The following is a 115343-nucleotide window of genomic DNA, read 5'->3' as shown; positions in this document are numbered from 1 at the left end:
TAATATAATCTCCACTTTTTCCGCCTGTTTTTTCAAGTAAATATGTTTCGCCGATAATCATACCTTTGTCAACAGCTTTACACATATCATACACGGTAAGAGCGGTCGCAGAAGCTGCTGTTAAGGCTTCCATTTCAACGCCAGTGCTACCTTCTGTTTTTACTTTTACTTCAATTCGTAAACGGTATTGCCCTTTCGCCGTTTCCCAATCGAATGAAACATCTACTCCTTTTAGAAGTAAAGGGTGGCACATCGGAATAATATCAGAAGTGCGTTTAGCAGCCATAATACCGGCGATTTGTGCGACGGCTAATACATCGCCTTTCCCAATTTCATTATGAGAGATTTTATCATAAATTTCTTTCGTAACAAGGATGCTAGAGCAAGCAATTGCTGTTCGCACTGTCACTTTTTTATCGCTAATGTCGACCATTTTGGCACGGCCTTGGTCGTTAAAGTGAGTGAATGAAGACATGGAATTCCTCCTTGAAGTAATTGCTATTATAATTAGCATTGTACAATATAAAGTGTAATCAAGATGTGATATTTTGCAAATATGGGGTGAAAACAATGTTAGAAAAACGAGTACCAATTCCAGTTGCTGAAGCAGTGGCGCGAGTTATGACATATGCACACCAAGGTGGAATGGAAAAAGTTTCTATTACCGGAAGCTACGGAAGAATTCTTGGAGAAGATGTTGTGGCAGATCACGATGTTCCGCATTTTGACCGCTCTCCATATGACGGATTTGCGATTCGGGCAGAAGATACGAAAGAGGCGGGGAACGAGCATCCAATTGAGTTTGAAGTGATAGGAGAAATAGGAGCTGGTTCTGTTTTTACAGACGAGGTAAAGGCCTTCGAAGCGGTTCGAATTATGACAGGAGCAGCGATTCCAAAAGATTGTGATGCGGTAGTTATGTTAGAGCTTACGGAAGGATTTGAAAGAAACGGAAGAACGTATATGAAGCTAAAGCGTTCTTTTCAAGTAGGTGATAATGTTTCATTCAAAGGTGAAGATGTAAAACAAAATCAAATACTTGTGAAAAAAGGTACGAAGATTAATCCAGGTGTAGCAGCACTTCTGGCGACATTTGGCTACAGTTCAGTAAACGTTATGAAACAGCCTATTGTCGGGATTGTAACGACGGGAAGTGAGTTGTTAGAAGTACATGAACCACTTGAACCAGGAAAAATTAGAAACAGTAATTCCTATATGATCGCAGCTCAAATTGTTAGAGCTGGCGGGAAAGTACGATATTATGGACAACTTGCTGACGATTTAGAAGCTTGCTATGAAGCAGTGAAAGCCGCGGTGGATGAAGTAGACATTTTAATCACAACTGGTGGTGTTTCGGTAGGTGATTACGATTATTTGCCTGCTATTTATAAAAAATTAAATGCCAATGTTCTTTTTAATAAAATAGCGATGCGACCAGGTAGTGTCACAACTGTAGCTGAAGTAAACGGGAAGCTGTTGTTTGGGTTATCTGGTAACCCGTCTGCTTGTTATGTCGGATTTGAATTACTCGTTTATCCAGTTATTCAAGCATTCCTTCATGCGAAAGAACCACATGCATATCGTACAGATGCTATATTGCAGAAAGATTTTCCAAAGGCAAACCCATTTACAAGATTTGTAAGGGGGAAAGCAACGTTTATCAATGGTCAGCTGCAAGTTATACCAGTAGGGCTCGATAAATCAGGTGCGATTTCTTCTCTTGCAGATAGCAATGCTTTGATTGTATTGCCAGGAGGAACAAGAGGATTTGAAGCAGGAATGACAGTTTCGGTGTTATTACTAGAATCAAGCCAAGGAAGTGAGTGGCCGTGGGCAGAACCGCTCCAATCTTACAAATAGTTGGCTATCAAAATAGCGGAAAAACGACGCTCACGGAGAAGATGATTCAAGCTTTTTCGGATGAAGGTATGAAAGTTGCCACAATTAAGCATCACGGACATGGTGGCTACCCGGAAGTACCTCAAAAGGATAGTGAACGTCATAGGCGAGCAGGCGCTGTCGTAAGTGCTGTAGAAGGAGCAGGATTATTATCACTTTCTTCTCTTCGGGATGAATGGTCTTTACAGGAAATCATTCGACTATATGAATTTTTTGAAGTAGATCTCATTTTGATTGAAGGATATAAAAAAGAAAACTATCCAAAAGTGGTTTTGCTTCGGAGAAATGAAGATATTGCTTTACTAGATAAAATGGAGAATGTAATAGCGGTCATTATATGGAAAGAGGTTACACAAAGTTTACCAAAAGCGTATAAAACATTTCATATAACAGAGGAAGACGCATACATGGATTGGTTTACACAAACGATGAGAGGTGCACGATGACAATTTCACATTATGAAGTAGTAGATACACCAATTTCGATTGAAGAGGTTACAAATAAAGTGATTCGCCGTGAATGTGGTGCTGTGACAACTTTCACTGGTACTGTAAGAGAACTTACGAAAGGGCGTCGCACGTTATATTTAGAGTACGCAGCCTATAAGACAATGGCTCAAAAAATGCTTGCGAAAATTGGAGATGAGGTGAAAGAGAAGTGGCCTGGGACACACGTTGCGATTACACATCGCATCGGTACACTTCAAATTTCTGATATTGCCGTTGTTGTTGCTGTATCAACACCACACCGAAAAGCGGCATATGAAGCAAATGAATATATTATGGAGCGCATCAAACAAATTGTTCCGATTTGGAAAAAAGAGTTTTGGGAAGATGGTGACTCATGGATTGGTGATCAATTAGAAAAAATACCGTATCCAGACGGGGAGCCTGGAAAGGAGATGAAAAAATGATTCGGGTGTTATTATTTGCGCATTTACAAGAAGATGCGGGGACAAATGAGTTAAAAGTAGATTGTGAAAATATTACTGTTGCAGAATTAAAAAATATTATTACGAAAGAACATGATATCGCAGTTTCAGAGCAGATTATGGTTGCTATCAATGAAGAATATGCAAATGAAGATGACAAAATAAAATCTGGTGATATTGTGGCATTGATTCCCCCAGTGAGCGGTGGTTGATTTTTTCCAGTCTAATCATGGAAGTACGTGATTAGACTGGAGGGAATTAATATACATTGTGAAAAAATGAACAAAATAGGAGGCGAAAAGGATGAAAAGTCAGAATTTTCAGTTAGGTTTACAAACTTCTAATCTTATTATTGGTTTTATGGTGTGGGTGATTTTATCTTCACTAATGCCATTTATTAAAGTAGACATTGCGTTAACAGCAGGACAAATTTCCCTTGTCACAGCAGTACCTGTTATTTTAGGGTCGGTGCTTCGAATACCAATTGGTTATTGGACCAATCGTTACGGAGCGAGAAAATTATTCTTTATAAGCTTTATTATGTTATTGTTCCCTGTCTTTTATATTAGTATTGCGAATTCTATGATGGATTTAATTATCGGCGGTTTATTTGCAGGGATTGGCGGAGCTGTATTCTCTGTAGGTGTAACGTCTCTGCCGAAATATTATCCGAAAGAGCGTCACGGTTTTGTAAATGGTATTTACGGTGTAGGTAATGCAGGAACAGCAGTTACATCTTTCTTAGCACCTGTGATCGCGACTTCATTTGGCTGGAGAGCAACTGTGCAATCCTTTTTAATCTTACTTGCTATTTTCGCACTTCTAAACTTTTTACTAGGTGATCGTAATGAGCGAAAAGTGAATACACCATTAATGGAACAGTTAAAAGGTGTATACAAAAATGAAAAACTTTGGTTCTTATGTATTTTCTATTTCTTAACTTTTGGATCGTTTGTTGCATTTACAGTATACTTACCAAACTTCTTAGTATCTCACTTTGGATTAGAAAAAGTAGATGCAGGTATGCGAACAGCTGGATTTATCGTCTTAGCAACAGTTATGCGCCCGATTGGTGGGTGGCTTGGTGATAAATTTAATCCATTTAAAATTTTAATCTTTGTATTCATCGGTTTAACACTATCTGGTATTATTTTATCGTTTATGCCAAGTATGAACGTGTATACATTTGGTTGCTTACTAGTCGCATTTTGCGCTGGAATTGGAAATGGAACAATCTTCAAACTTGTACCGATGTACTTTTCTGAGCAAGCAGGGGTTGTAAACGGACTTGTTGCAGCTTTAGGCGGCTTAGGGGGCTTTTTCCCACCGTTAATTTTAACGTTACTATTCCAACTAACTGGTCATTATGCAATTGGATTTATGGCACTTTCAGAAGTAGCGCTTGCTTGTTTAATTATTACAGTGTGGATGTATAGTCAAGAAAAGTTGTTAGTGATGTTAAATAACAAATAGAGGGAACAATTACACTGTTTCTTAAAACAATCGAAAAATAAAGCAGCATGATTCTAGTTCTTGTACTGGAGTCATGTTGCTATTTGTATTGGTTTGAAGGGAAGAGTACAAGGTGACCGTTACTTGTTTTTTACTTGGCATGAGGCAGGCAGAGGGTCTGACCGCTTCTATGCATGGCTCCGGATGCATTCTCTCACCAAAAAAGAAAGGTTGTATGTCAGTTTTTCAATTTGTATTTATGCAAAAAAAAAATAGCGGTCAGCTATTTTCAATTTGAATATATATTTTTAGATTAATGATTGATGGTATCTTGTAGGATATAAGTTGCTTGATTTTCTGAAACATTTTGCACAAGTGCAACTTCACTAATTAAAATTCTGCGCGCGTTGTCTAGCATCTGTTTTTCACTCGCATTTAATGCTCTTTCTTTATTGCGGCGAATTAAATCGCGAACAACTTCAGCGCCGTCTAGAAGATTCCCGTTTTTCATTTTCTCCATGTTCATGGTATATCTTTGTTTCCATGAGAGTGAGTGGTCAGCTTCACCATTATGAATGTCAACTAATACATCGTTTAATGTATTTTTGTCAACAACATAACGTATGCCTGAATTTTCTACTTTATCCATAGGAATCATCACTTGCATATCGCTAATAACCATGTGTATTACACAATACTGACGTATTTTTCCTAACACTTCTTTATCCTCAATCGCTTCGATTATTCCTGCTCCGTGCATAGGGTAAACAATTTTATCACCAATTTGAAACAAATCATCCACCTCCATATGTGGTAACTATATGTAATGATAACACATATGGATAAAAATATCAAATTTATTATATTACCATATGTTATCTATCTGTGTCAATGATTTTAGTTCGTTTTTTAAATCTTGTTTTTAGTTGAAAAATCACAACATTTTTTTGAAAGAACTGCAAGTGAAAAGGGATGATATTCTGAGGAACTCTCACAGCAAAATACAAGGCATATCCACTCTTTTTTAATCATAAAATACAAAATTGTTAATACAATATACCTAAATCCGTTCTTTTTAAAGGAGGGAGAGATGGTGGGACGCACAATTAAAATTGATATTACGAATAAGGTAGTAGCAAGATTTAAATCGAATTATTTAGAATTATATACAAGTAAATTTATGATAGGTAAGTTTTATGTCTATACTGAAGATAAGCACTATGTGTTAGAAGACGGATATGTATATGAAGATGGTAAGTTTTATCGCATCATAGATACGCACCGTGGCAATAATCGAGCGGCGGAGAGCTGTGATCTAGGATGGTGTTAACATGATTCGTGTTAAGGTGTTTGATGAAAGTCATGAAAAGGACTTGGAAGACTCCGTAAATGTGTTTCTAAAGAAGCTGAATGACGAACAGCTTGTAGATATTAAATATCAAGTTGGTGTATCCATTAATGACGATGAAAATCAAATTTATTGTTTTTCGGCGATGGTTATCTATAAAACATAAAAAAGAGCTGGGGAACCAGCTCTTTTTTATGTTTTTAAGTAGAAATTATATGGGTTGGTAAAGCATTCATAATGGATTGTGGTGCCAGGTTTTCTTTTGTAGATAGAACTTTTTCACCAGTGGTAGCATCTTTACACATACCGAGATGGTAGCGTTCACCTAGGAATGGATCAATATAAAAACCATTTTTGAAGACTCGATCAGTCAAACCTCTTTCATGATGAATTTCAGAGCAATGAATGCAGTAATACATATCTTTCATCTCCTTTTATTGTTAAAAATTTTTAAAGAAAAAGAGTGAGTAGGTAGTCAGTTTATTGTTTTTGAAAATCGCCACCTGCTCAAATTACATTGCGTATACATATCTCGTTTATATCAATGTGTTTTCTAAATAAATCCCAAGGGAAGGAGGGAGGCTAAGGATTGAGATGTGTTTGCTTTTGTGAGTATATTATGACGAAATGTTGCACTGGTGTTTGTCCTGTTGAAAAAATGTTGAGAATTTCTCAACAGGCAAATGGAGATTTATTGACGTGAAACCAAAAGGTGTTATATTATAAAACAAAACCAAAAGGTGTTACATTGTAACGGGCCTATATAAAGGAGAAATAGTATGGATCAGCAAAATACATTACAAGATATTAAACAAACAGTTATTTTTGAAGCGCCTATTCAAAAAGTATGGAATGCAGTATCGACTTCAGAAGGGATTGCATCTTGGTTTATGCCAAATGACTTTGAACCTAAGGTAGGGCATGAGTTTCATGTGCAATCACCTTTTGGACCATCTCCGTGTAAAGTGTTAGAAATTGATGAGCCTCATCGTTTATCTTTTTCATGGGATACAGATGGTTGGGTCGTTTCATTTATTTTGAAAGATTTGGGAGATAAAACGGAGTTTACTCTTATTCATGGTGGATGGAAGCAGGCTGATACAATTCTTCCGAAAGCAAACGAGAAAAGTTCTGTTATTCGCGAGAGAATGGCAGGTGGCTGGGTAGCAATTGTAAATGAAAAACTGAAAAAGGTTGTTGAAGGATAAGTGTCCTCATCAGCAGCGAAATACGATGTCTTTCAAGCAATTGCTGATCCAACACGCCGCGAAGTACTCCGGTTATTAACTGAAAAAGAATTGCCGATTTCTAAAATAACAGATCATTTTCCAATGAGTCGTACAGCTGTAGCGAAACATCTTCACATTCTTTCAGAAGCGAAATTAGTAAGCGGAAGAAAAGTTGGGAGAGAAAAGATATATCGGTTGCAGCCTGAGCCGTTGGCCGAATTACAGCAGTGGCTTTCCTATTATGAACAGTTTTGGAATAATAAATTGTCTATGCTCAAATATGTGGTGGAACATGAAGAGTAAGTGTTGTCACGTATTGTCGAAGCGCCGATATATCGTGAGAAATGGTCGATATATTTAAAAAGTCGCCGATATATAGAAAGAGGATGATCGCTATGAACGATCATCCTCTTTTTTACTGTTCAGTTGTTTGCGTAGCTGGCTTTAATAGAAGCCACCCGATAAATAGTGTAAGTAGTGCGAGTGCAAATGTACTCATATAAATGATGTGTACGCTCGAAGCTAATACTTCTTGTGATTTTGTTACTACATTTGTTGTACTGCCATGTCCACCTGAGACAAGATCAACATTTTGCATGCCTTGTGCATGAATCATCGTATTAAAGATTGTTCCGAAGATAGCGGCACCTAATGTTTGGCTAAATGTATTAACAAATGTGTTTAAACCAATTGCTGTTCCGCGTGTATGTGCAGGGACAGCTGCTTGGATGGTTACCATATAAATTGGTGTAATAAGTCCCATTCCTAAGCCGAATAGTCCGACCGCAACATAAATTAGAAATGCTGGTGAATGAGTTGATAATATGAATAATAAGAAGGTAGCGACTGATAAAATGCTAGCTCCAAGTAAAATGATTTGTTTCGTTTGTAACTTACCAACTAAATTCCCAGAAAGAATCGCACCAAATGTCCACATAACAGGAATTGGCATCAGAATAAGTCCAGCTTCTGTAGCATTTTTGCCTAATACCCCTTGGCTCCAAATTGGAAGGTACATTGTAATACTAATAATCATGGCGCCAGCAATAAGTGTTAGGACGTTTACAGTTGATAATGTACGGTTAGAGAAAAGTGCTAACGGAATTAATGGCTCCGGAGATTTTTTCTCAAAGAATAAGAAAATAATGAATGAAACAGCTGCAAAGATTAAGAGGCCGATAATTGTAATGTCGCCCCAGTTTTGCTTGCTGCTTCCTGTTAAGAGTGCATATAGTAACGCAATTGTACTTAATGAGAAGATAATTGCACCAGGATAATCGATATGGTGTTTTGCTGGTTTGATTGACTCTTTATAAGAAATTGCAATCATCGCACAAGCAAGAATTCCAAATGGAACATTTAAGAAGAAGATGTAGCGCCAAGAAAGAGAATCGACTAAAAATCCACCTACTAGCGGCCCAACAACACCAGAAACACCCCAAACAGCACTCATCCAGCCTTGTGCTTTTGCGCGATCTTTCGCTTCACTATATAAGTCTCCGATAATCGTCATTGTAATTGGCATAACAGCGCCGGCACCTATACCTTGAAGAGCGCGAAAGACGATTAATTGTTCCATCGATGTCACGACTCCGCATAATGCAGAACCGATTAAAAAGATGGCTGCGCCGATGAGCAGTACTTTTTTACGTCCGAATAAATCTGCTAGTTTTCCGTAAATTGGAGTCGAGACAGCAGTTGCGAGCATATAAATTGCATACACCCAACTAACAAGTTCAACGCCAGATAAATCACTCGTTATACGAGGGATTGCCGTACTAACAATCGTTCCTTCCACAGCGGAAAGAAACGTCATTAACATTAAAGATATCATGACTTTTTTTCTCATATGTTTTCCCCTTTATAATATTCAACAATATAAAATATAAAGCTACTAAGCTATATAAGGCAACAAAAAAGAAACAGGAGGGGAAAGAATCCACCCGTGTTTCTTTTTTAGTACTGCACTTTTGCGTTTTGTCCTGCAGTTGTTCCGGCGATTCGCCCTGTGACAAGAGCGGAAGTGATATTGTAGCCGCCTGTATAGCCATGAATATCAAGAACTTCTCCGCAGAAGTATAGACCATTCATTAATTTAGAGGCCATTTCTTTCGGATGAATTTCTTTAACAGAAACGCCCCCGCCTGTAACGAATGCTTTTTCAAGTGGCTGTGTGCCGTTTACTGTTACTTTAAACTCTTTGAAGTCTTTCACAAGTGCACGGATTTTTTCGTGTGAAACTTGCCCAGCTTGTTCGCTACCGTCAATTCCATTTCTTTCTAATAAAAATAGGAAATAACGTTCAGGAACATATCCTTTTAACACATTTTTGATTCCTTTTTTGGGTTCTTCTTTCATTTGTTTCATCATGCGTTGAAAGAGCTGTTCGCTATTTTCTTCTGGCAGTGCATCGATGCTCATTTCTACTGCGCGCATTTTAAATTTTTTCATCGTTTTTACAACGAATTGGCTACAGCGAAGAGCGGCTGGGCCAGAAATACCAAAGTGGGTAAAGAGCATGTCCATTTTATGAGAAATGACAGCTTTTCCTTTTGGATTTAATACGCTTAAGTTTACATCGCGTAAAGCAAGACCTTGCAATGTACGGTCACGAATAAATGGTTCGTTTGAAGTAATTGGGACTTCCGTTGGGAAAAGTTCTGTAATTGTATGTCCCGCTTTTTCAGCCCAAGCGTAGCCATCCCCAGTTGAACCAGTGTGAGGGACAGATTTTCCGCCAACAGCAATTACAACATGATTTGTTTCCAAAACTTCACCTGTTTTAAGAATAACGGCTTTTGTTTGCCCGTTTTCATATTCTACCGTTTCAACTGGTGTGTTCGTACGCATTTTAACGCCTAGTTCTTTTAATCGTGTTAATAAAGCATCGACAACAGATTGCGCTTTATTTGATACAGGGAACATGCGCCCATGATCCTCTTCTTTTAGCTTTACACCAAGCTTTTCGAAGAATGTAATAATATCTTCATTATTAAAGATGGAAAAAGCACTGTATAAAAAGCGACCGTTTCCTGGTATATGTTTCACAATTTCATCAAGCGGTAAGCGGTTTGTTACGTTGCAACGCCCACCGCCAGAAATGGCAAGCTTACGTCCTAGTTTATTTCCTTTATCAAGAAGCAAGACGCGTGCGCCTTCTTCAGCAGCACCGATTGCGGCCATTAATCCTGAAGGGCCTCCTCCGATGACAATCACATCATAATGCATAGTATATCGACCTCATTTTCTACATTTCCTGCCTAAAAGAATAGCATGTTTTCATAGAAAAGAAAAATTCAGTGATATACTGTTTCGCTGAAGAATTGTGGTACAATACAAAGGTTAGAGTTCAGCGTTATATATGTAGGAGGATCATCTATGTCCGATTCAAAATTTCTGCGCGGAACGCTTATTGTGACGTTAGGAACTTTTTTAGTTAAGTTTCTAGGCATGATTTATGTCTTTCCATTTCATGCCTTAGTTGGCACAGAAGGCGGAACGCTCTATACGTATGGATATATTCCATATACGATCTTTTTAAGTATTGCAACGGCGGGAGTGCCGCTTGCTGTTTCAAAGTTTGTTTCTAAATATAATGCGCTTGGAGATTATAAGACGAGCCGGAGAATGTTCCGCTCGGGAATGGTTATGATGATTGCAACAGGAATCCTTTCCTTCTTAGTTCTTTACATGTCTGCGCCATTATTTGCTGAGGCAATGCTTGGTAAACAAAGTGTACGCAATAGTATAGAAGATGTTACGATGATTATTCGCCTCGTAAGTTTTGCGCTTATTGTTGTACCAGCAGCAAGTTTAATTCGTGGTTATTTCCAAGGTCATCAATCGATGGGACCGACTACGGTATCGCAAATTATTGAACAAATTATTCGCATTGTCTTTTTATTAGCGGGTAGTTTTATTGTCATTAAAGTAATAGGTGGATCAGTAGCAGCAGCAGTTGGAGTGGCAACTTTCGCAGCGTTTGTTTCAGCTGTGGGAGCGCTTGGTGTGTTAATATGGTACTGGTTAAAACGCAAAAAGCATCTCGATCAATATTTAATTGAACAAACTGTACCAGAATCAACAGTAAGTACAGCTCAATTATTTAAAGAATTATTTGCATATGCAATTCCTTATGTTGTTATTGGATTAACAATTCCTTTATATCAACAAATTGATACATTAACATTCAACTCTATTATGCAAGCGATTGGACAAGGCGATATTGCAGAGCGAGCACTCGGCATTTTTACGATGTGGACGCATAAATTAATTATGATTCCTGTGTCACTTGCGACGGCGTTTAGTTTAACTCTTGTTCCAGCAATTACAAAATCATTTACAGAAAAACAATTTCGTTATTTAAAACTACAAATTACACAAACATTCCAGGCAAATATGTTCTTGACATTACCAGCGGTAGTTGGTATTTCGACACTTGCGTATCCGATTTATACAGCGTTTTATGAAAAGGATCCATTAGGTGGACAAGTATTGATGTGGTATGCGCCAGTTGCGTTATTATTCGCGTTATTTACAGTGACTGCAGCGATATTGCAAGGGATTAATCAGCAGAAGCATGCGATTATTGCGCTTGGCATGGGCGTTATTTTGAAGTTTTTATGTAATGTGATTTTAATTCGTTACTTCGGTACAGTTGGAGCTGTTTTAGCAACAGGTATTGGATTCCTAGCTTCCATTTGGTATACGAATAAACAAATTAGAAAACATGCACACTATTCATTCGGTGTTGTATATAAACGAACATTCCAAATTGCAATATTAACAATTGTGATGGTCATTGTCGTAAAACTATCACAAGGAATTTTATCCTTTGTGATTTCGCCCGAGGGCCGATTTGGTGCACTGATTACAGTTGCGGTTTGTGCAGGTATTGGTGGCCTTACTTACGGATTGTTAGCGATTCGCACAGGTGTACTTGTAAGAGTATTTGGCGGAGAAGCTTTAGAAAAGATTCAGCGTAAGCTTGGCGGTAAGCTGAAAATAAAGATGAAATCAAAAGGGGCGTAATACACGTCCCCTTTTCTATGATAAATACAAGAAGGTGAAAGAATGAGATTAGATAAATTATTAGCAAATATGGGATACGGAAGTAGAAAAGAAGTAAAGAAGTTATTAAAGGATGGCGTTGTAAAAATTGATGGAATTTCAGTAAAAGATGCGAAGTTTCATGTGAATGTAGAAGAACAAGAGGTTACGATTCACGGTGAGATTGTTGAATATAAGGAATTTGTATATTTAATGATGCATAAACCACAAGGGGTCATTTCAGCAACAGAAGATGATAATCATGAAACAGTTGTTGATTTATTGGAATTAGAAGATGCAATCTTTGATCCGTTTCCAGTTGGAAGACTTGATATTGATACAGAAGGCTTTCTATTATTAACAAATGACGGGAAGCTTACGCATCAGTTATTATCTCCGAAAAAGCACGTTCCGAAAAAATATTATGCACACGTAGCTGGAGTTGTAACAGAAAAAGATGTAGAAGAATTTGCAAAAGGTGTTATTTTAGATGATGGCTATGAAACGAAGCCAGGTGAACTTACAATTTTGAAAAGCGATGATGTGTCTGAAATCGAGCTTGTCATTACAGAAGGGAAATTCCATCAAGTAAAGCGCATGTTTGAAGCGGTAGGGAAAAAGGTTGTCTACTTAAAGAGAACGGAGATGGGACCTTTAGTGTTAGATGAAGAATTAGAACTTGGTCAATACCGTGAATTAACAGATGAAGAAGTGGAAATGTTAAAAACGTATCAAGTTCAAACAGAGAGTCAAGATTGAGACCGATTCTAAAAATAGAAAGAACCCCTTTCTGTGAAATCAGAAAGGGGTATGTATTATATTTTAGATACAATTGTTTTCGTTATGAGGTCATTCTCACTTTCTTTCCTGTTGTTGTCCACTTACCGCGGCAAGGGCTATACACGAGTTCATTAAATTGCAACACATTCAGATCACGTTGTATCGTTCGCGGTGTGATCCCGAACTCATCTACAAGGTCTTTCGTCGTTACCGTACCATTCTCATTGATGTACATATAAATTGATTTAATGCGTGTTAGCATACGAGTAGTCGTAGGTTTCAAGAGAAAACCACTCCTCTACTAGTTTTTTTGACCCCATTCAGGAAAGAAGGTCCTTACTTCCATTGTACTCCACTTGACAAATTTCATGCTTTAACCTAGTTAAATTTTACAAAAGTTTAACAAATAATAAAATATAAAAATATTGGTAGTTGACATTCTATGTCTCTTCTATCAACTACCACATAAATTTCTACGTAAACCGTCAAATTCCTGCAAATTTTTTTAGAAAAATAAAAGAAAAATTAATGTGAAATATCTGAAATATTATAATCGTTCGTTATTTTATCTTCTCTTATTGGCATATCGGATTTTCGTTTGCTATGATGAAAGAGAAAATATAGAAGAGGTGAATGAGTTATGTCAGCAATTAATTGGACAGAAGAAGTTGAGAAAAGAAAAGATGAATTAATTCATGACACGCAGCAATTCCTGCAAATTAAAAGTGTATGGGAAGAAGAAACAGCAAAAGAGGGTGCACCGTTTGGAGAAGGTGTAGCGAAAGCACTATCCTTCATGTTACATAGAGGAGAAGTTGCAGGATTTACTTCTAAAAATTTAGAAGGGTATGCAGGACACCTTGAAATGGGACAAGGGGAAGAATTGGTGGGTATTCTTTGTCACGTTGATGTTGTGCCAGAAGGAGATGGATGGACAACACCTGCATATAGCGCTGATATTCGTGACGGAAAGATTTTTGCACGCGGTGCAATTGATGATAAAGGGCCGACAATGGCTGCTTACTATGCAATGAAAATTGTAAAAGAATTAGGATTGCCGCTTTCAAAACGCGTACGCATGATTTTAGGAACGGATGAAGAAAGCAACTGGAAATGTGTCAATCATTATTTCAAAAATGAAGAAATGCCTACGATGGGGTTCGCACCAGATGCAGATTTTCCTATTATTAATGCGGAAAAAGGGATTTCTGATATACAAGTTGTGCAAAAGAATAGCGAAACAGAAGGCGGGGAATATGAGCTTGTTTCATTTGCTTCAGGTCGCCGTTTAAATATGGTTCCTGATTTTGCGGAAGCAGTGATTACGACTGAAAAAGCAGAGGAACTCAGAAATGCTTATGAACAATACTTACAAACTGTGAAGAAGACAGGTAAAGCAAATGTAGCAGGAAATATCGTGACACTACAATTAGAAGGAGTTTCAGCTCACGGTTCTACTCCTGAAAAAGGTGAAAATGCAGGACTCTTATTAACGAACTTTTTAACAACGATTGCTCTTGACGGTAAAGGCGCTTCATTTGCGGCATTTGTTACAGAAACATTTACGAATGATACGCTTGGAGAAAAAGCAGGAATCGCTTATAAAGATGAAATTAGCGGACCGTTAACAGTCAATGTAGGTCGTCTTTCTTATACGAAAGAAGAAGGTGGAAACTTAGGTTTAAATGTGCGCTATCCAGTAACAACGAATTTTGAAGAGACAGTGCAGAAATTAAAAGACTATGTCGGAAACAAAGGCTTCCAAGTAGCTGATTATTCTAACTCACGTCCGCATCACGTTGATAAAGATCATGTTTTAATTCGTACATTACAACGTGTGTATGAAGAACAAACAGGAGAGAAAGCGGAGCTATTAGCAATTGGTGGCGGTACATATGCTCGTTCATTAAAAGCTGGTGTAGCATTCGGTCCGCTTTTCCCTGGAAAAGAAGAACTTGCTCATCAAAAAGATGAGTATATTGAAATAGAAGATTTACTAAAAGCAACAGCAATTTATGCACAGGCAATTTATGAATTAGCGAAATAGGTTGATTTTACTGTGATATATGACCGCTCTCTATCTTAGGGAGCGGATTCTTTTTATCCAATTGAATGAGATACAAAAGAAAAGCAACAATAACAAGAAAGGAGAAGATACAAATGGTACCACATTATTTTTTAGCAGTTACCCTGCCGGATCATATAAAAGAAATACTTGAAAATTACAAAGAAGAAATGAAGGACAGGTTGCCATTTCGCTCATGGGTATATAAGGAAGACTATCATATTACACTTGCTTTTTTAGAGAGTGCGACGCAGGAACAATTGCAAGGAATAGAGAAAGGATTACAACTTCTTACAAATAAAACGGAATTAGATCTCACGCTGCAAAATTTTTCTATATTTGGCCTAGTAGAGAGCCCACGTATATTTTGGGCTGGATTAAAAGAAAATCAAGCGTTATTTGATATGCAAAAACAGGTGCATGCTATTTGTGAAAGAAACGGTTTTTCGCTTGAAACACGTCCCTATCATCCGCATATTACTGTTGCTCGTAAGTGGATGGGAGAAGAAACATTTAATCTTAAAGATCTGAAGCAATTAGATGCGATAGTGTTTCAGGCTGATACGATTACATTGTATGAGTCTCACGTCCATCAAACTCCAAAGTATAAGTCAATTTATGAAATAAAGTTACAGAATCTTAAAGTGTGAAAACGTTTCTTATGAATGTGAATATACTATAGAAAATAGTAAGTTTGTGTAACATCCCATTTATCCTGTTATTTTCGGGCAGTAAGCCCCCCACCTCAATATTCAGAGAGAAACAAGGGAGATGGGTGGAAGATGAAGAAAACCCCCACTGATGGAAGTTTCACCTTATCTTTAGGGGATACCTATTTCTTACAGGTATATAAAACCATTTTGATTTTTCAACATAAAATCCCCTGTTATGTAAAGCAAAAAGTGAGCGCTACTTGTTTTCTCTCTTTGTTTTAACGTTGCACGGGGCAGGAAGAGGTTCTGACCGCTTTTATGAATGGCCAGTTATTCTCTCCCACCTAAAGGTTGGGTTTTATGTCGGTTTTTCAAATTGTATTCATATAGTTTCATTTTAATTTCGAGAATGATGGTGATTTTTTATGCTGAAAGTAAAGCGTCCATTTGAAGCCTATTTAGATGAAATGAATAAAATTACAATTTTGCTCCCGCATACGTATGGAACAAGCCGGACATTTTTTATGCAGGAAGGAAATCATGTATGGGAGCTTAAGGTTGCTCAAATTATTTCCCTTACAGATGTAACAAAGTATGAATGTTATATAGAATATCCACTTGATGTGGGGAAGTATTATTCAGTGCGGGATGAGCGGAATGAAGAAACAGATTTACAAATTGGAGCGGTTATTCGAACGGCTGTATTTGATGAAAAATATTATTATGATGGTAGCGATTTAGGGGCTTGTTATAGAAAGGAAAAAACAACTTTTAAAATGTGGGCACCAACTGCAAGACTTGCGAAAGTAAGAATTTATAAAAATGATAAAGAGTATACGGATTATGAGATGCAAAGAGAAGAGAATGGTGTTTGGTCTCGTATTTTACAAGGAGACTTTGAATTAGCAAGGTATGCATTTCTCGTTTGTATTAATTTAATATGGAATGAAGCTGTAGATCCATATGCAAAATCGGTATCGGTGAATGGTAAGTATGGAATTGTAATTGATCTTGCGAAGGCATATGTAAAAGCACAAACTTCATTACCTAAACTTGAATCTTTTACGGATGCAATCCTTTATGAATTGCATATTCGTGATGCCACTATGCATCCAAATAGTGGTGTGGAAAAAAAGGGGACATATACTGGATTAACAGAAGAGAATACGAAAGGGAGACTTGGGACAGAGACGGCCTTTTCTTATATAAAAGGATTAGGAGTTACACATGTTGAGCTTTTACCTCTTCATCACTTTGCTGGAGTAGATGAAACGACCCCTTTTGTAACGTATAACTGGGGCTATAATCCATTATATTACAACGTTCCAACGGGAGTGTATGCAAGTAATCCTACCGACCCTTATAACCGAATCAAGGAATGTAAACAACTTATTGAAAAGTTTCATGAGCATGGACTCCGCGTTATTTTGGATGTTGTATACAACCATGTATATGAAAGAGAAACGTCATCTTTTGAAAAGCTTGTACCAGGATACTATTTCAGACATGATGAAAATGGCATGCCATCAAATGGAACTGGAGTTGGGAATGATCTAGCATCAGAGCGAAAAATGATGCGGAAATTTATTATTGATTCTGTTTTATATTGGCTTACTGAATATAACGTGGATGGTTTTCGATTTGATTTAATGGGAATTTTAGATGTAGAAACGATGAATGAATTAGAAAAGGAAATAAGGAAAAGAAAAAAGGATGCACTGTTATTAGGGGAAGGCTGGGATTTACAAACACCGCTTCCGGCAGAAGAGAAGGCAACGCTTAACAATGCAAACAAAATGCCACAAATCGCGCAGTTCAACGATCAATTTCGTGATGGGATAAAAGGTAGCACGTTTGATGTAAGTAAACGTGGTTTTGCATTTGGAGGAAGTGTAGACCCCGCGCATTTGCAATATGTGTTATCAGGAAGTCTTGTAAATGAAAAAGGAGACGGGTTATTTTTAGAACCCATTCAAAGTATTAACTATGTGGAATGTCATGACAATATGACGATGTGGGATAAACTCGTGCGTAGCAATCAGGAAACGGAAGAAGTGCAAAAAAGGCGTCATCGTTTAGCGACAGCGATGACATTACTCTCACAAGGAATTCCATTTTTACATGCAGGACAAGAGTTTTATCGTTCTAAGAAAGGAAATGAAAATAGTTATAATGCGCTTGACGAAATTAATCAACTCGATTGGGATCAAAAAGAGAAAGAAATAGAAACAATTGCTTATATACAAGGCTTGATTGCGATTCGTAAGGCACATAGAGCGTTTCGCTTACAGTCAGCGAATCTTATAAAGGAACATATGACATTTTTACAAACATCTCCTACTGTTGTTGCTTATCATTTGCAAAATATAGGAAAGTTCGGTCCTTGGAAGGAAATTGTGGTGTTGTTTCATAATGGTGTGCAATTAGAAACGATTTCACTGCCGAAACACGAAATGTGGTACGTATTAGCAGACAGTGCAAAAGCGAAAGTACATCCGATTTCTTCATTTCAAGGAAGTGAACTTCAAATGGTTCCGATTAGCTCGTATATATTGGCGATAATGTGACAAATCGCTACTTGACGATGAGAATATAATAAATGTAGAATTGACAAAGGTGACGATTTCGATAAGTTGTCATTGTATTATTGGTTTTGTAAAATATAAAGAATAGACGGTTAGTTTGTCTTGATTTCTTGGCCCATGCCAAGTTTTCTTTTATCAAAAAAAGCAAGAAAACTCCACCTTCAAGGAATATGCCCAGTATAGTCTTTGAGGTTGAAGATGAATTGCTAGTAACTGTCTTTATACAATATATTAAAACAGTAGTTCCAGGGGCGTTTGCCAATGGAATAGAGGGGTTGTGCATCAGGCAGCTGTGTCAACTTCACTCGTGTTAATCATCTGTTAGAGAAGATATACACGAGAAACCCCTACTTCAAGAGCCAAAGGAGCTAAGTAGCGGGAGTTTTCATATGAATCCACAACATCTTCAAAAGGTGTTGCGGTTTTTCTTTTCATAACTATAAAAGATAAGGATTTGTTAACGGGTAATGAATATGGAATGGTTGGAACAATTATTAGGAGAAGAGTGGAGTCTTATACCAGCTGGTGGGGCAACAGGCGATGCATATATTGCGCAAAATGGACAACAAAAGCTATTTTTAAAGCGGAATACATCGCCTTTTTTAGCGGTATTGTCGGCAGAAGGAATTGTTCCAAAATTACTTTGGACAAGAAGAGTGACGAACGGTGATGTGATTTCAGCTCAAAAGTGGCTTCCAGGACAAAAGCTAGAGCCAGAGGATATGAAACTTGAGTGTGTTGCGAAGCTTTTAAAAAAAATACATTCATCTAAAGCGCTTGTGCAGATGATACAAAGGCTTGGAAAACAGCCGCTCTATGCGCAGGAGTTATTGCAACAATTGTATTTTGTTTTAAGAGGAGATTTAAGAACGGATGAAACGATTCAGACAGGGCTACGATATTTAAAAGCCACACTGAAAGATGTTGAATATGATGAGTTTGTCGTGTGCCACTGTGACGTCAATCATAACAATTGGTTATTATCGGACGAAGATGAATTATTTTTAATTGATTGGGATGGAGCGCTTATTGCGGATCCTGCTCTTGATCTTGGCATGTTATTATATTGGTATGTTCCGCGTCACGAATGGGACGAATGGTTAGCGTATTATGGAATTGAAATGAATGAATCATTGGTTCATCGTATGAAGTGGTATGTAGTGGCACAAACTATTTTATCTGTTCAATGGCATACAACAAAAAAACAGCAAGCAGAAGCTGAATATTGGTATCAATATTTACAGCAACTACTTGCTTCAGAGTAATAAATAATTTAAGAGAAATTGTCCATTCCAGAAATCCATTGCGTGAGTTGCTCTTGATTATTGGAAATATGATTGTCTAAATCAGGAGAATATTTACCCGATTGACTATAGTAATATACATCGTTTAGCATTGTTTTTACATCGCTGTTCACACTATCGTTTGCAAGCAATGATTGAATGAGCCGTTCTAATTGTTCGCACTCAGAAACCGTTCCACAGCAATCGCTTTGGTGATTGACTAGAATATCTTTTAAAATTTCTAATTGATGTTGTTGATTAATCGGCATGATTGGATCATCCTTTCGATTGTTGTTCAATTTGAACAAGTAAGAGAAATTTTTTATTTCGTCATGGAGTAGCTAATCATTGGCTAACGAAACGTTTCTACAGGAGAGTTTCGTTCTATGCTCTTTGTAGTTTGTATCAAAATGGAACACCTTATACTTGAAAGAAACGGACCGAGTGCTCGTACGTACTTGGTTTTTTGTTTGATAGATTGATTGAAAAAGAAAGAAGGAATAAACCTTCTAAAAATAGTCTGGTAAAGAGAGGAAGACATCTATGCGTTTAAGACATAAACCATATGCAATGGATCGAATTAATGAGTATTCACAGTTTGTAATTGGAAACCCAGAGGAGCGTTGTGGCAATTGGAAAGAAGTGTTTGGAAATGACCATCCGATCCATATTGAAGTAGGAACAGGTCGTGGTCGTTTCGTTTATGAGATGGCAAAAGCGAATCCGCATATTAACTATATCGGAATTGAAAAATTCACAAGTGTTATCGTAGATGCGCTTGATAGGTTAATTGAAGAAGAAGTACCAAACTTAAAATTAATTAATAAAGATGCTGAAGATTTAACAGTTTTCTTTGCGGAAGGCGAAATTGACCGTGTGTATTTAAACTTCTCAGATCCATGGCCAAAAAATCGTCACGAGAAGCGTCGTTTAACTTATAAAACATTTTTACGCAATTATGAAGAAGTGTTAGTAACAGGCGGAGAGATTCATTTTAAAACGGATAACCAAAGTTTATTTGAATACTCTCTTATGAGTATGGCTGAATATGGCATGCTACTCACATTCCTTAGCTTAGATCTTCATAACAGTGATTTCGAAGGTAACATTATGACGGAATACGAAGAGAAGTTTTCTAGTAAAGGACATCGTATTTATCGTGTTGAAGCGAAATATCGAACAGAACCTGCGCAGTAATGCGCAGGTTTTTTTGTTGTGAAAAAACATTCTGAATTTTGTGTTAGAATAAAGAGAAACTGTAATCAGTGGGGGGCTTTTTCATCCCCCACTGATTATCAGCCCGCACCAATCGGGCTTTTACGGGCAGTTGATTCCCCGACTAACTTCTTTGCTTTTGCTGCATTTTGAGGTGGGAGTCTTACTGCACACGAATAGCGGGGGAAAATGGAAAAGGGGGAATGTGGAATGGAATCTTTAAAAATCGGAGAAATAAAAGTGACATGGCTCCGCGGAGGGAACACTCATTTAGATGGGGGAGCGATGTTTGGTGTCGTACCAAAAATCTTATGGTCACGCAAATATAAACATAATGATACAAATCATATTTATTTAAGAACAGATCCGTTGCTTGTACAAACGAAAGAAGGAAATATGCTCATTGACTCAGGAATTGGAAATAATAAAATGAATGAAAAAATGAAGCGGAATCAAGGGATAACAGAAGAATCGTCAGTTGAACATTCTCTAGCGGAACACGGTCTAACAGCTGAAGATATTCATTATGTATTAATGACACACCTTCATTTTGATCATGCATCAGGATTAACAAAATCGGAAGATGGTGAGCTTGTTCCGACGTTTCCAAATGCAAAAGTGTATGTATCAGAAATAGAATGGAATGAAATGAGAAACCCTAATATCCGCTCTCGTAATACATATTGGAAAGAAAATAGGGAGCCAATTGTAGAGCAAATTGTCACTTTCAAAGACGAAATACAAATTTCAGATGAAGTCAGAATGGTACATACAGGAGGGCATAGTGATGGTCATGCTGTAATTGTTCTTGAAAGTAAAGGAGAAACGATGCTTCATTTAGCGGATCTCTTGCCAACGCATGCTCATCAAAACGTATTATGGGTGATGGCATATGATGATTATCCAATGACTTCAATTGAACATAAGCAAAAATGGATGAAGTATGGCACAGAAAAGAAAGCATGGTTCACCTTTTATCATGATGCCTATTATCGCGCTGTGAAGTGGGATGAGGAAGGGAATATGGTTGAGAAGGTAGAACGAAAAGAGGAAAATGTATCAAGTGAAGTGTAAGAAAGATAGAAGTATGGAGTGGAGGGTCACCCCCTCCACTAAAAAGTAAATTTTTTATGCTCTTGTTCAACTACAAACACATTGCAAGGATTTGTCGAAAGAAATACTGTTAAAATATTCTGAAAATTGCTATAATATCTCTGAGTTACCGCATTATGACATGCTCTATATGAGAAGCTTTTTATTCGAAAGGGGGAAATATATTGCATATAACGATTGGAAATTTACTTGAACTGACTACTGGAAATTATCCAAATAAAGAAGCGATTGTTGAACCGAAAAAAAATATTCGCTGGACGTATACAGAATGGAATGAGCAGGTGAATAAGCTAGCTCATGCGCTCCAAAAAAGTGGTATACAAAAAGGTGACCGCGTCTCGACTTTTCTCTTTAATAGTAGTGAACTAGCAACTACATGTTTCGCTTGTGCAAAAATTGGCGCCGTATTTAATCCGATTAATTTTAGATTAAAACCACAAGAACTCAGTTATATATTAGAAGATGCTTCTCCAAAAATCGTACTTTTTGAAAAGCAATTATCCTCCCAAATACAAAGTATTCATAAACAATTTCCTCATATCCAGTTCTGGTACATTGACCAAAATCATCCACCGTTTTCTATTTCATATGAAGAAAAACTATCAAATGCATTACCGGATTTTGAAACAGTAGAAGTAAAAGAAGATGATATTTGTTCCATTATGTATACAAGTGGAACAACCGGTTATCCGAAGGGAGTACTTCACCGTCACCGAGAAATTATCGATCAAAGCTTGATAGGAATCGCATATTTACATTATACCGAGAATAGTCGTGGTCTTGTAACAGCACCGATGTTTCATTGTGCTGAGCTGCACTGTTGCTTCGTTCCAAGGGTACATAGCGGCGGGGCGAATATTATTCTGCACCATTTCGATGCAAAGAATGTGCTCGAAACGATTGAAAAAGAGAAGGTTACTGTTATGTTCGCGGCACCTACAATGTGGAATATGATGTTGCAGGAAGACTTAATGCAGTATGATTTATCTTCTCTTAGATACGGTTTATATGGAGCAGCTTCAATGGCACCGGCACTTGTAAAAGCTTGTGATGAAAAATTGAATGTTTCATTAGTACAAGCCTATGGTATGACGGAAATGGGACCGGCAGTTACTTTTTTACGAGAGAATGAGCAACTTACTAAAGTAGGTTCTGCAGGAAAAGCTGCCTATAATCATGAAATTCGTGTTGTCCGTCCAAATGAAGAAGGGCCATCTGAGCCGAATGATATATTACGACCGTATGAAATCGGAGAAATTATTATGCGAGGTTCCTGTTTGATGAAAGGGTATTACAACAATGAAGAGGCAACAGCAAAAGCATTATATAAAGGATGGTACCATTCAGGAGATTTGGGGTATGTAGATACAGATGGTTATGTATACGTTGCGGATCGCGTTGACGATATGGTTGTTAGTGGTGGAGAAAACATTTACCCACGTGAGGTCGAGGATTTTTTGTATACACATGAAAGTGTTTTAGATGTTGCGGTGCTTGGAGAGAAAGATGAGCTTTGGGGAGAAAGTGTTCTAGCATACATCGTTTCAAAAGATCAGTCTCTTACCGAAGAGATATTAGATGAGTATTGCAAAGTAAGTGATAAGCTTGCTGATTATAAACGTCCACGTCGCTATGTGTTTGTTGAACAACTGCCAAGAAATGCAAGCGGTAAAATTCAAAAGTTTATTTTGCGTAATGCAGAAACGGAAGCTAAGGGGAGGATATGATGAGGCATAAATATTTACAGGAGGAGCATCACATTTTTCGTGATGCTTTTCATAAATTTTTAGAAAAGGAAGCATATCCATACTATAACGAATGGGAAAAAGAAGGAATAATTCCTCGTGCTTTTTGGACAAGTATGGGGAGTAAAGGTTTTCTTTGTCCAATGGTAGATGAGCGGTATGGTGGAGCAGGTGCTGATTTTGGATATTCGGTTGTCATTAACGAGGAACTTGAAAAGGTTGGATCAAGTTTAATCGGAATTGGTTTGCACAATGACATTGTCGTTCCATACTTCACGCAGTATGGAACAGAAGAACAAAAGAAACGTTGGGTACCAAAATGTGTAAGCGGTGAATGTATAACTGCAATTGCGATGACGGAGCCAGGAGCAGGTTCGGACTTGGCGAGTATTCGAACAACTGCAAGAAAAGAAGGTGATTATTATGTCGTGAATGGAGAAAAAACATTTATTACAAATGGTATTCATGCAGATTTAGTTATCGTTGTTTGTAAGACAGACACAAATATTAAACCGGCTCATAAAGGCATGAGTCTACTTGTTTTAGAAAGAGGAATGGAGGGATTTAAAAGAGGAAAAAAACTAAAAAAAATCGGCTTACATAGTCAAGATACAGCAGAACTTATTTTTGAAGATGTAAAAGTGCCTGCTTCGAATTTGCTAGGGGAAGAAGGAAAAGGTTTTTATTATCTCATGGAAAAGTTGCAGCAAGAACGTCTCATTGTTGCAATTGCAGCTAAAACAGCCGCGGAAGTGATGCTACATATAACGAAAAACTATGTCCAAGAGCGAAAAGCATTTGGGAAAAGTATAAGCGATTTTCAAACAGTACAGTTTCGATTAGCAGAGATGTATACGGAAATTGAAATTGGTAGAACATTTGTCGATGACTGTATTGCCAATCACATGAATGGTGAGAACATCGTAACGAAAGTATCGATGGCGAAGTGGTGGCTGACAGATCTTGCAAAAAAAGTGTCAGCAGAGTGCATACAACTGCACGGTGGATATGGATATATGGAAGAATACGAGATTGCGCGGCGTTATCGTGATATTCCAGTAAGCGCGATTTATGCTGGTGCGAATGAGATTATGAAAAATATAATTGCAAAGGGTATGGGCTTATGATGTTGAAAGGAATAACAGTTGTTGATTTTTCTCATTACTTACCAGGTCCGTATGCAGCACTTCGCCTTGCTGATTTAGGTGCAGAAGTGATAAAGGTAGAACCGCTTTATGGTGATTTAGCAAGAGGGTTGGAATCTGGTAATCAGGCATTTTTTTATGCGAATAATCGTAACAAGAAAAGTATTGCAATAAACGTAAAGCATCCAGAAGGAGTAGCGGTAGTGAAAAAACTTCTTCAAAAATCTGATGTTTTAATAGAAAGCTTTCGGCCTAACGTAATGAACCGTCTTGGTCTTGGATATGAAGAAGTTAAACGGATAAATAAAAGTATCATTTATACTTCATTAACTGGATATGGACAAAATAAAGAACATTCGGATCTTGCAAGCCACGATATAAATTTTATGGCAGTAAGCGGCGTATTAGCACAGTTGAAAGATCAAGAAGGAATTCCGGTTCATCCCAAAATTACCCTTGGGGATGAGATAGGCGGAATGATGACTTCAGAAAAAATTATGGCAGCATTGTTTCAAAGAGAGCGAACTGGGGAAGGGAGTTATCTCGATATTTCTCTCACAGATAGCTTAATGATGTTAATGAACAATCATATCATGCTTGAAAAAATGTATAACAAACGTCATGGGCTAGATTTGCTTAGCGGTAAGATTGTATGTTATTCCCTCTATGAAACGAGCGATGAAAGGTTTGTTGCGCTCGGAGCAGTTGAACAGAAATTTTGGCATTCCTTTTGTGAAGCGGTAGGAAGAGTAGAATGGGGGGATAAGCAATATGAACTAACTCAAGATGGTCAAATCATTTATGAGCAAATGAAAGCACTCTTTGCTAGTAAGCCATTGGCGTATTGGACGAAATTTGCGATGGAAGTGGATTGTTGTTTGGCGCCTGTTTTGGAGACAAATGAATTATCGTCGTCACCATTTACAAGGCATCTAGTAAATGAGAAAGGATATGTATTTACACATACGAGTCATACATTTGCGAATCCACCGAAGCTTGGTGAGCATACCGAAGAAGTGTTGCAAAAGCTTGGATTATCGCAGTTAGAGATTGAGAGATTGGAACAATTAGATGTAATTGAGCGAGTTCGTGTATGAATAATTAGAGAGAAGATAGAGAATCAAGGGGACATTTATTTCTCGTAAATATGCAAGACTATTTCGGAAAGTATTGATTCGTTGTTGAAATGTATGTTGTGGAAATGAAAAGAAAATAATTAAAGGAGGAAAATAATGATTCAAAATATCGCAGTAATTGGTGCAGGAATTATGGGAAGTGGAATTGTCCAAGCGTTAGCGATGGGCGATAAACATGTGAAAATGTATGATATATCAGAAGAAAGTTTACAAAAAGCTTATGGAACTATCACCAAAAGCTTGGGTCGTTTCGTGAACGCAGGACGTATGACAGAGGAAGAAAAAAATGGCATTCTAGCTCATATTACTTCTACAGTTATATTGGAAGAAGCTTGCCAAAATGTAGAGCTTGTTATTGAAGCAGTACCAGAAATATTACAGTTAAAGAAGGAGATTTTTCAAAAGCTAGATTTGTATACATCGCAATCTACTATTCTAGCAACGAATACGTCTGAATTAAGTGTAACTGCAATTGCAAGTGTAACAAGTCGTCCAGAAAAAGTAGTGGGGATGCATTGGTTTAATCCCGCTCCTGTTATGAAGCTCGTTGAAATTGTACGAGGAGTGGTTACGGCAGAAAGTACGATACAAGCAGTAAGAACAGTCTCAGAAGGAATTGGGAAAGAAACGGTTGTTGTGAAAGATATGCAAGGATTTGTGACGTCGCGGGCAATTGCTATTCATATGTTAGAGTGCATGCGTATGTATGAAGAAGGAATTACAAGTAAAGAGGACATTGATAAGGCAATTAAGCTTGGTTTGAACTATCCAATGGGACCATTTGAATTAGCGGATTATGTAGGGCTAGACACGATGCTATTTGCGAGTACAGGACTAATGGAAGCATTTGGAGATAGGTTTAGAGCGCCGCAAACACTTGTGAAACTTGTAGAGGCAGGACATCTTGGAAGAAAGACTGGGAAAGGTTTTTATGATTATTCAAAAGGGAAAGTAGGCGAGAGAATATGAAGCGGGACGTTGTTATTGTTGAAGCTGTACGTACGCCAGTTGGTAAAAGAAATGGGGCATTTCGTTTACTTCACCCTATACAACTTGCGGCAGTTGCACTGAGTGAAGTAACAAAACGGGGGAATATAGAAAAAGGACTTATAGAAGATATAGTTATGGGGTGTGTAACGCCAATTAACGAACAAGGTTTTAATATTGGAAGACTTTCGGCACTTGAAGCAGATTTTCCTATAACGGTTCCAGCAGTAACGATTAATAGGCTCTGTGGTTCAGGGCAACAGGCTATTCACTTTGCTGCGCAAGAAATTAAATCAGGGGATATGGACATTACGATTGCAGCTGGTGTTGAGCATATGACAAAAGTTCCCATTTTAAGTGATGGAAATGAGCAGACGATCCCGAGTAGTCTTCACGAAAAGTATCAAATTGTGCATCAAGGTGTATCTGCTGAGATGATTGCAGAAAAATATGGTATTACACGTGAACAGTTAGATGCTTACGCGCTAGAAAGTCATAGACGCGCACTTCAAGCTATTGAATCTGGACACTTTCAGCGAGAGATTGTACCACTGCGTGGTGTAGATAAAGAAGGCAATGAAATATTAGTTGAAAATGATGAAGGTCCGAGAAGGGATACTTCTTATGAAGCGTTATCAAATTTAAAAACAGTGTTTAAAGAAAATGGAGTGATTACAGCAGGGAATGCAAGTCAAATTAGTGATGGTGCTGCAGCAATCTTGCTGATGGATAGTGAAAAGGCTAAAGAGCTAGGTTGTAAAGCACGTGCTCGTATTGTTAATCAAGTGGTTGTTGGTTCTGACCCGACAACAATGCTTGATGGCGTTATCCCTGCAACAAAAAAAGTGCTACAAAAATCAAATTTAACAATTCATGATATGGATGTTGTAGAAATCAATGAAGCATTTGCATCGGTTGTTTTAGCATGGCAAAAGGAAATGGAAGCGGATTTACAAAAGGTGAATGTTAATGGTGGTGCGATTGCGCTAGGTCATCCACTTGGGGCAACTGGTGCGAAATTAATGACTTCTCTTCTTCATGAATTGGAGCGGAGGCAGGGAAGGTACGGCCTACTGACAATTTGCATTGGACATGGGATGTCGACAGCGATGATAATTGAAAGAATGTGAAAAAGTGTGCAGAAATTCATCTGCACACTTTAATCTCACTACTCATGAGTGGTAGCCCTCACCTCAAAGTTATGCAAGCGGAGTATTATTGTCCGTAACAATCTAATTGGCCGGGAGTGAATAATCAATGTGGGAATGAAGCCCTCCACTGATCAAAATTTCACTTTATGCTTTATGCTTTTTGATTTTCTGAGTTGTTTTAAGCAGCCGTTACTTCTAAAACGGTACCTGTTTTTGCATCTACTAAAAATTCAAATCGTTCTTGTATATCATTTAAAATTGTTGTAAGACCGCCGCGGTATACTTCGTACGCGACATCATATTTTTCAAACGTCTCTGGAACCATATGTACCCAAGAGCCAGTAATTTCGCCTTTATGACTTAATGCTTGTTTCACCATTTTTAATGCTTTCTCTGAAGAAATATGGGATTGTTCTTGAACTTTGTTTGCAACAAGATAACCAGCTGCAAAACCAACACCAACACCAGCTAGTAAACCTTTCCAGCGCATATATTCACCTCAATTCTATAAAGTAGTGTATTGATGATAATTATAATGCAATTTTAACGAAAAAAGAAGAAACTAGAAACATTTCGAAAATTTCGTTACAATAAAAGAGGTATTCTACTAAGGTTTGAAAGAAGGGAACTTCGTGAATAAAGAGACATTAGAATTATTTCGCACGTTAACAGAATTACAAGGTACATCAGGATTTGAGCATGATGTGCGCCGTTTTATGAAAGAGGAGTTAAGTAAATATGCAGATGAAATCGTCCAAGACGGTTTAGGTAGCGTGTTCGGTCTGAAAAAAGGGGATGAAAATGGCCCACGCGTACTTGTAGCTGGTCATATGGATGAAGTTGGCTTTATGGTTACGCAAATTACGAAAAACGGGATGATTCGTTTTCAAACGCTAGGCGGCTGGTGGAGTCAAGTGCTATTAGCACAACGTGTACAAATTATGACGAAAAACGGCCCAGTTGTTGGGGTTGTTGGTTCGATTCCACCTCATTTATTAAGTGATGCACAACGTGCGAAACCAATGGATATAAAAAATATGTTAATTGATATAGGTGCAGATAGTTATGAACAAGCGCTTGAAATTGGTGCGAAACCAGGGCAACAAATTGTTCCGATTTGTCCGTTTACACCAATGGCAAACGAAAAGAAAATTATGGCGAAAGCTTGGGATAACCGCTACGGCTGTGGTCTTGCGATTGAATTGTTAAAAGAATTAAAAGATGAAACATTACCAAACACGTTATACTCTGGTGCGACTGTACAAGAAGAAGTCGGTCTTCGCGGCGCACAAACAGCAGCTAATATGATTCAGCCAGATATTTTCTATGCGCTTGATGCGAGTCCAGCAAATGATGCATCTGGGGATAAAACGCAGTTCGGTCAATTAGGAAAAGGAGCACTTCTTCGCATTTATGACCGTACAATGGTAACACATAGAGGAATGCGTGAATTTATTTTAGATACAGCAGAAACACATAACATTCCGTACCAGTACTTTATTTCACAAGGTGGTACAGATGCAGGTCGTGTACATACGAGTAACTCTGGTATTCCGTCAGCAGTAATTGGTGTTTGCGCTCGTTACATTCATACTCATGCTTCTATTTTACATGTTGATGATTATGCAGCAGCGAAAGAATTGATTACAAAACTTGTGAAAGCAACAGATAAAACAACATTAGAAACAATTAAAAACAATGCTTAAAAGAAAGGGCCGGATTCGGCCTTTTCTTTTCGTATATGAAAAGAAATAAAAACACTCTTTTTAGATGAGAGAGAGCGTCCGATCATGTATAGAAAAGTTTAGAATTTTTCCTATCCCATATAGAGTTAAAAACAAAGAAAGAACAAGAGTGTCAATTACCTTTTGTTCTTTGTAGCAATGACTTATATAGAGGTGAACAATATGAAAGTAGCAGTTGGCTCAAAAAATCAAACAAAAGTAGGAGCCGTACAAGAAGTATGGAAAGAGGTAAGTATTACTTCAGTTTCTGTTCCTTCAGGAGTTGCAGCACAGCCATTTTCTGATGAGGAAACGATGCAAGGCGCAATCAATAGAGCGAAGCGAGCACTAGAAGAAAAACAAGCTGACATCGGTATCGGACTAGAAGGCGGTGTAATGAAAACAGAGCACGGTTTGTTTATGTGTAATTGGGGTGCTTTGGCGACAAGCGCGGGGAAAGTATTTGTCGCAGGTGGGGCACGGATTATGCTCCCTGATGATTTTCTTTCTCCTCTTGAAGATGGAAAAGAGTTAAGTGAAGTAATGGAGGCATTTGTAAAACAAAAAGACATTCGTAGCCATGAAGGCGCAATCGGAATCTTTACAGATCATTATGTGGATCGTACACAATTATTTGTACATGTTGTAAAGCTGTTAATTGGGCAATATAAGTATGACGAAAAACAAGCATAAACCTTGCACCATACGTGATGTATGGTAGTATAAAAGAAGATTAGAGATGAAAAGATACACTTCGTTAGAGGAGGAAATATAGATGAAATCATTAGAAAGCATGGAACAATTGCAAGAATTAAAAAATGAAGAGAACGTCATTTTTATGTTCTCAGCAGAATGGTGCCCAGACTGCCGTTTTATTGACCCATTTATGCCAGAAGTAGAAGAAAAATATAGCGATTTCTCATTTTACTATGTAGATCGTGACGAATTTATTGACCTTTGCGTGAAATTAGACGTATTTGGCATTCCGAGCTTTGTAGCGTACAATAAAGGTGAAGAAACTGGACGCTATGTAAACAAAGATCGTAAAACACAAGAACAAATCGAAGCGTTTATTGAAGGGTTAAAATAAGGCGATCTCGCCAATTAAATTGTAAAAACAACCTCTACCTTCGCGGGGGAGGTTATTTTTTTGGAAGGGAGGCAAACGAAATGAGAATGACAAGCAAAAAGATGAAAGATGAGTTAATGACTAGATTAGCTCGTCCAGAGTGGGAATTTCATTATGATAGCGAGAAGGATACGCTCCGTATTGAACAAAAAGATACGAAAAAGGGAATTAATGTTTCACTTCCAGGAGTTGTAGCGAAATGGGAAGTGAAGAAGGAAGCAGCGATTGAAGATGTTGTGTATTACGTACAAGAGGCGCTACTTGCGATGCATAAAGAAGAAAGCGGCGCGGCAAAAATTTTACCGGTTATTCGATCCACTTCTTTTCCAAAGCAAGCTGAAGAAGGAAATCCTTTCGTAATGACAGATCATACAGCAGAAACGCGCATTTATTATGCATTAGATTCCAATAAAACATATCGATTATTTGATGAACGTTTGTTACAAAAACTAGGACTTACAGAGCAGCAAGTACGTGAAATGGCATTGTTTAATGTACGTTCCTTAAGTCATTCATTTAAACAAGATGAAGTGGCGGGGAATACATTTTATTTCTTAAACACAAATGATGGCTATGATGCGAGTCGTATTTTGAATGAATCATTATTACAATCGATGCGTGAAAAGATTTCAGGTGACATGGTTGTAGCTGTTCCGCACCAAGATGTATTAATTATTGCTGATATCGTGAACGAAATCGGTTATGATATTATTGCACAAATGACAATGAAGTTTTTTGCCGAAGGTCATGTTCCGATTACATCACTTTCATTCGTATATGAAGATGGGGATTTTGAGCCAATCTTTATTTTAGCGAAGAATCGGAAGAAGACAAATGGAAAAGAGAAAGGATGAACAAAGTGAACGTTTTTTACAACCTTGAAGGAATTGGCGACACATTAATCGTTGCCTTACAAGATATTACATTAGAAAACCGTACATTTGACCGCAAAGGAGATGTTGCACGCGTTTATGATCGTGAAAGCAACGTAACAGGAGGATTCAACATCTTTAATGCGTCTTCTTATGTAGAAGTTAAGGAAACAGGAAACATTACTTTAACAAAAGAGCTTGTTGAAAAAATCAATGACATTTTAGCAAAGAATGGCTTTGAAGAAAAAGTAGAAGCAGACCTCACGCCGAAATTCGTCGTTGGCTACGTAGCTGAAAAAGAAAAGCATCCAAATGCAGATAAACTAAACATTTGTAAAGTAGAAATCGGTACAGATACACTACAAATCGTATGTGGTGCACCAAACGTTGATGCAGGACAAAAAGTTGTTGTCGCAAAAATCGGTGCTGTAATGCCAAGTGGTATGTTAATTAAACCAGCTGAGCTTCGCGGCGTTCCATCTTCTGGAATGATTTGTTCTGCACGTGAATTAGAGCTTCCGGATGCTCCTCAGGAAAAAGGTATTCTTGTATTAGAAGACAGCTATGAGGTTGGACAAGAGTTCAAATTTTAATTGATATATAATTACAAATTGAAAACCCGACATAAAACCCAATCTTTAGGTGGGAGAGAGCATCCGGCCATGCATAGAAGTGGTCAGATCCTTTTCCTGCCCCATGCAAGTGAAAACAAAGGGAAAAAACAAGTAGCGATCATCTTTTGTTCTTCGTAGCAGCGAATGATATGCCGGAAAATTAAAATAGAATTATATAGAAAAAATAGTCTCATGATAAAATGAGGCTATTTTTTTATTTACATGTCTTTATATTGTAACGCTTTTCTCAAAATCTATATTGTATTTCAAAAACAAATTAGTTAAAATTTAGAAAAATATATAAATGCAAATTGAAAACCCGACATAAAACCTTTCTTTTAGGGTGGGAAAGAGCATCCAGCCATGCATAGAAGCGGGCAGCCCCTTTTCTTGTCCCATGTCAAGTGAAAACAAAAAGAGAGAACGAGTACAGGTCACCTTTGTTTTTTCATAGCAGCGACTTATATGTTGAAAAATTAAAATGGAGTTATATAGAAGGAGATAGGAACATATGAGACAATTTCCAAAAGTGAAAGAGCTTCTGGGACTTATCGAAACTTCGAAGAAACATGATATTGAATTACAATCATTTGAAATATATTTATTGCATGAAAATGAATTGGAAAAGGGACAAATTGGATATCGATATGATAAAAACAAAAATTCACTCATGAGTGGGAAAAAGGGAGATTGGCAAGAGAGTTGGATTGTTATTGGATATGATACAGATATGGGTGATCCTATCTTTGTTGATATAGATAATCCACTCCATCCGATCTACACAGCTGAACAAGGATCGGAAATATGGGAACCAGTTTGTATAGCACGTAGTATAGATGAGATTATGAAACAGTTAAAAGAAATTTAGGGTGTTTTTATATAAATGCAAATTGAAAATCCGACATAAAACCTAATCTTTAGGTGGGAGAGAGCATCTGGCCATGCATAGAAGCGGTCAGTCCCTCTTTCAGCCCCATGCCAAGTGAAAACAAAAAGAGAGAACGAGTACAGATCACCTTTTGTTTTTCATAGCAGCGACTTATACACTTGGAAACCAAAATGGATATATAAATAGAGTATGCGCAAAGTAGATGGGAGGAGGAAGCTATGAAATATATAAAAATGATGTGTGCAGTTGTATTACTTGGAATATATATGGGAGCGTGCTCGAAGGAACAAGAGAAGAAAATACCATCTACTGTGCAAGAAGAGAATAAAAAGGTTGTAGAACAAACGAAAGAAACGCCACCAGAGAAGCAAGCGGAAAAAGAGAAGAAAATAGAAGCTGAATTACCAGTGGAACAAAATGGAGAACAAGAGAAAAAAATTGAACAAGAACCATCCGTGGAGCAAGGTGAAAAACAAGAGCTAAAGGTGGAGCAAGTACCACAGGATGAGGAATCGGCCAAAACCCTTGAGGTAAAAGCAAATGCTGAGCAAAAACAAGCAAAATTTCTTGTTGTAATTGATCCAGGGCATCAAGAGAAAGCAAATTTAAATTTAGAACCAATTGGCCCGGGGGCAACTGAGCAAAAGTATAAAGTGACTGATGGAACGACAGGTGTTGTGACGAAAAAAAGAGAATCTGTTCTTGTATTAGAAGCTGCTGTCATATTGAAAGAGAAGCTCGAAGCAAAAGGTATGCAAGTACTTATGACAAGAACAACACATGATGTTGATATAAGTAATAAGGAGCGAGCGACATTTGCGAATGAGCATCAAGCAGATTTATTTTTACGCCTTCATGCGGATGGTTCAGAAAATCGAGCACAAAAAGGGTTTGCTGTGTTGACGCCAGCGGAAGGGAATACATATACAAAAGGAATCTATACAGAAAGTTTACAAGTTTCTCAAATAATCGTAAAGAAAATGAAAGAAAACAGCCAGGTAAAAGTAAATGGAATCAAGTTTCGAGATGATCTTTCTGGATTTAATTGGTCAAAAATTCCAGGTGTTTTACTTGAGCTTGGATTTATGTCGAATCCTGAAGAAGATCAGAAACTATCAGACACACAATATTTAGACTCTTTACTGCAAAGTGTAACCGAGAGTATAGAAGAATATCGGAAGAGTAAAGCTTAAACGGCAGTCTTATATATGAGGCTGTTTTTTTATGTATAAATACAAGTGAAAACCTTTCTTTTTGGGTGGGAGAGGGGGGACCGGCCATGTATAGAAGCGGTCAGGTCCTTTTTGAGCCCCGTGCCGGGTTTAAAACAAAGGGAGAAGGAGAGAGTAGGCCCTCTTTTGTGTTCATAGCAGCGACTTGTATGTTGAGAATCTATTGTACTTACTGAAAATTTGAATATGGTAGACAAAATACAAGAGCGTAATTTTACCTGCACTTTTTGCCGAATGCTGATACAATAAAGGATGTTACTATTTAGTAGAAAGAGTGGTAAACATGTTAGATTGGATGAAAAAGCTGTTTAACAAAGAGGAACATCAGGAAGAAAAAGAAGCGATAAATAAAGCAGTACCGAAGAACACTGAAAGTAAGCCGAAAACTCCTCGTGTAAACCACTACACTGAAGCAAGAGAAGCACAAATGGCTAGTCGGAATTTAGGTGTGAAATGCCGATTTCCGTTAATACCTGATGATGGATTTGATGAGGAGAATGTGGAAGAATCAACACATTTTGAGCAGCAACCTCTGCCAAGGGTAACGAACATGGAGAGACGCAGGCCAAGATATGTAGAAGAACCAGTTCATACATTTGCCCCGCCACAAGCCCAACAAGAAATTGAGCCAGAGCCTATCTTGCCAAAAAAATCTGTGCCAGTACAAGAAAGCCATCGAAGACCATTTCGCCCGACAGAAATGATTTCGCCTATCTTTGGATATAAACGTCCTTCGAGAGAGAAACAAGAAGTTAAGACGGAAGAAAAAGGGCAGGAAGATCTTGAAATATCCTTTGAAGGAAAATCTGTCGTCGATGCTTGGTTGGAGAAAAAAGGATACTCTCTTTCGAATTTCTCAGACGAATCCTCTATTCCTTCTAAGAAGCAGGAGAAAAATCTGGAGCATACTGGACAACAAGAAAGCCCCAAAGAGGAAAAATCAGTTGTTGATCAGTGGCTAGAGAAAAACGGTTACGATTCTGAGCGTTCATTAACTTCGTTAGAGGGGCAAGAAAAGGTAGATGCCATTTCAGACTCTCTTCCATTTGCAACTGATAACTTTTTACATAAATCAGTTGGACAGGATAATAAGAAAGAAGAGCATACTGTTGAAATCGTACAGGTATTTGAGCAAGAACCAGATGTAGTGGCGTTATCACAATATGATAACGAAGCGAAGGAAGAAATCTTGCAAGATGAGTTGCTAGATTCTACTGTAGAGAATATGGATACAACGTCAACCGAAGAAAATGAATATAAGAAAGAAATAGAAGAAGAACAGCTAGTGGAGAAAACTATTTTAGAAGAAAATATTGTTGAAGAAGTGGAAGAAGTTGAAGAAGCAACGCGGGAAGTTGAAGAAGTGGAAGAAGCTGAAGAAGCAACGCGGGAAGTTGGAGCGGTGGAAGAAGCTGAAGAAGCAACGCGGGAAGTTGAAGAAGTGGAAGAAGCTGAAGAACCAACGCGGGAAGTTGAAGCGGTGGAAGAAGCTGAAGAAGCAACGCGGGAAGTTGAAGAAGTGGAAGAAGCTGAAGAAGCAACGCGGGAAGTGGGAGGTGTGGAAGAAGCTGAAGAACCAACGCGGGAAGTTGGAGTGGTGGAAGAAGCTGAAGAACCAACGCGGGAAGTTGAAGCAGTGGAGGAACCCGAAGAAACGCTGGTAGCAGAAACATTTGAACAAGCAAAAATTGCCGAAACAGCGAAAGAGTCTGCAGAAGAAACGGCTCAAGTAGTAGTTGAAAAAACGACAGAACAAGAGAATTTGGTTTCTAAAGCGGAAAACAATGTTTCAGAAACATCTTCAGCAGCAGACGAGCACACGAAGGAAGCAGTTCAAAACTTTGCAAATGTATTAATCGAAGAGGCAGAAGAAAAGCAAGAAGTTGCTGTGGAACAGCCTGCTAAGCAAAAAGAAGAACCGAAACGTGAGAAAAAGCGTCATGTGCCGTTTAATGTTGTGATGTTAAAACAAGATAGAAGAAAGTTAATAGAGAGACATGTGGCAGGAATGAAAACGCCGCAGACTCCTATAAAACAAGCTGAAGAATCAGTAAAGGTGCACGAGCAGCCTGTACAACAAGTGGAAGAAGCACCACAAGGAAAAGCGCAAACTGCACAGCAAATTATAGTGGAAACTCAAGTGGAAAAGAAACCAGTAGAACAAGTTATAGTGGAAACTCGAGAAGAAGAGAGACCAGTACAGCAAGTAGTGGTGGGAACTCAAGAAGAAGAGAAACCAGTAGAACGAGTGGCAGTGGAAGATCAAGTAACAGAGGAGCCAGTTCAACAAACGGAAATGAAGGCACCTGTTGCAAGTGCAGGAGTACAAGAGAAAGCATACGTTATAGCGCGAAGAGAGAATGATATGCGTAATGTACTGCAAACACCGCCTGAATATGCTATGCCACCATTAACACTATTGACGATTCCAAGTCAGTCGACATTAGATAATACGGAATGGTTAGAAGAACAGAAAGAATTATTAGATACGACGTTTAATAATTTTCATGTTGGGGCTCATGTTATCAATGTTTCACAAGGACCAGCTGTAACGCGCTTCGAAGTACAACCTGATCCGGGTGTGAAAGTAAATAAAATCACAAATTTAAGTGATGATATTAAGCTGAGTTTAGCTGCAAAAGATATTCGAATTGAAGCACCGATTCCAGGGAAAAGTGCCATCGGAATTGAGGTTCCGAATAAAGAAAGTAAGCCTGTATTCCTGCGAGAAATTTTGAGAAGTCCTGTGTTCACGAAAAGTGAATCACCGCTTACAGTTGCGCTTGGACTTGATATTTCTGGTGCTCCAATTGTAACGGATATAAGGAAGATGCCGCATGGACTGATCGCTGGTGCGACTGGTTCAGGGAAAAGTGTCTGTATTAACGCGATTTTAACAAGTATTTTATATAAAGCGAAACCACATGAAGTGAAGCTGATGTTGATTGATCCGAAAATGGTTGAGCTTGCACCATATAATTCTATTCCCCATCTTGTAGCACCTGTTATTACAGATGTGAAAGCAGCTACAGCAGCGTTAAAATGGGCTGTAGAAGAGATGGAACGCCGTTATGAATTGTTTGCGCATGTTGGTGCACGTGATTTAACTCGTTATAATACCATCGTAAGTAGCCGAGAAATCCCAGGTGAAGCATTGCCGTACATTGTTATTGTAATTGATGAGTTAGCCGATTTAATGATGGTTGCTCCTGGTGATGTAGAGGAAGCAATTTGCCGCATTGCACAAAAAGCACGTGCTTGTGGTATTCACTTATTAGTTGCAACGCAGCGTCCGTCTGTGGATGTTATTACAGGATTGATTAAATCAAACATTCCAACGCGTATTGCGTTTACAGTATCATCTCAAGTAGATTCACGTACAATCATTGATATTGGAGGAGCGGAAAAATTACTTGGTCGCGGTGATATGCTATTTTTAGGAAACGGTACGTCAAAACCCGTCCGTGTACAAGGGGTATACGTATCGGATGATGAAATTGAAAAAACAGTTGAACATGTGAAAAAGCAAATGAAGTCGAACTATTTATTTAAGCAAGAGGATTTATTGGCGAAAACAGAACAACATGAAGCCGAAGATGAACTGTTTTTTGATGCATGCCAATTTGTTGTAGAACAAGGGGGAGCGTCCACATCTTCTGTACAGAGAAAATTCCGCATCGGTTATAATCGTGCGGCACGTCTTATTGAAGAGATGGAAGCACAAGGAATTATATCTGAAGCACGGGGAACAAAACCGAGAGATGTCCTTATTTCAGAGGATGAATTTGCTGCTATGCAGGAAACGAATGTATAGGAAGCGGTTTTGCTGTATACTAAGAGAAAATGTTGGATAGTAAAGTAGGGAGTAAACGACATGAAAGAAATTGAATTAAAATTAAAAGGTGAAATCAATCGACTAACAAATAAAACATTTAAATTTGATGAACGAGTTGGGGAAGGTTGGTTCTCTGCCGTTTACTTTTTAAAAACTCGTGACATTATTCAAGAATTTCGCCCGAAAAGTGTTGTGACAATGCAATTTTTCCAAAAGGAACATGCGGTACTTTGCGGAACAGATGAAGTATTAGCATTGTTACAAACATTTGCTGAACATCCGGAAGAGCTTGAAATCCATTCTTTAAAAGATGGGGACAATATTAATCCATTTGAAACAGTTTTAACAATCTCTGGACCTTATGAATATTTCGGGTTTTTAGAAGGTGTAATCGATGGGATTTTAGCTCGTCGTACATCTGTTGCAACAAATGTATATAATGTTGTACAAGCTGCTCGCAGCGGTGAAAAAGAAAAACCGGTTATTTTCATGGGAGACCGTGATGATCATTATACACAGCAAGCTGGTGATGGATATGCGGCGTATATTGGTGGTATGAGTGCACAAGCAACGCATGCAATGAATGAATGGTGGGGCAAGAGTGGAATGGGGACAATGCCTCATGCATTGATTCAAATGTTTAATGGAGATGTTGTAGAAGCTGCAAAAGCGTACTATAAAAAGTTTCCAGAGGATGATTTAGTTGTACTGATTGACTACAATAATGATGTGATTACAGATGGTCTTCGTGTTGCACGTGAATTCGGCTCAGAATTAAAAGGTGTACGCATTGATACATCACGTACAATGATTGATCAGTATTTCATTCGTCATCCAGAAGTACTTGGCACATTTGACCCTCGTGGTGTAAATCCATCCCTTGTTTTCGCGCTCCGTAAAGCGCTTGATGAAGAAGGGTTCCAGCATGTAAATATTGTTGTAACTGGTGGATTTGATGAAAAACGTATTCATGAATTTGAAGCGCAAAATGTTCCTGTAGATCTATACGGAGTGGGCAGCAGTTTATTAAAAATGAACATTGGTTTTACAGGTGATAATGTAGAATTAAATGGAAAACCAGAAGCGAAAGCTGGACGTAAATATCGTCCAAACCCACGTTTAGAGCGCGTTCAATTAGAAAAAAGAGAAGATATGTAAGAAGAGGAAAAACTGATAGGGAATTGACCCTATCAGTTTTTCTGTTATCATAGTATAACGGATTGTTTTTTGCTATAATAAGTTTGTTATGGACATATAAGAGGTACGTACGTGTTTATCCCGATTGGTGAGAGCTAATGAAAGTTCCGCTGTATCGAGAATGTATGATGATTACCAAAATAAGAAAAGATTCATATACTGTCTTATAGATAGGCCGTTGTATTAGTTCGAAATGTTGGAGGTTCTTTAAGATGACAGTTTACCATTTTGTAGGAATTAAAGGAACAGGAATGAGTTCATTAGCACAAATTCTTCATGACATGAAGCATACTGTTCAAGGTTCTGATTTTGAAAAACGTTTCTTTACACAAGTAGCTTTGGAAAAGCGTGGTATCTCCATCCTTCCTTTTGATAAAAATAATGTAAAAGAAGGACAAGTGATTATCGCAGGAAATGCGTTCCCTGATACGCATGAAGAGATTGTAGCAGCGAAAGAGTTAAATATCCCAGTACACCGTTACCATCATTTTTTAGGGAATCTTATGAGTAAGTATACAAGTGTTGCTGTAACAGGTGCACATGGAAAAACATCAACAACCGGCCTGTTAGCCCATGTAATGCAAGGTGCACACCCAACGTCTTACCTTATTGGAGATGGAACAGGGCATGGGGTAGAAAATAGTAAGTATTTTGTGTTTGAGGCATGTGAGTACCGTCGTCATTTCTTGTCTTACTATCCAGACTATGCAATTATGACAAATATTGATTTTGACCATCCGGATTACTTTACAGACATTAATGATGTATTTAGTGCATTCCAAGAGATGGCGCTTCAAGTGAAAAAAGGAATTATTGCATGTGGTGATGATGAAGAACTGCAAAAAATTCAAGCGAAAGTACCTGTTATTTTCTATGGATTTGGTGAAGATAATGATTTCCAAGCACGTAACATCCAAAAGAGAACAGATGGTACTGTATTTGATGTGTTCGTTCGTAATACGTATTATGAAACATTCAAAATTACAGGTTACGGCAATCACAGCGTATTAAATGCATTAGCAGTTATCGCGCTTTGTCACTATGAAAATGTTGATGTAGAAGCAGTAAAACATCAATTAACAACGTTTGGAGGCGTAAAACGTCGCTTTAATGAAAAACCGATGGGAGAACAGGTCATCATCGATGATTATGCACACCATCCGACAGAAATTAACGCAACGATTGAAGCTGCTCGTCAAAAGCATCCAGAGCGTGAAATTGTCGCTGTATTCCAGCCACACACATTCTCACGTACTGAAAAGTTCTTAGATGAGTTTGCGGAAAGCCTAAGCAAGGCTGATCAAGTATACCTATGTGATATTTTCGGATCAGCACGTGAAAACAAAGGTGACTTAACAATCCAAGATCTGCAAAAGCGTATTGATGGTGCAGAATTGATTACCGATACAACAACGAATGTATTAAAGAAACATAAAAACGGCGTTCTTATTTTCATGGGCGCAGGTGATATTCAAAAATTCGAAGCGGCTTACGTGAAAGAAGTGCAAGTTGCGGAGAAGTAATAAAGCGAAGACGTGCAGCGGTGGCTGCACGTCTTTTTTATGTCAATTGTTGTAGAATAGTCGCTATATGGTGTACTAGGTAGAAAATTTATTAAAGTTGGTAGTCCAAGACAAACAACGACATATACAATGACTGTTGGAGCGCTTGCTTTCATCATTGTGTCCTTTATGCAACAGAGTGTAGTAGCGATTCCAGAAATTCCTCTATTAGCATGGTTATCTATTTTATTTATGGCAATTGGAATGAGTGTGCTTGGTTACCTTTGGTGGAATAAAGGAATCGCGCAAATTGGGGCAGCAAAAACCTCTTTGTTCTTTAACTTAGTTCCCGTTGTTACAATGCTTGTTTCTTTTGTAGAAGGAGTGAGTATCACAATTTCGCAATGTTTAGGGATGATTTTAGTCATTACAGGTGTTCTATATTCTTCCGGTTTTCTTGCTATAAAATCCAAAAAAGAAAGTGTGAATATATAACCCTTAACATTTTATAATTAGAAATGTTAGAATAATAAGAAAAAGTGTTAGAGGGGATAGAGCAATGTTTACACTTCGAGTCGATGATGAAATCAAACTTCAATTGTTAGAAAAACATCATAAAGAAGAATTGTATCAATTAGTAGATCAAAACAGGGAGCATTTAAGAAAATGGCTTCCATGGGTAGATGGGACAAAATCTGCTGATGCATATGACGAAATTCTTCCGATGTGGCTAAAGAAATATGCGGATGGAAACGGTTTTGAAACAGGTATACGTTATAAAGGAAAGCTCGTTGGAATGGTCGGTATTCACGAGGTGAACTGGGCTAAGAAAGCAACAAGTCTTGGATACTACCTTGCAGAAGAAGCAGGTGGAAAAGGAATTATGTCAAGGAGTGTAAAAGCGGTGCTTCGCTATGCGTTTGAAGAACTAAAATTGAATAAGATAGAAATCCGTTGTGGGGTAGAGAATCAGAAAAGCCGTGCGATTCCGGAGCGACTTGGCTTTAAGTTAGATGGAGTTATGCGTGATGAAGAGTGGCTTTATGACCATTTTCATGATCTTACTGTGTATAGTTTACTAGCTTCAGAATGGAAGGAGATTCGATGAGCGATACGATTTGCATTCAGTCATATGAAAGTAAGTACCAATCTGAAGTAGTCGATTTAATTATTCGCATTCAGCAAAAAGAATATAACGTACCAATTACAAAGGAAGAACAGCCAGATTTACAAGAAATTGAGCAGTTTTACCAAAGAGATAACGGAAGTTTCTGGGTAGCAATACATGATGGGAAAGTAGTTGGAACTGTAGCCTTATTAGATATTGGGAATCAACAAGTGGCCTTGAGGAAAATGTTTGTGAAAAAAGAATTTCGGGGCAAGGTGTGGAATACCGCGAGCATGTTACTCCAAACAGCTATCTCTTGGGCAAAAGAAAGAGAATTAGAAGGAATTTATTTAGGAACAACAGTACAGTTTTTAGCGGCACATCGCTTTTATGAGAAAAATGGATTTCAGAGTATTAGGATGGAAGAGTTACCAGGGAGTTTTCCGGTGCTGCAGGTAGATAAGAAATTTTATAGGTATGGTTTGTGAAGAATAGAGATCATTCAAATCGAGAATGATCTCTATTTTTTTTGTTAAGGAAAATGGAAATGATGGTATAATTTAGGTGAGAGGTGATGGTATGAAATTTCCTATCCAAAGAAGCACACCAAGTATGATTTTTGTAAGTGCAATGTTGATCCTTATGGTTGTTTGGCCAAGCGGAATGCTGATTATAGACAATGGAAACTGGGGATCAGCACTGATTGGGATGGCAATTTGCCTCATTGTAAATGTCCCTCTTGTTTGGGATGTATTTATTAAGAAACATACAGTCGAAAATGGTGTATTGAAATATGGCATATTGAACGAAGACGTTACACTATCTGATATAAGAATGGTGCGTCAAGTTGGAAAATCACTCGAAATTACAACGAACCGATACAAAGTCCATATGATTGCTATGCCAACAGATAAAGAAAAGTTGTTGTCACTCATTCAAGAAGCGAACCCACATGTGAAAATAGATCTAAAAGCATAATGGAGGACGAGGAATGAAACATTTTCGGCTGTTATTTTGTTTTGAATTATTGATGGTACTGGTCGTTTGCGTTAGAGGGTATGTTCGTTGGGAGTGGCCGTTGTATTTGTCGATAGGTGTAGGCATTTTAGCAGTTGTACTTTTGTTTTATTACCATTCTCGTCAAATCAGAAACAAAGGACAGGAAGTGGAGAAATAATATTGACCGTCCGACAAAACGAGACGTACCAAAAGAGCTCTCCCATCAAAAGGAGAGCTCCTTCACATTTTATTTTAAGTTCTCAGGATTTAAAGCTTCTAATTCAGGTACAACGAAGCGACCGTCTTTACGGATTAATACGTCGTCGAAGTAAATTTCACCGCCGCCGTATTCAGGGCGCTGGATGCATACTAAATCCCAGTGGATGTTAGAGTTGTTGCCATTCCATGCATCGTCATAAGCTTGGCCAGGTGTAAAGTGGAAGCTACCGTCGATTTTTTCATCAAATAGGATATCACCCATTGGATGTAAGATGTATGGGTTTACGCCGATTGCAAATTCACCAACGTAGCGTGCACCTTCATCTGTATCGAAGATTTTGTTAATGCGTTCTGTATCGTTTGCAGTTGCTTCAACGATTTGACCGTTTTTAAATGTAAGCTGTACGTTTTCGAATGTATAGCCGTTGTAAGGTGATGGCGTGTTATAAGAAACTGTACCGTTAACAGAATCGCGAACTGGTGCAGAGTATACTTCACCGTCTGGAATGTTCAAATGACCAGAGCATTTAATAGCTGGAATATCTTTAATGGAGAATGTTAAGTCAGTTCCAGGACCAGCAAGGCGAACTTTATCTGTTTTGTTCATTAATTCAACAAGGTTATCCATTGCTTTATCCATTTTGCCATAATCCAAGTTACATACTTCGAAGTAGAAGTCTTCGAATGCTTCTGTGCTCATTTTTGCAAGTTGTGCCATAGATGCATTTGGGTAGCGAAGAACAACCCAGCGTGTTTTTGGAACACGAATGTCTCTATGAACTTTTTTACCAACTGTTTGACCGTGGATCTTCATGCGTTCACTTGGAACGTCGGCTTGTTCGTTAATGTTATCGCCAGAGCGAAGACCGATGTAAGCGTCCATATCTTTCATTACGCTTGCTTCATATGCAGCGATTTGCTCGAAGTGTTCTTCAGTAGCGCCCATTAATAATGAGCGATCGACTTGATGATCTTTCAATGAAACAAATGGGAAACCACCAGCTGCATAGGCTTCTCTTACAAGTGCAGTTACAAGTTCTTTTTGCAAGCCAAAGTTTTCAATCAATACTTTTTCGCCTTTTTGTAAGCGGATTGAGTAGTTAATTAAATTGTGTGCTAAAGTTTCAATACGTGGATCTTTCATATGTAAAGCCTCCCTACTAATTATGTATCCTTCCTTATTGTACCCTACTTGCTGGAATTTGTTTAATGATTTATGGTACATTTGACGAACAAGTGTGAAAATTCTAATGAAATCACAAGGATTAGAACGAAACGGAAAATGATTGTATAATAGGAGAAAGTATGAAAAAGATAAAGGAAGTGATGAAATGCAAGTTCTTTTATACGTAAGTGCAGCTATAGCTGCCGTTGCTTTTGCAATTTTAGTGATATATACATGTAGAACATTATTATCATTGCAGAAGACGTTAGAAAATGTTGCAAGTACATTAGAAGGCTTAGAGAAGCAAATGCAAGGGATAAGCGTAGAGACAGAACAATTATTACATAAGACGAATGCATTAGCTGATGATATTCAGCAGAAATCTCAGTCATTAAATAAAGTAGTAGAAGGCGTAGATGGAATTGGAACAACAATTCATTCTTTAAATACGAAACTTCGCAATGTATCAGATTCTGTAACAAATGAAATTGAAAATAATGCAGACAAAGTTGCACAAGTTGTACAATGGAGTAGTGCAGCGATTGAAGTGTATAATCATTTTCGTGCTACTAGACAAGAGAAGAAATTAGAAAAAGCTGAGAAGAAGCTAGAGAAGGAAGAGAAAAAAGAGAAAAAAGAGAAAAAAGAGAAGCGCTCTAGACTTCCAATTCGTATGAGAGGTGAATAAAGTGAGCATGACAAAAATCGAAACAATGGAAGAGTTTGAAGCATTATTAGAAACAGCGGAACCATATATTCTTTTTAAACATAGTACAACATGTCCAATTAGCCAAGGAGCCTACGCAGAATTTGAGGCATATTGTCAAGATGCAAAAGAAACACCTACTTATTATTTATACGTACAAGATGCAAGAGATGTTTCGAATCGTATTGCAGAGCACTTTGGTATTAAACATGAGTCGCCGCAAGTGCTATATATAAAAGATGGGGTAGCGGTATGGCATACATCCCATTGGAATATTAAGAAGCAAACTTTAGAAGAGAATGTGAAGTAGGGAGAAGTAAGCGGAGACGCTTGCTTCTTTTTTTAGGATTCATGAACTATGTAAATACAGATTGAAAAACTGATAGAAAACTGTTCTTTTTAGGTGGAAGAGAGGATCTACTCATGCATAGAAGTGGTCAGAGCCTCTTCTGCTCCCATGCCAAGTGAAAACAAAGAGAGAAAACGAGTGAAGGTTGAGTATGCTTTGTGTAAGTGAAAGGCAACAATATATATTTCAAATAAGAGAACGATTCCATTTACAATGTATATCATGTGACAATCTGATATCTATCGGATATAATAAATTATCTTAACCATGATAATAATGTAATCTTTATATATAACTTGAAAGAGGTGGTTTTCTTATGGCATCACAAGAATTAGATCGTTTACGCTCTCAAATTGATCAAATGAACCTACAAATTTTAGAATTATTAAATGAAAGAGGTCGTCTTGTTCAAGAGGTTGGTAAGTTGAAAGAAGCACAAGGTGTGAAACGATTTGATCCTGTACGTGAGCGTAATATGCTTGATTTAATTGCTGAGAAGAATGATGGACCGTTTGAAACATCAACTCTTCAACATATTTTTAAACAAATTTTTCAAACAAGCCTAGAATTACAAGAAGATGATCACCGTAAAGCACTCCTTGTTTCACGTAAGACAAAGCCAGAGGATACGATTGTTGATATAAAAGGTGAAAAAATTGGTGATGGCAATCCTCACTTTATTATGGGACCATGTGCGGTTGAAAGTTATGAGCAAGTGCGCCAAGTTGCGGAAGCAATGAAGGAACAAGGGTTAAAGCTAATGCGCGGCGGTGCATTCAAACCTCGTACATCGCCGTATGATTTCCAAGGGCTTGGCTTAGAAGGCTTGCAAATTTTACGACAAGTGGCGGATGAATATGATTTAGCGGTCATTAGTGAAATTTTAAATCCGAATGATATTGAAAGGGCATTAGATTATGTTGATGTCATTCAAATTGGTGCTCGTAATATGCAAAACTTCGATCTACTCAAGGCTGCTGGATCGGTGAAAAAGCCAGTATTGTTAAAACGTGGTTTATCAGCAACGATTGAAGAATTTATGTATGCGGCAGAATATATTATTGCACAAGGTAACGGAGATATTATTTTATGTGAGCGCGGCATCAGGACGTATGAAAAGGCAACGCGTAATACGCTTGATATTTCTGCTGTGCCAATTTTGAAGAAAGAAACACATTTACCTGTCGTAGTGGATGTAACGCACTCTACAGGACGACGTGATCTCTTATTACCAGCTGCAAAAGCAGCGATGGCAATCGGTGCTGATGCGGTTATGGCTGAAGTACATCCGGACCCGGCTGTTGCGTTATCAGATTCAGCGCAACAAATGGATATTCCAGAATTCAATGAGTTTATGAAAGAATTAAAAGCATTCCGCGGTAGATAGTCAGAAGGGGCTGTAGGGTCTATGTGACACTTGTTGCATAGACTTTTTTGCAGAAAATGTCCTTTTTTACATAAAAAATACGAAAATAGGAGAAAAGAAGCGAATTTTTTCGAAACTTTTGCGGGAAAATATTGTATGAGCCTGCATTTTTATCGTATCATTAGTAAAAGGACTCGGGAGTGACATCTTCAAGTAGAGTTGATGTCTTTTTTTCATTTTAGTGAACCGATACATAAAGATAGATAACATAATATAGAAGGAGTGTGCGAAGAGATGAACGTAACAATCTATGATGTAGCGCGCGAAGCGAATGTTTCGATGGCAACCGTATCACGTGTTGTAAACGGTAATCCAAATGTAAAGCCTACAACAAGAAAGAAAGTATTAGAAGCAATTGATCGTTTAGGATATCGCCCAAATGCGGTAGCACGTGGACTAGCAAGTAAGAAAACAACAACAGTAGGTGTTATTATTCCAGATATCTCTAATACGTTTTATGCAGAACTTGCACGTGGAATCGAAGATATCGCAACAATGTACAAATATAACATCATTTTAAGTAACTCTGACCAAAATAAAGAAAAAGAGTTCCATTTATTAAATACAATGCTTGGTAAACAAGTGGACGGTATTGTATTCATGGGTGAAGATATTACAGATGCTCATGTAGAAGAGTTTAAAAAGTCTCCAGTACCAATCGTTTTAGCAGCATCATTTGATGAGAACAATGAAACATCATCAGTAAATATCGATTATACACAAGCAGCTTATGATGCAATGAAGCATTTCTTAGCACAGGGTCATAAACGTATTGGTTTTGTATCAGGCCCTTACATTGATAAAGCGGGAAGCGCAAAGAAATTACAAGGTTATAAAAAAGCTTTAGAAGAAGCTGGTATCGCTTATGATGAAAATCTTGTAATCGACGGAGATTACACATACGACTCAGGTCTAGAAGCATTTGAAAAGCTTTGGGAACTTGATCAAAAACCAACAGCAATCTTTGTATCTTCAGATGAAATGGCACTAGGTGTAATTCATGCAGCACAAGATGCAGGATTAAATGTACCAGAAAACGTAGAAGTACTTGGTTTTGACAACACACGCCTTGCATTAATGGTACGCCCGCAGCTTTCAACAGTTGTACAACCAATGTATGACATCGGTGCAGTAGCAATGCGTCTACTTACAAAATACATGAACAAAGAAAACGTAGAAGATCATACAGTTATCTTACCTCACCGTATTCAATTTAGAGATTCAACGAAGTAAGAATAGGAAAACTCACAGGGAATCCTGTGAGTTTTTTTTGTTCTAATGATATAAGATGTAATTTCTTTCATTAAGAAAGTGATTTAATACTAGCAGATGAACCTACGGCTAGCTTAGATGTTGAAAATGAAAAAGTAATACTAGAGTATTTGAAACAATTGAATGAAAAAGGAAAAACAATAGTAGTTGTTACACATAATCAAGATATATTGCCTTATTTTTCGCGTGTCATTCGTTTACATGAATTGTCTTAAAGATAGAGGGGAGTGCAGAGTTATGAGAAGGAATTTTCATAACTCTGCACTTTTCTATTTCTCAAAGCAACTGATTCTTCTTAGTTGTACGAATAAAAAAGAATAACATGGATTATGATCTTAATTATTTTCAATAAACGCCCATAGTTCATCTGTATTACGCAGATTATTATCTATACACATTTGCGCAGTTATTTTGAATCCTGCTAACAAATCATCAATTTGTAAAGTACGATAATTCTCTATATCTCCTTCCCTCTAGCATACTCTGTTTAATAGTACTCCAACATTCATCCCCTTCCTCAAGCACTTGCAGGACATAGTCCATGTGGTAGGGAGGGGGCATTCACCGGTAAAATTCCCTACAATTACGAAATGTCATGTATAATAGAAAGAAAAGGTTTGTGAGGGGGGAAGAAAAGATGATCGTTCTTTGGATGATTACGCTTTGTATGACTACTGTTTTTGCATATATGACGTTAAAACAAAATGGTCTAAAGCGCTTTGTTCCAGGAAGTATTCTTGCAGGAATTGCCCTTATCACGTATGTAACTTCTATTTTTATTGAAAGTATTTCAGTGAATTTGAGCACAAGCTTCGTATTTGTTGCAATTACATTATTTGCAGGTTCTATTATGATATTAGTGGTTGCCGGTATTATTTTGTTCATTCATATGAATTCGGAAACGCTATAAGATATAAAAAAGCATGTCCTATATGGGCATGCTTTTTATCCGTTCAATTATGCGTTGTCTTTTGAAGTATTTTGTTGTTTCAATAAGTCGCGAATTTCGCCAAGAATTAATTCTTCTTTTGTTGGTTCTGGAATTTCTTCTTTCTTTTCTTCTTCTTTTTTGAATGTTACTTTGTTGAATAGCTTAATGAATAAGAAGATAGAGAATGCGATAATTAAGAAGTCAACAACCGTTTGAATAAATGCACCATATTTAACTTGTGCGTCATAGAATGTAAAGGAAAGTCCTTTGAAGTTTACTCCACCAAGTAGTAATCCGACCAATGGCATGATAACATCGCCCACTAATGAAGAAACAATTTTCCCAAATGCACCACCGATTATAACCCCGACAGCTAAATCCATAACATTCCCTTTTAAAGCGAACTTTTTAAATTCATTCAACATGTATTATTCCCCATCCTTTCCACGACTCAGTATGAAATTTATAATTCCTATCAACATATTCTATAGAAGTTTGTGATAGAAATAAAGGGAAAATGGGAATGAAAGTAAATTCTGAAAAGTGTATCCGTTTCCTTCTATAAAATCCAAATTATGTGATTTATTTTTTTCCGATAGATTGTAATAATGATTCTAGCATTTGTTGGGATTTTAATCCTTCTACTCCATCAACTAGTGGCTTTGTATCCCCTTGTACACAATCGATGAAATGCTGCACAGCATCCTCAAATCCGCGTTGTTTTAATGTTGTTTCCCATGAAGGGGAACCGCTTTGTGTAATGCGATTATCTTGTTCAATCTCTAGTAGGTTCATGTTTTTTACACGAATGATTTTCCCTGTTGTCACAAGTTCGATTTGTTCTAAATTTGTTCCGGCATGGCGATGCATAGCAGTAGAGAGTAATGTGCCATTTGTGCTTGTATACGTATGATGACCATAAAAGAGTTCATTTTTTTCGTTAGTTTGTATCATATTATGAACAACACGAAGATCATCATCAGCTAACCAGCGTGCTGTATCGACGATGTGTAAATAATCATCAAGCATTGTGAAGTCATATGTATATGGACCAACTTTGTTTGTGCGATGTTTTTCAATACGAATCCATGAAATATCATTTGCTTGTTCTTTTGCAGCAACGTACATTGGAACGAAGCGACGATTGAAGCCAACCATAAGTTTTCGGTTATGTTTTTCGCTTAGCTCTACTAATTTTTCAGCCTGTTCGACAGTGGCAGCTAATGGTTTATCAACGTAAACATCGATTCCTTTTTGAAGAAGTTCGGAAACGATTTCATAATGTGTTGCAGTGGAACTATGGACAAATATTGCGTCACATTCTGAAGCGAGAGTTTGTAAATTAGAGAAGTCTTGAATACGATATTGCTTACAGATTTGTTTGCGTTTTTCAGCGTTTGGTGTAAACGCTCCCACAAATGTCCAATCTATTTCCTTTGTAAGTGTTGGAAGGTAAGCTTTTTGAGCAATGTTGCCTAGTCCTATCATACCAATCCGAGGTTTATTCATATGTTTTCCCACCCTGCTATGGATTTTTATAAGTTGTATAGTTGTATAGCAACTATACTGTAGCATATGTATTAGAAGGAAACAAAGATTAAAGTTTTGATATACCCGAAGTACTCTTTTACTGCAAGCACTTCGGATGATTATATTACAAAGCCGTTCAGTTCAAGTGAATGAGTTGCAAGAGTAAAAGCACATATCGCTCGTTATGAACGATTATCTGGAAATATGATTAAGCAGCAAGTGATTTAGTACCTGCTGCTTTCGTGCTGTAATGGTTTATAGAAAGTTTTAATAATAGACGAAAAATGATCGCTTTCTTCTAAAAAAGGATAATGGTTGCTATGTTCAAACGGAATAAAGATAGAACCAGGTATACCTTTGTGCATCTCGATAGAATATTGCACCGGACACTGAACGTCATGATTTCCACAAATGATTAATGTTTTTGCTGTAATAGATGAAAGCTGATCTCTTAAGTCGAATTGTGGGTATTCTTTAGCGAAAGCGTTCATGCGACTCACAGCCATTGTTTTATAAATCGGTTTCGAGAAGTATGTTTTATAGCGTTCTGGCTCATATAAAGATAATTTTGTTCGTTCAGCTGATAATACACTTCGCTCTTCAGGTGTAAGATTAGGGAGTTTCAATTCTTCGATGACATCTTGCATATATTGAAATTGTGGATGGCTTGGATGATAAATACAATCTGTTGTTTCTGTATAGTTACTAGCAGCGGCACCAACAACAACTAAGGATTGCAAGGAGATAGGATAGGTAATTGCATACAGAAGACCAAGCATACCACCTGTAGAATGACCAGCGAAATGCCACGCTGAAAGGTGCAGTGATTCTTTTATTGCTTCTAAATCTTCAATTGTTTCGCTCATACTTAATTCATGTTCCGTTGTAGCTTTCGCAGAATGACCAGCATTTCTTAAATTAATAAGAAATACTTGGTGAGTAGAAGGAAAGATTCCAGCAAAATAATCACCAGATTCGTTAAACTCGGAGTAATGATGTGTAACGCATAGTGGGTCACCGCTGCCTTTTATAAATACTTCAAAAGTACCACGCTTTGTATGTAAGAGTTTTTGTTCCCACATAAATATCACCTTTCATAAAAAAGAATAGGAGAAAGTCCCCTATTCCTATCATTTAATATAAAGCCTTTTTCGTATTATTCCGAATAATTTCAAGGGATTTTGCCACTGTTAATGCATTTTTTTCTTCAATTTCTGGCTTTCGAGGGATAGGGCTATACATGTTGTTAGGGTCTTCCCATGTGAGGGGAAGTTCAATAGGTGCTTGTCCTTTCCAAGCTTCAATCCATTCTGGGGGGAGATAACCTGAGATGTTCTGGATATTGTTCATTTCAAGCCAAATAAGTGCCCATGCTCTTGGAACGACGCGCCATATATCATAGCCGCCACCACCAACGGCGATCCAGCGTCCGTCGCAGTATTCATTGGCGATTTCATGAGCAAGCTTTGGAATTTCACGATAAATTTGCATCGTTGCACAAAGGTGAGTAAGAGGATCGTAATAATGTGCATCGGCTCCGTTTTGCGTTAAAATGATATCCGGTTTAAAGTAAGCTGCGACTTCTTTTACCACGGTACGATAAGATTGTAAAAAAGATTCGTCTTCTGTAAAGGCATCGAGTGGAACGTTAAAAGAATAACTATAGCCAACACCTTGACCGCGCTCGTTTACAGCGCCGGTTCCAGGAAATAAATAGCGCCCAGTTTCATGTAGTGAGATGGTGCAGACGTTAGGGTCATCATAAAAGGACCATTGTACACCATCACCATGATGGGCATCTGTGTCAATGTATAAAACACGCAATCCATATTTTTTTTGCATATATTTTATAGCAATCGAGCTATCGTTATAAATGCAAAAACCAGATGCTTTACCGCGAAATCCGTGGTGCAGGCCACCACCTAAATTTAATGCATGCTTTACTTGACCTGAAAGAACGGCATCTACAGCTGTTAATGTACCGCCAACAAGTAATGCGCTCGCTTCATGCATATTTGGAAACATCGGTGTATCTTCTGTTCCAAGACCGTATGACATGGCGATTGATCTTTCTAATTTTCCTTCTCCAGCACGTTTTACCGCATTTATGTATTCCTCTGTATGAATGAAAGCAATCTCCTCATCTGTTGCCATTCGCGGTGGAATGACTTGAGAAGGGTGAATCAGCCCACTCTTTTCTAGTAAATCGTAGGTGAGTGTAACACGAAGCTGATTAAAGGGATGTTCAGGGCTAAAGGAATAGCCCCGAAAATCATCTGAATAAATGAAGGCACTCTTCATGCCTGCATCCCCATTATGTTTGGCCATAAGGCATGATAACCTTTTTGCTCTAATGTTTCGATCACTCTTAGAGGATTCATCGTTTGAATGCGGAAAACGAGTACTTTATCATTCTCATCTCTTGCTGGATAGACGAGAACGCTCACAATATTAATATGTAAATCACTAAAAATAGCAACTACCTTTCCGAGAATACCAGGTTCATTTTTCACTTGAATTTCAATTTGTGAACTTGGCTGATGGGCACCTGTAAGTTTGACGAGTGTATGTAATACTGTGGATTCTGATATGATTCCAACAAGCTTTCCGCCCTTTGTAACAGGAAGACAGCCAATTTTATTTTCAAAAAATAACGTCGCAATTTCCTCAACAAAATCGAGAGGATGACACGTCATTACTGGCTGTTTCATAATTAACTGAATCGGTTGTTTAAGCATATCCATTGAAACTTGTTCATCGAGAATTGAAGGACTTGCATCACGTACATCGCGGTCAGAAATGATACCGACTACGTTGTTGTTATGACCAACAATTGGAATGTGACGAATGCCCTTTGTACGTATTGTTCGAATTGCGGTTTCGATTGTGTCATCTGGGTGCAGTGCGATTACATCATGATTCATAATTTCTTCTACAATCATTCCATATGTCCCCTTTCTTAATACATAAAACGATTTTTAAAGCGTAAACGGTCAAAATCTTGGATGGAATTTGTATCGACGCGGTTGCCGATACGAACCATTAAACAGTTAGCTGGGTGGGAACAAATTTCTGGATCATCTGTTGCCATCCACTCTAGTCCGCCGGCATTCATCATCTTTTCCATTACTTTACGGTATTCCCAAACATTTAAACCGGTTTGTTTTAAATCCCAGTGCCAATAATATTCAGTCGTTAATATAATGTAATCTTCCATATGATCATCCATCATCGAAACCTCTAATAGATTTTTTCCAACCGAGCATCCGCGAAATGCGGGAATGACTTCAATTGCTCCGAGTTCAATTAAGTTTTCCATGTTTCCTTCTGACCATCGTTCTAGCGGATCAGGATATAAATATGTAACATATCCGACAATTGTTTGGTCATGTCTTGCGATAATGAGACGAGCTTCTGGTAATTTAGAAATTTCGACAATCGCTTTATATTGTTGATCAGCGGGACGAAAGGCAACTAAGTCTGGATGAAATTCATACATTTCAAGATTATGGGTAGATACAGGACCTTCAATGATTAAGGTTCCTCGCGTTGTTTTTAAGTTTCTTGCATTATATATTTTTTTATGAATCAATGTTTTGCTCACCACCTTGAGGGTTTGTGAATCTACTATATATTATCGTACTTTATAATATATGCGATGTGAATCGAATTTTGTCAGTAAAAATTTGTCTAAAAATCAACAAAAATACTGAAAATTTTAAATAATGTTATTATAATAGATAATAGAATACATAGGAGGGAGATGTAAAGTATGAAAGTAGAAACGCTTCCAGTTATTAAAGGAGAAAATAATTTGTTGAATTATGAAGAAACATATGCAGGTTTCAACTGGGAAGAAGTTAATAAAAACTTTTCTTGGTATGAAACAGGGCGAGTAAATATGGCATATGAGGCAATTGATAAACATGCGAAATCTGATCGGAAAAATAAAGTGGCACTTTATTATCAAAATGGATCGCGCAAAGAGAAATATACATTTAAAGAAATGAAGGAGTTCTCCAACAAAGCGGGAAATGTCCTGAAAAACTATGGTGATGTAGAAAAAGGAGATCGCGTTTTTATTTTCATGCCGCGTTCACCAGAATTATATTTCGCACTTCTTGGTGCAGTGAAATTAGGAGCAATTGTTGGTCCGTTATTTGAAGCATTTATGGAAGGAGCGGTGCGCGATCGTTTAGAAGATAGCGAAGCGAAAGTGTTAATTACAACGCCTGAATTGTTAGAGCGTGTCCCGCTTAATGATTTACCAGCGTTAAAAACAGTCTTTCTTGTTGGAGAGAATGCAGAAGAAGGCGGAAAACTTGTTGCGTTTAATCCATTATTTGAACAAGCTTCTAACAAACTTCAAATCGAATGGTTAGACCGTGAGGATGGATTAATTCTTCATTATACATCCGGTTCTACAGGGAAACCAAAAGGTGTTCTTCACGCACAGAATGCAATGGTGCAGCATTATCAAACGGCAAAATGGGTGCTTGATTTAAAAGAAGACGATGTATACTGGTGCACAGCTGACCCAGGCTGGGTAACAGGAACTGCTTACGGGATTTTTGCGCCGTGGTTAGTAGGTGGATCAAATGTCGTTTTAGGGGGACGCTTTAGTCCAGAGGCATGGTACGAAGCGTTGCAAGATTACGGTGTAACAGTTTGGTATAGTGCGCCAACAGCATTCCGCATGTTAATGGGAGCTGGCGAAGAAGCGATTAAGAAATACGATTTATCAGCACTCCGTCACGTACTAAGTGTTGGTGAACCATTAAACCCAGAAGTAATTCGCTGGGGAATGAACGCATTTGGTCTTCGAATTCATGATACATGGTGGATGACAGAAACAGGTGCGCAAGTGATTTGTAATTATCCTTGTATGGAAATTCGCCCAGGATCAATGGGGAAACCGATTCCAGGTGTGAAAGCAGCGATTGTTGATAATGAAGGGAATGAAGTACCGCCATATACAATGGGGAACTTAGCGATTGCTAAGGGCTGGCCATCGATGATGCGCGCAGTTTGGAACAATCCGCAAAAATATGAGTCTTACTTTATGCCGGGAGATTGGTATGTATCAGGTGACTCTGCTTATATGGATGAAGATGGATATTTCTGGTTCCAAGGGCGTATTGATGATGTCATTATGACTTCTGGTGAGCGCGTTGGTCCATTTGAAGTAGAAAGTAAATTAATTGAACACTCTGCGGTAGCAGAAGCTGGTGTAATCGGTATTCCAGATCCAGTGCGCGGTGAGATTATTAAAGCGTTTATCGCACTGCGCGCAGGTTATGAAGCATCTGATGAATTAAAAGAAGAGATTCGTCAATTTGTGAAAAAAGGACTTGCAGCTCATGCAGCGCCAAGACAAATTGAGTTCCGAGATAAACTACCGAAAACGAGAAGTGGTAAAATTATGCGACGCGTGTTAAAAGCGTGGGAGCTAAACTTACCAACAGGTGACTTATCAACAATGGAAGATTAAGAAAGAAAGGTCTGAACGTATATTTCGTTCAGGCTTTTCTTTTTTTGTGCTATCATAAAGGATGAACAACTTATATATACGTGTTGAAGGGGATGCTATCATGAAAACAGAAAAAGAAAAAATGATACAAGGGGAAATGTATGTATCTGCTAATCCAGTGTTAGTAGAAGGTAGGGAGCATGCTCGTATATTAACAAGAAAATTAAATGAAACACCGGAAACAAAATATGAAGAGCGTAGTTTAATTGTAAAAGAATTATTTGGATCAACAGGTGACAACATTCATATTGAATCTTCTTTTAAATGTGATTATGGCTACAACATTCATGTTGGAGAAAACTTTTACGCGAACTTTGATTGCATCATTTTAGATGTATGTCCTGTCACAATTGGTGAGAACTGTATGCTCGCTCCAGGTGTCCACATTTATACAGCAACACATCCACTTGACTGGGTCGAGCGCATAAGTGGTGCCGAGTTTGGGAAGTCAGTAACAATTGGGGATAACGTTTGGATTGGCGGGAGAGCCATTATTAATCCGGGTGTGACGATTGGTGATAATGCTGTTATTGCTTCGGGTGCAGTTGTAACGAAGGATGTACCTGATAACGTTGTGGTTGGTGGAAATCCTGCGAAAATAATAAAAAAAATAAATTAAGCCTTGAACCAAGTGCCTCCCTCATCTGTATACATTTATGAAACAATAGACGAGGGAGGCCTTTATATGTTTAATAAATGGATGCTTATTTTTGCCTTAATAGGAATTATAGTCGTATTTTCTTGTGGTATGTTATTGCCTATGGCGATTGGATTTAAGGTTTCAATGATTACAGCCGGAATTATTATGATTGTTATGTTTTCTATCATTATTCCTTTTGATAAGAAATATATTGTGAGAAAAAAGGGGAATAAAATTGATTTTACAAAAACAAAAGTTTACTTTCGCTGGAATGTATTTGATACAATCTCTGCCTGTATTGCGGCATATGCTTGTCTATGTGTACAGGTGCTTAATTTTTTAGTTTTAAGCGGATTAACAATTCAAAATCCATATGTACAGTTTTTTACGAATCAAGCGCAGGTTTGGACATTAGTCGCAAGTATTTATTTAGTTAGCCGAATCTCTTTAACGCTAAAAGGAATAAAGGAGATTAAAAAACATGGCGCAGATTGGGATTGAGGAAGAGCTCATGCTTGCGTATCAAAATGGAGATAAGCAGGCTGGAGAAAAACGATATGTTTTGATCAAACCAGCGCTATATAAAATTTTGTATCGATTTAACCGTGATGAGCAATTGAGTATAGATCTCGTTCAAGATACTTTTTTAATGTTAGAACGTAAGAAGCATATGTATGAGATTGAAAAGGGGAAAATTAAAACGTATTTGTTTCAAATCGGTTATCGCCTTATGATTAATAAATTGAATCGAAGAAAAAAGTGGCGCTCTCTTTTACCGTTTTTAGTACCGATTCAGGAGAAGGAGTTTTCACAAGAAGACCGGCTCACCGTAAGAGAGGCAATTTTGAAAGTTCCTCGAGATCAGCGGGCTGTCCTTATTCTTTCTTATTATCATGATATGCCGCAAAAGGAAATTGCAGAGGTGCTTAATATTCCTGTAGGAACGGTGAAATCTAGGCTTCATAACGGCATTAAGAAATTGAAACAATTGCTGGAGGTGGATGAAATTGAACGAAAATCCCTTTGATAAGGAATATAGATTGAAACAGCATTTAGATAGCGATCATGTGGAAATTCCTGATTTTCCGCAAAAAGTTAATATGGGAGATCGTTTTTTACGTTTTCTGGCTTCTCCAGCAAAAGATCCTGTGGAAGCAACGATTGGAAATGATTTATCAATTGTGTTTCATGTATCGTTATTAGCTAGTGTTCCGATTCTTTCTTTGATTACGATATTCATCGCGAGTCTGTAAGGAATGGAATATCGAGAAACTTCCAGCTCTATTTGACATGCCTATATAAATGATGGTATAAAGAAAAGTATATAAATAATTGAGCGTGGAAAGGGAGAAGTAGTGATCATTTCCCTGTTTTAGAGAGCTGATGGTCGGTGAAAATCAGCACATAGATGATCGCGAATTACGCCCCTAGAGCATCTTTTTTCGATTGAATCGTATTCAAAAGGGAAAAGACGGTGCTGAGCCGTTATGTGAATGAGGTGGTAGGCTTTTGCCTGCAACTAGGGTGGTAACGCGATAATCAAAATCGTCCCTTATTTGAGGGGCGATTTTTTTATGTTTTCAAATTTCGCGCTCGATTAATTTAAAGGAGAGTATGTAGGATATGGGTATTTTACAAGATCTTGAATTTCGCGGACTAATTAATCAGCAAACAGATGCTGAAGGTTTACAACAATTATTAGAAAAAGAAAGCGTTAAATTATACTGTGGTTTTGATCCGACAGCAGATAGCTTGCACATTGGTCATATGTTACCAGTATTAATGTTACGTCGTTTCCAACTAGCTGGTCATCAACCAATCGCACTTGTAGGTGGCGGTACTGGTATGATCGGTGACCCAAGTGGTAAAAAAGCAGAGCGTACATTAAATACGAAAGATACAGTTGCTTACTACACGGAAAGTATTAAAAATCAGCTTTCAAACTTCTTAGAGTTTGAAAATGTAGAAAATCCAGCAACGATGGCTAATAACTATGATTGGCTTGGTAACTTAGATGTAATTACATTCTTACGCGACATCGGTAAAAACTTCGGTTTAAACTATATGTTAGCAAAAGATACAGTAGCATCTCGTTTAGAGACTGGTATTTCATTTACTGAATTTAGTTACATGATTTTACAATCATACGACTTCTTAAATCTATACCAACAACAAGGTTGCCGCCTGCAAATTGGTGGTAGTGACCAATGGGGTAACATTACAGCTGGTCTTGAATTAATTCGTAAATCAGAAGAAGATGCGAAAGCATTCGGTTTAACAATTCCGCTTGTTACGAAATCTGATGGTACGAAGTTTGGTAAAACAGAAGGCGGCGCAATTTGGTTAGATCCAGAGAAAACAACTCCTTACGAGTTCTACCAATTCTGGATCAATACAGACGACCGCGATGTTGTAAAATACTTAAAATACTTCACATTCTTATCTCATGAAGAAATTCTTGAGTTAGAAAAACAAGTATCTGAAGCGCCAGAAAAACGTGCAGCACAAAAAGCACTAGCTTCTGAAATGACAAAACTTGTTCATGGCGCTGAAGCATTAGAGCAAGCAATTAAAATTTCTGCAGCATTATTTAGCGGTTCTGTAGCTGAACTAACTGCAAACGAAATTGAGCAAGGTTTCAAAGATGTACCATCTGTAGAACGCAGTGCAGAAGATACAGTATTAATCGACTTGCTTGTTGAAAGCAAAATTTCACCATCAAAACGCCAAGCGCGTGAAGATGTAACAAATGGTGCAATTTACGTAAACGGTGAGCGTACACAAGCATTAGATTATGTTGTAACAGAAAAAGACCGCATTGAAGGTAAATTTACAATTATCCGCCGCGGTAAAAAGAAATATTTCTTAATTCGTTACTAATCAATACAGGTTTATAAAAAAGGCTTTGGGGAGACATACTCCTCAAAGCCTTTTTGTTTTAATCTTCTTTCTATGTTCATACGGAAATCACAAGTGAGGAGTATGATATATGTATAAGATAAAAGAAAGGAGTGGTAAAAGAAAATGTCACTAGAAGCGCTCATCATCTTTTCTTTGCTAAATGCTGGTCAGCTTGCGGAGAATACACAAAGTGATGTACATAAAAATCCTAAAGATGCTTATGTGTATGTGGAGAAACAAGAAGATAAATAAACTTTATTTTATATATAAGGGTAAGTTAAAAAAGGATGATAAAGATAGCGTTCGCTTTCGTTATCATCCTTTTTTAATAAGTGCTATAAGAACGAAAAAAGCCGATCCAAAGGATCGGCTTTTCGTCATTAACGAGAGTAGAACTCTACGATTAACGCTTCGTTGATTTCAGCAGCTAATTCAGCGCGCTCTGGTAAGCGAGTGAAAGTAGCTTCTAATTTATCAGCATCGAAAGTTAAGTATTCTGGTACGAAGTTGTTAACTTCGATCGCTTCTTTAACAACAACAAGGTTGTTAGATTTTTCGCGAACGCTGATAGTTTGACCAGGTTTTACACGGTAAGATGGGATGTCTACGCGAGCACCATCAACCATGATGTGACCGTGGTTTACTAATTGGCGAGCTGCACGACGAGTGCGAGCTAAGCCCATGCGGTAAACTAGGTTGTCAAGACGAGCTTCAAGAAGGATCATGAAGTTTTCGCCGTGTTTACCTGGCATTTTACCTGCTTGGTCAAATGTGCGACGGAATTGACGCTCAGTCATGCCGTACATGTGACGAAGTTTTTGTTTCTCTTGTAATTGTAAACCGTATTCTGAAAGTTTCTTACGTTGGTTAGGACCGTGAGGACCTGGTGCGTAAGGGCGTTTTTCTAATTCTTTACCTGTGCCGCTTAGAGAGATTCCAAGACGACGAGACAGTTTCCAAGCTGGACCTGTATAACGAGCCATAGTTGACTCCTCCTTTAAGTGTTTTTATTTTCGTAAAATAAAAACAGACGTAATCGACATTTATGCGCATTTTGTTTTCATGTACCTTCGCTCCAGCAGCAGGGAGTTACGAGATACACCTCACACAAGAGGAACAAAATACAAACAATAAACTCACATTACAAGGCTGCCTTTTTATTTTACACAAACGCTATTATATCTTTTGAATCTTATTTCGTCAAGTGAGTTCGTATTTTGTTTTATACATGTAAAGTTTGGAAATTACAAGAAGGAATTTAAAACAACATGAAAGAAAGGATAGCAACAGATAGAAAACGCTTACATAAAATAGAAACATAAGGGGGATGTTTGTATGAAAAAGAAACAGATAGAAACAGCGCTGATTCATCACGGGTATGATTCCAAGATGCATAAAGGGAGTTTAACGCCACCGCTATTTCAAACTTCAACGTATACATTTGAAACAGCGCAGCAAGGAGAAGCAAGTTTCGCTGGGCAGGACCCATCTTACATTTATTCAAGACTTGGAAATCCGACTGTGGAATTGTTTGAGGAGCGTATGGCTGTTTTAGAAGGAGGAGAATCGGCGTTAGCGTTCGGTTCTGGAATGGCCGCAATTTCGGCGACACTTCTCGCATTTTTACGTGCTGGAGATCATATCATTTGCTCAAACGGTTTGTATGGATGTACGTACGGTTTTTTAGAAGTGTTAGAAGAGAAGTTTATGATTACACATTCATTATGTGATATGGAAACGGAAGAAGAGATTCAGGCAAGTATGCGTCCAAATACAAAGTTGATATTTGTTGAAACGCCCATTAATCCGACAATGAAGCTCATCGATTTAGAAAAGGTTATTAAAGTGGCAAAACAAAATGAACTGCTTGTCATTGTCGATAATACATTTTGCTCGCCTTATTTACAAACGCCTCTTACACTCGGCTGTGATGTTGTTCTTCATAGTGCTACAAAATATATTGGCGGTCACGGTGATGTTGTTGCTGGTGTGACGGTTTGTAAAACGAAGGAGCTAACTGAACAAATTCGGCCGATTCGAAAAGATATTGGCGGAATTATGGCGCCTTTTGATGCATGGCTTTTGCTGCGTGGTTTAAAGACGTTAGCTGTACGAATGGACCGGCACTGTGATAATGCGGAAAAAGTCGTGGCCTTTTTGAAAAATCACGAAAGTGTTGAGGCAGTTTGGTATCCAGAAGGAGAAATAGCATTGTCTCAAATGAAGCGCGGAGGCGGTGTGATTTCATTTACGATTAAAGGTGGAAAAGAAGAAGCACAGGCATTCATGAATGAATTGCAATTTATTACAATTGCGGTGAGTCTTGGTGACACAGAGACGTTAGTGCAACATCCAGCAACGATGACGCACGCTGTCATTCCAGCGGCAGTACGCCATGAAATGGGCATTTCTGATAATTTAATACGCTTATCTGTTGGATTAGAATCATGGGAGGATATTGTCTCGGATTTAGCGTACGCGTTCCAGAAGCAATCGAATGCATTTTCTCATGTGAATGGGGAATGAAAAAATGAGCCATCGATTTACTAAATAGATGGCTCGCATCTTTTACATATGTTTTAGGAGCGTTTCCACAAACTTCTCTAAGTAGTGCTGATCCACTTCATCGAAACGATTTTTTTCAGGACTATCAATATCGAGTACACCGATGACGGTGCCTTCTTTTATAATCGGTACAACAATTTCGGAATTAGAAGCGCTGTCACAAGCGATATGCCCTGGAAATTGATGAACATCTGCAACAAGTTGCGTTGTTTTTGTTTCAGCTGCTACGCCGCAAACACCGCGTCCAAATGGAATACGAACGCACGCAGGCATTCCTTGAAATGGCCCGAGTACAAGTTGATTTCCTTCTGTCACATAAAAGCCAACCCAGTTAATACGCTCTAAAAATTGGTTTAAAAGAGCAGAAGCATTTGCTAAATTTGCGACCACATTTGATTCACCTGTTAACAATGCATTAAGTTGTTTGATTACTGTTTCATATTGCTGCTCACGTGATCCTGCATAACCTTCTTTTGTAAACATGGAAACGGCACCCTTTCTATCGAGAAATGTAAAATCATAGCAAAATACGCTGTATTTCATATGACTTTGTCGATAGAAAATTAAAGGAATTTGTCTTAAAAGTCAAGAAATTTACATTATAGCTGTTCAGGGTGAGAGGAAGTGAGCGCATGAAGCAGACGAAACAAAAGGTAATTGATGCGGCAATTTCATTGTTTTATACGAAAGGGTACGATGGAACATCGGTGCGAGATATTGCAAAGCGGGCGGATGTGAATGTGGCTAATATTTCATATTATTTTGCTGGAAAGCAAGGTTTATTAGAACAGCTTATAACTGATTTTTTAGAAGGATATGTCGAGGTAATTGAAAGGTCATTTGAACAAAGAGAGTATTTGCCAGCTAAAGAAGTGATGAATCAAATTGTACGAGGAATTTTACGCTATCAGTTTGAGCATAGGGAACTTACTCGTTTTTTTTACCGAGAGCTTTCAATTGATACAACGTTGATCCGGGAAGTGATGACTGTTTATTTTTCTAAAGAAAGATATTATATAGAGCAAATCATTAAGCAGGGGCAAGTGCAGCAAGAGTTTCAAAAGGTGTCTTTTACAATGTTTATGACGCAATTAAAGGGCATGATAAACATGCCGTATTTATATCCACAATATATATCGGAGGTACTGCATTCGTTTCCATCAGAAACATTCTTTTTGGAAATGTATACGAAAGAAGTAGAGCAATGGATGGAACAAATATTATGTTTAACGCATATGTATTATCCGTTACCGAGAGCAGTCCATATGTAAAATACCCCCGCCATATTTTAGGTGGGGATATTTTTTGGCGTGTTTTTCAAGAAGTGATTTCTTCTTGGATACGCTCTTGCTTTCGTTGCCATAAGTTGTTGCATAGTAAAGCGATAATGGTAATCATCGCTCCAATTACTTCAATTTCTTCAATTTTATAGCCTCGAAAAATCGATCCGATAAGTGCCAGTACAGGAACTAAATTCATAAATAAAATACCGTTAATGGATGAAATATATCGATTGCCCATATTCCAACAAAAGACGGCGATAACTCCTGCGATAATCGACATATAAAATAGCTCAAAGCGAACTGTGACGATTGTATGGAGAGGCGGTACAGAAATCAAGTTTGTATACGTTAGCAAAGCCACAATAAGGACGAGTGAAATGGATCCGAATAAGCAAGTAAGTGCTGTATATCGAAGCGGTGACCAATTTTGAAAACGGGAACCACCATTTGTATAAATGACCCAACACATCACGCCGCATAACATAAATAGATTTGTGGAGACATGACTAGCGGCTCCAAATAATAGGTGAATATTACCTTTTGAAATGACAAGCATAACACCGATAAGTGCACAAAGCATACAAAGAAATGTATAGTTTTGTGGTTTTTTATTTTTTAAGATCCATTGTAATAGTAAAGCAAGCAGCGGCATAAGAGATTGAATCATGGCTGCATGAATAGCCCCTGAAGGTCCTGCTAATTGCTGTCCATAGAAAACAAGAAATCCGTATCCGGCAAAACCGACTGTACCATAAAATAACAAATGGAGAGCTTGTTTTTCTAAGTGAAAAGCGACTTTTCCTTCAATCATGAAGAGAAGAACAGTAAAAATAATAGCTGCGGATCCATAGCGGATTGTTGTGAAAAAGAATGGATCTATAAACTGCAGAGCGCTGGCCATAACAGGAAACATAAATCCCCAAGCTGTTACGGCAAGTAAGCATAAAAGGGACCCAAGTAGCATTTGTTTTTTACTCACGAGTATCTTTCTCCTTTTTATTCCGATATTATAGTAAGTTCATAAAAATAAGCATGAGATGAGTATAGCGCTCGCTTTCTATGGATAGGAAATATTGATTTTTTATAGCGGTTATAACTTTTGGTTAGAGGTGTGTATCATATGGATTTTGAAGCAGTACAATCGTTTATTGAGGTGAAACATACAAGAAGTTTATCGAAAGCGAGTAAACTTCTGCATATTTCGCAGCCAGCCCTCAGTAAACAAATTCAAAGATTAGAGGCGGACTTAGGAGTCAAGTTATTAAAACGGTCTGCACAAGGAGTGGAATTAACAGAGGCTGGGGAGCTATTTATAAAACGGATTGAGCCAATTATAGAACAAATAAATGATGTGAAAGGAGAGTTGAAAGAGTATCAAGAGAAGAAAAAGATTTCAATTGGGGTATTGCCGAGTTTAGCTGCTCATTACATATCAAAATGCAGAGGTACATTAGAACAAATATATGAAGTAGAATGGCAAATTGAACATACGAAAGTGCTAATGGAATTATTTCGGGAGCGAAAGATTGACGCAATGTTAGTTGATTCAATCGTGGAAGGAGCAAAGCTTGTAAAAGAAGTAAGAAGAGAAAATATTGTTTGTGTTGTTTCGGATGAACATGCCTATAAAGATGAACATACGATTCAAATAAAAGATTTGCAGCATGAAAAACTTATTATTTATCCGGAAATTTGCGATATTAGAAAAATGATTATGACAATGTTCAAAGGGATAGGTGTTACGCCTACTATCGCCGTAGAAACATCCTACGCTGAGCCGATGCTTGCGATGGTTCGGGCTGGCCTGGGTATTACGTTGTTGCCAAAAATTGCAGTGGAGCAGGCAGTGCAAGATGGGATTCGTATTATACATGTGGAGCCAACGTTAACGAGAGTGGTTTATTTTATATCCCATAGAGAAGGTGTATCTTTATTACAGTCTTTCCAGTAAATGTTTATAAATGCAGCGGAGTATGGAAAAAGAAAATCGAGAAATTTTTAGAAGGAATATTACAAACGCAACAAAAGAAACAAGAAATTTTAAAAAAAACTAGGTCAAAAACACGTCATTACATGGTATGATTAGTACATTGTTAGTTGTTAAATATAGGGGATTTCCCTTTTTATACATAATGCCTTCCATTTCATAAACGGAACGGACAAAAAAAGAGATATAATAGGAGGCTATTTTACATGGATTCTATTCTGACGATCGTTATCATCGTAGTAAGCTCTATTCTAGTGCTGCTCATGATAGAGCTCGTGATAAGAAATCGTTTATATAAAGATATTGAAGCACTTGAGCAGTGGAAACAAGAAGTCAAAGATAAACCTGTTGCAGATGAATTGAAACGGGTTAAGGATTTAAATATGACTGGACAAACAGAGGAACTGTTTGGAAAGTGGCGTGAAGAATGGGATGAAATTGTTGCAAACCTTCTGCCAAAAGCTGATAAAACATTAGAAAATGCCCAAAAGTCAGCCTCACAATTTTCCTTCCGAAAAGCAAAGCGTTTGATGAGTGAATCCATTCGTGATTTAGATGAAGCGGATAACCGCATTACGGAGATTTTAAATGAGCTACAGCAATTATTAGAGAGCTATGAGAAAAATAGTTCGGAAATTGAAGGTTTACGTGATACATATCGTAGTATGAAAAAGAATGTATTGGCTCATCGTCATATGTTTGGACAATCCGAACAGAAAATTGAAGAGTTACTTGATATAGAATCAGCGAAGTTTCAAGAGTTTGACGAGACAACGGCAAACGGTGATTATTTAAAGGCACGTGATATTGTAAAAAGTTTGGAAGATGGATTGGCGAACTTAGAAATTATCGTTCATGAAATTCCTGATTTATTAGTGGAGTGTCAAGCAACATTACTGGTACAATTGGATGATTTATTACAAGGTCACGATGATATGAAAAAACAAGGGTATGTATTAAATCATTTAGAAATCCCTAAAGAAGTACGGGATATGAACAAACAACTACAAACATGTCTGATTGATTTAGAAGAGCTTCATATAACAGAAGTAAACGAGAAAATAGAAGGCTTAAAAAAGCGTTTGGATATGTTGTATGATCAATTAGAACAAGAAGTACATGCGAAGCATTATGTAGAGAAAAAGTCAGTTAGTATTTACGAAGATTTAGAGGAAATTCATGAAAAAGCAATTGAGACAAAATCCGAAACGCAATTTGTGAAACAAAGCTATCAGCTGCAAGACAAAGACATTGAATCACAAAAGTTGATTGAAAAACAAATGCATATTTTAATGAAACGATTTGAAGTATTGCAATTACGTGTTGCAGAGCAAGATATTGCATTCTCTGTTATTCGTGAAGAACTGGAAGAGATTTATGAGCAATGTGAAACATTGAAGGTACTTCATGTAGAGTATAAAGATATGTTGCAAATGATGCGTAAAGAAGAATTTGAAGCGCGTGAGAAATTAAATGAAATGCGTAATATGATCATAGAAGCTAAACGCTTTATGCAAAAGTCTAACTTACCAGGTCTTCCAGAAAGCATTATGGAAGATTTACAAAGAGGACAAGAGGCAATGCAAGGTGTATATGAGCAGTTAGAATTAAAACCACTAAATATGAATGTTGTAAATAGTATGTTAGAAGAAACATATACAATGGTAAACGGTGTATATGAAAAGACGCAGGAGTTAATTGGACAAGCGTACTTAGTAGAAAAGCTAATCCAATATGGTAATCGCTACCGTAGTCATGATGTGGATTTGGCGCAAAGCTTAGAGAATGCAGAGAGATTGTTCCGCGAATATGAATATGATGCAGCTTTAGAACAAGCAGCTTCTGTTTTGGAACAACTTGAACCTGGTGTTGTACAAAAAATTGCTGAATTTGTTGATAATGAACAAACCCCTTGATGAAAAAGGGGTTTGTTTTTTTGCACTGGATCTGTGTAAATTCTAGAGCGATATTGCTATAATGAATAGCGGAATACAGCAGTGTTTTTCGTTTCAAAATATAGAAGTATACTTCTGTATTGAAAAATGGAACCTTTGAGTATGTTTAGCGTAATTGCACGTATTTGTGATATGATTATATGATGTGACAGCGCTGAAAGGGGAAGAACGATGATCTATTTTGATAATAGTGCGACGACGAAACCATATCCAGAAGTCCTTCAATCTTACGTAACGGTTGCAGGAAAATATTTTGGGAATCCTTCTTCTATTCATTCGCTCGGGGGAGAAGCGGAGCGTTTATTAACACAATCGAGAACGATTGCAGCAGGGCTTCTTCATGTTAAGCCTTCCGAGATTATCTTCACATCGGGTGGAACGGAAGGGAATAACCTTGCGATTAAAGGAATAGCGATGAAGAACCGCTCTCGTGGTAAGCATATTATTACAACAAATATTGAACACGCGTCTGTGTTTGAAGCATATAAACAATTAGAAGGGCTCGGCTTTGATGTTACCTATTTACCTGTAAACGAACATGGTATTGTATCAGTAGAAAATGTAAAACGAGCGCTTCGTGAGGATACAATCCTTGTTTCAATGATCCATGTGAATAATGAAACAGGGGCGATTCAACCTGTTTCTGAAGTTGGTGAATTGCTAGCGAACTATCCAAAAATAAGATTCCATGTGGATCATGTACAAGGAATTGGAAAAGTACCACTTGATTTATATGCTTCTCATATTGATCTTTGTTCGATATCTGGACATAAATTTCATAGCGTAAAGGGAACAGGACTTTTATATGTACGCGATGGTGTAAGATTAGATCCGATTTTATCAGGTGGTCAGCAGGAGCTGCGTTATCGCTCGGGTACAGAGAACCTACCTGGTATTGTTGCGATGGTAAAGGCACTACGTATGACAATGGAACATATGAGAGAAAAGAGTGACCACTTACAGAAATTGCAAGCAGAACTCGTACGTTTCTTAGAGGGAATGGAAGATGTAACAATTAATACATCGCTTGCGTATGCTGCGCCGCATATTTTAAATGTATCATTCGTTGGGTTGAAACCAGAAGTAGTGGTTCATGCTCTAGAAGAACGTGACGTATATGTATCAACCAAATCAGCTTGTTCCTCAAAAGCAAATGAAGTGAGTCGTGTGTTAGTATCAATGGGAATACCGCATGCTGCAGCAGCGAGTGCGATTCGCATTAGTTTAGCACCTGAAAATACGATGGAAGAAGTAACACAATTTGAAGAAATTATAAAAGAAACATTGCCAAAATTATATGAAGTGATGAGGTAAAGAAATATGATGACATATGAATATATTTTAGTTCGTTATGGAGAAATGACGACAAAAGGAAAAAACCGTTCTAAGTTTGTAAACACGTTAAAAGATAACGTTAAATTTAAATTAAAGAAATTCCCAAATATCAAAATCGATGCAACACACGACCGCATGTACATTCAGTTAAATGGTGAAGATCATGAGGCGATTGCAGAGAGATTGAAAGATGTATTTGGTATTCATAAGTTTAACTTAGCAATGAAAGTACCGTCAGAATTAGAAGACATTAAAAAAGGAGCGCTTGCTGCTTTCTTACAAGTAAAAGGCGATGTTAAAACATTTAAAATTACAGTACACCGTTCTTATAAACACTTCCCGATGCAGACGATGGAGTTGCTTCCGGAGATTGGCGGCTATATTTTAGATAATACAGAAGACATTACAGTAGATGTTCATAATCCAGATGTAAATGTTCGTGTAGAAATTCGCAGCGGTTATAGCTATATTATGTGTGATGAGCGCATGGGAGCTGGCGGATTACCAGTTGGCGTTGGCGGAAAAGTAATGGTACTTCTTTCTGGTGGGATCGATAGCCCAGTAGCTGCTTTCTTAACAATGAAGCGCGGTGTATCAGTGGAGGCAGTTCACTTCCATAGTCCGCCATTCACAAGTGAGCGTGCGAAGCAAAAAGTAATTGATTTAGCACAAGAGTTAACAAAGTATTGTAAACGTGTGACGCTTCACCTTGTTCCGTTTACTGAAGTGCAAAAAACAATTAATAAGGAAATTCCATCTAGTTATTCTATGACAGTTATGCGCCGTATGATGATGCGTATTACAGAACGTATTGCAGAGGAGCGTAATGCACTTGCGATAACAACGGGTGAAAGTCTTGGACAAGTAGCGAGCCAAACGTTAGATAGTATGCATACGATTAATGAGGTTACAAACTATCCAGTAATTCGTCCGCTTATTACGATGGATAAACTAGAAATTATTAAAGTTGCAAATGCAATTGGAACATATGATATTTCGATTCGTCCGTATGAAGACTGCTGTACAGTATTCACACCAGCAAGTCCATCGACAAAACCGAAGCGTGAAAAAGCAAATCGCTTTGAATCAAAATATGACTTTACATCACTTATTGAAGAAGCTGTTGCTAATACAGAAAAGATGGTATTACAAACAGTAGAAGTGAGCGAAGAAGAACAATTTGAAGATCTTTTCTAAAACCATAAATTACCATCATTAGATATGTATGAAGTCCTATGGTTTATCACACTCTATACTCACAAGGAGGTGATACCATATGGCAAGCACAAACAAATTAGCAGTGTCTGGTGCTCAAGCAGCATTAGATCAAATGAAATACGAAATCGCTCAAGAGTTTGGTGTTCAACTTGGAGCTGATTCAACATCTCGCGCTAACGGATCTGTTGGTGGCGAAATTACAAAACGTCTAGTTTCACTAGCTGAACAACAATTAGGCGGTTTCCATAAATAATTCCATATATGATGGCTTAGAAGGAGCGGGTTTCTCGCTCCTTCTTTTTTATGTCGACAGATCACTAAAAAATTTGTCAAAAGAAGTAGGTTTAAAATTTACTGAAAATTCTTTATTATATAAGGGAGGCATAGATAAAGGAGGATGAGATTATGAATAGAGAAGAATTGTTAGCACCAATGTCTTATAACTTAGTTGCGGAGATAGAAAAATATACAAATGAAAAAGAGAAGCTGGCTTTAATTTGGCAAGATGACGAAGGGAATAGGCGAGAGGTTACATACCTTGAATTAATACAAGGTGCGAATAAAATTGGAAACGCTTTTATAAAGAGTGGTTTGCAAAAAGGGGATAAGCTTCTCATTATGATGCCACGCTTAATTGAGGCGTATATGACGTACATTGCGGCAATTAAAGCAGGGTTTGTGGTCATTCCAAGTTCAGAAATGCTTCGGAAAAAAGATATTGAATATCGTTTACGGCATGGAGAAGTAAAGGCAATTGTCAGTTATGAACCGTATATCGAACAATTTGAAGATGTAGAGATGATGGAGTCCCTTCGAAAATTTGTACTGAGCGAGCAGTCAGTAGATGGTTGGATTAATTTAAAAGATGCGTTAGAAACAGAAAGTGATGAATTAGAAATCGCAAAGACAGACCGAGAAGATATGGTCTTTTTATCCTATACATCAGGGACGACAGGGAATCCAAAGGGCGTTGTACATACACACGCTTGGGCATATGCACATTTGCGTACAAGCGCTCCGAATTGGCTTGGAATAGAGGAGAATGATGTTGTATGGGCAACGGCAAGTCCAGGATGGCAAAAATGGATTTGGAGCCCGTTTTTAGCAACACTCGGTTCAGGCGCAACAGGATTTGTATATCACGGTAAATTCGAACCGAAAACATATTTGCAATTATTAGATGATAATAAAGTGAATGTGCTTTGCTGTACGCCGACAGAATATCGTTTAATGGCAAAAGTAGAGAACTTACAGCAATATAATTTAACAGCTTTACATAGTGCTGTATCTGCAGGAGAGCCACTGAACCGAGAGGTAATAGAAACATTTCAAAATCATTTTAACGTTACAGTCAGGGATGGGTATGGACAAACAGAAAATACGTTGCTCGTTGGCGTTATGAAAGGAATGGAAATTAAGCCAGGATCAATGGGAAAACCAACGCCAGGTAATCATGTAGATATTGTAAATGAAAAAGGACAACCTGTATCTGTAGGAGAAGTCGGTGATATTGCTGTTCATATTGAAACGCCAGCACTTTTTAAACAATATTATAAAGATGATGAGCGGACAGCTATGCAATTTCGCGGTGATTATTATATTACAGGTGATAAAGCGACAAAAGACGAAGAAGGCTATTTTTGGTTCGAGGGGCGCGGGGATGATATTATCATTAGCTCTGGCTATACAATTGGACCATTTGAAGTTGAAGATGCACTTGTGAAACATCCGTATGTAAGAGAGTGTGCTGTTGTGGCAAGTCCAGATGAAATTCGCGGAAGTGTCGTAAAGGCATTTATCGTTTTAAGAGAAAATGTACAAGAAAAAGAAGACACGCTGATTCCTTTACTTCAAGAACATGTTAAAGAATTAACAGCACCATATAAATACCCTCGCAAAATTGAATTTGTAGACGAACTACCAAAAACAATTTCCGGAAAAATTAGACGCGTCGAACTTAGAAAACAAGAAATGGGATTAGGGATAAAGTAAGAAAAAATGGAATTAGATTGTTGCAAGTACATGTAAGATTATGATATTATTTATAGGAACGTACGTTCTGTTTGTGGTGTGAAATAACTACTAAAAAATTGGAAAAAGAGGTGCCTTTTATGATTTTAGGTATTAATCCGTATTTAGTTTTGGATGGTAATGGACAAGAAGCAGTGAAGTTTTATGAACATGCATTGGATGCAAAAGTTGAAGTCATTCAGACTTTTGGAGAAATGCCTGAAAATCCAGAATTCACTGTTCCAGATGAAGTGAAAGACCGCGTTTTACATGCACATTTAAAAGTCGGTAATATGGACCTTATGATTTCTGATACATTCCCGGGACAACCGTACCAAATTGGATCACAAGTAACTGTAGCTATTAGAATAAGTGATGCAGAAAAAGCAAAAGAAGTATTTGAAAAATTGCAAGATGGCGGTCAAGTAATCATGCCAATCCAAGAAACTTTCTGGAGCCCGGCGTATGGGCAAGTAAAAGATAAATTTAATGTAGAATGGCAAGTTTCAACAGTTCCAGCTGATCATAATTAATTTTTGGAAAAGCACCATGTTACGTAAAGTGGTGCTTTTTTTCTACGTTTTAATTTCGTAGACTAAAAAGAAAAGGGGATGAGAAGATGGGAGAGATTTGGCACGGCGGAAATATTTACACGATGAAGGAAGAGAATGAGAAAGTAGAAGCTGTTTATATAGAAGATGGGATGATTATAGGTGTAGGGGATAAAAAGGACTTAGAGAGTCGTTATCAGCCTGAGAAGATACACAATTTAGAAGGAAGAACGATGATACCAGGTCTTGTTGATAGCCATATGCATCTTATTGGGCATGGAGAACGACTGCTCCGTTTAGACTTATCCGCTTGTACGTCTTATAAGGAAATGATTGAGCTTGTAGCTGAACGAGTGAAAGAAACAAGATTAGGTACATGGATTATTGGCGAAGGCTGGAATGAAAATAATTTCACAGATACCAAAAGCGTCCACGTTCGTGATTTAGATGCCATTTCAAAGGAGCATCCCATTTTATTAAAGCGTGTTTGTCGTCATGTGACATGGGTGAATTCTTACATACTCGAAAAAGCAAATATAACAGCGGAAACGTCAGACCCAAAAGGTGGAAAGATTGGGCGTGGAGTATCCGGAGAACTAACAGGCCTGTTGTATGAACAAGCGCAAGAATTAATTAAGCATGTCCAGCCGGAAATTGATGAAGCTTATTTGCAAAGAGCGCTACAAACAGCCATTCAAGATTGCTGGAAATATGGATTAGTAGGTGGGCATACAGAAGACTTAAATTATTACGGTGGTTTTCAAAAAACGTATAATGCATTTTTACACGTAATAAAGGAAATGCCTTTTAAAGCACATTTACTCGTTCATCATGAAGTGGCAGATGAACGAAAAGAATATGAAAATGAGCATTATATTGAATTTGGAGCAATGAAAATTTTTTCAGACGGTTCCTTTGGCGGACGAACAGCACTATTAAGCGAGCCATATGAAGATGCGAAGGAAACAAATGGAGTAGCTATTTTCTCTCGTGAAGAGCTCGCGGAATTAGTGAAGAAAGCACGTAATTTACGGATGCCAGCTGCGATTCATACAATCGGTGATTTATCCCTTGAATATGTAATTGATGCACTGGAGTTATATCCTCCGGCAGAGGGACTGCGTGATCGTATTATTCATTGTCAGCTTGTTCGTGAAGAGTTAATACAGCGGATGAAGCATTTGCAAGCTATTATTGATATTCAGCCTGTATTTGTCTCATCTGATTTTCCCTCAGTCATTGAAAAGTTAGGGGAGCATCGTCTTCAGTATGCCTATGCATGGAAAACATTACTCGGCGTGGGATTACATTGTTGCGGTGGATCAGACGCGCCAATTGAACAAGTAAATCCGTTTTTAGGAATCTATAGTGCAGTCACGCGGCGAAGTTTTATTGATGGAACATGTTACATACCTGAAGAGAGATTAACGGTATATGAAGCAGTTTCCTTATTTACGACTGGAAGTGCTTATGCGATTGGTAAGGAAAATAAGCGTGGTAAAATTGTTAAAGGATATGAAGCTGATTTTACTATCATGGACCGTGACATATTTGAAGTTGAAGCAGAGGAAATAAAGGATATTCAAGTTACTGTAACTATAATAGATGGTCGAATTGTATATCAGAAATAATATTGGTGTTTCGACACAAGATATGAATGTTTATGCAAAAAAACGACATGTAAATCATGAAAAAAGAGTGCTGGGAACCCCCTCAGCACTCTTTTTTCTATAAAAATGTTCTCTGTACTTTTTCCCAGAACGAATTATTTTTTAGTTTTACTGTTTTAATTTGTTTATCACTTAAGCGAACAACTGCTTTTTCAACTTGTTTAATGCTAAGTGCTTCGTTATCCATTCCCATAACAGGATAATCATTACCGTCCGGAGTAAGCTTTAATGTTAATGTTCGTTCATGATTTAAGATGAACGGTGATCCAAGTGTACGGTATGTGTTGTTATTTAAAGAAGCAAGTTCGCTTATTTGGAAGCATGGAATTAATGGGTCAACAACTGCACCATGCAATGACTTATTATAAGCTGTACTTCCTGTCGGTGTAGAAATAACTAGACCGTCTCCTCTAAATGTCTCGAAATATAAATCATCAACATGCACATCCACTACAAATGTTTTAATGATACTAGAGCGTAAAGAAAACTCATTTAAACAATGGAAAGATGTATCTTGATCAACATCTATTTGGATTGTTGGATATTTTCGCACTTCAATTTCATTTTGTGTAATTTCTTGAAGGGCTGTATCGACATGGTCAATATGGAAATCACAGTAGAAAGAAATTTCATCTTTCGTAGAAACTCCTGCATATAAGCAATCTTCCCTGAAGCCTGTTTTACGAACGGCTTGTAAGAAGGTGCCGTCATCTCCAACACTGACGATAGCGTTTGCATTTTTTGGATGATCTAATATGGTAAATCCATTGTCCTCTAAAATACGATATATTGGCTTCATTTTTTCGATAAGCGTAGCTTTGTCATCACCATAAAAGAAAAATAAATTGCGACGATCTGCCATTGTGTATCCCTCCATTGCAGTCAAATTTAGCGTTGTGCTCCATTAGAAAAAATTCTGATGGTATGCTCAAATAATATATTTCGATATAAAATGTCAAAATCCCTCTTTGTTTTTAGAAAAATTCCTATATTCAATTTCATTGCGGGTTGTTTAATCCTGTTTGAACCTGTCGATAATGGATATGGAGTGAAAGGATGGTACGTATGAAATGGCTTGTAATTGGAATTGGCATTTTTCTCTTGCTCATTTTATTTATACTATTGTCGAAACTATCGCTTAAAGTGACGTTTTTATATTCAGAAATGGAGAAACAATGTTTATTTCAAGTGAAAATATGGATGATTGGATATACATTTGATGTGCTGGAAAGAATTGAAAAACAGCAAAAAAAGACTGGACAAAAAATCGAAAAGGCAGAGAAAGATGGCGGTATGGAAAATAAAATCATGGCGCAGCTTGATAGCATCGGGGAACTGATAAAAAAGCTTCAAGAGATCCATACTATTATTAAAGGTTTTCTTAAAAAAGTGAAAATCAATAGATGGAAATGGCATTCGCAAATTGGAACGGGTGATGCAGCTAGTACCGGAATTGTCACTGGATATGCATGGGGGATAAAAGGAATGGCAGCTGGGGTCTTGGGACAATATACGCATGTTATTGATATACCGGAATTTGAGATTACACCTGTGTTTCAAGGAAAGGGATTTGCATCGAAAGGTGAATTAACAGCCTCCTTTCGTATATATCGTGCCGTAACAACAGGAGTGAAATTACTCTTGTTTATGAGAAAACAAAGATCTGGTATAACAGAAAAATCTGTACAAGCATAGGGGGATAAAATGGACCATCCAATTCAAGGTTTAATGACAACTGCAATGCAGCATTTAAAACAAATGACTGATGTAAATACAATTATTGGCGACCCAATTAAAGCAGCTGACGGAAGCGTGATTTTAACAGTTTCTAAAGTGAGTTTTGGGTTTGCTGCTGGTGGGAGCGAATTTGGAAAAGTAGAGAGCTCTGGTCGTCATCCATTTGGAGGCGGGAGTGGTGGCGGTGTTTCAATTAACCCTGTCGCTTTTCTCGTTATAAATGGACAAGGCGTAAAAGTGTTACATTTAGATAAACAGACACATGTGATTGATAAGATCATTGAGTTAGCACCACAAGCTGTTGATAAAGTGAAGGAAATGATGGAGAAGCGAAAAGGCGATGAACCAGAATTTGAAATCTAACAGCGAAAAGAAGCTAATCGATTGATTAGCTTCTTTATTTTTTTTGTAAATAAAGCGATTTTGTTTGCATTCTGTATAGGGACAAACTATCATTTACAGTGTACATATTTTGTTTAAATAAGGGAGGATTTTCAAGTGGCAAACGTAACTTTTAAAGGTAACCCAATCACTTTAGTTGGAACAGAAGTTAAAGTTGGCGATCAAGCGCCAAACTTCCAAGTATTAGCAAATGACTTATCTCCAGTAAGTTTAGAAACATACAAAGGTGAAGTAAAATTAATTAGTGTTGTACCATCTATCGATACAGGTGTATGCGATGCACAAACTCGTCGTTTTAACCAAGATGCAGCTGGTATTGAGAACGCAAAAGTACTAACAATTAGTGTGGACTTACCATTCGCTCAAAAACGCTGGTGTGCAGCAAACGGCTTAGAAAACGTAGCAACACTTTCTGATCACCGTGACCTTTCATTCGGTGAAGCTTACGGCGTAGTAATGAAAGAGCTTCGTTTACTTGCTCGTGCAGTATTCGTAGTAGACAGCAACGACAAAGTAGTTTACGTAGAATACGTAAGTGAAGGTACGAGCCATCCAAATTATGAAGCAGCATTAGAAGCAGCAAAAGCTGCGAAGTAATGAAGACGATCTCTTATAGAGGTCGTTTTTTCTTGTCAGGCGTGTTGTATATTGTCGAACGGTCGATATATTTGAAAAAGCGTCGATATAATTTAGCGGTCTCATGACATAGAGGCTGCTTTTTCTTTTGGGAAAAAATTAGATTACCCCGCATTAACGGGCAGTAAATCTCCTACCTTAAGGTGCAGTAACATAAAGAAGCTAGTTGGGAGATAAACTGCCCGTAAATGCCCGATTGGTGAGGGCTAATAATCAGTGGGGATGAAGAAACCTCCCCACTGATTAAAGTTTCACTTTATGGTATGATATAAGTTATGTGTAATTGACAGAAGGAGGAGTGTATGTGAGTCAGACAGTAGAAACATTATTTTCTATTTTTGATTCTTCTACCGTAATTTTACGTAAAGAATTAGATGTAACATATTTAGAAGCGCTTGTGGAAACAGGGGATAACCTGTTTGAAGGAGCGGTTCTGCAAGAGGGATTATCTGAATCAACAATTGAACGGTTGAATCGTGAATATAGTAAGTTTAATGAAGAAAAATATAAAAGCGAGGAACTTCGCAAAGCATTTCAGCTTGCCATTTTAAAAGGAATGAAAGATGGCATACAAGCCAATCATGAAATGACGCCTGATGCAGTTGGGATGTTTATGAACTACTTGTTCCAGAAATTTATGAAGGGTCAAAAAGACATCACGGTGTTAGATCCTGCTATTGGAACAGGAAACTTAATGACAACAATCTTTAATGGTGCTCAAGAAGGGACAACGATAAGTGGATTTGGTGTAGAAGTGGATGACTTACTCGTTAGACTTGCTTTAGTGAATGCAAATTTACAAAAGCAAGCAATTGAGTTCTTTAATCAAGATGGGTTAGCGCCGCTATATATTGATCCAGTTGATGTGGTTGTTTGTGATTTACCAATCGGGTTTTATCCAAACGAAATCGGTGCAAGTGAATATACTTTAAAAGCAGATGAAGGAATGTCTTATGCACACCATCTTTTTATTGAACAAAGTGTAAAACATACAAAAGAAGGTGGCTATTTATTCTTCTTAGTACCAAACTTCATCTTTGAAAGTGATCAAGCACCAAAACTACATGCTTTTATTAAAGAAACAAGCTATATTCAAGGATTATTACAGCTTCCTGTTTCCATGTTTAAAAACGAGAAAAATGCAAAAAGTATATTTGTTCTCCAAAAGAAAGGTCCAAATGTAGTGATGCCAAAACAAGCGTTATTAGTGGAATTACCTAAGTTTTCCAATATGAAAGCAATGGAGAATATGATGGCTCAATTGAACAGTTGGTTTGCAACTCATAAATCGTAATGTGTGTAACAGAATTATTCTTAGATATAGTACAGTTTTGTATTGTGCGTAATAATTTTAAATATATACAAGATAAAACTGAATTTTTTTGAAATCTGTAATATATATTTTTTCTTGGTGTTACAATTTTTTCACTTGAAATATATGTCGTACGATGTTTAAATTAAATTCGTGAGTATAAAATTTACTGGGGATGAAACGTTTTCATCTTTGGTACATTTAATCAGATAAAATCGAGCGGTTTGTGGTCTTATCCACACAACTACCAAGAGAAAAAAGGGGCGAAAGACTAGATGTCAAAAATCATCGCGATTAATGCAGGAAGCTCTTCCTTGAAATTCCAATTATTTGAAATGCCAAGTGAAACAGTACTAACAAAAGGTTTAGTAGAACGTATCGGTTTAGAAGATAGTATCTTCACAATTACTGTGAACGGTGAAAAACAAACAGAAGTAACAAGTATACCAGATCATGGAGTAGCAGTTAATATATTACTTAACAAATTAACTGAAAACGGAATCGTAAAATCTCTTGATGAGATTAGCGGTATCGGTCACCGCGTTGTACACGGCGGTGAAAAATTTGATGATTCTGCTTTAATTACTGACGAAGTATTAGCGGAAATTGAAAATTTAAGCGAATTAGCACCACTTCATAATCCAGCACACGTTGTTGGTATTAAAGCGTTCCAAGCAGTACTTCCTAACGTACCAGCAGTTGCAGTATTCGATACAGCATTCCATCAAACAATGCCGGAAGAATCTTTCTTATACAGCTTACCATATGAATACTATGAGAAATACGGCATCCGTAAATACGGTTTCCACGGAACTTCTCATAAATATGTAACACAGCGTGCAGCTGAATTATTAGGTCGTCCACTTGAAAGCTTACGTTTACTTTCTTGCCACTTAGGTAACGGTGCAAGTATTGCAGCTGTAGAAGGTGGAAAATCTATTGATACTTCTATGGGCTTCACTCCACTTGCTGGTGTAACAATGGGTACACGTTCTGGTAACCTTGACCCTGCGTTAATTCCATACATCATGCAAAAAACAGGACAATCTGTAGAAGAAGTTCTGAACGTATTAAACAAGAAAAGTGGTATGCTAGGCCTTTCTGGATTCTCTAGTGACTTACGTGACATCGAACAAGCGGAAAAAGAAGGAAACCACCGTGCAGAAGTAGCGTTAGATGTATTCGTAGAGCGTATTCATAAATATATCGGTTCTTATGCAGCTCGTATGAAAGGTGTAGACGCAATCATCTTTACAGCTGGTATTGGAGAAAACAGTACTCTAATTCGTGAGCGTGTATTAGAAGGCCTTGAGTTTATGGGAGTATACTTCGATCCAAAACGTAACAACATTCATGGAGAAGAAGCATTCATCAGCTTCCCACACTCTCCAGTAAAAATTATCGTAATTCCAACTGACGAAGAAGTTATGATTGCTCGTGACGTATTACGTCTTGGAAACCTTGGTTAATATATGTAAAAAAGACGGGATCCTATAGGGTTCCGTCTTTTCTTTTTGTGGCAACAAATTTCGTTAGTCCATTTGGATACAATACTTTTTCTTGATTCAGAAATGCTGTAATTGGAATCCACGTCGCATATGTATGGGGTTCTCCGTTTATAATAGGAATTGTTTTGATCTCATAAAGCGACGTATCTACAAAATGAAGAGAATACAATTGAATGATCTCATGGCCGATTTCTTCGTTTGCGTAAAAGATATTTTCAAGACATCCTAAGTAAGTTGTAATTTCTACTTGTTCATTAAGTTCGTCCTTAAATTCACGAATCACTGTTTCATCTGATTTCTCTCCAAATTCAATAGAACCACCGAGTGGTCTGTTAATACGTTTCACTTTCCGTAAGATACTCTTGAACGAGAATTCGTTCGTTGTGAAGTACAATTCCAAATGCCTTTGCGCGTGGGTACATATAGTAACCTCCCATGTACTGGATAAATATATGTTTAGCTTATCAGATTTACAAAGAAAAACCGGAAATATGTTACAATAGAAAAAAATTGAGCGAGGTGGTTGTTACGATGCGATCAAAGCGAGAACAAGCCATTTTACAAAATGTTAAAAATTGGGAAATGAAATTATTAGAACAGGAGCCTACCGATTTTCAAAAGGTATTTGATAAGTGGTTGCATAGTACTGTTGCAAAGTTTCCTGAGAAAAAGCGAAAAGAGTTTTTTGCGAAAGTAGACGGATGGTTATTCCATCTCCATGCATTGATTCAAAGTTCACAATCACAGCTTGATGCAAGAAATCGTATTTTAGGAACAGCACGGTTGTTTGATGAATCGGTTGAACAGCTGGAAGAATTGAAAGCATTATCCATTGATCAATTAACATACATAGCAGAGCAGCAGACGGCGCGTCATCGTTTATATTCTTTCGTACAGGGAGGTACAACCGGAGTAGGTGGTTTGTTATTATTAACAGCTGACTTTCCTGTCATGATTGCATTAAATGTAAAGGCGGTTCAGCTTATTGCAACATCGTTTGGTCATGATGTGAACAAGCCTTATGAAATGATGCTCGCTTTAAAGGTATTCCATGCGGCATTGTTACCAACAAGGCTCCAGCAATATGCTTGGTATAACTTACTTCAAGAACTAGAACAAGAAGATTCGTTCTTTTATGAAGGGGAAGAAGAAGTATTAAAACCAGCTTCTACAGAAGTTGTGTTAAAACAAATTTTGAAGACTTTTTCTATTTATGCGCTTCGCCATAAACTATTTCAAGGCATTCCTGTGTTAGGAATTGTAATTGGTTCTACGGTGAATTATCGTTTAACACGGAATGTAACAGAGTTTGCAAACAGGTTTTATCAAGTGCGTTACATAGTAGAAAAAGAAAAAAGAGCATAAAAAAGCGAGAGGCCGGAGCCTTTCGCTTTTTAGTTTGTTGCATGTTGTTTTGACATTGGAATAGATACTGTTTTCTTTTCTTTTGCTGGATAATAAATTAAATCGAGCGTCTTTGCCTGTAGGGCAATTGAAAGAATAGTAAAAGCAATTTCTGTCCAAGTTAAATAATATAATGAAAGTGCAAGCACGATCGCATCAAAGACGAAGAAAATCTGACCAATTGTAAAGCGAGTTCTTTTACTTAGTACAATTGTTAAAATATCGTCGCCGCCGGTTGCACCACCAAATCGTAATATAAAACCGAGTCCAATACCAGCTAGCACACCGCCCAATACTGCGGCTATCCATAAATGATTTGATAAATCTACCGTGAATGGAGAATAGTTTTCCATTAAAGAATAAAACACTCCGAATGAAATTGAACCCATAAATGAATAACCAACCATCTTTTTACCTAAAAATGTAGCGCATAGTAAAATGATCGGGATATCCATCAATACAGTTGAAATTGACGGTGAAATATCAAAAAAGTTTTGTATAAATAGCGCGATTCCTACAAAGCCACCTTCTGTTAAGTGGTTTTGAAAATGAATGTGATATAGTGCTGCAGATAGGATAAATGAACCGATTAAAACCATAAAAATTTCTTTAATAATTTGTCGACTTTGGATGTTCCTCATCGTTATTCCTTCTTTCCGTAGTTAGTAGTTCTTTTCGTCTTGTAAACTAACTACGAGCCTTATAGCTTTCAGTTAGTTTACATCAAACTAACTACGCTATATATCGCTGAAGAAATAACGAATAATCCTCTCGTCCATCAATTCTCCCTACTTTCGTTTTAGTTTAAGCCTAAAAACGACTAAACAAAACGTGGAGTAGGATTTGTTATTTAGCAATCCTGCCCTCTTCTTTGTTTTGTTTAGCAATGATCAATGCGACTTAAACAAAACGCTATGTGTAAGAAGAGTCTTTTCGTTGCCAAATTATCCTTCGGGCAATCATAATTTCCCCACTCTCGTATTTTTTTCGCTAGACTAAAGGATCTGAGCTGAAAAAGTACGCTACGTGTAAGATTCGTCAATTCGATGCCACATGCTCCTTCGAGCGATCATGATATCTAAATCCTTTCTGTAAAAGATTTTATATTATTATATCATACTTTCAAAAAATGTATGCGGATGGAAACCGACAATAACCGGAGAAAAACTACAGAATTTGTCGGTTTACAAGAAGCATGCTGTTATTCTTAAATGTTTTTGTAGGATAGTCCTAGTTGTTTAGAAATTGGAAAATGGTTCTAAGGGTTTGTCCAATAAGTGATGGAAAGAATCATTGAAGTTTAATCGTCCATTTTTGGGGTATCATCTTTCTCTTTGAAGAAAGCATCCCAACTAATGACACTAAGAAGAGTTAAAATGATAATAAATAAAGCTTTCATAAGATTCTACCTCCGTTAGAGTAGTGTTTTTCTTACAAACTTTTTTCATTAGTATATGAAAAAGAGGACATGAAATGTGAATTTTTCACAAAAGTAAATCTTTATGAGATGATATTAATATAGGTTGATGGAGGGGAAGAATATAGCATGTTCAAAGATACGTTTAAAAGAAAAGAATTGAAGTGTTCTGCTTGCCAGAGAAAGATTCAATATGAAGAAGAACTTGTTGCTTTTATAAAGTTACCGAAAGAACGGAACTTGTTAGTTGGACCGTTTGATGTATACTTGGCTAAATCAGCACAAAAAGTATATTGCAAAGCTTGTTATAAAAAATGAAATGAAACGTATTTCTCGTAAGCAGGAAGGATTTTTTGTAGCGATATCATATTTTAGTGGTTTTTCCTATATAACCCAATTATAATTGAAAACGTAATTTACTACAGGGGGTAATATCGTTCACAATGAAAAAAATTTTTTTGATTATCTCATCGTTACTATTAATTTTAACAGCTTGTAGTACAGATGGGTTTGTCTCATCTAACTATGAGCACATTGAAACAATGGAAAATGATTTAGGTGATAGTGCTCAGGTCTACACAGTGGAAAACAAAACTGTAAAAGAAGTGGCGCAAGAAATCATTGCTAATGAAAAGCCAAAGTATGTTTCGAAAGAAAGTGATACAGAAATGTTTATTCTGTATCCTGAAAGTTCCAATGAAGAATTTATCCAAATCACTCAGGATCCAATAAATTCAAATCATACAGTTGTTGAGGTAGCAAATGAAGATTTTGCTGAAAATAGTTATGATTTCTCTTTACTTGAAACAATGGGTGTATTAGGTGTTGCTGCTACGCTTTATGGTTGGAATAAAGCAGATTTTGATAATAAGAAAAAAAGAAGTGGTTACAGAGGATACGTAAGTGCTTTTAGCAATAATCCTGCTAATTTCCAAGAGGAAGAAGGCTCGAGTTCTTCAGGATCTGGCGGTAGAGGCTTTTCAGTGAACATTGAAAAAAAATCATCAGAGAGCGGCTCCATACGAAGCGGGAGTACAGTTCGTGGCGGTGGCCCAGGAACAGGGAAATAGGGGGATATGGTTTATGTTTAATGAAATTTTAGATGTACAAGAAGTATTACATACGCTTCTTTATTTTGTTGTTTTATTAGGTGTAACAATCATTTGTATGTTTATTTTTGAAATGATTACACCGTATAATGATCGGGAGCAGTTACTAAAAGGAAATAAAGCTGTTGCCATTCAGTTTTTTGGAAAAATAATAGGGATTACGTTAATTATGAAATCAGCTATTGCTACGAATGATTCTCTTCTTGGTGCGGCAATTTGGGGTGTTATTGGTTTTGTACTTATGCTAATTGGTTATTTTATCTTTGAGTTTCTCACTCCGCGCGTTCGTGTTGATAAAGAAATTGAAAGTGGAAATGTTGCGGTAGGAATTATCGCTGCAAGTATTTCCTTAGCAATAGCATTAATAACATCGGGAGCTATTTCGTAGAAGAACTTGCCAGCGCAGGTTCTTTTTTCTATGAAACAATGAAAATATATTTTATTCTGATTAAATGAAAAGAGTTTATCTCGTTTTATCGGACGGTAAGTATCTCACCTCAATATTCAGAGAGAGCGAGGAATATAGGTGGAAGATAACTGCCCGTTAAAGCCTGATTGGAGCGGACTTTCCATCAGCGGGGCCTTCACTGGTGGAAGTTCTACTTTATTAAAGGAGTGCAGGTATGACAGAAAAGGAAAAATCGATTCAGAAAAGAAGAATCTTCACTTCATCAGGGATTGTATCAATTTGTGGCATTGTATATCAGGTTTTATATGGAGCGGCAGGTGGATATTTGTTTGGGGATTCTACGCTTTTTTATTGTTTAACGATAGGGCTCTTTTTAAGTGGCATGGGTATTGGAGCGATGCATAGTGAAAAATTTCATCGTCACTTATTATCGACGTTTATTGTAACAGAATACCTTATTGCCATTATTGGTGGATTTTCTATTTTTATGGTTTTCTTTATGCAAGCTCACTTTGGTGACGGGACAGCTAAAATTATCTTATATTCCATTATTGTTGTCACAGGTTATTTAACTGGTTTAGAATTACCGCTTTTAATTCGGAAATCAGAAGAAATTAATGCTGATTTAAAGGAATCTACTGCAAAAGTGCTTTTCTTTGATTATGCGGGCAGTTTAATCGGAACCGTGACGTTTGCTTTATTATTGAGACCAATGTTAGGTCTTATTAAGACAGCCTTTTTCATTGCGCTCATCAATATCCTTGTTGCGGTATGGTTAAGCTTTGTCTTTAAAAAAGAAATGAATCATGTTTACTTACGAGTTACTGGCATGATTTTAACGATTATAATAGCACTGGGTTTTCTGTTTGGAGAAAGATATGCGTATACATTAGAAAATAAGTTATATCGAGATCCGGTTGTATTAAAAAAGCAAACAAAATATCAAAAAATTATTATGACGAAAGGCCCTGGAGATGTACGGTTATACCAAAACGGACAGCTGCAATTCTCAGAGGCTGATGAACATAGATACCATGAAGCTTTAGTACATATTCCGATGTCTCTCGCTCCTAAAAAACAAAATGTTTTAGTATTAGGCGGGGGAGATGGTTTAGCGACGAGAGAGATTTTAAAATACAAAGAGGTAAAAAGAATTACTTTAGTTGATTTAGATCCAGAGATGATTAAGCTAGCTAAAGAAAATCCTCATTTACTACGATTAAATCAAAATTCATTTCGTTCTAGTAAAATGAATTTTGTTAATGATGATGCATTCAACTTTTTAAAACAAACGAATGATTTTTATGATGTAATCATCATTGATTTACCCGATCCCAATAATGAGGCACTGAATAAACTTTACACATGGGAATTTTACAGTCTTGTTAGAAATCATTTATCTCAGGAAGGATTTGTTTCCATCCAATCTACGTCACCAGTATTTGCAACAGAAGCTTTTTGGACAATTAGTAAGACAGTAAAATCTACAGGACTATATGCAAAAAATTATCATTTAGATATCCCTTCATTTGGAAATTGGGGATTTACAATTGCGTCTAGAGAACAATTTAAAATAAATAGTATGAAGCTTACTGTAGATACGGAATATTTGGCAGAAGAAATGATTCCATCTCTATTTCAATTTGGGAAAGATGAAGATGAGATAATCACAAAGAATGGGGAGGTAATTGAATTACCGGTTAACCGTTTGAATGAGCCCAATTTATTAGACCTATATGAAAAGGGATGGAATTACTATTAAAAAAGCATCTATTTGTAGATGCTTTTTTATTTGGCTTATTATTGATGCGCTTTCCCCTCAGATACATTTTGAGTAAGGCGATACCAAAGCCATAAATCGTTAATGATGGAGGCAAGATCAGCGATTTCAGAATTGAGGCTACAGGAAATTTCAAAGTTTTCTTCGTTATTTAAACGATGTTGTTTTTGATTAATATGATATTCAAGTTCTTTTATACGATCAGGTATTTTTCCGCGAATTTGTTCCCACTTTAATAAAATAGCATGCTGCATTTTTTCAGGGATATCTTCCCATTCTAGTTGTAAGTCAGGTACTTCTATTCCTAGGTGTTCATCGTATATAAAATATTGTTCCATATAGACACCCCCATTTTCTGTTTCCATTGTATCGAAAAAAAGAAAGAAGTTCGATGGAATTGTTAGAATTTTTTTTGCTAATATCCCTTGATTCATTTTGTGAAAGATGTTAAAGTTTGAATTAATATTAATAATAATGAATATTTATTCTTTAGGGGGATATGAAAATGGAGAAGAAAAAAGTTGTTCTAGCATATTCCGGAGGTCTGGATACTTCCGTTGCAATTAAATGGTTACAAGAGAAAAATTACGATATTATTGCGCTTTGCTTAGATTTAGGGGAAGGTAAAGATTTAGAATTTGTAAAAGAAAAAGCAATTTCAGTAGGTGCTATTAAATCTTATATGATTGATGTGCAGGAAGAATTCGCGAATGAATATGCATTGATGGCATTGCAAGGTCATACGTTATACGAAGGGAAATATCCACTTGTTTCAGCATTATCACGTCCGTTAATTGCGAAAAAACTAGTAGAAATCGCGGAGCAGGAAGGGGCAAGTGCTGTTGCACATGGATGTACAGGAAAAGGGAACGACCAAGTTCGCTTTGAAGTTTCTATCCAAGCATTAAATCCGTATTTAGAAGTGATTGCGCCAGTACGTGAATGGAAATGGTCACGTGAAGAAGAGATTGCGTATGCAAAAGAAAATGATGTACCGATTCCAATCAATTTAGATAGTCCGTTTTCCATTGACCAAAACTTATGGGGACGTAGCAATGAATGTGGAATTTTAGAAGATCCATGGGCAGCACCTCCAGAAGATGCATATGAAATGACGTTAGCATTAGAAGATACACCGAATAAACCAGAGTTTGTGGAAATTGGATTTGAATCAGGGGTACCAACAACATTAAACGGCACTTCTTATTCACTTGCAGAACTTATCAAAACGTTAAATTCGCTTGCTGGAAAACACGGTGTTGGACGTATTGATCATGTAGAAAACCGTCTTGTTGGGATTAAATCACGTGAAGTGTATGAATGCCCAGCGGCAATGACATTACTTACAGCGCATAAAGAATTAGAAGATTTAACACTTGTAAAAGAAGTCGCTCATTTTAAACCGATGATTGAACAAAAATTAACAGAATTAATTTATAACGGTTTATGGTTCTCACCTTTAAAACAAGCACTTGCTGCTTTCTTACATGAAACACAAAAATCCGTAACAGGCACAGTACGTGTGAAATTGTTTAAAGGTCATGCAATTGTAGAAGGACGTAAATCAGAATACTCTCTATATGATGAAAAATTAGCGACATATACAGTGGATGATGAATTTAACCATGATGCAGCAGTTGGCTTTATTTCTTTATTTGGTCTTCCAACAAAAGTATACAGCCAAGTGAATCAAAAGAAGGTGGAAGCGTGAGCAAACTTTGGGGAGGTCGCTTTACAGCAGAAGCAGAAGAATGGGTCGAGGAGTTTGGAGCTTCCATCTCCTTTGACCAGCAATTAGCGAATCAAGATATTGAAGGTAGTATTGCGCATATTACGATGCTGGCGAAACAGGGAATTGTAACAAAAGAAGAAGCAGAGAAAATAAAAGAAGGTTTACAACATTTACTAGATGAAGCAAAAGAAAATAAGCTTGCGTTTTCTGTCCAAGCTGAGGATATTCATTTAAATATTGAAAAGATGTTAATTGAAAAAATCGGTGAAGTAGGAGGCAAGCTTCATACAGGCCGAAGTCGTAACGATCAAGTTGCTACAGATATGCACTTATATTTAAAGGGAAAAGTGCAGGCCATCATAAAGGCTGCGAAGAAGTTGCAGAAGGTTCTTGTTCATCAAGCAGAAGAGAATATTGAAACGATTATGCCGGGATATACACATTTACAACGTGCACAGCCAATTTCGTTCGCTCATCATGTGCTTGCATACTTTTGGATGCTAGAGCGCGATGTAAATCGTTATGAAGATTCACTGGGACGCATTAATATTTCTCCGCTTGGCGCAGGTGCTCTTGCAGGGACGACATTTCCGATTGACCGTGCGTATAGCGCAGAGATTCTCGGTTTTGAAGGAATCTATGAAAATAGCTTAGATGCGGTAAGTGACCGTGATTTCATATTAGAGTTTCTTAGCAATTCATCCATATTAATGATGCATTTATCTCGCTTTTGTGAAGAGCTCATTTTATGGAGCAGTCAGGAGTTTCAATTTATTGAAATGAGCGATCAATATGCAACAGGAAGCAGCATTATGCCGCAAAAGAAAAATCCTGATATGGCCGAGCTCATCCGTGGTAAAACAGGAAGAGTATACGGCAACCTATTTAGTTTATTAACGGTAATGAAAGGGTTACCGCTTGCTTATAATAAAGATTTGCAAGAAGACAAAGAAGGTATGTTTGATACAGTTAAAACAGTAGAAGGCTGCCTGCATATTATGGCTGGCATGCTCGAAACGATGACTGTAAATAAAGAAAAAATGGGGCAAGCCGTAAAACAAGACTTCTCTAATGCAACAGAAATTGCTGATTACTTAGCAAGCAAAGGGCTTCCATTCCGTCAGGCACATGAAATTGTCGGAAAGCTTGTTCTTCATTGCACACAAAAAGGAATTTATTTATTAGATGTACCGCTAGAAACATATCAAGAGATGAGTCCGTTATTTGAAGAGGATTTATATGAAGTTCTTTCTCCTTATGCAGCAGTGAAACGTCGTAATAGTGCAGGTGGAACAGGGTTCGAACAAATTCAAAAAGCGCTGGAAAAAGCGAAGTTGCTAGTGGGAGAGACCGTAAATTTATAAGGATGAGAAGAGGGTAATATGTTCTGTATAGGAGCATATTATCCTCTTTTTTGTATATATCATATTTTTATACAGATGTTTATCTAATATTTAATTTTCTATATTTTAGGAAATGAGTATGGTATCCTTTTATAATATAGAGAAAAAAGGTTCAAACTTTTTTGTTGTTGATCATGAACGATATTTGTACTTGATAGGAGAATGTATGAAAAAGATAATTTTTATTCTTGTACTACTAATTAGTTTAAGTTTTAACGCGAAAATTTTTCTGGTAGATAAATATATGTATGTAGGAGAACGTGAAAAACGAGAAGAAGCAATTATGCTAACAATGTGGCACTTACAGGAAAAAGGATATAAAGAAAGTGATATTTTATCAATAAAACCGGCCTTTTATAGTAAAGAAGGTTCTTATGGTATGAATGTAATGTTTAAAGATGAATCTAATGAGTCGTATACTTATAAAGTTTGGCGGGATCCTAAGACAAATAAACCCTCTGTTCATCAACAAACAAATGCACCAGGTGGTATGGGCGGAAAACACCAAGAGCTTAAATAGTAAAGAAAGTGTTGAGTGGATACTTGAACTTTGAAGTGTAAAATCGATATAAATAGAATGATTTCTCATGAACATGAGAGGATACTAAGTTCTGTCCAGGAACCAAGTATCCTCTTTTTTATTATATTTCCACTAGCAAAAGATATAAGTATGCTAACGGAAAAAAGGAGTTTCGTAATCTTAGGTTGAAATTTGGATAGATGAAAAATTTAGTAATGCAAGGAGCGTCCATTATGCCAACTTATTAAAGAGTTTACTTCAAAGGAAATTCAAAAAGAATAGAGAGGTAATACTCTATGTTATCTATAAAAGATATTGAATTACAGATAGAAGAACAAGTGCAGAATAAAGCAGTGTTTGTAGATGAAGATCAGTACTATCCTTGTTTCCCTATCACCTCTTCCATATTTTATGCAGGAGAATACGGACTTCTTCGGTTTACAAAGAATTTAGATGAAATTTCAGTCTTATCTATTCAAGATGCCTGGCATTTGGAATATGTAGGAGAAGAAGTAAAGATAAAGTGAAACTTAAACTTAAATCAGTGGGGGATTCAGCCCTCACTGATTTAGTGCTTTTATACTTCTATACTACGTGCATGCATCGTTTTATAGATATTTTCAATGATTAAAAAATGATGGTTCTCATGTATCGCTAAAAGTTGAATGGCTTGAATTAGGTTTGGATACTTAGCGATTGGATCCAAAAATACAATGTGCCCCGCGATATTTTCTTCTATATTCTGAACGCATACTTCGATTGCATTTGTTTCGTTTACTAGCAATCGTTCTAGTTCTTTACTATCCATAGAATAATAGATTTTTTTTGATGGTACTAGAATCCAAGGAGCCTTCATTCCTTTACCGTTTTTTTCTTTGTATTCTGCATAGATGTCATGTATTTCAGTTGCACACGGGGCAATTCTTCTTATCTTGGCATAGGGAAGAAGTGTCAAAGAAAACTTAATTGCAACTTTTAGCATTTTTGTAATTAAGTACAGGTGGTAGAGATGTTCCCCAATCGACCATTTCCCATTTTCATTTCGATGCCATAGTTCTTCTTGCGGAAGTGATTGTAGTTTAGGGAGAAATTGAGATCTTTGCTGATGTAATGTATGGAAATGTTTTGCGATACTTTCAGATTTCATTTATTAGACTCCTCCATTCTATTACACGCCAAATCTTCAAGCGTATGAAAGGTGATGCTTCAGCGATACGGTGAGATGAATTTATGTATTCATTCTGATTTTCCTAATTATACCATTAGTGTGACTTTTTTGTGTTTCAGGAGGGGGAATTAATGCTAAAACAACTCTTCATATGAGGTCGTATATTTGAAAATCTACGTTAACCGTACCGACATAGGAGTAAGAAAAAGGAGAGCGCATGATACGATGTACTCTCCTTTTATTTTTTAGAAAACATGTTCATGTAAAGCTGGCTTGTCAATCTGGAAATACTATGGCAGTATATAAGGAACATCCCTATTTCTTGTGAATTTCAATTTCGTAATTGTTATGTTTACGAGGATATAAGAAAGGGAATTGAAAGTAATTTTTATAATGGAGGAAATAAAAAAGTATGCAAAACTTACCAAACTGCCCGAAATGTAATTCAGAATATACTTATGAAGATGGAAGTCTTTTTGTTTGTCCAGAGTGTGCTCATGAGTGGGCTTTAGAATCAGAAACTGAAAACAGTGAAGGTAAAAAGGTTGTTAAAGATGCAAATGGAAATATTTTAAATGATGGTGATGCTGTAACAGTAATCAAAGACCTGAAAGTAAAAGGAACTTCATCAGTTATAAAAATAGGTACAAAAGTAAAGAGTATCCGTTTAGTTGATGGAGATCATGATATTGATTGTAAAATTGACGGTTTTGGAGCAATGAAATTAAAATCTGAATTTGTTAAAAAGGCATAAAGATAATCCTATAAAAGTGATTGAAAAGACGTTCAGTAAGGTGATTTTGTCACGTAATGAGCGTCTTTTTATTATGAAAAAAGAGGATATACGTTTGTATATCCTCTAATAAGTGTAATGTTATGTCATTTTTCCTTATTCATATTTATGTCTGTTTTCTGTAATACGAATATACTCAATATCCATCAAATCACGGAGGAGTGCACCATGGCTCAGCTCAACGCCATGTTTTTCTTTAAAATGCGAACAGATCGTATCGAGCATTTCCAGCTCTTCATCATTTACATCTAAAATAATTCGTTCGTGATCTCCCATGTAGTAGCCCTCGTTTCGTTTTTTCTTAGCGTAACCGAAATTTCCTTATTGTATAACAATACCTGTATTTTATATGTTAACATTTCGTTATTAGGACATTAAAAAAGAAGGGAAGATGAAGTTGTTTTATAGGTTTGTTATTATTTTATATACGGCTATTATACTTAAATATGCTTTTCCTGCCATTGTTACTTTACAATATATAAAACCTACGTATATCGCCCTATTTATTTTTTGTATACTTGTAATGGATTGTTGTATTTCACTCTGGATATATAGAAAAAAGCAGAAACAAAATGAACAAGAGAGGCAACGGACAAAGCGAAAAAAAACGTTTTGGATGATGACATATGTTTTTGTTTTTCCAATAGTTCTGAGTTTTGTAAGTGAACGTATAGCGGAAAAGGGATTCGATTTAAAGCTTGGAGCAACAATGTTTTTCTATTATTTCTTTTTTCACTTTATTCCTTATATGAGTGAAAAGAATGGGGAAGATGAGGATCCTTTTGAAAAAGATATAAAGGAACAAGAGGATAGAATAATAGAAGAAGAAATGGAGCAACTTGCTAAACAAAAATGGTATTTCAATTCAACACTTATCTTCATTCTTTGTTTGGTTACACCACCAATTGGTTATTTATATGTAGTTCTTTTACGAAAAAAAATGACATACTATGCGAAAATGAGTTATTTGACACTTGCAACCATTACAATGGGATTATGGGCAATGAAGTTTTTACCGTCATCCTTATATGCAATTGTCATAGTCTGTATAGCATGTTTTATATTTATTGGAAAATACATAAAATAAAAAAACACCAAGTCTGCATAAGACTTGGTGTTTTCGTTATTTATTAAATGTCACCTTGCTCTTCTTCACCACGAACAACAAGGACATCGCATTTTGCATAGCGAATAATATGTTCAGAGACGCTACCGATTAAGAATCGTTCTACAGCGTTTAAACCAGTTGCACCACACATAATTAAATCTACTTTTTGTTTTGGAGCAATTTCTTTTGAGATTTTAGATTTTGGATTACCGAATTCTAATACAGTTTCTACTTTTTCAAGGCCAGCTTCAGTTGCAGTCTTTTTGTAGTCTTCTAATAAATCTTCTGCAAAGAGATTTGCACGCTCAGCGATTGCGCGGCTATATGCCTCTACAGCAGAGTATGCTTTTACATCAACGATATGAGCGATTGTTAATATTGCGTTGTTGCGCTTTGCGACTTGAATTGCTTTTTTAAAGGCTTTTTCTGCTTCTTTGGAACCGTCCACTGCAATTAAAATATTTGTATATGTATTATTCATAGTAGATTCCTCCCAATTCGTTTTTATAAGCTTTTACAACTTAATTATAAAACAAAATATGGTAACGTGCTTGCCAGAAACGTTACAGAATTTTGAAAACTCTGTTCTAATTCTTTTTAGTTGTAATTGTAGGGAGAACTTGTTACATATGAAGTATAGCAATTTAAAAGGAGGCATGTTTGTGAGACACGCGCTCATTACGGCCGGTACGAAAGGTTTAGGAAAGCAAGTAACAGAGAATTTATTAGCTAAAGGATATTCAGTAACTGTAACATATCATAGCGATATGAGTGCTGTAGAAACAATGAAAGAAAAGTATAAAAATATAGAAGAACGTCTACAGTTTGTGCAAGCAGATGTCACGAAAAAAGAAGATTTACATAAAATAGTAGAAGAAGCAATTAGCCGTTTTGGCAAAATTGATTTTTTGATTAATAATGCAGGTCCTTATGTGTTTGAACGTAAAAAGTTAATTGATTACGAAGAAGATGAATGGAATGAAATGATACAAGGGAATTTAACAGCAGTGTTCCGTTTATTAAAACTTGTCGTTCCCATTATGAGGAAGCAGCATTTTGGTCGCATTATCAATTACGGATTTCAAGGGGCAGATAGTGCACCTGGCTGGATGTACCGTTCTGCATTTGCGGCTGCAAAGGTAGGACTTGTTTCGTTAACGAAAACAATTGCCTATGAAGAAGCGGAATATGGCATTACAGCGAATATGGTTTGTCCAGGAGATATTATTGGTGAAATGAAAGAGGCGACAATTCAGCAGGCGCGTACGATGAAAGACATTAGAACACCAATTGGTAGATCTGGAACAGGTGAAGATATTGCTCGAACAATTTCGTTTCTATGCGAAGAAGATTCCGATATGATTACAGGCACAATTATAGAAGTAACAGGGGCAGTTGATGTTATTCACCGATATCGACAAAAATAGATAAAGTGAAACTTCCATCATTGGGGAGCTTTATCCCTCAATGATGGTTAGCCCTCACCAATCGGGCATTTATGGATAGTGTATCCCCCACCTGATTTTGGGGCTTTTTCATCTTGAGAGGGGGATATTACTGTCCGTTAATGCGGGGCAAAATCTATCGGAAAACTCGCATTATTTTTTGTCAAATATTGAGATATTATGTTAGAATATAAGAGCGTAGAAAGCGCTTTAAAAAATGATTCAGGGGTCATTTCATAACTCAAGGGGGAATTAATAATGCGTATCGGTATTCCAACAGAAATTAAAAACAACGAAAACCGCGTGGCAATGACGCCAGCTGGTGCTGTACATTTAGTACACAATGGTCATGAAATTTTTGTTCAAAAGGGTGCAGGTTTAGGATCTGGCTTTACAGATGAAGAGTACGTACAAGCTGGAGCAAAACTTGTTGAAACTGCTGAGGAAGCATGGAATCAAGAGATGGTTATGAAGGTAAAAGAGCCAGTAGAAAGCGAATATGGTTATTTCCGCGAAGGTTTAATTTTATTCACATACTTACACTTAGCTCCAGAACCAGAATTAACAAAAGCATTAATTGACAACAAAGTAGTATCAATCGCTTATGAAACAGTACAATTAGACAATCGTTCTTTACCACTACTTGCACCGATGAGTGAAGTAGCTGGTCGTATGTCTGCACAAATCGGTGCGCAATTCCTTGAAAAAAATAAAGGTGGCAAAGGTATCTTACTTGCAGGCGTTCCAGGGGTAAAACGCGGTAAAGTAACAATTATCGGCGGTGGCCAAGCTGGTACAAACGCAGCGAAAATCGCAGTAGGCTTAGGTGCTGACGTAACAATTATCGACTTAAGTGCAGAACGTCTTCGCCAATTAGATGATATTTTTGGCAATCAAGTCAAAACATTAATGTCTAATCCATATAACATTGCAGAAGCTGTAAAAGAATCTGATCTTGTAATCGGTGCAGTATTAATTCCAGGTGCAAAAGCTCCAAAACTTGTAACAGAAGAAATGATTAAATCAATGGAGCCAGGTTCTGTTGTAGTAGATATCGCGATTGACCAAGGTGGTATTTTCGAAACAACTGACCGCATTACAACTCATGATAACCCAACTTATGAAAAACACGGCGTTGTTCATTATGCAGTTGCAAACATGCCAGGTGCGGTTCCACGTACATCTACACTTGCATTAACAAACGTAACAGTACCATATGCAGTACAAATTGCAAACAAAGGCTACAAACAAGCTTGCCTAGGCAATTCTGCATTATTAAAAGGTATTAATACATTAGATGGTTATGTAACATTCGAAGCAGTTGCAGAAGCACATGGTTTACAATATGCTGATGCGAAAGAGCTTCTTGAAAAAGCTCCTGCTTTATCATAATAGAAAAGTTGTGAGGCCTTCCTTGGATAAGGAAGGTCTTTTTGTATGTAGTAATTCAAATGTCTTCTATAAGAAGTTAGGCCCGGGTTTAACATAATATTCAAGGTTATATGTCTATAACGTATGGTAGACAAAAAAATTGTAAAAATGATATTATGAGAATTGGGAATTTATGTTTATTTTATATGATTTTTATAAGTAACAAGAACTATAGAATAAAGTAAAGTGGTCTGGGGAGAGGATCAAATGGACCGAAAGAGTAATAAGAAAAAACAGAAGCGACAACCTAAACAACAGCATGTATTGCAACAGAAGGAAGTAATCATAGAGCAACAAGAAAAACCAGTTACTATTATATTTAAAGTACTTAGAGTTATTTCTATTTTTCTGTATTTAGGATTATGTGTTTACATCTATTTTAAAATGAGCCAGTCGCATCTGACTATTGGATTTTTGGAGAGTTTATTAAAGTTATTTGTAGGAATAGTAGAGATGGCATTATATGCATTTTTATTTCTGTATATATGGCCGCCAAGTGATAAAGGTGAACAGGATAAGAGGAAAGAGAAGAGGAGAAAAGGTTCATCGAGTGGATTTGTAAACTACAGTGATAGCGACTGTAGTAGTTCAAGTGATGGAGGAGGAGATTGCGGAGGGGGTGGAGATTAGAGAAAAATAATCTACTTTTAAATGTTTCATTATTCATAATGATGCGAGGCGATTTTGAAAAAAAGTCTCTAATAAAGTAAAACTTTAATCAGTGGGGATTTTCTTCATCCTCCGCTGATTATTAGCCTTCACTAATCGGGCTTTGACGGGCGGTCTATCTCTTACTAGTTTTATTGCTTTCGCCGAGCTTTGAGACGAAGATATTACTGCCCGCAAATAGCGGGGCAAAAGAGATGTTTTTTAATTATACTCGTAATACGAGAAGTTAGAGAGCATCTTTTTGTTTTAAAAATCAAAAAATGGAATTTTATTCTTGTTAATGCAATTCTTCTTATGATAATTTGGAATTATAGAAGTAAAGAAGTCATTCACAGAGGGGATAAAATGGGGAGAAAAAGTAGCAAGAAAAAACAAATAAGAAGACAGAAATATATAAAGAAAAAACAGGAACATAATATACCATTTCAAAAGAAGTTGGCCCTTAGTATAGAGAAAATAGCCAGATATATTAGTATGGTCATTTATGTAATCGTATGCTTTTTTGTGTTAGGTGTATTTTATCAGATAGAGATAAGACCTGAATTTTTGGAAGACATCTTACAGGGCATTGCTTTTTTGGTACCATTCGGTATGTTTTTTGTAGTGTTTGATAAAGTATGGCCAAGCCGTGAAAGTAAAAAAGATGAGAAAAGAAAGCAGAAAAGGAAACGATCTTCTTATTCCTCCAATTCATCTAGTGGATTTGCAAACTATAGCGATAATGATTGTAGTAGTGCGAGCGATAGTGGGGGTGGAGATTGCGGAGGCGGTGGAGATTAAAACTGAAAGTAATTTAGTTTGAAATGTTTTATTTTTCAGAATGATGAAAGGCAAAAATAGATTTGGAAAAAACGAGATCATTAGAATGGAATAGAGCGTCGCGAAAAGGGTGCATAGCAATGAATCTAGCAAAAGAGTCAGAAGAAAAAGTACAAGAGAAAAGTGAACTGAATGAAATGAAAGAAGCAATTGTTAAATTAGAACAAAGTGTACAAGAGTTAAAAGAAGAAGTAAAAAAGGTAAGGAAGAAAAAACAGGAAAAAGATATTGATTTTGGAACAATCGGCTTTTGGGTTTGTATGATGATTATTGCACTTGGATGGTTTTGGGGAAAATAATAAATCACTAGGGGATGAGGAGAACAATGGAGAAAGTGAATCTTTTAGAACTCACAAAAGATATTACAGAAAGGCAAAAAAATTTTGTTGTATCGAATGTGAATAGTCATTGTTTACGAATTGCTGTGTTTACGGGGGAATATGATTGGCATCTTCACTCGAATTCGGATGAATTATTTATAGTACTCGAGGGAGAATTACTTATCGATTTTCAAGATAAGGATACAGCTGTATTAAAACCAAATGATTCGATTTTAATTCCAGCCGGTACCGTTCACCGAACAAGGGCACTACAGCGTACTGTTAATCTTTGCTTCGAAAACTTAGATGCGGATACCGTTATTGTGGAGAATGTATGAAAAAGTTAGTGTTAGCAGAATATCATACGATTCTTCCAGTTTTAGAAGATAACAAACAGACATCTACTTTTGCCTATGCAGTATGTGATCGAATAATAGATGGTGAGATTTTTGTAAATGAGAGATTAACAACAGGAATGATTGCGACTGCTAATGGCATTTACTATCTGTTTGGAGATACACATGATCAGGAATTTCAACATACTTTGTTTTCTTATATTGAAAATGATGTTTTAACAACGGAGAAGCGATTCACATTATTTGTTTCTAGCATAGAGTGGGAAAGCATTATTGAAAATCATTTCAAGGGTTCTTTTAGAAAAATCCCTCGAAAAAAATTTCTATTTCAGAGAGATATCTTTGAAGATAGAAAAAGAGAATTAGAAGATTCTACATACAAAGTAAAGCGGATTGATAAAAACATAATCGAAAAAAGTACCGAATTTACGGAGCAATATTATAAAGAGTATTGGGGATCAAAAGAAGAATTTTTTAACCATGGTTTTGGATTTTGTATTGTACAAGATCAAAAGATAGTGGCTGAATGTGTCTCAATTTTTAGAAGTAATGGTTTTGCAGAAATTGATATCGCAACAGATCCAGACTATCAGGGAAAAGGGCTCGCTCGATTAGTCGCAACTTATTTCATAGAACATTGTATACAAAATAGTATTACGCCGTGCTGGGATTGTAATGTGGATAATATACCCTCACAAAGACTTGCTAGTAAACTAGGTTTTGACCATCCAATGGAATATGTTTTATATGTACGTAAGAAAGTAGAGGGATAAAACATGAATGTCGAATTAACAAGATTCAAAGTGAAGCCAGGGAAAAGTCACCGTGTTGATGAATGGATGAAGATGCTAAATGATCATATGAAAGAAGTGTTATTGACATTAAACGACGAGAAAATGTATGTAGAGACAATTTTCCGGGAAATAAGAGATGGAGAAGAATATTTGTATTGGTATTCTGTCCAAGGAGAAGGCGGGATAGCTATCGAAGCTTCTCGGCACGAAGTTGATAAAAAGCATTTGGAATTTTGGTATGAATGTATTGATGAGGAAGCACCTGCTGACCATATGAAAACAGAAGTTGTCATGATTCAAGATGTTGTCAAAGAGGCGATGAAATAATAAAATAGTATTCTTTGTATATACGAAAAAGCACATCAGAATAGATGGGCTTTTTTATTTGTGAAAAATTTTCAGCAGAAACTTGTATACATTTCAAGCTCTCAAACGTTGAGTATATAGGAAGGAGAGCAGAATGAGTCATGAAACGTTTGAATCATTATTAATAGAAAAATCGAAGGCGGTTTATAGTTACTTAATTAAAATTGGCGCAGAAAGAAAAGAAGCAGAAGATATTGTACAAGATACGTTGTATAAAGCTCTTCTACTTATGGAGGAAATACCGTTAGAACGATTAACACCGTGGTTATTCCGTGTTGCGATTAATCAGCACCGCGATTTGTATCGGAAGAAACAAAGATTGAATCCAATTGCGATTGAATCAGTTGTTTTAATCGGTCAAAAGTCATTAGATGAAGTTCTTCTAACAAGTGAGCTTCAAGGAGAAGTACAAGAAATATTAGAGTCGATGACAGAAGACTATCGGCATATGTTATTGCTGAAATATGAATATGAGCTCTCTTATAAAGAAATCGCCGTTTTATTAAGTGTGAAAGAAGATACAGTGAAAACAAGTTTGTACCGAGCACGAAATCAATTTAAGAAATTGTATAGGAGGAAAGGCGATGAGCCGGAAAGATTTTGAACTTGATATGGATGAGAAGCAGATGAATGCATTGATGAAGAGGGCAAAGAGGAAACAGCTTCTGCGAAACTGGATTATTTCTATTTGTGCGTCTGTTGTAGTTATCGTAGGACTGTTTTTAGGAACAACATATTTTTCACAACAAACTTTTGAAAGGATGGAAAGACAAGTGGCTGCGTTACATACTGTCCAAGGACCGAATATACGCTTTAGTGGCAGTGTTGATTTAAGTAATAGTATGACAGGTCGAACCATCATATATAACTCTTATAAAAATATAGCGGGACAACCAGTAAAATGGGCAAATGAGATGTATGAATCAGGTTTATGGAATTATAGGATGATGCACTATGATGGTGATCTTGTTAGGTTAGATGAGGAAGAGGTGAATAAAGAGGAGGAGAATATCAAATTACCAGATTATAATGTTCAAACAATGCAAAGAGAGATGCGATTTTATTTACCTTTTGTTACGTATGAAAATTATGTGAATGATTTAGCGGATATGGGAGAGTTACAAAATAAAGTTGCGGAAGTAGCGTTATCTTTTGATAAAGCATATACAGCTGAGCAAATTGTAGAGATGTTACCTAAAAATATACAACCTGTTTGGTTTTGGACAGATACATATAATGAAAAAAATGCGGATACATATGTAGGATTAAAAGATCCGAAGAGTGGAGCGGTATTAAATGCTGTAATGGCTATCGATGTATTTGGATTCGAGGGGAGTTACGCAAAAGCACAAGAAAATATTAAAAATGATGTAACAAGAAACTCAAAAGAATTTCTGTATCAAATCAAGTATTTAGCAGAGAATAGTGAAGGGATACCAAGTGATTATTTCAATCAATATTATAAAGAAATAAAAAATATCAAGCCCAAAGACTTACCAATCTACGGCGTAGTCGTAACAGGAAAAACAGAGGATTTAAAAAATTTACAAAGTTCACCGTATATAAAAGCAGCTGTAAGAGGTGTAACAGTTGAGAAATATTGATTACGAAACATTAATTAGAATAATCTGAAAATTTATGGTATAATATGGAGAAAAGGGGGCCTATATGAAGCAAATACATGGAGCAATCTACATCTACATAACAATGTTTTTCATTGGAGCGTCTTATGGTTTAGGGCATTTATACTCGCACCCGATTTTAACTTTTTTGAGCGGGACATGTATGGCCATTGCGATTTGTATACACTTTTTCTCAGTTTGGATTGTAAAGTTTCAACTAAATATTAGTGAGATGGAAGAAGGCACTTTTTAAGTAGCCTTCTTTTTTAGTAGTATCTGTTTAACTCTTTTAATAATATTTCAATTTGTTTCTCCGCTTCTTCACACATGGATAAGGTTCTTAATCTAAAGAATAGGCTTCGTAAGAATGATTTTACATTTCCATACAACGTTTCATAAGACACGATAGATAATTCTGCTTTTTGAATTTGCATTTGATTAACTAAGGAATGTAAGGCTGCAATGAGTTCTTTTTCATCTAAACCATTTTTCAGCATGGCAATGATAGGAGTGATAATTCGCTCATCTTCTTCGTACTTGTAATACATTGTATGCACATTTATCTTTTCTAACAAGGTTTGTAGTATTTCAGGATAATGGAAGACTTCAAGTTTCGGGTTTATAACAAGTTCATCGAATGTATCTGAGACGTGAGCGATGCTGTGAGCCCAACCTCGGTCGTTAACATATCCGCGAAAATCATGTTCTTGGTTCATATATAAAATTAATTTGTCTTTCACATCTAATATGTCAGACGGTGATAAGAAGTTATGTTTTGTATCGGCGTTTATGATTAAAGCAATTAATAGTGCTGTAAATGATCGGGTGAACACAGCATCTTTATCTTCTGTAGTGATTTTATAAAATAAATATTGTTCGCTTATACTTTGTAATAATAAGTGCTGTAATTGAGTTTGTGTAATATGGTCATTTATGATGAGGTGCCAAAAGGTCGTACAGATTAATTTGTCTCGTAAATAGCTGTCTGGTGTGCCGATATGTTGGAGCATTTTTGAACTTAAATCATGAATGTCTATCGTGGAATCTATGGCGTATTGGTTAGCTTTTATTTCTTCTAATTGTTTTTGAAGTTGTTGCATGTAATCTCTCCTTTTTATTTAGAAAATTCTGTATTTTAATGTTATGATAGAAACGGAGAATATACAAGAAATAAATACCTTTTTTCAACAAATCAATCATTTATTGAGGATTTCAAAAAAACGATTAGAGACGAACAAAAAATGTTAGAAATAGGATTGATTAATGAAGTTTCTATAATGGAGGCATGAAATGAAGAGAAACACATGGATGTTGTGTGTGTATGTTTTATTTACCGTTTCTTTCGTGATATTAACAGCATGTACACGTAATGAGCAAACTGAGAATGAGCCGGTGAATATACAACAACAAACAGAAAAAGGTGTTATGGAAGGATACGTTATAGTGAAAAATACAACTGTATATTTCATTAGTAACAAAAAGTTCAAAACGAAAAAAGGGTTGCAGGAGTATGTGGAGCTACAACAACATTTGGATACCCCAGCGGACACGATTCTACATTTTGGTGATAAAAATGCATATAAACAGTTGAAATCAGGATATAAAATAAAAGTATGGTTTTCTACGATACTTGAAAGTTACCCAGGGAAAATGACTGTTAATCAGTTTGAAATCGTAGAGAAAAATGGTATTTAAAAAAGGTAGCGTATTCGCTACCTTTTTTCTTATTTTACAAACTGTAATTCTTTTGGGAATTTCGTTAAAATTTCTGATCCGTCTTTCGTGATGTAGATATCATCTTCAATACGAACGCCACCTACGTTTGGTACGTAAATACCTGGTTCGATTGTGAAGACCATTCCTTCTTTTAATAGAGACTCGTTTCCTTCTTTTACATCTGGATATTCGTGTACGCTAATGCCAAGTCCATGACCAAGACGGTGTGGGAAGAATTCTCCGTAACTTGCATCTGTGATAACAGAGCGAGCAGCATTGTCAATTTCGCCAAGTGTAACGCCTGGTTTACAAGCTTCAACCGCTTGTAATTGTCCTGCTAGTACAGTGTTGTAAATACGTGTTTGTTCTTCTGAAAGATTGCCAAATGCGACTGTACGTGTAATGTCAGAGCAATAACCGTCAATGATTACACCTAAGTCAAATAGTACGAAGTCACCGCGCTTCATTTTGTTTCCACCTGGGATACCGTGTGGCAAGGCAGAGTTTGCACCTGCTAATACCATTGTGTCAAAGGACATTTTATGTATACCTTTTTTCTTCATTTCATGTTCGATGATTGCTAACACTTCTAATTCGCTGCGATTTTCTTCAATTGCATTTACACCGATTTCAACAGCATAGTCTGCCATGTGGGCTGCTTGACGCAAAATAGAAAGTTCTTTTTCGTCTTTAATTAAACGAAGTTCGCGTACTTTTTCTTCAGCGGATTTGAAAGATGCTTTCGGGAATAATTTTGTTAATTCTTCGTAGCGCTCTACATTTAAATGTTCTTTTTCAATTGCCACTGCATTTACATCAATGCCGCGATCTGCGATTGCTTTTGCAATCATATCCCATGGTTTGTCTGTATCAGTAAATCCGATAATTTCATGTGCCCAGCCAGCGTTTCTAGCTTGACCTTCTTCCATTTTAGGACAAATTAAAATTGGTTCTTTTTCTTGGAATACAAATAGACCGAGTAGTCTTTCGTGTGGTTCGCAATGGAAGTTTGTCATATAGAAGACGTTTGGTGTAGAAGTTAAAAATGCAGCTTCCACGTTCTGTTCTTGTAGCCATTGCATTAAGTTTTCTAATCTAGTATTCATAAATTCGCACCTCCGGGATTTTAATTACATATATAACTTTACATCGGATGAAAGTGTTATGACAAGCAAATCGCTGTTTGAAAAGACAGGAAATTGTGAAATCATGTAGAATAGAAGGTGTGAATGTGAATAAGGAGGAATGTAACAATGAAAGTATCTTATCACGGGCATTCAGTTGTAAAGATTGAAACGAATGGAAAGGTTATCTTAATTGATCCGTTTTTAACAGGTAATCCGAAAACAGATTTAAAGACTGAAGATGTTAAGGTAGACGCGATTATTTTATCGCACGGTCATGGTGATCATGTCGGCGATACAGTAGCACTTGCGAAGAAAAATAATGCAGTTGTTGTAGCGCCGTTTGAACTCGCAACATTTTTAGGGTGGCAAGGTGTAAATACACATCCGATGCATATCGGCGGTTCGCATGTGTTTAATTTTGGGAAAGTGAAATTTACACAAGCATTCCATGGGTCTAGTTATATTGATGAAGAAAACAAGACGATTACATATACAGGAATGCCAGCTGGAATTTTATTTACGGCAGAAGAGAAAACAGTGTACCATGCAGGAGATACTGCTTTATTTTCCGATATGAAGTTAATCGGTTCTCTTAATAATATCGATTTAGCATTTTTACCAATTGGTGATAATTTTACAATGGGACCAGAGGATGCAGTGTTAGCTGCGGAATGGATTGGTGCTAAAACAGTTGTGCCAATGCACTATAATACGTTCTCAATTATCCAGCAAGACCCGCATCTTTTTGTCCAAAAACTAACAAGTAGTACAGGTAAGGTATTAGAAGCTGGAGAAAGTATTACACTATAAAAAAAGCAGCCCTTCATTTGAAAAGACAAGTGAAGGGTTTTTTATGTGTGTAAAATAGGTTTGAAAGTCTGTGCTTGTTTTGGTGTTTCTTTTATTTCCAGTAATGTTTGTTCCGGTGTTTCATTTAATTCCATTGCAATTTTTTTGCCATCAACGAAAGCTAAAAATACAGCACCTACAACTTCTAAAAATTTTTTCATTTTCATTCGCTCCTTCGTTTGATTTCTTGTCTTTATTGTATCTTGGAACTAGAAAACAAACCATCGAATGAGATGACAATAGTCTTACACTGGTGTAAGAATGTGACTGATAGAATGTAAGGGTCATTTTTGTTATAAAAAAAATAGTACAGATGCATAAAAGTACAGTGTAACAGTTTCGGAAATATAGTATACTAAAAATACAACACATGAAGAATTTAGGGAAAAGAAAGTATGGTGAAACCATTTGGCTACCAAACATAATCAAATTTTAGAACATATTAATAGCCTGCCGGTAGGGCATAAAATTTCTGTGCGCCAAATTGCAAAAGATTTGAGTGTAAGTGAAGGAACGGCCTATCGTGCGATTAAAGATGCAGAGAATAAAGGGTATGTTAGTACAATTGAACGTGTCGGAACAATCCGAATTGAACAAAAGAAAAAGGAAAATATTGAAAAACTAACATATGCCGAAGTGGTCAATATAGTCGATGGCCAAGTGCTTGGCGGAAGAGAAGGGTTACATAAAACATTAAATAAATTCGTGATTGGGGCCATGAAATTAGAAGCGATGATGCGCTATACAGAAGCAGGGAACTTGCTAATTATCGGTAACCGGACGAATGCGCATCAGTTGGCACTAGAAACAGGGGCAGCTGTATTAATTACAGGTGGATTTGATACAGAAGATCATGTGAAAAAATTAGCGGATGAATTAAAGTTGCCGATTATTTCAAGCAGCTATGATACGTTTACTGTGGCAACGCTTATTAACCGTGCCATTTATGATCAGCTTATTAAAAAAGAAATTGTACTTGTGGAAGATATTTTGACGCCAATTGAAGAAACGTTATATTTAAAACCTAGTGATAAAGTAGCGCAATGGCATGCGTATAATAAAGAAACAATGCATGGGCGTTATCCAATTGTAGATGAAAATAAAAAGGTATTAGGGATTGTTACTTCAAAAGATATGATTGGCATCGCAAAAGAAACACCAATTGAAAAAGTGATGACAAAACAGCCGATTACAGTGAATGGGAAAATGTCTGTTGCAGCGGCAGCGCGCATGATGGTATGGGAAGGGATTGAACTTCTTCCTGTTGTCGATGAAAGCAACCGATTGCAAGGGATTATTAGCCGTCAAGATGTACTTCAAGCATTGCAAATGATTCAACGTCAACCGCAAGTTGGAGAGACGATTGAGGATATCGTCACAAATCAATTTGTGACTCCGAAAGAAGCAAAGAACGAACACAGTTATCAATTTTCTGTGACACCACAAATGACGAGTTCATTTGGAACATTATCATATGGTGTATTTACAACCGTTGTCACAGAAGCAACAAATCGCGCCATCCGTGCGCAGAAAAAAAGTGATTCGATTGTCGAGAATTTAACAATTTATTTTGTAAAGCCGGTTCAAATTGACAATGTTGTTTCTGTACATCCAAAGGTGTTAGAAATCGGTCGTAAATTTGGAAAGGTAGATGTAGAAGTGCGTCACGGAGGAGAGGTTGTTGGGAAAGCGCTGTTAATGGTACAACTGATTGATCGATAAGTATGGAAAAAAGCTGAATGAAGAATCTCTTTTATGGTGAGATGTTCATTCAGCCGTTTTTTATAAAAGTGTATGAATACAGTTAATAGTAATGAAATGGTGGGGAAGATTATATTCCATGAAGTAAAGGTGATAGGAGAATCGGGATAGTAATGTTTCGTATGCCAAATTTCGTATAGAGCGTTTAGAATGAGCGTGATGATAGGAGCTAAGAAAATTTTCTTCATGATTAACGCATAAACCTAAACCAATGACGATAAAAGGAACAATGCACAATTACATAAGAAACGGGTTAATTTGGTTAATCCAAACGCTAACAACTCCCTTTATTAGGTAGTATAATTGAATTATCAGATAATTTATATACAAAAAGAAAAAAGAATGGTGTTCACTATGTCATCAGAATTGCTCTTTTTTGGTGGTGTTGCATTGTTTTATTTTCTTATGATGATACCGATTCAGTATCTTTACATTGAAGGACTAAATGAGCAAAAACAACAAACAAAGCTTTCACAACAAGAGTTGTATAAAAATATGTCTTTTGAAGAAGAACAATTACATTTTCACGTGCAAGGAAATCCTTTTAATATTCCACCTGCATTTGTTGCATATATGATTTTAAAAATAAAACAATATAAAAAGCATCAGCATTTATGCTGATGCTTTTTATATTGTTTTATACGCTTCTGCTTCTTCGACTGCAAGAGGTGAGAAATGTTTATACTGACGGAATCCATTAAAAATACTCGCACCACCAAATAAGATAAATAACACGCCAACGATAATACGTGCGGTAGAGAGTTCTAAGAAAAATTGGTTTGCACCAAATAGCGCAACGAATACACCGAGCGACATTGCGGATTTTCCAGCAAGCCATCCTTTTTCCATCGGACGATTTGTACGAAAATATTTTGTTTTATAGAAGAGATACAACATAAATGAGATGATAATACAAAAGACTAATACTGGCATGATATGATCCTCCGTTATTTTGTATTTAGGTAAATTTAAAAATAAAACCCCATCTTTTTAGTTGGGAGAGAGTGTCCGCCCAAGCATAGAAGCGGTCAGTGCCTGTTTTAGCCCCATGCCGAGTGAAAACAAAGTGAGGGAACGAGTGGAGAATCCCTTTTGTTTTCATAGCCGAGACTGATATGGTGGGAAAATAAACTGGATAAAACTGAACTGAAACCCCATCTTTTTAGTTGGGAGAGAGTGTCCACCCAAGCATAGAAGCGGTCAGTGCCTGTTTTAGCCCCATGCTAAGTGAAAACAAAAAACATTATCGAAACTTTCTAATTATTATTATAAAGCAATTGTCCACATGGATAAATTATTTTCAGTTATAATGAAGGATAAAGTGAGAAAATTGATTACAGAGGTAGAAATCAATAAAAAGGAGACTATACATATGCACGAACAAATTTTAACAGCGATTAAAGAGTTTGATACGATTATTATTCACCGTCATGTGCGCCCAGATCCAGATGCATTAGGTTCACAATGTGGGTTAGGAACCGTTCTTCAAGAATCGTTCCCAGAGAAAAAGATTTATATGGTTGGATACAATGAACCTTCTTTATCGTATTTACGAGTAATGGATGAAATTGATGATGAGACTTATGAACATGCGCTTGTTATCGTTTGTGATACAGCGAACCAAGAGCGTATTTGTGATCAGCGTTATACAAAAGGAAAGAAGCTTATTAAAATTGATCATCACCCAAATGAAGATCCATACGGGGACATTACGTGGGTTGATACGACATCAAGTTCTACAAGTGAGCTTATTTATGAGTTTTACTCTTACGGAAAAGATAAAGGTTTAACAATCTCAAAAGAAGCGGCTCGTCTTATTTTAGCTGGGATTGTTGGAGATACAGGTCGCTTCTTATTCCCGAATACATCAGCAAGAACACTTCGCTATGCAGGCGAGCTTGTAGAAATGGGAGTGGACTTTCCAGCGTTATATAACGAAATGTATAAAACGAAAGAGAAAATCGCTCGTTTAAATGGATTCATTTTACAAAACTTTACGATGACAGAGGAAGGTGCAGCTTATATTAAGCTGACAAAAGAAGTACTAGAAGAATTTGATGTACTTCCTTCAGAGGCATCTGGTGTTGTTGGAGCGCTTGGCAATATTGATGGATTAAAAGCTTGGGTTCTATTTCTAGAGGAGGAAGATGTGATTCGCGTTCGTCTTCGTTCAAAGGGACCGGTAATTAATAAATTAGCGATGCAGTATAACGGCGGAGGTCATCCGATGGCTTCTGGTGCGAAAGCATCTTCTTGGGAAGAAGCAGATCGTCTTTTCGCGGACTTGTGTGAGATCTGTAAATAAAACAAGTACTTCATGTGTTAAAAACAAGAAAAGTAGGGCTCAGAAGCTCTACTTTTCTTGTTTTATATTGATGCTAATTTCGAGCACAGTATCAAAGGAAATTGTTTCGATTTTAAAGCGGTAGCTTCGGTCATAATGTTTGTATACTTTATTTTCAATTGTTTTTATTAACAATTCTTTGTTTTTTGCTACGCTTTGAACGTTTTTTGTTACGAGGTGCTGGAGGTCTTCTTGAAGAGAAGTAATCATATTTTCAAGAGTAACACGGTCTAAATCGTATTTATCATGATTCGGAATCTCAATTTTAATTTCTTGGATCGTTAAAAGGCTTTTATTTTCCTCATTTAATTTAGTACGATCTTCCGTAAGAACATGAAGATTCTTTTTTAGCCTTGTAATTTCCGTTTCCTGAAACACAATTTTTTTTGCATAATCTTCTTGAAAAACGCCGTATATGTACAAAAAAATAAACCAACTCAAAATCCCTCCAACGGCAGCGCCACCTAAAAATAAATACCACTTTTTAGCTATTGTAGCGCTTGGAACCCTCATACATGATCCTGCGTAATCCATTTAATAATAATAAGGCCGGTTTGCATGCCGCCTGTTGCGAAAAAAATAAGTAAAATTTGTTTCACAATATCTTTTGTGGCACCTTCGAAAAAGGTTCGTTCAAAGCTATAAAATGTATCAAAAGTTCCGCCAATTGCTGCAACGAGTGCCCAAATACGTAAGTTTTCTGCGAATTGTTTTATGGCAGTAAGAGCTGGTTTTCCAACAAGAAATGCTCCAATTCCTCCGATTAAAGAACCACCAAGCATTACTCCAAATGCAATAAAGTAAGTTGTAATGAGAAGAGAGAAAAAAGTTTGTCTTACATCCATCGTCATTCCCCTTTCTCCTCCATGTATATGGACAAAGTATAAGAAGTATGTTTTGATTTCCGCTTTCTTCATCACCTATAATGAAAGTAGTCAAATAGATAAAGAGAGGGTACAACAGTGAAGTTTGTGCATTTACAATGTCAAACCGTTTATAGTTTGTTAAAAAGTGCTTGTAAAATTGATGAACTTGTAAGCCGTGCGAAAGAGCTGGGATTTTCATCACTTACAATAACAGATGAAAATGTGATGTACGGAGTGATTCCATTTTATAAAGCATGTAAGAAGAATGGCGTGCGGCCAATTATCGGATTAACAGCCTCTGTTTTTAGTGAGGAAGAAGAGCAATCCTATCCGCTTGTACTGTTAGCAGAAAATGAGATAGGATACCAAAACTTATTGAAAATTTCTAGTACCATCATGACTAAGTCTAAAGACGGGATTCCGAAAAAGTGGCTTTCTCATTATGCAAAAGGGTTGATTGCGATTTCTCCAGGAAAAGATGGGGAAATTGAACAGTTATTGTTACAAGGAAGAGACGAGATTGCTGAAGAAGTAGCTCGTGCGTATCAAAATATGTTTGGAAGTTTTTATATGAGTTTGCAGCATCACGCAATTCAGGATGAACTATTCTTGCAAGAAAAATTACCACAATTTGCAAACGAAATAAACATTCCAGTCGTTGCGACAAATGATGTTCGTTATGTGAACCAAAGCGATGCGCTTGTGCAGGAATGCTTGCTATCTGTTCAGAGCGGAACAAAGATGACTGATCCAGACAGACCAAGGCTAAAAACAGATCAGTATTATTTAAAATCATCGGCTGAAATGGAAGCTTTATTTTCTCATGCAGAAGAAGCCCTTCAAAATACAGTTCGTATAGCTGAATGTTGCCACGTAGAAATTCCTTTCCACGTCAATCAATTGCCAAAGTTTCCTGTTCCATCTAACGAAACATCAGATGCTTATTTGCGCCGCATTTGTGAAGAGGGGCTAAATAAGCGATATGGAGCGATTCAAGATGTACATAGGAAACGTTTGAATCATGAACTTGAAGTTATCTCTCGCATGGGATTTAGTGATTATTTTCTCATTGTTTGGGACTTTATGAAATACGGACATGAGCATGGTATTTTAACAGGACCGGGCCGTGGCTCAGCAGCAGGTTCTCTTGTTTCTTATGTGTTAGAAATTACAGATATCGATCCAATTGAGTACAACTTGCTTTTTGAACGATTTCTAAATCCTGAACGTGTTACGCTTCCAGATATTGACATTGATTTTCCGGACATTAGACGTGATGAGATGATTCGTTATGTAAAAGATAAATATGGTCAACTTCGCGTTGCCCAAATTGTTACGTTCGGAACGCTTGCTGCAAAAGCAGCGATTCGGGATATCGCCCGCGTAATGGGGCTTCCGCCGAGAGATATTGACATATTTTCGAAACTGATTCCATCAAGGATTGGGATTACATTAAAAGAAGCACATGAAGAATCCGGGTCCCTTCGTGAATTTGTACAAGGAAATCTCTTGCATGAGCGTGTTTTTGAAATTGCGAAGCGTGTAGAAGGTTTACCACGTCATACGTCTATTCATGCAGCAGGAGTCATTATGAGTCAGGAGCCATTAACGGGAAGTGTTGCGATTCAAGAAGGACATAACGATGTATATGTAACGCAATATCCAGCAGAAGTGTTAGAAGAACTTGGTCTGTTAAAAATGGACTTCTTAGGCTTACGTAATTTAACGTTACTTGAAAATATTCTTACATTTATTGTGAACAAAACAGGTAAACAAATTGATATACGGAATTTACCTCTTCAAGATGAAAAGACATTCCAATTACTAGGAAGAGGAGATACAACAGGTGTATTCCAGCTCGAATCTCGGGGGATGCGGAATGTACTCCGCAGTTTAAAACCAAATGAGTTTGAAGATATTGTTGCCGTCAACGCTTTATATCGTCCAGGGCCAATGGAACAAATCCCAACCTTTATTGAGTCAAAGCATGGGAAGCGTCAAATTCATTATTTACATTCAGATTTAAAGCCAATTTTAAAAAGCACATATGGCGTTATTGTATACCAAGAACAGATTATGCAAATTGCTTCGCAGTTAGCGGGATTTTCACTCGGAGAAGCCGATTTGCTCCGCCGTGCAGTGAGTAAGAAAAACCGTGAGATTTTAGATCAAGAACGAAAGCATTTTGTACAAGGGTGTTTACGAAATGGATACGATGAAACATCTGCAGAACAAATTTATGATTTAATTGTTAGATTTGCAAATTACGGTTTTAACCGAAGCCATGCTGTAGCGTACAGTATGATTGGATATCAGCTCGCTTATTTAAAAGCGAATTATCCTTTAGAGTTTATGACGGCACTCTTATCCAGTGCGATAGGTAACGAAGATAAGATTGTGCAATATATACGTGAAACGAAGCGCAAAGGTTTTCATGTTTTACCGCCGTCTCTTCATAGAAGTAGTTATAATTTCCAAATAGAAGGGAATGCAATTCGCTATAGTTTACTTTCGATTCGAAATATCGGGATGGCTACAGTGAATGCGGTGATCGAGGAAAGAGAAAGAAATCCATTTCAAGATTTATTTGAGTTTTGTCTTCGTATGCCAGCAAAGTTTGTTACGGAGCGTAATTTAGAGGCATTTGTTTGGGCTGGCTGTTTCGATGATTTTCAAGTTTCGAGAACAACTTTGTTTAACAGTATTAAGGGTGCTTTAGAGTATGCAAGCCTTGCGCGTGAATTGGGGGAAGAAAGTGTCCCGAAATCAGTATACGTACAAGGAGAAGAGCTATCTTTTATTGAACAATTAAATAATGAGAAAGAAGCGCTTGGCTTTTATTTATCCAGTTATCCAACGGCGCAGTATGCAAAGCTTGTAAAAGAACTAGAAATTCCGTCTCTTGCGCAAGCGATGAGGCAAAAGCGAAACGTACAGCGTGCGATTGTTTATGTAACAGGTGTAAAAGTCATTCGGACGAAAAAATTGCAAAAAATGGCGTTCGTCACTTTTTGTGATCAAAATGATGAAATGGAAGCGGTTGTCTTTCCGGAGACGTATATTCATTTTTCGGAGAGGTTAAAAGAAGGTGAAATTGTTTTAGTGGAAGGGACGATTGAACAACGAAATCATAAATTGCAATGGATTGTGAACGGTCTTTATCCATTAGAACAAATGGATGTTTACAATGAAATGAAAGAAGCATCGATTTATGTAAAACTACCGTCGCAGTATGAAAAGAAGTTGTTAAATCAAGTTACAAAAATATTGTTTCACTATTCAGGTTTTGCGAAAGTACTAATTTATTATGAAAAGGAACATAAAATGGTACAATTATCTCGTAGTTTGTCAATTCATCCAAGTGAAGAATGTTTAGGAGCACTTCGCGAAATAGTCGGTGAGGAAAATGTTGTAGTGAAAATATAATGGACAATTTCCCTATAGTTCGATTATTATAGTAATAGTGTTCGTGGTCAGACCACTTGGAGAGAATGATATCAGCAAGAATAATTTGAGGAGAGTGGATAGTTTGTCAACACTTCGTGAAGAAGCACTTCACATGCATAAAGTGCATCAAGGAAAATTAGAAACTGTATCAAAAGTAAAAGTAGAAAATGCTAAAGACTTAAGTCTTGCGTATTCTCCAGGGGTTGCAGAACCTTGTAAAGAAATTTATGACGATAAAAGTAAGGTATATGAATATACAATGAAGGGAAACATGGTAGCAGTTGTGACGGACGGAACAGCTGTACTTGGTCTTGGTAATATCGGACCAGAAGCATCTCTTCCAGTAATGGAAGGTAAAGCTGTATTATTCAAAAGCTTTGCTGGCGTAGATGCATTCCCTATTGCTTTAAATACAAACGATGTAGATAAAATTGTTGAAACTGTAAAATTAATGGAGCCGACATTTGGCGGTGTAAACTTAGAGGATATTGCAGCACCCAACTGCTTTATCATTGAAGAACGTTTGAAAAAAGAAACAAATATTCCTGTATTCCATGATGATCAACACGGAACAGCTATCGTAACAGTAGCAGGTCTTGTAAACGCACTTAAGCTAGTTGGAAAGAAAATGTCTGACATTAAAGTTGTAGCAAATGGTGCAGGTGCAGCAGGTATTGCAATCATTAAACTTTTATATCGCTATGGTGTACGCGACATTATTATGTGTGACCGAAAAGGTGCGATTTATGAAGGTCGCCCTGTTGGTATGAATCCGGTGAAAGATGAAGTTGCAAAATATACGAATAAAAATCGTGTAGAAGGTTCATTAGCGGATGTTCTGCAAGGCGCGGATGTATTTATCGGTGTATCTGTAGCGGGTGCATTGACTGAGGAAATGGTTCGTACAATGAATGACGATGCAATTATTTTTGCAATGGCAAACCCAGTTCCAGAAATTATGCCGGAACTGGCAAAAGCAGCAGGAGCAGCTGTTGTTGGAACTGGTCGTTCTGACTTCCCGAACCAAGTAAATAATGTACTAGCGTTCCCTGGTATTTTCCGTGGTGCACTTGATGTACATGCTACGCAAATCAATGAAGAAATGAAAATGGCAGCTGTACAAGCCATTGCAGAGCTTGTAGCGGCAGATGAGCTAAATGCAGACTATATCATTCCAGCTCCGTTTGACGCGCGTGTAGCGCCTCAGGTGGCGGCTTATGTTGCAAAAGCTGCGATGGAGACAGGAGTAGCTCGCCGTCAAGTAGATCCAAATGAAATCGCTGAGAAAACAAAAAATTTAGCGTTGATTGGTAAAGAGTAAGCGAGGAATTTCTATTGACATCATCAAATACAAAAGTATATCTCGAAATTGTAAAGAAAATCCGTTCCATTATGGAAGAGGATGGTTTAGTCGCAGGTGATCGTTTACCATCTGAGCGCGAGTTAAGTGCGCGTTTAAACGTTGGGCGTTCATCTGTACGGGAAGCATTGCGAGCTTTAGAACTCGTAGGATTAATTGAAACAAGACGCGGTGAAGGAACGTTTATTCGAAACTTCTATGACAATGGTCTTGTTCAATTAATCGCACCATTTTTATTACAAGATGAGAAAACAATTCGTGATTTGTTACAGACGAAACGCTTGCTTGAAAAAGATGTTATTCGAATCGTATGTGATTTACCGAAAGAAACGTTTTCTAGTGTATTAGGTATGTTGAAACAAGTTCTTAAAAAGGACGAAAGTTCAATTCAGGAGTTTCATCAAATGTTTTTCAAAACACTTATTGAACGAGTGGACAATTATTTACTATATCGAATTTGGAGAATTGTAAATGATTACGTTGCGACTCTTTCTTATGAAATTTCACTAGAATCTATAGAAATCTATAGAAAGCTTTATGAAGTGTTATACGCGAAAAAAGAAGAAGAGGCGCTAAAAATTTATGATGAACTAATGGAAAACATACAGTTTCACTCGTAATGTATAAAATTTGTCGAAATGACCATGACACGTTATGACAAACAATCTATCGCATAGCGGTTAAAGTTAAACGTAAAGAGAGAGGTTATGAGTGCGTGTTCAAAAAAAGAGGATAAAGAGAGCTGAGTAGCTATCTTGACTGGACTGTTTGAACATCCTCTATTAGACAGATTGAGAAGACAAGGCTAACATCGATCTTTGGTGTTAGCCACATTTTCTTCCTAACCTTAGCTCTCAACAAAGGGGGTCAAATTGTGCTAAGAGATTTATTCGTAAAAAAGAAAAAGTACGCTGCAATTCCTTCAGAACAAGTACGAAGAGATGTACCGGACGGTGTTATGACAAAATGTCCGAAATGTAAGAAAATCATGTATACAAAAGAGCTTCTTAAAAATTTAAAAGTATGTGTAAACTGTGGCTATCATCATCCTATGAATGCATGGGAACGCCTTGATAGTGTATTGGACGAAGGTTCATTTCGTGAGTATGACAAAGAGATGGTTTCGTTAAATCCACTTGGGTTCCCAAATTATGAAGAAAAATTAGAGAGTGATCGCAAGAAAACAGAATTAAATGAAGCAGTTGTGACAGGTGAAGGAACAATTGATGAAATGCTTGTTGTGATTGCAGTAATGGATTCTCGCTTTCGAATGGGCAGCATGGGCTCTGTTGTAGGAGAAAAAATTGCACGTGCAGTTGAAAAAGCGTACGAATTACAAGTTCCATTTATTATCTTTACTGCATCGGGCGGTGCGCGTATGCAAGAAGGTATTTTAAGCTTAATGCAAATGGCAAAAACGAGCGTAGCTTTGAAAAAGCATAGCAATGCTGGAGGATTATTTATTTCTGTTATGACTCATCCGACGACAGGCGGTGTTTCAGC

At 37.1% G+C, this 115343-nt stretch carries 124 protein-coding genes, 3 pseudogenes and 1 other annotated feature (2 of these 128 only partly in view); of the genes and pseudogenes, 96 read left to right on the top strand and 31 right to left on the bottom strand.

Features of this window, described 5'->3' with window-relative positions:
• On the bottom strand, positions 1-475 hold the 5' portion of the coding sequence (moaC, locus tag C564_RS0104455; protein WP_018764551.1) for a cyclic pyranopterin monophosphate synthase MoaC. Its footprint begins 17 nt before the window's first position; 475 of the gene's 492 nt are visible here — the first part of the coding sequence; the start codon lies at positions 473-475; its stop codon lies off the left edge, out of view.
• A gap of 95 nt (positions 476-570) precedes the next feature.
• On the opposite strand from moaC, the gene C564_RS0104450 reads away from it, so the two are divergent.
• The 5 genes from C564_RS0104450 to C564_RS0104430 all read left to right on the top strand — a co-directional run bounded on the left by C564_RS0104450 (position 571) and on the right by C564_RS0104430 (position 4303).
• Positions 571-1860 (top strand): molybdopterin molybdotransferase MoeA, encoded by a 1290-nt coding sequence (locus C564_RS0104450; RefSeq protein WP_018764550.1) that lies wholly within the window; start codon positions 571-573, stop codon positions 1858-1860.
• Positions 1824-2345: a molybdopterin-guanine dinucleotide biosynthesis protein B gene (gene mobB / locus C564_RS0104445; RefSeq protein WP_026008463.1), complete on the top strand. Its 522-nt coding sequence runs from the start codon at positions 1824-1826 to the stop codon at positions 2343-2345. The genes C564_RS0104450 and mobB overlap by 37 nt, the downstream gene beginning before the upstream one ends.
• Positions 2342-2812: a molybdenum cofactor biosynthesis protein MoaE gene (locus C564_RS0104440; protein WP_018764548.1), complete on the top strand. Its 471-nt coding sequence runs from the start codon at positions 2342-2344 to the stop codon at positions 2810-2812. Before mobB ends, C564_RS0104440 begins: the two co-directional genes overlap by 4 nt.
• The gene (gene moaD, locus C564_RS0104435; protein ID WP_018764547.1) at positions 2809-3042 is read left to right on the top strand and encodes a molybdopterin converting factor subunit 1; all 234 of its coding nucleotides are present in this window, start codon (positions 2809-2811) and stop codon (positions 3040-3042) included. The genes C564_RS0104440 and moaD overlap by 4 nt, the downstream gene beginning before the upstream one ends.
• A gap of 91 nt (positions 3043-3133) precedes the next feature.
• On the top strand, positions 3134-4303 hold the full coding sequence (locus tag C564_RS0104430; protein ID WP_018764546.1) for a nitrate/nitrite transporter: 1170 nt from the start codon (positions 3134-3136) through the stop codon (positions 4301-4303).
• Between the two features lie 292 nt (positions 4304-4595).
• Here the strand turns inward: C564_RS0104430 and C564_RS0104420 are convergent, their stop codons facing one another.
• Positions 4596-5090 (bottom strand): CarD family transcriptional regulator, encoded by a 495-nt coding sequence (locus C564_RS0104420; RefSeq protein WP_003201207.1) that lies wholly within the window; start codon positions 5088-5090, stop codon positions 4596-4598.
• A 285-nt stretch (positions 5091-5375) separates the two neighbouring features.
• Here C564_RS0104420 and C564_RS0104415 point away from each other — a divergent pair, with 285 nt between their 5' ends.
• Both C564_RS0104415 and C564_RS0104410 read left to right on the top strand, forming a co-directional pair.
• Complete coding sequence (locus C564_RS0104415; RefSeq protein ID WP_026008462.1) at positions 5376-5612, top strand: DUF2553 family protein; 237 nt, start codon at positions 5376-5378, stop codon at positions 5610-5612.
• Position 5613: 1 nt separating this feature from the next.
• On the top strand, positions 5614-5796 hold the full coding sequence (locus tag C564_RS0104410; protein ID WP_003201211.1) for a sporulation protein Cse60: 183 nt from the start codon (positions 5614-5616) through the stop codon (positions 5794-5796).
• 34 nt (positions 5797-5830) lie between these two features.
• On the opposite strand, the gene C564_RS0104405 is transcribed toward C564_RS0104410, so the two are convergent.
• Positions 5831-6049: a DUF3973 domain-containing protein gene (locus C564_RS0104405; protein WP_018764542.1), complete on the bottom strand. Its 219-nt coding sequence runs from the start codon at positions 6047-6049 to the stop codon at positions 5831-5833.
• Positions 6050-6409: 360 nt separating this feature from the next.
• Between C564_RS0104405 and C564_RS0104400 the strand changes: the two genes are divergently transcribed.
• Positions 6410-6838, top strand: coding sequence for an SRPBCC family protein (locus C564_RS0104400; RefSeq protein ID WP_003201214.1), 429 nt, complete (start codon positions 6410-6412; stop codon positions 6836-6838).
• Complete coding sequence (locus tag C564_RS0104395) at positions 6839-7162, top strand: ArsR/SmtB family transcription factor (protein ID WP_003208744.1); 324 nt, start codon at positions 6839-6841, stop codon at positions 7160-7162.
• Positions 7163-7274: 112 nt separating this feature from the next.
• Here the strand turns inward: C564_RS0104395 and C564_RS0104390 are convergent, their stop codons facing one another.
• Complete coding sequence (locus C564_RS0104390; RefSeq protein WP_018764541.1) at positions 7275-8708, bottom strand: MDR family MFS transporter; 1434 nt, start codon at positions 8706-8708, stop codon at positions 7275-7277.
• 107 nt (positions 8709-8815) lie between these two features.
• Entirely contained in the window at positions 8816-10087 is a 1272-nt protein-coding gene (locus tag C564_RS0104385; RefSeq protein ID WP_003201220.1) for an NAD(P)/FAD-dependent oxidoreductase, read from the bottom strand.
• Positions 10088-10237: 150 nt separating this feature from the next.
• On the opposite strand from C564_RS0104385, the gene C564_RS0104380 reads away from it, so the two are divergent.
• Together C564_RS0104380 and C564_RS0104375 are read left to right on the top strand one after the other, a co-directional pair.
• Positions 10238-11890 (top strand): putative polysaccharide biosynthesis protein, encoded by a 1653-nt coding sequence (locus C564_RS0104380; RefSeq protein ID WP_003201221.1) that lies wholly within the window; start codon positions 10238-10240, stop codon positions 11888-11890.
• 42 nt (positions 11891-11932) lie between these two features.
• Positions 11933-12667 (top strand): pseudouridine synthase, encoded by a 735-nt coding sequence (locus C564_RS0104375; protein WP_003201223.1) that lies wholly within the window; start codon positions 11933-11935, stop codon positions 12665-12667.
• An 82-nt stretch (positions 12668-12749) separates the two neighbouring features.
• Here the strand turns inward: C564_RS0104375 and C564_RS0104370 are convergent, their stop codons facing one another.
• On the bottom strand, positions 12750-12971 hold the full coding sequence (locus tag C564_RS0104370) for a DeoR family transcriptional regulator (RefSeq protein ID WP_000805512.1): 222 nt from the start codon (positions 12969-12971) through the stop codon (positions 12750-12752).
• 357 nt (positions 12972-13328) lie between these two features.
• Here C564_RS0104370 and pepV point away from each other — a divergent pair, with 357 nt between their 5' ends.
• The 4 genes from pepV to C564_RS0104350 all read left to right on the top strand — a co-directional run bounded on the left by pepV (position 13329) and on the right by C564_RS0104350 (position 19256).
• Positions 13329-14735 (top strand): dipeptidase PepV, encoded by a 1407-nt coding sequence (pepV, locus tag C564_RS0104365; RefSeq protein ID WP_018764540.1) that lies wholly within the window; start codon positions 13329-13331, stop codon positions 14733-14735.
• A 113-nt stretch (positions 14736-14848) separates the two neighbouring features.
• The gene (gene thpR / locus C564_RS0104360) at positions 14849-15403 is read left to right on the top strand and encodes an RNA 2',3'-cyclic phosphodiesterase (protein WP_018764539.1); all 555 of its coding nucleotides are present in this window, start codon (positions 14849-14851) and stop codon (positions 15401-15403) included.
• A gap of 428 nt (positions 15404-15831) precedes the next feature.
• Positions 15832-17973 carry a type I pullulanase gene (gene pulA, locus C564_RS0104355; RefSeq protein ID WP_018764538.1) on the top strand — a complete coding sequence of 714 codons (2142 nt, stop codon included), beginning with the start codon at positions 15832-15834 and terminating at the stop codon, positions 17971-17973.
• A 485-nt stretch (positions 17974-18458) separates the two neighbouring features.
• Positions 18459-19256 (top strand): phosphotransferase family protein, encoded by a 798-nt coding sequence (locus tag C564_RS0104350; RefSeq protein ID WP_026008461.1) that lies wholly within the window; start codon positions 18459-18461, stop codon positions 19254-19256.
• Between the two features lie 8 nt (positions 19257-19264).
• Here the strand turns inward: C564_RS0104350 and C564_RS0104345 are convergent, their stop codons facing one another.
• On the bottom strand, positions 19265-19543 hold the full coding sequence (locus C564_RS0104345; protein ID WP_003201233.1) for a YtzH-like family protein: 279 nt from the start codon (positions 19541-19543) through the stop codon (positions 19265-19267).
• Positions 19544-19817: 274 nt separating this feature from the next.
• On the opposite strand from C564_RS0104345, the gene trmB reads away from it, so the two are divergent.
• The 7 genes from trmB (at position 19818) to C564_RS0104310 (ending at position 27745) form a co-directional block, all read left to right on the top strand.
• Positions 19818-20471: a tRNA (guanosine(46)-N7)-methyltransferase TrmB gene (gene trmB, locus C564_RS0104340; RefSeq protein ID WP_003201235.1), complete on the top strand. Its 654-nt coding sequence runs from the start codon at positions 19818-19820 to the stop codon at positions 20469-20471.
• Between the two features lie 228 nt (positions 20472-20699).
• On the top strand, positions 20700-21563 hold the full coding sequence (locus C564_RS0104335; protein WP_018764536.1) for a YtnP family quorum-quenching lactonase: 864 nt from the start codon (positions 20700-20702) through the stop codon (positions 21561-21563).
• Between the two features lie 203 nt (positions 21564-21766).
• Positions 21767-23329, top strand: coding sequence for a fatty acid--CoA ligase (locus C564_RS0104330; protein WP_018764535.1), 1563 nt, complete (start codon positions 21767-21769; stop codon positions 23327-23329).
• Positions 23329-24474 carry an acyl-CoA dehydrogenase family protein gene (locus C564_RS0104325; RefSeq protein WP_003201240.1) on the top strand — a complete coding sequence of 382 codons (1146 nt, stop codon included), beginning with the start codon at positions 23329-23331 and terminating at the stop codon, positions 24472-24474. The genes C564_RS0104330 and C564_RS0104325 overlap by 1 nt, the downstream gene beginning before the upstream one ends.
• On the top strand, positions 24474-25589 hold the full coding sequence (locus C564_RS0104320) for a CaiB/BaiF CoA transferase family protein (RefSeq protein ID WP_026008460.1): 1116 nt from the start codon (positions 24474-24476) through the stop codon (positions 25587-25589). Before C564_RS0104325 ends, C564_RS0104320 begins: the two co-directional genes overlap by 1 nt.
• 135 nt (positions 25590-25724) lie before the next feature.
• Positions 25725-26597, top strand: coding sequence for a 3-hydroxyacyl-CoA dehydrogenase family protein (locus C564_RS0104315; protein WP_018764533.1), 873 nt, complete (start codon positions 25725-25727; stop codon positions 26595-26597).
• A complete protein-coding gene (locus tag C564_RS0104310; protein ID WP_018764532.1) occupies positions 26594-27745 on the top strand; it encodes a thiolase family protein in 1152 nt (383 codons plus the stop codon). Before C564_RS0104315 ends, C564_RS0104310 begins: the two co-directional genes overlap by 4 nt.
• 199 nt (positions 27746-27944) lie before the next feature.
• Here C564_RS0104310 and C564_RS0104305 read toward each other — a convergent pair whose 3' ends face one another.
• Positions 27945-28256 carry a PepSY domain-containing protein gene (locus C564_RS0104305; RefSeq protein WP_003201250.1) on the bottom strand — a complete coding sequence of 104 codons (312 nt, stop codon included), beginning with the start codon at positions 28254-28256 and terminating at the stop codon, positions 27945-27947.
• A gap of 142 nt (positions 28257-28398) precedes the next feature.
• On the opposite strand from C564_RS0104305, the gene C564_RS0104300 reads away from it, so the two are divergent.
• The 15 genes and pseudogenes from C564_RS0104300 to C564_RS0104225 all read left to right on the top strand — a co-directional run bounded on the left by C564_RS0104300 (position 28399) and on the right by C564_RS0104225 (position 43045).
• A complete protein-coding gene (locus C564_RS0104300) occupies positions 28399-29472 on the top strand; it encodes a M42 family metallopeptidase (RefSeq protein WP_026008459.1) in 1074 nt (357 codons plus the stop codon).
• Between the two features lie 192 nt (positions 29473-29664).
• Positions 29665-30183 carry a DUF84 family protein gene (locus C564_RS0104295; RefSeq protein WP_081621446.1) on the top strand — a complete coding sequence of 173 codons (519 nt, stop codon included), beginning with the start codon at positions 29665-29667 and terminating at the stop codon, positions 30181-30183.
• 82 nt (positions 30184-30265) lie between these two features.
• Positions 30266-30580: a thioredoxin family protein gene (locus C564_RS0104290; protein WP_018764529.1), complete on the top strand. Its 315-nt coding sequence runs from the start codon at positions 30266-30268 to the stop codon at positions 30578-30580.
• 80 nt (positions 30581-30660) lie between these two features.
• Complete coding sequence (locus C564_RS0104285; protein ID WP_018764528.1) at positions 30661-31473, top strand: DUF1444 domain-containing protein; 813 nt, start codon at positions 30661-30663, stop codon at positions 31471-31473.
• Positions 31470-32084, top strand: coding sequence for a YtpR family tRNA-binding protein (gene ytpR, locus C564_RS0104280; RefSeq protein WP_018764527.1), 615 nt, complete (start codon positions 31470-31472; stop codon positions 32082-32084). Before C564_RS0104285 ends, ytpR begins: the two co-directional genes overlap by 4 nt.
• A 532-nt stretch (positions 32085-32616) precedes the next feature.
• Positions 32617-32973: a hypothetical protein gene (locus tag C564_RS0104275; RefSeq protein ID WP_003201263.1), complete on the top strand. Its 357-nt coding sequence runs from the start codon at positions 32617-32619 to the stop codon at positions 32971-32973.
• A 239-nt stretch (positions 32974-33212) separates the two neighbouring features.
• The gene (locus tag C564_RS0104270; protein ID WP_018764526.1) at positions 33213-34187 is read left to right on the top strand and encodes an N-acetylmuramoyl-L-alanine amidase; all 975 of its coding nucleotides are present in this window, start codon (positions 33213-33215) and stop codon (positions 34185-34187) included.
• A 322-nt stretch (positions 34188-34509) separates the two neighbouring features.
• A complete protein-coding gene (locus C564_RS0104260) occupies positions 34510-38040 on the top strand; it encodes a DNA translocase FtsK (RefSeq protein WP_018764524.1) in 3531 nt (1176 codons plus the stop codon).
• Between the two features lie 60 nt (positions 38041-38100).
• Positions 38101-39219, top strand: coding sequence for a nicotinate phosphoribosyltransferase (locus tag C564_RS0104255; protein WP_016116674.1), 1119 nt, complete (start codon positions 38101-38103; stop codon positions 39217-39219).
• Between the two features lie 251 nt (positions 39220-39470).
• Positions 39471-40781 carry a UDP-N-acetylmuramate--L-alanine ligase gene (gene murC, locus C564_RS0104250; protein WP_003201097.1) on the top strand — a complete coding sequence of 437 codons (1311 nt, stop codon included), beginning with the start codon at positions 39471-39473 and terminating at the stop codon, positions 40779-40781.
• Between the two features lie 60 nt (positions 40782-40841).
• A pseudogene (locus C564_RS0104245) lies at positions 40842-41255 on the top strand (DMT family transporter); the annotation flags it as partial.
• Between the two features lie 64 nt (positions 41256-41319).
• Positions 41320-41868 (top strand): GNAT family N-acetyltransferase, encoded by a 549-nt coding sequence (locus C564_RS0104240; protein ID WP_018764523.1) that lies wholly within the window; start codon positions 41320-41322, stop codon positions 41866-41868.
• Positions 41865-42356 (top strand): GNAT family N-acetyltransferase, encoded by a 492-nt coding sequence (locus tag C564_RS0104235; protein ID WP_018764522.1) that lies wholly within the window; start codon positions 41865-41867, stop codon positions 42354-42356. The genes C564_RS0104240 and C564_RS0104235 overlap by 4 nt, the downstream gene beginning before the upstream one ends.
• A gap of 91 nt (positions 42357-42447) precedes the next feature.
• Positions 42448-42846 (top strand): PH domain-containing protein, encoded by a 399-nt coding sequence (locus C564_RS0104230; RefSeq protein WP_018764521.1) that lies wholly within the window; start codon positions 42448-42450, stop codon positions 42844-42846.
• A 13-nt stretch (positions 42847-42859) separates the two neighbouring features.
• Complete coding sequence (locus C564_RS0104225; protein WP_018764520.1) at positions 42860-43045, top strand: hypothetical protein; 186 nt, start codon at positions 42860-42862, stop codon at positions 43043-43045.
• A gap of 69 nt (positions 43046-43114) precedes the next feature.
• Here C564_RS0104225 and C564_RS0104220 read toward each other — a convergent pair whose 3' ends face one another.
• Positions 43115-44230, bottom strand: coding sequence for an aminopeptidase (locus C564_RS0104220; RefSeq protein ID WP_018764519.1), 1116 nt, complete (start codon positions 44228-44230; stop codon positions 43115-43117).
• A gap of 142 nt (positions 44231-44372) precedes the next feature.
• On the opposite strand from C564_RS0104220, the gene C564_RS0104215 reads away from it, so the two are divergent.
• The 5 genes from C564_RS0104215 to C564_RS0104195 all read left to right on the top strand — a co-directional run bounded on the left by C564_RS0104215 (position 44373) and on the right by C564_RS0104195 (position 48914).
• Positions 44373-44939, top strand: a complete 567-nt coding sequence (locus C564_RS0104215; protein ID WP_026008458.1) for a DUF948 domain-containing protein — start codon at positions 44373-44375, stop codon at positions 44937-44939.
• A 1-nt stretch (position 44940) separates the two neighbouring features.
• On the top strand, positions 44941-45267 hold the full coding sequence (gene ytxJ, locus C564_RS0104210) for a bacillithiol system redox-active protein YtxJ (RefSeq protein WP_026008457.1): 327 nt from the start codon (positions 44941-44943) through the stop codon (positions 45265-45267).
• A 355-nt stretch (positions 45268-45622) separates the two neighbouring features.
• Positions 45623-46693 (top strand): bifunctional 3-deoxy-7-phosphoheptulonate synthase/chorismate mutase, encoded by a 1071-nt coding sequence (locus tag C564_RS0104205; protein WP_003201115.1) that lies wholly within the window; start codon positions 45623-45625, stop codon positions 46691-46693.
• A 273-nt stretch (positions 46694-46966) separates the two neighbouring features.
• Positions 46967-47965 (top strand): catabolite control protein A, encoded by a 999-nt coding sequence (gene ccpA / locus C564_RS0104200; RefSeq protein WP_003201117.1) that lies wholly within the window; start codon positions 46967-46969, stop codon positions 47963-47965.
• 676 nt (positions 47966-48641) lie between these two features.
• Positions 48642-48914 carry a DUF3917 domain-containing protein gene (locus tag C564_RS0104195; RefSeq protein ID WP_016116657.1) on the top strand — a complete coding sequence of 91 codons (273 nt, stop codon included), beginning with the start codon at positions 48642-48644 and terminating at the stop codon, positions 48912-48914.
• Positions 48915-48961: 47 nt separating this feature from the next.
• Here the strand turns inward: C564_RS0104195 and mscL are convergent, their stop codons facing one another.
• Both mscL and C564_RS0104185 read right to left on the bottom strand, forming a co-directional pair.
• On the bottom strand, positions 48962-49360 hold the full coding sequence (gene mscL, locus C564_RS0104190) for a large conductance mechanosensitive channel protein MscL (RefSeq protein WP_018764517.1): 399 nt from the start codon (positions 49358-49360) through the stop codon (positions 48962-48964).
• A 157-nt stretch (positions 49361-49517) separates the two neighbouring features.
• Entirely contained in the window at positions 49518-50444 is a 927-nt protein-coding gene (locus C564_RS0104185) for a Gfo/Idh/MocA family protein (RefSeq protein WP_018764516.1), read from the bottom strand.
• A 132-nt stretch (positions 50445-50576) separates the two neighbouring features.
• Here C564_RS0104185 and C564_RS36075 point away from each other — a divergent pair.
• A pseudogene (locus C564_RS36075) lies at positions 50577-50684 on the top strand (DNA-binding response regulator); the annotation flags it as partial.
• Between the two features lie 5 nt (positions 50685-50689).
• On the opposite strand, the gene C564_RS0104180 reads toward C564_RS36075, so the two are convergent.
• From C564_RS0104180 to C564_RS0104165, 4 genes are read right to left on the bottom strand one after another with little or no spacing between them, the layout of a single operon-like run.
• On the bottom strand, positions 50690-51547 hold the full coding sequence (locus tag C564_RS0104180; protein ID WP_018764515.1) for an alpha/beta fold hydrolase: 858 nt from the start codon (positions 51545-51547) through the stop codon (positions 50690-50692).
• A 52-nt stretch (positions 51548-51599) separates the two neighbouring features.
• Positions 51600-52766: an acetoin utilization protein AcuC gene (locus tag C564_RS0104175; protein ID WP_018764514.1), complete on the bottom strand. Its 1167-nt coding sequence runs from the start codon at positions 52764-52766 to the stop codon at positions 51600-51602.
• Entirely contained in the window at positions 52763-53407 is a 645-nt protein-coding gene (locus C564_RS0104170) for an acetoin utilization AcuB family protein (protein WP_018764513.1), read from the bottom strand. Before C564_RS0104170 ends, C564_RS0104175 begins: the two co-directional genes overlap by 4 nt.
• A 17-nt stretch (positions 53408-53424) precedes the next feature.
• Positions 53425-54057: a GNAT family N-acetyltransferase gene (locus C564_RS0104165; RefSeq protein ID WP_018764512.1), complete on the bottom strand. Its 633-nt coding sequence runs from the start codon at positions 54055-54057 to the stop codon at positions 53425-53427.
• Positions 54058-54237: 180 nt separating this feature from the next.
• Here C564_RS0104165 and acsA point away from each other — a divergent pair, with 180 nt between their 5' ends.
• The 7 genes from acsA (at position 54238) to C564_RS0104130 (ending at position 59788) form a co-directional block, all read left to right on the top strand.
• Positions 54238-55956 carry an acetate--CoA ligase gene (gene acsA, locus C564_RS0104160; RefSeq protein WP_003201133.1) on the top strand — a complete coding sequence of 573 codons (1719 nt, stop codon included), beginning with the start codon at positions 54238-54240 and terminating at the stop codon, positions 55954-55956.
• 100 nt (positions 55957-56056) lie between these two features.
• Entirely contained in the window at positions 56057-56614 is a 558-nt protein-coding gene (locus C564_RS0104155; RefSeq protein ID WP_018764511.1) for a maltose acetyltransferase domain-containing protein, read from the top strand.
• Positions 56615-56680: 66 nt separating this feature from the next.
• Positions 56681-57136, top strand: coding sequence for a hypothetical protein (locus C564_RS0104150; RefSeq protein ID WP_018764510.1), 456 nt, complete (start codon positions 56681-56683; stop codon positions 57134-57136).
• Positions 57117-57662: an RNA polymerase sigma factor gene (locus tag C564_RS0104145; protein WP_018764509.1), complete on the top strand. Its 546-nt coding sequence runs from the start codon at positions 57117-57119 to the stop codon at positions 57660-57662. The genes C564_RS0104150 and C564_RS0104145 overlap by 20 nt, the downstream gene beginning before the upstream one ends.
• Positions 57643-57888, top strand: a complete 246-nt coding sequence (locus C564_RS0104140; protein ID WP_018764508.1) for a hypothetical protein — start codon at positions 57643-57645, stop codon at positions 57886-57888. The genes C564_RS0104145 and C564_RS0104140 overlap by 20 nt, the downstream gene beginning before the upstream one ends.
• Before the next feature lie 77 nt (positions 57889-57965).
• Positions 57966-58191, top strand: a binding site (T-box leader).
• A 67-nt stretch (positions 58192-58258) separates the two neighbouring features.
• Positions 58259-59515 (top strand): tyrosine--tRNA ligase, encoded by a 1257-nt coding sequence (gene tyrS, locus C564_RS0104135; protein ID WP_003201146.1) that lies wholly within the window; start codon positions 58259-58261, stop codon positions 59513-59515.
• Between the two features lie 144 nt (positions 59516-59659).
• Positions 59660-59788: a hypothetical protein gene (locus tag C564_RS0104130; RefSeq protein ID WP_003201148.1), complete on the top strand. Its 129-nt coding sequence runs from the start codon at positions 59660-59662 to the stop codon at positions 59786-59788.
• Between the two features lie 128 nt (positions 59789-59916).
• On the opposite strand, the gene rpsD is transcribed toward C564_RS0104130, so the two are convergent.
• The gene (gene rpsD / locus C564_RS0104125) at positions 59917-60519 is read right to left on the bottom strand and encodes a 30S ribosomal protein S4 (protein WP_003201150.1); all 603 of its coding nucleotides are present in this window, start codon (positions 60517-60519) and stop codon (positions 59917-59919) included.
• Between the two features lie 352 nt (positions 60520-60871).
• Here rpsD and megL point away from each other — a divergent pair, with 352 nt between their 5' ends.
• The gene (megL, locus tag C564_RS0104120) at positions 60872-62062 is read left to right on the top strand and encodes a methionine gamma-lyase (RefSeq protein ID WP_018764507.1); all 1191 of its coding nucleotides are present in this window, start codon (positions 60872-60874) and stop codon (positions 62060-62062) included.
• A 42-nt stretch (positions 62063-62104) separates the two neighbouring features.
• On the opposite strand, the gene C564_RS0104115 is transcribed toward megL, so the two are convergent.
• Complete coding sequence (locus tag C564_RS0104115) at positions 62105-62584, bottom strand: GAF domain-containing protein (protein ID WP_003208691.1); 480 nt, start codon at positions 62582-62584, stop codon at positions 62105-62107.
• A 149-nt stretch (positions 62585-62733) separates the two neighbouring features.
• On the opposite strand from C564_RS0104115, the gene refZ reads away from it, so the two are divergent.
• Positions 62734-63372: a forespore capture DNA-binding protein RefZ gene (gene refZ / locus C564_RS0104110; protein ID WP_018764506.1), complete on the top strand. Its 639-nt coding sequence runs from the start codon at positions 62734-62736 to the stop codon at positions 63370-63372.
• A gap of 46 nt (positions 63373-63418) precedes the next feature.
• Here the strand turns inward: refZ and C564_RS0104105 are convergent, their stop codons facing one another.
• Positions 63419-64363: a DMT family transporter gene (locus tag C564_RS0104105; RefSeq protein ID WP_003201158.1), complete on the bottom strand. Its 945-nt coding sequence runs from the start codon at positions 64361-64363 to the stop codon at positions 63419-63421.
• Between the two features lie 141 nt (positions 64364-64504).
• Here C564_RS0104105 and C564_RS0104100 point away from each other — a divergent pair, with 141 nt between their 5' ends.
• The 8 genes from C564_RS0104100 to C564_RS0104065 all read left to right on the top strand — a co-directional run bounded on the left by C564_RS0104100 (position 64505) and on the right by C564_RS0104065 (position 74071).
• Entirely contained in the window at positions 64505-65335 is an 831-nt protein-coding gene (locus C564_RS0104100; protein ID WP_003201160.1) for a LysR family transcriptional regulator, read from the top strand.
• Positions 65336-65577: 242 nt separating this feature from the next.
• Complete coding sequence (ezrA, locus tag C564_RS0104095) at positions 65578-67287, top strand: septation ring formation regulator EzrA (RefSeq protein WP_018764505.1); 1710 nt, start codon at positions 65578-65580, stop codon at positions 67285-67287.
• Between the two features lie 210 nt (positions 67288-67497).
• Positions 67498-68640, top strand: a complete 1143-nt coding sequence (locus C564_RS0104090) for a cysteine desulfurase family protein (protein ID WP_018764504.1) — start codon at positions 67498-67500, stop codon at positions 68638-68640.
• 6 nt (positions 68641-68646) lie between these two features.
• Positions 68647-69858, top strand: a complete 1212-nt coding sequence (thiI, locus tag C564_RS0104085; RefSeq protein WP_003208697.1) for a tRNA uracil 4-sulfurtransferase ThiI — start codon at positions 68647-68649, stop codon at positions 69856-69858.
• 79 nt (positions 69859-69937) lie between these two features.
• Positions 69938-70132 carry a small, acid-soluble spore protein, alpha/beta type gene (locus tag C564_RS0104080; protein ID WP_000168892.1) on the top strand — a complete coding sequence of 65 codons (195 nt, stop codon included), beginning with the start codon at positions 69938-69940 and terminating at the stop codon, positions 70130-70132.
• 152 nt (positions 70133-70284) lie between these two features.
• Positions 70285-71871 (top strand): acyl-CoA synthetase MbcS, encoded by a 1587-nt coding sequence (gene mbcS, locus C564_RS0104075; protein ID WP_018764503.1) that lies wholly within the window; start codon positions 70285-70287, stop codon positions 71869-71871.
• Positions 71872-71990: 119 nt separating this feature from the next.
• A complete protein-coding gene (locus C564_RS0104070; protein ID WP_018764502.1) occupies positions 71991-72422 on the top strand; it encodes a VOC family protein in 432 nt (143 codons plus the stop codon).
• An 86-nt stretch (positions 72423-72508) separates the two neighbouring features.
• Entirely contained in the window at positions 72509-74071 is a 1563-nt protein-coding gene (locus C564_RS0104065; protein ID WP_018764501.1) for an amidohydrolase, read from the top strand.
• Positions 74072-74168: 97 nt separating this feature from the next.
• Here C564_RS0104065 and C564_RS0104060 read toward each other — a convergent pair whose 3' ends face one another.
• Positions 74169-74972, bottom strand: a complete 804-nt coding sequence (locus tag C564_RS0104060) for an NAD kinase (protein WP_018764500.1) — start codon at positions 74970-74972, stop codon at positions 74169-74171.
• Between the two features lie 194 nt (positions 74973-75166).
• Here C564_RS0104060 and C564_RS0104055 point away from each other — a divergent pair, with 194 nt between their 5' ends.
• From C564_RS0104055 to C564_RS0104035, 5 genes are all read left to right on the top strand, one after another.
• Positions 75167-75805, top strand: a complete 639-nt coding sequence (locus tag C564_RS0104055) for a DUF2953 domain-containing protein (RefSeq protein WP_018764499.1) — start codon at positions 75167-75169, stop codon at positions 75803-75805.
• Between the two features lie 9 nt (positions 75806-75814).
• Positions 75815-76210, top strand: a complete 396-nt coding sequence (ytfJ, locus tag C564_RS0104050; RefSeq protein WP_006096135.1) for a GerW family sporulation protein — start codon at positions 75815-75817, stop codon at positions 76208-76210.
• Positions 76211-76345: 135 nt separating this feature from the next.
• Positions 76346-76846 (top strand): thiol peroxidase, encoded by a 501-nt coding sequence (tpx, locus tag C564_RS0104045; protein WP_003201032.1) that lies wholly within the window; start codon positions 76346-76348, stop codon positions 76844-76846.
• A gap of 343 nt (positions 76847-77189) precedes the next feature.
• A complete protein-coding gene (locus C564_RS0104040; protein WP_018764498.1) occupies positions 77190-78179 on the top strand; it encodes a class I SAM-dependent methyltransferase in 990 nt (329 codons plus the stop codon).
• A 293-nt stretch (positions 78180-78472) separates the two neighbouring features.
• On the top strand, positions 78473-79666 hold the full coding sequence (locus C564_RS0104035; RefSeq protein ID WP_018764497.1) for an acetate kinase: 1194 nt from the start codon (positions 78473-78475) through the stop codon (positions 79664-79666).
• A gap of 22 nt (positions 79667-79688) precedes the next feature.
• Here the strand turns inward: C564_RS0104035 and C564_RS33290 are convergent.
• Positions 79689-80127 (bottom strand): annotated as a pseudogene (locus tag C564_RS33290) (NUDIX hydrolase).
• 109 nt (positions 80128-80236) lie between these two features.
• Between C564_RS33290 and C564_RS0104025 the strand changes: the two are divergent.
• A complete protein-coding gene (locus tag C564_RS0104025; RefSeq protein WP_018764496.1) occupies positions 80237-81070 on the top strand; it encodes an EcsC family protein in 834 nt (277 codons plus the stop codon).
• Between the two features lie 29 nt (positions 81071-81099).
• Here the strand turns inward: C564_RS0104025 and C564_RS0104020 are convergent, their stop codons facing one another.
• A complete protein-coding gene (locus tag C564_RS0104020; protein WP_003201042.1) occupies positions 81100-81750 on the bottom strand; it encodes a YitT family protein in 651 nt (216 codons plus the stop codon).
• Between the two features lie 905 nt (positions 81751-82655).
• Here C564_RS0104020 and C564_RS0104010 point away from each other — a divergent pair.
• From C564_RS0104010 to C564_RS0103995, 4 genes are all read left to right on the top strand, one after another.
• A complete protein-coding gene (locus tag C564_RS0104010; RefSeq protein WP_018764494.1) occupies positions 82656-82844 on the top strand; it encodes a hypothetical protein in 189 nt (62 codons plus the stop codon).
• 125 nt (positions 82845-82969) lie between these two features.
• Positions 82970-83596 carry a DUF4247 domain-containing protein gene (locus C564_RS0104005; RefSeq protein WP_003208702.1) on the top strand — a complete coding sequence of 209 codons (627 nt, stop codon included), beginning with the start codon at positions 82970-82972 and terminating at the stop codon, positions 83594-83596.
• Between the two features lie 13 nt (positions 83597-83609).
• Positions 83610-84023: a DUF350 domain-containing protein gene (locus C564_RS0104000; protein WP_006096142.1), complete on the top strand. Its 414-nt coding sequence runs from the start codon at positions 83610-83612 to the stop codon at positions 84021-84023.
• Between the two features lie 235 nt (positions 84024-84258).
• Positions 84259-85806 carry a polyamine aminopropyltransferase gene (locus tag C564_RS0103995; protein ID WP_003201050.1) on the top strand — a complete coding sequence of 516 codons (1548 nt, stop codon included), beginning with the start codon at positions 84259-84261 and terminating at the stop codon, positions 85804-85806.
• Positions 85807-85844: 38 nt separating this feature from the next.
• Here C564_RS0103995 and C564_RS0103990 read toward each other — a convergent pair whose 3' ends face one another.
• Complete coding sequence (locus C564_RS0103990; protein ID WP_018764493.1) at positions 85845-86162, bottom strand: hypothetical protein; 318 nt, start codon at positions 86160-86162, stop codon at positions 85845-85847.
• 167 nt (positions 86163-86329) lie between these two features.
• On the opposite strand from C564_RS0103990, the gene C564_RS0103985 reads away from it, so the two are divergent.
• The 4 genes from C564_RS0103985 (at position 86330) to C564_RS0103970 (ending at position 90006) form a co-directional block, all read left to right on the top strand.
• Positions 86330-87535: an argininosuccinate synthase gene (locus C564_RS0103985; protein ID WP_018764492.1), complete on the top strand. Its 1206-nt coding sequence runs from the start codon at positions 86330-86332 to the stop codon at positions 87533-87535.
• Positions 87532-88920 carry an argininosuccinate lyase gene (argH, locus tag C564_RS0103980; RefSeq protein WP_018764491.1) on the top strand — a complete coding sequence of 463 codons (1389 nt, stop codon included), beginning with the start codon at positions 87532-87534 and terminating at the stop codon, positions 88918-88920. The genes C564_RS0103985 and argH overlap by 4 nt, the downstream gene beginning before the upstream one ends.
• A 205-nt stretch (positions 88921-89125) precedes the next feature.
• Complete coding sequence (locus C564_RS0103975) at positions 89126-89479, top strand: DUF3139 domain-containing protein (protein ID WP_026008456.1); 354 nt, start codon at positions 89126-89128, stop codon at positions 89477-89479.
• A 296-nt stretch (positions 89480-89775) separates the two neighbouring features.
• On the top strand, positions 89776-90006 hold the full coding sequence (locus C564_RS0103970) for a hypothetical protein (protein WP_018764489.1): 231 nt from the start codon (positions 89776-89778) through the stop codon (positions 90004-90006).
• Positions 90007-90056: 50 nt separating this feature from the next.
• Here the strand turns inward: C564_RS0103970 and C564_RS0103965 are convergent, their stop codons facing one another.
• A complete protein-coding gene (locus C564_RS0103965; protein ID WP_018764488.1) occupies positions 90057-90626 on the bottom strand; it encodes a DinB family protein in 570 nt (189 codons plus the stop codon).
• Between the two features lie 433 nt (positions 90627-91059).
• Between C564_RS0103965 and C564_RS0103960 the strand changes: the two genes are divergently transcribed.
• Complete coding sequence (locus tag C564_RS0103960; protein ID WP_003201064.1) at positions 91060-91401, top strand: zinc ribbon domain-containing protein YjdM; 342 nt, start codon at positions 91060-91062, stop codon at positions 91399-91401.
• A 135-nt stretch (positions 91402-91536) separates the two neighbouring features.
• Here C564_RS0103960 and C564_RS0103955 read toward each other — a convergent pair whose 3' ends face one another.
• A complete protein-coding gene (locus tag C564_RS0103955; RefSeq protein WP_000502255.1) occupies positions 91537-91716 on the bottom strand; it encodes a hypothetical protein in 180 nt (59 codons plus the stop codon).
• A 115-nt stretch (positions 91717-91831) separates the two neighbouring features.
• Here C564_RS0103955 and C564_RS0103950 point away from each other — a divergent pair, with 115 nt between their 5' ends.
• Complete coding sequence (locus tag C564_RS0103950; protein ID WP_003201066.1) at positions 91832-92527, top strand: hypothetical protein; 696 nt, start codon at positions 91832-91834, stop codon at positions 92525-92527.
• Between the two features lie 43 nt (positions 92528-92570).
• Here C564_RS0103950 and C564_RS0103945 read toward each other — a convergent pair whose 3' ends face one another.
• Complete coding sequence (locus tag C564_RS0103945) at positions 92571-93029, bottom strand: universal stress protein (RefSeq protein WP_003201067.1); 459 nt, start codon at positions 93027-93029, stop codon at positions 92571-92573.
• 148 nt (positions 93030-93177) lie between these two features.
• Between C564_RS0103945 and C564_RS0103940 the strand changes: the two genes are divergently transcribed.
• The 11 genes from C564_RS0103940 (at position 93178) to C564_RS0103890 (ending at position 100623) form a co-directional block, all read left to right on the top strand.
• Positions 93178-93975, top strand: a complete 798-nt coding sequence (locus C564_RS0103940; RefSeq protein WP_003208709.1) for an SDR family oxidoreductase — start codon at positions 93178-93180, stop codon at positions 93973-93975.
• 276 nt (positions 93976-94251) lie between these two features.
• Entirely contained in the window at positions 94252-95385 is a 1134-nt protein-coding gene (gene ald, locus C564_RS0103935) for an alanine dehydrogenase (protein ID WP_003201075.1), read from the top strand.
• Between the two features lie 246 nt (positions 95386-95631).
• Complete coding sequence (locus C564_RS0103930) at positions 95632-96054, top strand: hypothetical protein (RefSeq protein ID WP_018764486.1); 423 nt, start codon at positions 95632-95634, stop codon at positions 96052-96054.
• A gap of 384 nt (positions 96055-96438) precedes the next feature.
• The gene (locus C564_RS0103925) at positions 96439-96873 is read left to right on the top strand and encodes a hypothetical protein (protein WP_018764485.1); all 435 of its coding nucleotides are present in this window, start codon (positions 96439-96441) and stop codon (positions 96871-96873) included.
• Between the two features lie 119 nt (positions 96874-96992).
• A complete protein-coding gene (locus C564_RS0103920) occupies positions 96993-97211 on the top strand; it encodes a hypothetical protein (RefSeq protein WP_003201080.1) in 219 nt (72 codons plus the stop codon).
• Between the two features lie 26 nt (positions 97212-97237).
• Positions 97238-97570, top strand: a complete 333-nt coding sequence (locus C564_RS0103915; RefSeq protein ID WP_018764484.1) for a cupin domain-containing protein — start codon at positions 97238-97240, stop codon at positions 97568-97570.
• Positions 97567-98361 carry a GNAT family N-acetyltransferase gene (locus C564_RS0103910; protein ID WP_018764483.1) on the top strand — a complete coding sequence of 265 codons (795 nt, stop codon included), beginning with the start codon at positions 97567-97569 and terminating at the stop codon, positions 98359-98361. The genes C564_RS0103915 and C564_RS0103910 overlap by 4 nt, the downstream gene beginning before the upstream one ends.
• A gap of 3 nt (positions 98362-98364) precedes the next feature.
• On the top strand, positions 98365-98709 hold the full coding sequence (locus tag C564_RS0103905) for a DUF6176 family protein (protein ID WP_018764482.1): 345 nt from the start codon (positions 98365-98367) through the stop codon (positions 98707-98709).
• 133 nt (positions 98710-98842) lie between these two features.
• Entirely contained in the window at positions 98843-99352 is a 510-nt protein-coding gene (locus C564_RS0103900) for an RNA polymerase sigma factor (RefSeq protein WP_018764481.1), read from the top strand.
• Complete coding sequence (locus C564_RS0103895; protein WP_018764480.1) at positions 99333-100352, top strand: anti sigma factor C-terminal domain-containing protein; 1020 nt, start codon at positions 99333-99335, stop codon at positions 100350-100352. Before C564_RS0103900 ends, C564_RS0103895 begins: the two co-directional genes overlap by 20 nt.
• Before the next feature lie 64 nt (positions 100353-100416).
• Complete coding sequence (locus C564_RS0103890; protein ID WP_018764479.1) at positions 100417-100623, top strand: hypothetical protein; 207 nt, start codon at positions 100417-100419, stop codon at positions 100621-100623.
• Between the two features lie 13 nt (positions 100624-100636).
• Here C564_RS0103890 and C564_RS0103885 read toward each other — a convergent pair whose 3' ends face one another.
• Positions 100637-101470: a DUF2785 domain-containing protein gene (locus C564_RS0103885; RefSeq protein WP_018764478.1), complete on the bottom strand. Its 834-nt coding sequence runs from the start codon at positions 101468-101470 to the stop codon at positions 100637-100639.
• Between the two features lie 190 nt (positions 101471-101660).
• On the opposite strand from C564_RS0103885, the gene C564_RS0103880 reads away from it, so the two are divergent.
• On the top strand, positions 101661-102065 hold the full coding sequence (locus C564_RS0103880) for a DUF3221 domain-containing protein (RefSeq protein WP_018764477.1): 405 nt from the start codon (positions 101661-101663) through the stop codon (positions 102063-102065).
• Between the two features lie 29 nt (positions 102066-102094).
• Here C564_RS0103880 and pepQ read toward each other — a convergent pair whose 3' ends face one another.
• On the bottom strand, positions 102095-103192 hold the full coding sequence (gene pepQ / locus C564_RS0103875; protein ID WP_018764476.1) for a Xaa-Pro dipeptidase: 1098 nt from the start codon (positions 103190-103192) through the stop codon (positions 102095-102097).
• Positions 103193-103339: 147 nt separating this feature from the next.
• Here pepQ and C564_RS0103870 point away from each other — a divergent pair, with 147 nt between their 5' ends.
• Positions 103340-104023: a metal-dependent hydrolase gene (locus C564_RS0103870; RefSeq protein ID WP_018764475.1), complete on the top strand. Its 684-nt coding sequence runs from the start codon at positions 103340-103342 to the stop codon at positions 104021-104023.
• 41 nt (positions 104024-104064) lie between these two features.
• Here C564_RS0103870 and C564_RS36665 read toward each other — a convergent pair whose 3' ends face one another.
• Positions 104065-104223, bottom strand: coding sequence for a hypothetical protein (locus C564_RS36665; protein ID WP_018764474.1), 159 nt, complete (start codon positions 104221-104223; stop codon positions 104065-104067).
• Positions 104224-104470: 247 nt separating this feature from the next.
• Here C564_RS36665 and C564_RS0103860 point away from each other — a divergent pair, with 247 nt between their 5' ends.
• Positions 104471-105784, top strand: a complete 1314-nt coding sequence (locus C564_RS0103860) for a DRTGG domain-containing protein (protein ID WP_018764473.1) — start codon at positions 104471-104473, stop codon at positions 105782-105784.
• Between the two features lie 393 nt (positions 105785-106177).
• A complete protein-coding gene (locus C564_RS0103855) occupies positions 106178-106444 on the top strand; it encodes a DUF3949 domain-containing protein (RefSeq protein WP_018764472.1) in 267 nt (88 codons plus the stop codon).
• Positions 106445-106450: 6 nt separating this feature from the next.
• On the opposite strand, the gene C564_RS0103850 is transcribed toward C564_RS0103855, so the two are convergent.
• Entirely contained in the window at positions 106451-106756 is a 306-nt protein-coding gene (locus tag C564_RS0103850; protein WP_018764471.1) for a YtpI family protein, read from the bottom strand.
• Between the two features lie 439 nt (positions 106757-107195).
• On the opposite strand from C564_RS0103850, the gene C564_RS0103845 reads away from it, so the two are divergent.
• Entirely contained in the window at positions 107196-108128 is a 933-nt protein-coding gene (locus C564_RS0103845; protein WP_018764470.1) for a DHH family phosphoesterase, read from the top strand.
• 48 nt (positions 108129-108176) lie between these two features.
• On the opposite strand, the gene ytrI is transcribed toward C564_RS0103845, so the two are convergent.
• Complete coding sequence (ytrI, locus tag C564_RS0103840) at positions 108177-108680, bottom strand: sporulation membrane protein YtrI (RefSeq protein WP_018764469.1); 504 nt, start codon at positions 108678-108680, stop codon at positions 108177-108179.
• A complete protein-coding gene (locus tag C564_RS0103835) occupies positions 108677-109012 on the bottom strand; it encodes a YtrH family sporulation protein (protein WP_026008455.1) in 336 nt (111 codons plus the stop codon). The genes ytrI and C564_RS0103835 overlap by 4 nt, the downstream gene beginning before the upstream one ends.
• 117 nt (positions 109013-109129) lie before the next feature.
• Between C564_RS0103835 and dnaE the strand changes: the two genes are divergently transcribed.
• The 4 genes from dnaE to accD form a co-directional block, all read left to right on the top strand.
• On the top strand, positions 109130-112459 hold the full coding sequence (gene dnaE / locus C564_RS0103830) for a DNA polymerase III subunit alpha (RefSeq protein WP_018764467.1): 3330 nt from the start codon (positions 109130-109132) through the stop codon (positions 112457-112459).
• 133 nt (positions 112460-112592) lie between these two features.
• Positions 112593-113801, top strand: coding sequence for an NAD(P)-dependent malic enzyme (locus C564_RS0103825; RefSeq protein WP_162473037.1), 1209 nt, complete (start codon positions 112593-112595; stop codon positions 113799-113801).
• Between the two features lie 14 nt (positions 113802-113815).
• Positions 113816-114460: a FadR/GntR family transcriptional regulator gene (locus tag C564_RS0103820; RefSeq protein ID WP_003200956.1), complete on the top strand. Its 645-nt coding sequence runs from the start codon at positions 113816-113818 to the stop codon at positions 114458-114460.
• A 254-nt stretch (positions 114461-114714) separates the two neighbouring features.
• Positions 114715-115343, top strand: partial view of an acetyl-CoA carboxylase, carboxyltransferase subunit beta gene (gene accD / locus C564_RS0103815; RefSeq protein ID WP_003200958.1) — the 5' portion only. 241 nt of this gene lie beyond the right edge of the window; the window shows 629 of its 870 coding nt (coding positions 1-629); the start codon lies at positions 114715-114717; its stop codon lies off the right edge, out of view.

Origin of the sequence: Bacillus sp. 105MF (assembly GCF_000374885.1) — a bacterium.
In the GTDB taxonomy this organism is placed as follows: Bacteria; Bacillota; Bacilli; order Bacillales; family Bacillaceae_G; genus Bacillus_A; species Bacillus_A pseudomycoides.
The sequence above is the reverse complement of the archived record's forward strand: the minus strand, read 5'-3'. Positions and strand labels throughout refer to the sequence as shown.

Bases quoted from the DNA above. Each gene is read 5' to 3' on its own strand.
- C564_RS0104450 (WP_018764550.1), top strand. From the start codon at position 571: ATGTTAGAAAAACGAGTACCAATTCCAGTTGCTGAAGCAGTGGCGCGA.
- C564_RS0104440 (WP_018764548.1), top strand. From the start codon at position 2,342: ATGACAATTTCACATTATGAAGTAGTAGATACACCAATTTCGATTGAA.
- moaD (WP_018764547.1), top strand. From the start codon at position 2,809: ATGATTCGGGTGTTATTATTTGCGCATTTACAAGAAGATGCGGGGACA.
- C564_RS0104430 (WP_018764546.1), top strand. From the start codon at position 3,134: ATGAAAAGTCAGAATTTTCAGTTAGGTTTACAAACTTCTAATCTTATT.
- C564_RS0104420 (WP_003201207.1), bottom strand. From the start codon at position 5,090: ATGGAGGTGGATGATTTGTTTCAAATTGGTGATAAAATTGTTTACCCT.
- C564_RS0104410 (WP_003201211.1), top strand. From the start codon at position 5,614: ATGATTCGTGTTAAGGTGTTTGATGAAAGTCATGAAAAGGACTTGGAA.
- C564_RS0104405 (WP_018764542.1), bottom strand. From the start codon at position 6,049: ATGTATTACTGCATTCATTGCTCTGAAATTCATCATGAAAGAGGTTTG.
- C564_RS0104400 (WP_003201214.1), top strand. From the start codon at position 6,410: ATGGATCAGCAAAATACATTACAAGATATTAAACAAACAGTTATTTTT.
- C564_RS0104390 (WP_018764541.1), bottom strand. From the start codon at position 8,708: ATGAGAAAAAAAGTCATGATATCTTTAATGTTAATGACGTTTCTTTCC.
- C564_RS0104385 (WP_003201220.1), bottom strand. From the start codon at position 10,087: ATGCATTATGATGTGATTGTCATCGGAGGAGGCCCTTCAGGATTAATG.
- C564_RS0104380 (WP_003201221.1), top strand. From the start codon at position 10,238: ATGTCCGATTCAAAATTTCTGCGCGGAACGCTTATTGTGACGTTAGGA.
- C564_RS0104375 (WP_003201223.1), top strand. From the start codon at position 11,933: ATGAGATTAGATAAATTATTAGCAAATATGGGATACGGAAGTAGAAAA.
- pepV (WP_018764540.1), top strand. From the start codon at position 13,329: ATGTCAGCAATTAATTGGACAGAAGAAGTTGAGAAAAGAAAAGATGAA.
- thpR (WP_018764539.1), top strand. From the start codon at position 14,849: ATGGTACCACATTATTTTTTAGCAGTTACCCTGCCGGATCATATAAAA.
- pulA (WP_018764538.1), top strand. From the start codon at position 15,832: ATGCTGAAAGTAAAGCGTCCATTTGAAGCCTATTTAGATGAAATGAAT.
- C564_RS0104350 (WP_026008461.1), top strand. From the start codon at position 18,459: ATGAATATGGAATGGTTGGAACAATTATTAGGAGAAGAGTGGAGTCTT.
- C564_RS0104345 (WP_003201233.1), bottom strand. From the start codon at position 19,543: ATGCCGATTAATCAACAACATCAATTAGAAATTTTAAAAGATATTCTA.
- trmB (WP_003201235.1), top strand. From the start codon at position 19,818: ATGCGTTTAAGACATAAACCATATGCAATGGATCGAATTAATGAGTAT.
- C564_RS0104335 (WP_018764536.1), top strand. From the start codon at position 20,700: ATGGAATCTTTAAAAATCGGAGAAATAAAAGTGACATGGCTCCGCGGA.
- C564_RS0104325 (WP_003201240.1), top strand. From the start codon at position 23,329: ATGAGGCATAAATATTTACAGGAGGAGCATCACATTTTTCGTGATGCT.
- C564_RS0104320 (WP_026008460.1), top strand. From the start codon at position 24,474: ATGTTGAAAGGAATAACAGTTGTTGATTTTTCTCATTACTTACCAGGT.
- C564_RS0104315 (WP_018764533.1), top strand. From the start codon at position 25,725: ATGATTCAAAATATCGCAGTAATTGGTGCAGGAATTATGGGAAGTGGA.
- C564_RS0104310 (WP_018764532.1), top strand. From the start codon at position 26,594: ATGAAGCGGGACGTTGTTATTGTTGAAGCTGTACGTACGCCAGTTGGT.
- C564_RS0104305 (WP_003201250.1), bottom strand. From the start codon at position 28,256: ATGCGCTGGAAAGGTTTACTAGCTGGTGTTGGTGTTGGTTTTGCAGCT.
- C564_RS0104290 (WP_018764529.1), top strand. From the start codon at position 30,266: ATGAAATCATTAGAAAGCATGGAACAATTGCAAGAATTAAAAAATGAA.
- C564_RS0104285 (WP_018764528.1), top strand. From the start codon at position 30,661: ATGAGAATGACAAGCAAAAAGATGAAAGATGAGTTAATGACTAGATTA.
- ytpR (WP_018764527.1), top strand. From the start codon at position 31,470: ATGAACAAAGTGAACGTTTTTTACAACCTTGAAGGAATTGGCGACACA.
- C564_RS0104275 (WP_003201263.1), top strand. From the start codon at position 32,617: ATGAGACAATTTCCAAAAGTGAAAGAGCTTCTGGGACTTATCGAAACT.
- C564_RS0104270 (WP_018764526.1), top strand. From the start codon at position 33,213: ATGAAATATATAAAAATGATGTGTGCAGTTGTATTACTTGGAATATAT.
- C564_RS0104260 (WP_018764524.1), top strand. From the start codon at position 34,510: ATGTTAGATTGGATGAAAAAGCTGTTTAACAAAGAGGAACATCAGGAA.
- C564_RS0104255 (WP_016116674.1), top strand. From the start codon at position 38,101: ATGAAAGAAATTGAATTAAAATTAAAAGGTGAAATCAATCGACTAACA.
- murC (WP_003201097.1), top strand. From the start codon at position 39,471: ATGACAGTTTACCATTTTGTAGGAATTAAAGGAACAGGAATGAGTTCA.
- C564_RS0104240 (WP_018764523.1), top strand. From the start codon at position 41,320: ATGTTTACACTTCGAGTCGATGATGAAATCAAACTTCAATTGTTAGAA.
- C564_RS0104235 (WP_018764522.1), top strand. From the start codon at position 41,865: ATGAGCGATACGATTTGCATTCAGTCATATGAAAGTAAGTACCAATCT.
- C564_RS0104230 (WP_018764521.1), top strand. From the start codon at position 42,448: ATGAAATTTCCTATCCAAAGAAGCACACCAAGTATGATTTTTGTAAGT.
- C564_RS0104225 (WP_018764520.1), top strand. From the start codon at position 42,860: ATGAAACATTTTCGGCTGTTATTTTGTTTTGAATTATTGATGGTACTG.
- C564_RS0104220 (WP_018764519.1), bottom strand. From the start codon at position 44,230: ATGAAAGATCCACGTATTGAAACTTTAGCACACAATTTAATTAACTAC.
- C564_RS0104205 (WP_003201115.1), top strand. From the start codon at position 45,623: ATGGCATCACAAGAATTAGATCGTTTACGCTCTCAAATTGATCAAATG.
- ccpA (WP_003201117.1), top strand. From the start codon at position 46,967: ATGAACGTAACAATCTATGATGTAGCGCGCGAAGCGAATGTTTCGATG.
- C564_RS0104195 (WP_016116657.1), top strand. From the start codon at position 48,642: ATGATCGTTCTTTGGATGATTACGCTTTGTATGACTACTGTTTTTGCA.
- mscL (WP_018764517.1), bottom strand. From the start codon at position 49,360: ATGTTGAATGAATTTAAAAAGTTCGCTTTAAAAGGGAATGTTATGGAT.
- C564_RS0104185 (WP_018764516.1), bottom strand. From the start codon at position 50,444: ATGAATAAACCTCGGATTGGTATGATAGGACTAGGCAACATTGCTCAA.
- C564_RS0104180 (WP_018764515.1), bottom strand. From the start codon at position 51,547: ATGTGGGAACAAAAACTCTTACATACAAAGCGTGGTACTTTTGAAGTA.
- C564_RS0104175 (WP_018764514.1), bottom strand. From the start codon at position 52,766: ATGAAGAGTGCCTTCATTTATTCAGATGATTTTCGGGGCTATTCCTTT.
- C564_RS0104170 (WP_018764513.1), bottom strand. From the start codon at position 53,407: ATGATTGTAGAAGAAATTATGAATCATGATGTAATCGCACTGCACCCA.
- acsA (WP_003201133.1), top strand. From the start codon at position 54,238: ATGAAAGTAGAAACGCTTCCAGTTATTAAAGGAGAAAATAATTTGTTG.
- C564_RS0104155 (WP_018764511.1), top strand. From the start codon at position 56,057: ATGAAAACAGAAAAAGAAAAAATGATACAAGGGGAAATGTATGTATCT.
- C564_RS0104150 (WP_018764510.1), top strand. From the start codon at position 56,681: ATGTTTAATAAATGGATGCTTATTTTTGCCTTAATAGGAATTATAGTC.
- C564_RS0104145 (WP_018764509.1), top strand. From the start codon at position 57,117: ATGGCGCAGATTGGGATTGAGGAAGAGCTCATGCTTGCGTATCAAAAT.
- tyrS (WP_003201146.1), top strand. From the start codon at position 58,259: ATGGGTATTTTACAAGATCTTGAATTTCGCGGACTAATTAATCAGCAA.
- C564_RS0104130 (WP_003201148.1), top strand. From the start codon at position 59,660: ATGTCACTAGAAGCGCTCATCATCTTTTCTTTGCTAAATGCTGGTCAG.
- rpsD (WP_003201150.1), bottom strand. From the start codon at position 60,519: ATGGCTCGTTATACAGGTCCAGCTTGGAAACTGTCTCGTCGTCTTGGA.
- megL (WP_018764507.1), top strand. From the start codon at position 60,872: ATGAAAAAGAAACAGATAGAAACAGCGCTGATTCATCACGGGTATGAT.
- C564_RS0104115 (WP_003208691.1), bottom strand. From the start codon at position 62,584: ATGTTTACAAAAGAAGGTTATGCAGGATCACGTGAGCAGCAATATGAA.
- refZ (WP_018764506.1), top strand. From the start codon at position 62,734: ATGAAGCAGACGAAACAAAAGGTAATTGATGCGGCAATTTCATTGTTT.
- C564_RS0104100 (WP_003201160.1), top strand. From the start codon at position 64,505: ATGGATTTTGAAGCAGTACAATCGTTTATTGAGGTGAAACATACAAGA.
- ezrA (WP_018764505.1), top strand. From the start codon at position 65,578: ATGGATTCTATTCTGACGATCGTTATCATCGTAGTAAGCTCTATTCTA.
- C564_RS0104090 (WP_018764504.1), top strand. From the start codon at position 67,498: ATGATCTATTTTGATAATAGTGCGACGACGAAACCATATCCAGAAGTC.
- thiI (WP_003208697.1), top strand. From the start codon at position 68,647: ATGATGACATATGAATATATTTTAGTTCGTTATGGAGAAATGACGACA.
- C564_RS0104080 (WP_000168892.1), top strand. From the start codon at position 69,938: ATGGCAAGCACAAACAAATTAGCAGTGTCTGGTGCTCAAGCAGCATTA.
- mbcS (WP_018764503.1), top strand. From the start codon at position 70,285: ATGAATAGAGAAGAATTGTTAGCACCAATGTCTTATAACTTAGTTGCG.
- C564_RS0104070 (WP_018764502.1), top strand. From the start codon at position 71,991: ATGATTTTAGGTATTAATCCGTATTTAGTTTTGGATGGTAATGGACAA.
- C564_RS0104065 (WP_018764501.1), top strand. From the start codon at position 72,509: ATGGGAGAGATTTGGCACGGCGGAAATATTTACACGATGAAGGAAGAG.
- C564_RS0104060 (WP_018764500.1), bottom strand. From the start codon at position 74,972: ATGGCAGATCGTCGCAATTTATTTTTCTTTTATGGTGATGACAAAGCT.
- C564_RS0104055 (WP_018764499.1), top strand. From the start codon at position 75,167: ATGGTACGTATGAAATGGCTTGTAATTGGAATTGGCATTTTTCTCTTG.
- ytfJ (WP_006096135.1), top strand. From the start codon at position 75,815: ATGGACCATCCAATTCAAGGTTTAATGACAACTGCAATGCAGCATTTA.
- C564_RS0104035 (WP_018764497.1), top strand. From the start codon at position 78,473: ATGTCAAAAATCATCGCGATTAATGCAGGAAGCTCTTCCTTGAAATTC.
- C564_RS0104025 (WP_018764496.1), top strand. From the start codon at position 80,237: ATGCGATCAAAGCGAGAACAAGCCATTTTACAAAATGTTAAAAATTGG.
- C564_RS0104020 (WP_003201042.1), bottom strand. From the start codon at position 81,750: ATGAGGAACATCCAAAGTCGACAAATTATTAAAGAAATTTTTATGGTT.
- C564_RS0104010 (WP_018764494.1), top strand. From the start codon at position 82,656: ATGTTCAAAGATACGTTTAAAAGAAAAGAATTGAAGTGTTCTGCTTGC.
- C564_RS0104005 (WP_003208702.1), top strand. From the start codon at position 82,970: ATGAAAAAAATTTTTTTGATTATCTCATCGTTACTATTAATTTTAACA.
- C564_RS0104000 (WP_006096142.1), top strand. From the start codon at position 83,610: ATGTTTAATGAAATTTTAGATGTACAAGAAGTATTACATACGCTTCTT.
- C564_RS0103995 (WP_003201050.1), top strand. From the start codon at position 84,259: ATGACAGAAAAGGAAAAATCGATTCAGAAAAGAAGAATCTTCACTTCA.
- C564_RS0103990 (WP_018764493.1), bottom strand. From the start codon at position 86,162: ATGGAACAATATTTTATATACGATGAACACCTAGGAATAGAAGTACCT.
- C564_RS0103985 (WP_018764492.1), top strand. From the start codon at position 86,330: ATGGAGAAGAAAAAAGTTGTTCTAGCATATTCCGGAGGTCTGGATACT.
- C564_RS0103975 (WP_026008456.1), top strand. From the start codon at position 89,126: ATGAAAAAGATAATTTTTATTCTTGTACTACTAATTAGTTTAAGTTTT.
- C564_RS0103970 (WP_018764489.1), top strand. From the start codon at position 89,776: ATGTTATCTATAAAAGATATTGAATTACAGATAGAAGAACAAGTGCAG.
- C564_RS0103965 (WP_018764488.1), bottom strand. From the start codon at position 90,626: ATGAAATCTGAAAGTATCGCAAAACATTTCCATACATTACATCAGCAA.
- C564_RS0103960 (WP_003201064.1), top strand. From the start codon at position 91,060: ATGCAAAACTTACCAAACTGCCCGAAATGTAATTCAGAATATACTTAT.
- C564_RS0103955 (WP_000502255.1), bottom strand. From the start codon at position 91,716: ATGGGAGATCACGAACGAATTATTTTAGATGTAAATGATGAAGAGCTG.
- C564_RS0103950 (WP_003201066.1), top strand. From the start codon at position 91,832: ATGAAGTTGTTTTATAGGTTTGTTATTATTTTATATACGGCTATTATA.
- C564_RS0103945 (WP_003201067.1), bottom strand. From the start codon at position 93,029: ATGAATAATACATATACAAATATTTTAATTGCAGTGGACGGTTCCAAA.
- C564_RS0103940 (WP_003208709.1), top strand. From the start codon at position 93,178: ATGAAGTATAGCAATTTAAAAGGAGGCATGTTTGTGAGACACGCGCTC.
- ald (WP_003201075.1), top strand. From the start codon at position 94,252: ATGCGTATCGGTATTCCAACAGAAATTAAAAACAACGAAAACCGCGTG.
- C564_RS0103930 (WP_018764486.1), top strand. From the start codon at position 95,632: ATGGACCGAAAGAGTAATAAGAAAAAACAGAAGCGACAACCTAAACAA.
- C564_RS0103925 (WP_018764485.1), top strand. From the start codon at position 96,439: ATGGGGAGAAAAAGTAGCAAGAAAAAACAAATAAGAAGACAGAAATAT.
- C564_RS0103920 (WP_003201080.1), top strand. From the start codon at position 96,993: ATGAATCTAGCAAAAGAGTCAGAAGAAAAAGTACAAGAGAAAAGTGAA.
- C564_RS0103915 (WP_018764484.1), top strand. From the start codon at position 97,238: ATGGAGAAAGTGAATCTTTTAGAACTCACAAAAGATATTACAGAAAGG.
- C564_RS0103910 (WP_018764483.1), top strand. From the start codon at position 97,567: ATGAAAAAGTTAGTGTTAGCAGAATATCATACGATTCTTCCAGTTTTA.
- C564_RS0103905 (WP_018764482.1), top strand. From the start codon at position 98,365: ATGAATGTCGAATTAACAAGATTCAAAGTGAAGCCAGGGAAAAGTCAC.
- C564_RS0103900 (WP_018764481.1), top strand. From the start codon at position 98,843: ATGAGTCATGAAACGTTTGAATCATTATTAATAGAAAAATCGAAGGCG.
- C564_RS0103895 (WP_018764480.1), top strand. From the start codon at position 99,333: ATGAGCCGGAAAGATTTTGAACTTGATATGGATGAGAAGCAGATGAAT.
- C564_RS0103890 (WP_018764479.1), top strand. From the start codon at position 100,417: ATGAAGCAAATACATGGAGCAATCTACATCTACATAACAATGTTTTTC.
- C564_RS0103885 (WP_018764478.1), bottom strand. From the start codon at position 101,470: ATGCAACAACTTCAAAAACAATTAGAAGAAATAAAAGCTAACCAATAC.
- C564_RS0103880 (WP_018764477.1), top strand. From the start codon at position 101,661: ATGAAGAGAAACACATGGATGTTGTGTGTGTATGTTTTATTTACCGTT.
- pepQ (WP_018764476.1), bottom strand. From the start codon at position 103,192: ATGAATACTAGATTAGAAAACTTAATGCAATGGCTACAAGAACAGAAC.
- C564_RS0103870 (WP_018764475.1), top strand. From the start codon at position 103,340: ATGAAAGTATCTTATCACGGGCATTCAGTTGTAAAGATTGAAACGAAT.
- C564_RS36665 (WP_018764474.1), bottom strand. From the start codon at position 104,223: ATGAAAAAATTTTTAGAAGTTGTAGGTGCTGTATTTTTAGCTTTCGTT.
- C564_RS0103855 (WP_018764472.1), top strand. From the start codon at position 106,178: ATGTCATCAGAATTGCTCTTTTTTGGTGGTGTTGCATTGTTTTATTTT.
- C564_RS0103850 (WP_018764471.1), bottom strand. From the start codon at position 106,756: ATGCCAGTATTAGTCTTTTGTATTATCATCTCATTTATGTTGTATCTC.
- C564_RS0103845 (WP_018764470.1), top strand. From the start codon at position 107,196: ATGCACGAACAAATTTTAACAGCGATTAAAGAGTTTGATACGATTATT.
- ytrI (WP_018764469.1), bottom strand. From the start codon at position 108,680: ATGAGGGTTCCAAGCGCTACAATAGCTAAAAAGTGGTATTTATTTTTA.
- C564_RS0103835 (WP_026008455.1), bottom strand. From the start codon at position 109,012: ATGGATGTAAGACAAACTTTTTTCTCTCTTCTCATTACAACTTACTTT.
- C564_RS0103825 (WP_162473037.1), top strand. From the start codon at position 112,593: ATGCATAAAGTGCATCAAGGAAAATTAGAAACTGTATCAAAAGTAAAA.